The following is an 85,517-nucleotide window of genomic DNA, read 5'->3' as shown; positions in this document are numbered from 1 at the left end:
CCTTTCCGAACAGAGAAGTTAAGCCCGTTAGCGCCGATGGTACTGCATTTGTGGGAGAGTAGGTCGTTGCCTTTTTTGGAAACCCTTCATAGTAATATGAAGGGTTTTTTGTTTTTATAAACTTTTTAATTATAAATATAGACGGACTTTAAATATAATACTTGCCTATAGCTGATGGTTGTAAGAGCGATAGAAACGACATCCTTTTTATGCTTAACGTCACAAGCATTACTCAAACTCAAAGCATCCGGCATGAAAAGATATAGTGGATAGCGCGGTTTTTAAATCATTTAAAAACTTGCCATTAATCGATTTTAATTTTATAAAATACAACAATCAGTTATTTAAGTATTAAAAATGAATGCGTTTTTGTTTTATAAAGAAATTAATTGATGGTTTAATAAGTAAGTATGTTGATTAATGTAAATAGAGTTAAATACTCCTTATTGCTCATGGATGCTCTAGTGATATCCCATTTGTTCTTAATTAGGAATACGTTTAGCTTTGCGAAATAGAGAGCGACACATAATTTTACTGGTTTTTAATGCTGCTAACTAAGTTAAGGTGATTGATTAAAGATTCAGTTAGAATAATTTGAATTGTTCTAAAGGATTTTTCATTTTTTATAAAAAACTGAATCTTAGTTTACTTTATTTATAAGTTTTACATCAGTCTTTTTTACTTTTAATTTTAGTAAAAAGGACGCCATAATAAAATATAGCAGAGTTAATCCCCATAATTTATACCATTCAGACGAAATTTCGATAAATGATGCTTTCATTTGAGTTAATTTTACAAATCCTTCGATTCCGTGAGTTGATGGTATTAATTGAGCTATAATTTGGTAAAATTCTGAAAAACCTTCTGAAGGGAATGACAATCCACTTAACATTAAAGAAGGAATGGATGTTAGAACTATAAAAAGAAGGGAATCTTCTCTTCTCTTAAAAAATGAACTGATAACTATACCTAAAAAGACAACTGAAAATACATAGGGAATTATAAAAATATAAACGGTTATTAATGATGATCTAATTGGAATTGAAAATAGTGTATAAATAATTCCAATTTGAATAGGAATAATTATTAAATAAAGAAATGTATATAATACAGCTTTTCCTAATAACACAGGAATGGTTCCTCCTTTATGTGCTAATCTGGGGAAGTGAGATTCCACACTGCGGTCTTCATTACGAGTTCCGTTTATTAAGCCAATTCCCATTAATAGTACTAATTGAATAATTAATGCCGTTAGCATGGGTATTAAATAAGTAGCGTATCCTCCTGATATATTAAATAAACTATTACTAACAGATTTAATTGGTGTGTAATTTTCAACAGCTTGTTTGTATGTCATTCCTTTTGAAATATCTTTTTTTATAATTATTCCTGCATTAAAATAACCGTTAATAGTGGTAACGGTTCCTAATACCTTCTTATAGAATAGCATATTAGAGGCATCAGAAAAAGTTGTTATTGTAACTTGTTTTCCACTTTTTATGTTTTTTTCAAAATCATGAGGAATAATAATTACACCTTTAATTTCATTTTCATAATGAGCAACTTTAGCTTCTTGTAAATCGTTATAATTGGAGTTAGCTTCCAACCCATCACCTGAATTTAACATAGCAATATAATCTCGACTTAACTTTGAAGCATCCTGGTTTACTATACCTACAGGTACTTTTTCAACAACTTGATTTGAATAAACAAAGGTGTAAGCTACAAGAATTAAAAGAGCAATTGATAGAAAAACTCCAATGATTGCCTTATCATTTTTAATAGCATTCCATTCTGTATTAATTGAATTCCAAAATGAAATCTTTGATCTGTGATATGACTTTATGATCTTTTTCATAATTAGATTCTATGGTTAAATTCACCTTTTAGAAAGAGTTTAGTGAGTTTATGCCAAGAAAAAAGAATTGGTAACACACAAAGAAGTATCAGAGCTAAAATTGCTCTAAGTGAGTAATACACTGGAAATCCTTGTTGAGATTGTTCCATAAACAATTTGAAAAAATGTGTAAAAGGAAAAATTTGACTTATCCATTGTATAATCACAGGCATAGAAAAAATGGGAAACGTAATTCCTGAAAAAGATAAACTAATGGCGGCAAACCCAGAACCAATTGTTAATGCTTCTCTAAAACTATTGCTTAACGACACAAATAATAATCCGAAAAATTGACTCGAAATAATCAATAAAATCAATCCAATTAATAAAGCAGGTTTGCTTCCGTTTAAAGGAAAATCTTGCCATACAAACATGGAGTAATACATGATTAACCCAACAAAAAAGAACCATAGTGTATAAGGTAAAATTTTACCAAAAAGGATGGGGCTTAATTTTTCATTAGAAATTCGTAATAATTGTTTGCCTTTACTATATTTTAAATCATTTCCAAAACAATAGATGGTAGTTAAAATTATTATTATTTGAAGAAAGTATGCTACAAAACCAGAATTTAGATAATACGAATAATTGGTATAAGGATTGGATAATACATGATTTTCTAAATTAACAGGTTGATAATTTATGATTGCTTGCTGAAATGAAACACCTTTTGCAAGTTGTTTTTTAACAAATATTTGTCCTGATATTGTTCCAATAACTTTACTGAAAGCTTTAAACTCTAACCCACCAGGTAGCAAAACATTGTTATTATACTGATTTAAAATAGTTACTTGTTTCCCGTTTTTTAAATCTGCTTCAAAACCTTTTGGAATAGTAACTAATCCATAAATTTCTCCTTGTCGGATTAATGATTCTCCTTCTTGCTGATTAATTAATGATTGATTAATTTGTAATTCAGGAGTAGCATCTAATTGAGAAATAATATTTCTTGATGTTGCCGAATTATCTAAATCAATTACAGCAAATGGTAAATCTCGTGCCACCCCAATTTTTAATAAACTAGAAAAGAACAGAAATGAAACAAATGGTAATATGACTGCAAAAACAAGTATCGTTTTACTATTTAATAGTAATGCTACTTCTCTTTTTGCTATACGTAGCATTGGTTTCATATTATTTTTTAAATTGTGAATAGTCTATTAATACACTCATTCCAGGTCTAAGATCATCCTGCTTATTTACAGGAGAAGCTTTAATTTCAAAGGTTCTAATATCAAAGTCCCCAGTAGATTTTGTAGCATTCCAAGTTGCATACTCTCCCAATGGTGCTATGTAATAAACTTTAAATTTTATTTTTTTGTATTCTAGGGCAGGAATGGTAGCTTCAAATTCAGTATCCTTTTTAAATTTAGATAAATAGGTTTCTTTTATGTTGATAACAGAATAACTATTAGTTAAATCTACCAAATGAGCAACAGGATAACCAGCTGGAATTAATTCGCCTTCTTCAGGCAAAAAATTTATAACTTCAGCATCAATAGGAGCTGTTATCATGGTTTCATTTTTATAGTCTTGAACTTCATTTAATGCACCAGTGGCTTGTTGCACTAATGCTTCTGCAGCTGCTATATCTTCTTTTCTAGCTCCTTTTGAAGCCATTTGAAACATACTTAGTGCAGCTTCCTGATCGTTTACTGCAGCCTTCATTTTTGCAAAGACTTCATCTTTGTGCTGTTCAGATACTAATCCGTCTTTAAATAAATTATCAATTCTGCTATAGGTTTTTTTCAGAACATTAGCTGCGGCGGTTGCTTTATTATACTGACTTTTAGCTGCTTTTATTTCTTCAATTCTTGCACCATTTGATGCTTTATTTTTTTGTGCGGTAGCTGCTTGTTGTGCTCCCAATGCTTGCTGTTCTTTCGCTATTATTTCAGGACTTTCTAATACAGCTAATAATTGACCTTTTATAACACTGGCACCTTCTTGAACCTCAAATGTTTTAATTCTTGTTGGTATTTTTGAAGAAAGATATATTTCTTTAGCTTCAATTCTACCTTGTAGCACTAGAGCTTTTGGTTTTGCTAATAACCATACACCAGTTAATACCAAAATAGCAATAAGGATAATACTTATAGCTGATTTTATGAGTTTTGGATTTTTCATTTTTTTAATGTTGATTTAAGAATAATTCTGTTTTCCCTATAAGTACCATAAGCTCACCGTAAGCAATATTGTATTCATAAAGAGCTTTTATTTTATTCAGTTGTATTTCTGATAATTTTAATGTAGCATCAACGACTTCTATTGAGGTTCCTGTGCCTTCTTCAAAAGCACGAGTACGCATAAATTTTAATTTTTCAGCATAGGTTTCATTTGTTTCTAAGCTTTCAAACTGTTCTAATTCTTTTTGCATTGTATTGAATAATTTCTCAGAATAGGTAGTTAAATTTAATTTTGCTTGTTTATCAATGGCAGTAATTTGGTCTATTTTTAATTGCGAAGCTTTTATTTTATGTTCTCTTTGAAAACCATTAAAGATTTCCCATTTCGCCCCAATACCAACAAACCATTTTGTGTTTTCCGCTAACGGCAAATTGTCGGTATAGGGTATATAGTTACCAAAAACACCTATACTTGGGTAATAATTACTTTTTTCTAGTTTTACTCCAATTTTTGCCAAATTTTTATTTTTCTCTATGGTTTTAAGTTTAGTATTACCCAATAGTAGGTCATATTTAAAATCTTCAAAAGAATTTACAATTGTTGGTTTATTAAAGGTTGTTGAAATTTGAGAGATATCATTTATACCTATAGTATTTTTTAAAGCAGTAGTTGCAAGAGCAACATCTTTTTGAGCTCCCTTTAATTCGGTTTCAGCATTTGAAAGGGCCACTTTTGCATTTAATGTTTCAACTTCTGCTATTATACCGTTTTCGTAAAACTTTAATGCCTGGTTGTAATGAAGTAAAACAGTTTCATAAACTTGTTGTCTTACCTTTTTAACTTCTTTGGCTAGTTTTAACTTAAAATAGTAATCTATTAATTTTACGGTTAATTCATCTTTTGTTAATTGAGAATGGTTTTCAGCAATATCTACTTTAATTTTAGTGACTTTATTGTAGTTATTAATTTTTCCTCCTGCTGATAGAGGCATGGATATTCCGACGGTTGCAAATGCTAAATTTTTTTCTTGTAATGTAAAATCCCAATTTCCTAAAATAGCAGCAGGATTTGGAATACTTAACAAACCACCAACCATATTTCGTGTAGAATTCAAATCTAGGTTAATATCGTTGTCTAATCTAAGATAAGTAGCCGATGCGTTTATAGTTGGATATCTTAACCCTTTTGCAGCTTTATTTTCTTCTTCTTTTTCTTGTACTTCAAAATTGGAAGCTTTTATATCTCCATTATTTTCTAACATCATCATATGTGCGTCTTTTAATGTTATTTCTTGAGCACTAATTATGTTATTTGTAATAATAATTAGAAAAATTAAAAATTTATATTTCGAAAAAAAACTATTAGTTTTAAATAGTGTATTCATTATTGAGCTTTTAATATTTTCATTATATTTTTTGTTAAGAATGTAACATCTTCGTCTATAGATTCTTGCAAGTCGAAAATGTTTTTTCGTTTAAAATTTAGATAATTAATTGAATAAAGGAATAAGTGATAGTATAGTTGATACAAACTTATTGATTCTGATATTTCTCCTGATTTTCGGCCTATTTCATGAATCTTGGCAATAACATCCAATCCTTTTGTTTTTAACTCTTCAGTAAGTGAAAAGTTTTCGTTGTGAAGTAACTGATAATAAAATTGTGAAGCAATGGGTTCATTAATGTAGTATACAATTCTATTTTGTATGAATGATTTGATCAAATGTTCAATTTTGGTATGATTGAATGCAAGTAAAAATGAAATCTCACTATAAATAGAATCCATCTTTTCATAATATAATTCATTTATTAATTCCTGTTTGCCAGCATAGATACGATATAGGTAGCCTCCACTAACTTCGGCATTTTTGGCTATCATTGCTATTGTAGTTGATTCTATACCATGTTGAACAATAGAAAGCATAGTAGCCTCTTTTATTCTTTTAATTTTATTTTGATCTATTTTTCTAGCCATAATGATTATTATTTTACACGATGCAAATATATGAATAAATATTCATTCATTTATAAATATGAATCTTTATGATGAAAAATACTTGCTTGATGTTTGTCTAATTTTTCCTTAAGAAGTTATTTTTGTTTATGTTTTAATTGAAATTTTTTTAGATAATTTAATGTAAGAATTACATCCTTTTTAGACTAAGTAATCCATAGTTTTAATATTCACATTATTTCGTTATTTTCGTTTTATGGATATAATTATTCAGTCTACCTTAAAAACACTTTATAAATCTAAATTTTTATTAGAAACGCTATCAGATAATGATTTTTGTGATTGTTCGGTATCTCCTTATTATTCAAGTGTAGGTTCACATATACGACATATATTAGATTTCTATGATTGTATATTAAATATGGATTCTGAAAGGCGTATTGATTTAACAGCAAGAAATAGAAATAAGGACGTAGAAAGTTGTTGCATTCTAGCAGCAGAGTACTTAAATAAGATTATTAATCAACTTACTAATATTGATTATAATTTTGATGAGATAGTTACTGTTATCGATGATTTGGGTACAGGAAAAATTGAAATGTCTTATACTTTGGCAGCGGTATTGTCTCAAGCCAATAGTCATACTATACATCATTATGCTATAATAAATTATATATTAGATGGCTTAGAGATATCAATGGCTGATTCAGATTTTGGATATAATCCTACAACTCCAAAGCGTGCTAAATTAAATTAGATTTAAGATTTATTTTTTTTAAATATACTATCTAATATGGTATTGATTCCCTTAAATGCTAGAAAAATAGCAAGAATAGATAAAACTCCTGCGGCAATTAAAATTGGAATATAAAGAGGCTTATCTTGATTAATGCCTGCTACATAAAAAAGGCTAGGACCAAAAAACATACAAATTAATGATAGCCCCATTATTTTAAGGCCTTTTACTAAAACATCCTTATCTGTTTTATCTGTATCCATTGTTGTAATTTTCAATAGCTGATCGTACATTTCCAAATATATCTAATAATTTTTTGGCTTCTTCTTCTGCGATGTGAAGTTCAGTCATAATCATTTTTGTACCTCGATTTACAAGTTTATTATTGCTAAGTTGCATATCTACCATTTTATTTCCTTTGATTCTGCCTAATTGAATCATAGTAGTTGTTGTTATCATGTTTAGCACTAATTTTTGTGCTGTTCCTGCTTTCATTCTAGAACTACCAGTAACAACTTCTGGCCCCACAACAACTTCAATAGGAAATTGAGCGGTTTTGGATAATGGACTATTATAATTATTAGTAATACAACCTGTAATGATATTGTTTTTATTGCAGGAATCAAGAGCCCCTATTACGTAAGGAGTAGTCCCGGAAGCAGCAATGCCAATAACAACATCTTTTTCGTTGATGTCATGAGATTTTAAATCTTTCCAGCCTAAGTCAATGGAATCTTCTGCAAATTCAACAGCTTTTCTGATAGCACTATCTCCACCGGCAATAATTCCTATAACTAAATCATAAGGTACACCAAAAGTTGGAGGGCACTCTGAAGCATCTAAAACGCCTAAACGACCACTCGTTCCAGCTCCGATATAAAATAATCGACCACCTTGCTTAAGTTGATAGACTACTTTTTGAATTAATTTTTCAATTTGAGGTAACGCTTTTTCTACTGCTAAAGGAACCGTTTTGTCTTCTTTATTTATGCTTACTAATAACTCATTAATACTCTTCTTTTCAAGATGATTATATTTAGAATCTAGTTCAGTTGTCTTGATAAAATCCATAGTTCAAAAATACACTTTTTTTACATTATGTATGTGCTAGAATTGCTTGTTTGACCATTATTTTTATAAGAGATTAAATAAAGAAAGAGTAGTAATTTATAATGTAATTATTTAAGAAAATGAGGTGCAAGTTTATTGAACTGTATATATATATTCATCTACTTGAGATGCCCTAAAATATCCTAGAGGAAAATTTTTAGGATTTGTTTGATTAATGCAGTTGCCTTTAACCGTTACAGGCTGTGTTTCAAAAGGGCCACCACCTTCTTCGCTATTTTGCTGTAATAAAATAAACATATAGTTGTAGAACTGTTTTGAAACTCCATAGTTGCGAATAGTTACATCATCACCCGTTGTTAAATCTTCTTCGGTATAAAACCCAAACATTTCGTTACCGTTTGTAAATTCATCTTTATAAACCTCTAGACTTGGTATTACAGGAATATTACTTATGAATTCAAAGAAATAATAATTTTCTTCATCTTCTGGATCTTTGTAAAAAGCTTTTAGTTCGGTTTCATTACCAGAGAAACCTCCGTCAAAATTTTGTTCTACATAATCAATATTAGCAACAGGTTTAAGAATTTCTGAAGCTGTATAAGTTTCTTCTTGATAAACGACTGTTAAGTTGTAAGTTTCATTTAAAACAGGAATAAAACTATTATTTTTATAAATACCAGTAGTACCTTCTTCAACAAAATTAAAGACATTATTGTTTGAGTCTGTAATTTGAATTTGTGCACCATTAGCTGAAGGAACAGAATTATTAAAATAAGGAGCTGTTAAACTAAGTTTTATGGATTGTTCATTACCCGTAGTTCCTTTAAACCAATTAATAGAGGCATCAATAACTAATCTTGGATTTTCTGAAGGAACAGCAACATCTATAACATCTTCGCATGATATTATGAATAATGAAAGGAATAATATGTAGATAAGTCTTTTCATTTTTTTAAAACTTAAAATTATAGGATACAGATGGAATAGCTCCAAAAATAGATAATCGTATCGCTTCATTATTACCTGTATTTCTGTTTTCCCTAAACGTGATAGATGAGGCGTTTTTTCTGTTATAAACATTATAAACACCAAATACCCAATAACTCTGATATCCTTTGTTTTTATTTGGTTTTGGTGTGTAATTAAATGATAGGTCCAGACGATGATAGGATGGAAGCCTGCTTGAATTTCTATCACTAAAATTAGCAATACTTAATCCGTTATATTCATATTGGCCAACAGGATACGTAGTTGGTTGTCCTGTTTGAAACAGGAAATTTGAGTTAAGTTCCCATTTATCATTCAACTTATAATTTGCAGTCAACGAAATGTCGTGGGTTTTATCATAAGGCGTATAGTACCAATTGCCATTATTAATACCAATTTCATTAGGTGTTCTACCTTTAGTTTGTTGCTGAGATTTTGATAAGGTATAGGATAACCACCCTTTTAGATTTCCTTTGTTTTTTCTAAATAACAATTCAAGACCATAAGCACGAGCTTTACCATTTAATATAACTTGCTCAATCGCTTCATTAGCAATTAAATCAGCTCCATCAATATAATCTATTCGGTTTTTTATAGTTTTATAAAAGCTTTCTAGCTCTAATGAATACATATCATTATTAAAATTTTTAAAATACCCAATAGCTATTTGATCTAGTAATTGGGGTTTAATGTATTTTCCACTAGGCGCCCAAACATCCAAAGGAGTTGGAGAACTAGTGTTAGATAATAAATGTAAATATTGACTCATTCTATTATAGCTAGCTTTAATTGAAGATTCACTATTTAGTTGATAAGCTAAAGAAATTCTGGGCTCTAAATTATAAAAAGCCTTAATAACATTACTCCGTTTAAAAGTATCGGTACCAATAGGGTCAGCTTTTTCATAAATCTGTAAATCCTCATTAAAATTAACTGCTTTGTTATTCGCATATATATTGAGTTCATCTTGACCTAATCGTAAAAAAGAACTCAAGCGTAAACCATAGGATAATTGCAATTTATTAGATATTTTTTGCTCAATATCAAAATAAATAGCATTTTCAAACGCATATTTGTCTGTAAGTTTATAGGGGTTTATGCCTGATGTATCTGATGAGGGTTGAATATTTCCTGGATTAAATTTGTAATAAATACTGTTTAAACCATAAAACAATTTAAAATTATTATTAAGATAATGTTTGAAATCGTATTTAATATTGAAATTTTGAATACCTGAATCCCAGTTAAATTCAACAAAACCCAAATTTAAACCGTAATAGTAATCTGAATAGATTAACGATAGGTTTGAGAAAAGTTTATCAGAATATAAGTGGTTCCATCTAAAATTCAACACCGTATTACCATAGGTATTTTCAAAGCTATTATTAATATTAAATACGTCTCTACCAAAATAACCAGACAAATAAATATTGTTGTTATCATTCAGTTTATAGCTCAATTTCGTGTTTAAATCATAGAAATATGCTACATTATTAACATCAAAAAGCGGCAAAAATAAATGGGCGTATGATGATCTGCCACCAAAAAGAAATGATCCTTTTTCTTTTTTTATAGGACCTTCAACGAGCAGTCTACTCGCTACAAAACCAATACCTCCATTAACATGAAAATCATTACTATTTCCTTCTTTTTGGTAAATATCTAAAACCGAAGAAACGCGACCACCATATCGGGCTGGAATTCCTCCTTTATATAATTTTAAGTCTTTGATTGCATCCGGATTAAAAACAGAAAAAAGGCCAAATAAATGCGATGAATTATAAATAGTAGCTTCGTCTAATAATATTAAATTCTGGTCTGCCGCTCCACCACGTACATTAAATCCTGAAGAGTTTTCGCCAGCATTTGAAATACCCGGAAGCAATGTTATAGCTTTAACAACATCAGCCTCTCCTAAAATTGTAGGTAATTGTTTAATTGTTTTGGCAGTTAGTGCATTTACACTCATTTGTGGTGTAGATATATCTAACTTTTCAACATTTTCTGTAATAACGACTTCATCTAAATTTTCTAAAGATTCTTGAAGCTGAAAGTTTTGTGTAATATTATCAGACAGATTGATAGTTTTTTTAAGACTGTTAAAGCCTAAATAACTAACAATAATGTCATAGGTTCCTTTTGGAAGTGTGATAGAATAAAAACCATATTCATTCGTTGAAGTTCCGGTTTTTAGTTCAGATATAATAATATTAACACCTATGAGTGTTTCGTTACTTTCTTCGTTTGAAACAGTACCACTTAAAGTAAATTTTTCTTGAGCATGTAATAATTGACCACTCAAAAATAAACCCAATAACAAATAGGGTAATATGTATTTCATTAATAGCAATTTTTTTGTAAAAATATTAAAAAAAAACTCCTACATAGGAGCTTTTTTATAATTATATTAGTAAGTTTTAAAAAATTATACTATTAAATGTCTTACTAGGTCTCATACTTTCAGTGACTAGTTTTTCATTTGGAAGATAGTATCCTCCAATATCAACTGGTGATCCTTGAGCCTCATTTAATTCCTTAATAATTTGATTTTCATTATCAGCTAATTCCTTGGCAACTTTACTAAAACTCTCTTTCAATTCAGTATTATCATTTTGTGCCGCCAAGGCTTCTGCCCAATATAAAGCTAAATAAAAATGGCTTCCTCTATTATCTAATTCACCAACATTACGAGACGGTGATTTTTTATTATCTAAAAACTTATCTGTTGCTTGGTCTAAAGTGTCAGCAAGGATAAGAGCCTTTTTGTTATTATGCTTTTCTCCTAAAAATTCAAGTGAAACAGCCAAAGCTAAAAATTCACCAAGGGAATCCCAGCGTAAATGACCTTCCTCTAAAAATTGGTCAACATGTTTAGGAGCAGAACCGCCAGCGCCAGTTTCAAACAAACCACCTCCATTCATTAAAGGAACAATGGATAACATTTTTGCACTGGTTCCAACCTCTAATATTGGAAACAAATCTGTTAAATAATCACGTAATACATTTCCTGAAACAGAAATAGTGTCTTTCCCTTCTTTAAGTCTTTTACAGGTATATGTGGTCGCTTCTATTGGAGATAAAATTTTAATATCTAGACCTTCTGTATTGTGTTTCGGTAAATATTTGTTTACCTTTTTTATAAGTTCTTTATCATGAGCTCTTTTACTGTCTAACCAAAAAACAGCAGGTGTGTCAGTAGCTCTTGCTCTACTTACTGCTAATTTTATCCAATCTTGAATAGGAGCGTCTTTAACTTGACACATTCTCCAAATGTCTCCAGCTTCAACAATGTGTTCCAGTAAAACTTTTCCGTTATCATCAATAACTTTAACAACCCCATCTGATTTTATTTCAAAGGTTTTATCATGAGAGCCATACTCTTCTGCTTTTTGAGCCATAAGTCCAACGTTAGGCACTGTTCCCATGGTTGTTGGATCAAAGGCGCCATTTTCTTTACAAAAATCTATAGTTGCTTGATATATGCCTGCGTAACTACTGTCTGGAATAACAGCCTTAGTATCTTGAAGTTTTCCTTGAGCATTATACATTTGTCCTGAAGTACGAATCATTGCAGGCATTGAAGCATCAACAATTACATCACTGGGGATATTTAAATTGGTAATGCCTTTATCTGAATTAACCATTGCCAAAGCAGGCCTGTTTTTAAGAGCTAATTCAATATCTGCTTCAATTTCCTCACGCTTAACTTCTGGTAATTCTTGAATTTTAGATAATAAATTTCCAAATCCATTGTTCGCATCTACATTTAAACTTTTTAAGACTGATGCATGTTTTTCAAATACTGAAGCAAAAAAGACTTTTACTGCATATCCAAAAATAATAGGGTCAGAAACCTTCATCATAGTTGCTTTCATATGTATAGAAAACAACACATTTTTTTCTTTTGCGTCTGCTATCTGTTCTTTTAAAAATGCCAATAATGCATTTTTACTCATGACGGTTGCATCAATAATTTCATCTTTTATAATAGATAAATTATTTTTTAAAATGGTTTTGTTTCCATTGGCGTCGTGATGTTCTATAGTTAAATTAGTAGCGGCTTTTAATGTTAAAGATTTTTCGTTGTGGGCGAAGTCTCCTTTGGTCATTGTGGCTACATGAGTTTTTGAATCTTTGCTCCACGCACCCATGCTATGTGGATTTTTTCTAGCATAATTTTTAATAGCCTTAGGAGCACGTCTATCAGAATTCCCTTCGCGTAATACAGGGTTTACTGCACTACCTTTTACTTTGTCGTAAGCTGTTTTTATAGCTTGTTCTTCATCGTTTTTTGGAGTGTCTGGATAATCAGGTAATGCGTATCCTTTTGATTGTAGCTCTTCAATGGCTTCTTTTAATTGAGGAATTGAAGCACTAATATTTGGTAATTTGATGATGTTAGTATCAGGTTTTTTAACAAGTTCGCCTAATTCAGACAGTGTGTCAGAAACTTTTTGGTCTTCAGATAATAATTCAGGAAAATTTGCTAAAATTCTTGATGTTAGAGAGATGTCTTTGGTTTCAATAGTAATTCCAGAAGATTTAGTAAATGATTTTACTATTGGTAAAAATGAATGTGTAGCTAAAGCAGGGGCTTCGTCAGTTTTTGTATAAATAATTTTAGGCATTGTTGTCTCTCTATTTATTTAATTATTGTTTGTTAAGAAAATAAGCAAAAAATGTTCATATTTTTTGCTTTGCGAATATACAAAATTTGACTTTTTAAAAAAGATTATTACTCAATGAAGTATAATAAAAATGGCTAGATTAAGAAAAAAGGATAAATAGTATCGATATGAAGAATTATTTACTGAAAATAACAGTAATCAATAAAAAAAACAAAAGCCATATCACTGTAGAATTTAATCTACTCTGACATGGCTTTCTTTGAAATAACCCACATGATCTATTAGCATTTCTACTAAATCAATTTAAACTTTCATTCAAATCTTTTCAATTCAAGTTTTGTTATTTCAATGAAACATTTTGTGATGTAATTTTCAATATGCATTGACCTATTACCAAAATGCCTCAGTTTAATTGTTTTTTTTGATATTAGTTATCTTCCTTTCGTTTTCACGTTGAGTTAACTCCTAATATTGCTTTATTTACAACTTTCACTTTCGATTCAGTTGATTTTTAAGCTTTCAACCGTACTAGTTGCCAGCTACTTTCGTGTCTGGGACTTTTTACAGTGTCATGGTTCTCTGCTCACACACGCTTACACGTGGCGCATCCAAACCTCAAAAAACAATTATGTATAAAGAACGTTACTTCATTTAGAATTTAATACAAATTCACTTTTGAAATGAAAACAACTTAGAGCTGTTATTAAATTCTTTAGCTAAGATAGAGTAACAAACTAAAAAAACAAATTTTATAAGGTGTTAGATATCAACTTTTTATAAACTAGAGTTATTAACAATTGTTCATAAAAAAAAGCCTTGAATAATTTCAAGGCTTTTTTGTGTCTGCAAAAAGCAGAAATAACTTTTATTAGTGTCTACGTTCTTTGATTCTTGCTTTTTTACCAGTAAGATCTCTAAAGTAGAAAATACGTGCTCTACGTACTTTACCTCTTTTGTTAACTTCAATTTTTTGTAAAGCCGGTAAGTTGATAGGGAAGATACGCTCTACACCAACGGTTCCAGACATTTTTCTAATAGTAAAAGTTTCAGTAGATCCTGATCCTCTTCGTTGTATAACTACACCTCTAAAAAACTGAGTACGTACTTTTTCGCCCTCTCTAATTTCATAGTATACAGTAATTGTGTCTCCAGCTCCAAACTCTGGAAAGTCTTTTTTTGCTACAAATTCGTCTTGTACAAATTTCACTAAAGATTCCATATCTTTAAATTTAAATGGTTGATTCAGAACAACATTCACGATTCTCGCCAGAGGTTAACCCGAAATTGGGTGCAAAGATAATTATTAATTAATAATTGGCAACTAATCAATTGTAATTTTAATTAAAAAAATTGTAACATTCTTTTGTAATACCTAGAATACCACATACAATTAAAACTATAATTCCAAAGTAAATTTCAATATTAAAGGATTTTAGCATATAATCATCTCTTTTGTGCTTTCTCTCTTTTGATTTAAGAGTATAAAGACTTATTCCTAATACTAATAATAAAATGTAAATAGTTAAATTAAGAAAATCCATAACATTTACTCATCCAACAAATCGGGTCGCCTATCTTTAGTTCTTTGGTAAGCTTGTTCTTCACGCCATTTTTCAATCTCTGGAAAGTTACCACTAAATAACAATTCTGGTACTTTCATACCTTTATACTCGCGTGGTTTTGTGTAAATAGGAGGCGCTAATAAATTGTCTTGAAAAGAATCGGTTAGGGCAGAGGTTTCATTACCTAAAACACCAGGGATTAAACGGATAATCGCATCGCAAAGCACGGCAGCTGCCAATTCACCACCAGACAATACATAATCGCCAATAGATATTTCACGGGTTATAAAATGATCACGAACACGTTGGTCGACACCTTTGTAGTGTCCGCATAAAATAATGATGTTTTCTTTAAGTGAAATTTGGTTTGCAATTCCTTGTTTTAAAGTCTCACCATCAGGCGTCATATAAATAACTTCGTCATAATTACGTTCTGCTCTTAAAGCTGATATACATTTGTCAATGGGCTCAATCATCATAACCATTCCTGCACCACCACCAAATTGTGTGTCGTCAACCGATTTGTAATTATCAGTTGTATAGTCTCTTAAATTATGAAAATGTACTTCTACCAAATTAGCTTCGATAGCACGTTTTAGAATGGAAGCTTCAAACGGGCTTTTAAGTAATTCGGGTAGAACAGTTATAATATCTATGCGCATGGTCTTATAAATAGATTGCAAAGATAATGGAATTGTTTTGGAGATTTTTATTGAATTTATAAAAGTGTATAGTTTATTTCGATGGATTTTTAATATAAAAAACGCGAATTAAAAATCCGCGTTTCAAATGAAAAAAATATTAATGTTATTAGGCCATATGAACGGCATACTTGTTTTCATAAATTTCTTCAATTAGTTTAGCACAAAAAGCTGGAATATCTTGCGGGTTTCTACTTGTAATCAGTCCTTGGTCAACAACTACTTCTTCATCCATCCAATGGGCTCCAGCATTTTCTAAATCTTTTTTTATGGAAATGTATGAGGTCACTTTATGGCCATTTAAAACACCAGCATCAACTAGTAATGATGGGCCATGGCAAATGGCGGCTAATGGTTTACCTTGATTAAAAAACGATCTAATAAAAACAATTGCTTTTTTGTTCTTTCTTAGAGTGTCTGGATTTAAAACACCACCAGGCAACATTAAGGCATCATAGTGGCCTTGAGTAACTTGGTCTAAAGTCTTGTCTACAGTATAGGGTGTACTCCAGTTATTATTTGCCCAAGATTTTATGGAGCCTTCCTGTTCTGAAATAATGTCAACTTGAATTCCAGCTTCTTCTAAAGCTTTTTTAGGGTCTCTCAATTCACTTTCTTCAAAGCCATTAGTTGCAAGAATAGCAACGCGTTTGTTCCTTAAATTTTCCATTTTTTAAAGTTTTAAATTTATAATTTGTTTACTTGAAATTACTATAAATAAAAATCTTAAATAACTTTAAAAAACAGTTTAACTTGAGTTTAATATGAAGTGTTAAAGGTGTCAAAAATGAACGTTAAAAAACACGTTAAATTAACATTTTTGATAAAAATAAATTAACTGTTGACATTTAAAACTAAATCTGATCATAAAAAAAATCTGCAAGAGGTCTTACAGATTTTATGATATTATTTACGAAAAAATCTTATTTGCTGTTTTTAGATGTTTTTTGTTTGTTAATTTCATCCTGCAATTGGCGTCTTACTTTTTGTTCGCGCTCTAAAGCAGTTTTTCTGTGTTCTTCAAATTCTTCTTCCATTTCGGAAAGTGCTGATTTAGCCTCTTTAGTAACTTTATTACTATTATTAAACTTATAAACAAATAACAGGAATAACCCCAATAATCCTGCTATAATGGTCCACATGAGCCCGTTATAGCCCGTTTTACTCATTTGTATACCAAATAATGACATACTATTTTTTTCGGAATTAGTTTTATCTAAAGCAATTTGTGTATTGGAAAGGTTCGTTTTTAAGTCGTCTATTTCTTTTTTTTGATTAGAAACAATTGTCTGCGTATCTAATAAGTCTTTATGAACCGCTTTTAACGAGTCTAAAGTATGTGCTTTTAGCTCATTTAGCCAAAAACTCTTGGTGACCTTATATGATTGACCTCTTTCGTCTCTCCAGCTGCTAGATTTTTGAATAACATATTCAAATTGATTGTTTATAGTGCCGCTATCCAATGAAAGTGGTTCTTCTTCTTGGTCTGTTTGTGAAAAAGCACTCAAAGTATTTAGGCATAAAAATACCAAGACTGCTAAAGTTTTTATATAATTCATGGTAGGTTTGATTTTTGTATTAAAAATAATGTTACGAAGTTAAAAAATATAGTTAAGTATTTGGTTTAAAAATTAACAAAAAGCCTCACTATATACGGCTAAAATATATACGGTAGGTGTAAAAGTTTGGATGTTTATTTTTTTAAATAGATATAGCGTCAAATTTTTGATAATATATTTTATGCTTTTGGCAATTTAATAACTAAAACTAGTTCATTGTTAAACCAAAGATTTATTTAAAAAATAACCCTCTTTGATTTTCTTCAAAGAGGGTTAAATTAATTTAGATTATTTACAGTTATTATCTAAAATTATAGCGTTCTTTTTCGCCATTTGTATTAATAAGTTCAATTCTTAAAGGATCATAAGACGATCTGTTTTTAATAATTTTTTGCGCATCATCAACAGTTTCTATTTTTTCATCGTTAATAGCTGTAATAATAGAGCCTTCTTTAACACCATTATTTATCCAATAATCAGCATATTTACTATCTAATTGAACAATTTTAATACCATTAGAAACTTTAAATTTCTTTAAATCTTCCTTTTTAGCATTTTTTACTTGACCAACCATTGGCAAGGTAAAGGTGTTGTTTTTTGTTAACACAACGGACAGTGTTTTTGAACTTCCATCTCTCAGTAGTACAACATTTACAACATCATCAGGACGTTTTGTACTTAAATGCCCACTTAAATCTGAAAATTTTGAAATTTTTAAACCGTCAATTTCTTTAATAATATCACCGTTTTTAATACCTGCTTTTTCTGCTCCAGAATCTTCCATGACACTTTGAACATAAAAGCCTTCCGTTTCATCAATACCAATTTCTTTGGCAAAAGCACTGTTAAGAGCGCCGCCGGTAACACCTAAAACACCATTTTGAACATTACCATACTCCATAATATCTTCAATTACTTTTCTTGCAATATTGCTTGGTACCGCAAAAGAATAACCTATATAAGATCCTGTCTGTGATGTAATAGCAGTATTGATACCTATTAGTTCGCCTTCAGTGTTTACCAATGCGCCACCAGAATTACCAGGATTTACGGCAGCATCTGTTTGAATAAACGATTGGGTGTGATTTCCTGAAGGGTCTAAGCTTCTTGATTTAGCACTTATAATACCTGCTGTTACTGTAGAAGTTAAATTAAAAGGGTTTCCAACGGCCAATACCCATTCACCTATTTTTGCTTGGTCCGAGTCGCCAAATGTAGCATATGGTAAATCTTCATCAGCATCAATTTTTATAAGGGCAATATCTGTTTTAGGGTCTGATCCTATAATTTTAGCCTCGTACGTTTTGTTATTGTTTAAAGTAACTGATAATTCTTGTGAATTGTCAATAACATGATTATTAGTAATAATGTATCCATCAGCTGTAATAATAACACCTGAGCCTGAGCCGATTTGTGCTTGTTGTGGATGCCTTCCCATAAATAAATCTTGAATAGTCATTTGGCCATCACTAACAGATAAATTTTTAACGTGTACTACTGTATTAATACTGTTTTCAGCGGCAACTGTCAGGTCTGGAGCTTCATAAGCAACCTTTGCGTTACTTACATTATTCGTCTGGACAAACGAAGGGTTTGATTCAGCTGTCGATAAAACAACATTTTTGTTTCCTTCTAAAAAATACTTGTAAGCACCTAGTGTTAAAACACCTCCTAATGCTGAAACTAATACTAGAGTTAAAATTTTTTTCATTATATATGTTTTAAATTTATTGGTTTTAAAAACTAATTAACGATTAAAATTAAATATTTATTGAATCGCTTATTTTCTTTTAACGATTTTTAACGCCAACTTTAACGACTATTTAACAACATAAAAACCGGTTTAATATTTATATATTTGCCCTTAATTATGCAACAGACATTTTATAAATATCAAGGAACAGGAAACGATTTTGTGATGATTGATAATCGTAAGGAATCGTTTAACAAAAAAGATACCAAACACATCGCTTACTTGTGCGACAGACGTTTTGGCATAGGTGCAGATGGGTTGATTTTACTTGAAAATCATCCGAAATTAGATTTTAAAATGGTCTATTACAATGCAGATGGAAATGAGAGCACTATGTGTGGTAATGGTGGTCGTTGTTTAGTGGCTTTTGCTAAACAATTAGGAATTGTTACTGACAGAGCTGCTTTTGAAGCTATTGATGGTTTACATCGTGCAGAGATTGAAAACGGTATTGTAAAGCTGCAAATGCAAGATGTAACTACTATTGAAAAACATGAAAAACACGTTTTTTTAAATACCGGTTCCCCACATCATGTGCAGTTTGAAGAGCATATTGAAGATTTTGATATAAAGACTAAAGGAGCACAAATAAGATATGGAGCGCCCTATAATGAAGCCGGTAGTAATGTCAATTTTGTAAAAAAAATATCTGATGCAACATTTGCCGTTAGAACTTATGAAAGAGGCGTTGAAGATGAAACCTTATCTTGTGGAACAGGCGTGACTGCTGTAGCTCTTGCTATGAGTTATTTAGGAGAAACCAATCAAAATCTAGTTACCTTACAAACACAAGGAGGTAATTTGCGGGTGTCTTTTGCTAAAGAAGGTGATTCATATAATAATGTATGCCTCATAGGACCAGCAACATTTGTTTATAAAGGAGTTATATGATTACTTTAAAAGGAGAACATATTTATTTACGTGCCTTAGAGCCAGAAGATTTAGAGTTTATTCATACGATTGAAAACGATGAATCTATTTGGGAGATTAGTAATACGATAACACCTTATTCTAAATTTTTGATTAAACAATATATAGAGCATTCACATAAAGATATTTTTGAAGTAAAGCAATTGCGGTTGGTTATTTCTAACTATAATGACGCGCCTTTAGGAATGATAGACTTGTTTGATTTTGATTTTAAAAATGGTAGAGCAGGTGTGGGGATTTTAGTAAAAGAATCAAAAGATAGACAACTAGGTTATGGACGTGAGTCATTAAAGTTATTGATTGATTATAGCTTTACGCATTTAGCTTTGCATCAACTATATTGTAATATTTCAGAAGATAATTCGGCCAGTATAAAATTGTTCGAAAGTCAGGGATTTATTAAAATTGGATTAAAGAAAGATTGGAACTATAGCGATGGCGGTTTTAAAAACGAATATTTGTATCAACTATTAAATAATTAAATGTACTTTAAAAAAATACTTCTTGCCATTGTGCTTTTAGGTTTAGTTGTGGCAGCCTACTTTGCTTACTTTGTTTATAATGCTATGCTGAAACCTAATACGGCATTTAATAACGAACGTGCTTACATATATATTCCAACAAATTCAACTTATGATGATGTGAGAGAACAACTTAAACCTTTGTTGAAAGATATCGATATGTTTGATGCACTTGCAAAAAGAAAACAGTATGTTAACAATGTAAAAGCCGGTAGGTATATTATCAAAAAAGGAATGAGTAATAATGATATTATTAATTCCATCCGAAGTAAAAATATACCGATAAAAGTGTCATTTAATAATCAGGAAACTATTGAAAAATTAGCGGGTCGAGTTAGCTCACAAATTGAAGCTGATAGTCTGTCATTAGTTCAGGCAATGTTTGATGAGTCATTTTTAACTAAAAACAAGTTTAATAAAGCAACTGCATTGGGTATGTATATTCCTAATAGCTATGAATTTTTCTGGAATACATCTGCAGAACAATTTAGAGATAGGATGCTTAAAGAATATAAGCATTTCTGGAATGATGAACGAATAAAAAAGGCGGAAGCAATTGGTCTTAACCCATCACAAGTTATCACTTTGGCATCTATAGTTCATGAAGAATCTAAACAATCCGATGAGCAACCAAGAATTGCAGGCGTGTATATTAATCGGTTAAAAGTAGGGATGCCTTTGCAAGCAGATCCCACTATAAAATTTGCAGCCTATCAATTACCAAAATATAAGAATACGGTTATAAGACGAGTACTAAATGTACACAAAGAAATTGATTCACCATATAACACCTATAAACATGCAGGATTACCTCCAGGTCTTATAACCATGCCAGATGTATCAGCCATTGATGCGGTTTTAAATTATGAAAAGCATTCGTATTACTATTTTGCTGCTGATGCCACTAAATTAGGATATCATAAGTTTGCTAAAACATTGTCACAGCATAATGTCAATGCAAGAGCCTATCAAAGATACTTATCTTCGGAAGGTATAAATAAATAGATCTTTTTGATTAATATTCATGGGGATGTACTTTTTTTAAGTATCACATTGTCCTTTTCTAAATTTAAACTTAATTATTTTTAATTTCATGTGATTCTTTGATTACACATGGATTAATATTATTGTTTTCAAAATAAACAACAAAATCTTCACTTCGCAATAGTTGTAAACTGGTTTAATGTAATGCTATCCTAGCATTGGACAGAATAGATGACTATGAATTTTACAAGAGTTATTACCGTTTTAAGAAGAATCACCCTTAAAACTCGCTTTTTAGTAGGCAAAGTATGAGTCATAAAGTCATGAAAAGTATAGAAAAAAGGTTTATGGAACAGTTATTGAAAGCTATAATCGGAAAATTACTGGTTGAATGCTAATCGGTATACGTTCTTTAAACAGGGTAGAATACCAAAAATGGCTTTACATAATTAAATATTTTGGGGTAAAAGCTATGCTTGTTAGAGCGAAAGATATTGACAATCAACTGTTAACAAATAATCAGAGGTAAAGGTTGTTCCACTTAAGTTTTAACGTAAATTTGAATTTTATTAAAACAAATCATATATTTTGAAGTCGATTTTAGTAATTTAAACATTGTAAAAGTTTCATTTTCTCCCCAAGAAATTAGTATAAAAAGAGGTGTATTTCATCTGTTATACCATTAAAAATAGCACATAAACGAGTAATTTTGAATTAATTAAAAAAAGGTGTAATTTTGCACGCTCAAATTTTGAGGGATGTTTTTTTTAAATCTCCCAAAGAAATTTAAAGGTTATGAAAAAAAATATTGCAAGTTATTTAACCCTCGTACTTACAATATGCATTTTATTGTATACATCGTTTTCATCAAATAAAACGATTGACTCGAGTAAATACTCAACAGCTGGCTTAGTATTAAATTACACAGTAAGCCAAGATGCAGGAACTAACACTAGTGACTTAGCATTATTGAACTCAAACAAACCGTACTCTCCATACCTAGGTAAGTCGTTTGTAGGATTTAAAGAAGCCTTAGCTTTCAAAGAGTCTCGCGGAGACTACTTTACCGTTAACAGTTTAGGTTATTTAGGTAAATATCAATTTGGAAGAGGTACTTTAAAGTTGCTTGGAATTTATGATACCGAAGAGTTTTTAAATAATCCAGAACTTCAAGAAAAAGCGTTTATAGCTAATGCAGAACGTAATAAGTGGATTTTAAGACGCGATATTAAAAGGTTTGTAGGCAAAAAAATTAATGGCACAATTATTACGGAATCCGGAATTTTAGCCGCAGCCCATTTAGCGGGTCCTGGTAGCGTAAAACATTATTTAAGAAGCTATGGTGAAGACACTTTTGCAGATGCATATGGTACTACAATACAGTATTATATGAAAAAATTTGCAGGATATGACACCTCTTTTTTAAAGCCTAACAAAAAGGCTAAAGCAACATCGGTTTAAGAATTAATTTTTGTGAATAATAAATATGGTAGGTCTCTTATGTAGGTCTACCATATTTTTTTTCCACTCACTTACCGGTTTAGTTTTAATAAATTCAGTTGGTAATGTAATATCGCATGCAACACAAACACGAGTATTGTCTCCTAATACATTACAAATATCTTCTAACATTTTATTGTTTCTGTATGGTGTCTCAATAAAAATTTGTGACTGATTTTGTTCAAATGATAAGCGTTCTAAACGTTTTATTTCATTTTTTCGCTCGTTTTTATCAATTGGTAAATAACCATTAAAAGTAAAACTTTGGCCATTCATTCCAGAACTCATCATAGCCATAAGTATTGATGATGGTCCAACCAGAGGGATTACCTTTATATTATTTTGGTGTGCTAATTTAACAATGTCGGCACCAGGATCTGCAATGCCAGGGCAACCAGCTTCAGATAGTAATCCTACATTAATACCATTTAAGCATGGTTGTAAAAACTCCGGCAATATACTGGCATTGGTAAATTTGTTCAGCAAAAAAATTTCTAAAGTAGATTGTTGTTTTCCAGAACTAATTTTTTTTATGAAGCGCCTTGCTGTTTTTTCGTTTTCTACAATATATGTATTAGTTTGCTCAATAACTTTTTTTACAGATATAGGCAAAACTTCTAAAGGTTCATTATCTCCTAAAGTTGTAGGTATAAGGTATAGCTTTCCTTTTGCAGGATCCATAGATATAATTTAGAAAATAAAAATAATAAATTTTTAAGTAGAAAGATAGTTTAAACCAATCTATCTGCAATACGAGTGCAAGCTTCATTAAGCATATTGTAAACATTTTCAAAACCTTGTTCACCGCCGTAATAAGGGTCTGGTACATCAAAGTTTTTATTTGGATACACTTCGTTTAAAATAAGTTTGACTTTAGACGAGTCATGCTCATTTCTGGCAAGCGATAGAACGTTATTGTAGTTAGACTCATCCATAACATATATCACATCAAAATCATCAAAGTCTTTAACACTAAATTGCCTGCCTTTTAAGTTTGAAATATCAATTCCGTATTTTTTAGCTACAGCAATTGAGCGTTTGTCTGGAGTAGCGCCTATATGATAATTGGCAGTACCAGCAGAATCAACAATGTATTTATCATCTGGAAGCTTCGATCTTAAAATGCCTTCGGCTAATGGAGAACGGCAAATATTTCCCAAACAAACCATTAAAATTTTAGTCATTTTAAATGAAATTTATAAGGATAGTTTTTTGCTTATATCCTCAACATATTTTCTAAACTGCTTATCGGTTGATGATAAATTATCAACGGTTTTACAAGCATGAAGTACGGTAGCGTGATCTCTCTTTCCTATTTGAGATCCAATACTTGCCAAGGATGCTTTGGTGAATTTTTTGGCAAAAAACATAGCCAATTGTCTAGCTTGCACAATATGGCGTTTTCTTGTTTTAGATTGTAATGTGTCAATATCCATTTGAAAATAATCAGAAACTATTTTTTGGATATAGTCAATAGATACTTCTCGCTTAGTGTTTTTTACAAATTTTTCAACAATTTGTCTCGCAAGATCAATGGTGATTTCCTTTTTATTAAAAGACGATTGAGCTATTAAAGATATAATAGCACCTTCAAGTTCTCTAACATTGCTTTTAATATTTTTGGCAACGAATTCAACAATATCATCAGGCATTTCTACACCGTCACGATATAATTTGTTTTTTAATATAGAGACTCTGGTTTCGAAATCTGGATTTTGTAATTCAGCAGAAAGTCCCCACTTGAAACGAGATAATAATCGTTGCTCAATATCTTGCATATCAACAGGTGCTTTATCACTTGTTAATATAACTTGTTTGCCATTTTGGTGTAAGTGATTAAAAATATGGAAGAATACATCTTGCGTTCCTGATTTCCCAGATAAAAATTGAACATCATCAATAATTAGGACATCAATAATTTGGTAGAAATGAATGAAATCATTTCGGTTATTTTTTTTAACGGATTCAATATACTGCTGAGTAAACTTTTCGGCAGAGATATATAAAACCGTTTTTTCAGGATATTTATCTTTAATATCAACACCAATAGCATGCGCTAAATGTGTTTTTCCAAGTCCAACGCCTCCAAAAATTAATAGAGGATTAAATGAAGTTCCTCCAGGTTTATTAGCAACAGCTAACCCTGCACTTCTAGCTAATCTATTAGAGTCGCCTTCAAGAAAATTTTCAAAACTGTAATTTGGATTAAGTTGAGATTCAATTTTTACATTTCTAATTCCTGGGATAACAAAAGGGTTACGTAATTCAGGATTTTTATTGTTTAAAGGAATGTCAACTTCTTGTGATTTAACAGAAGATCTGTTTGAGCTAGGAATCTTTTCGGTAAACGGTTGCTTGTTGCCATAGGTGTTTTCCATTTTTATAATGTAAACAAGTTTGGCTTTATCACCTAATTCTTTGGTTAATGATACTTTTAATATTTTCACATAATGTTCTTCAAGCCATTCATAAAAGAATTTACTAGGTACCTGAATGCTTAATGCGTTATCAGCAAGTTTGACTGCTTTAATTGGTTCGAACCAAGTTTTGTAAGCTTGCGGTTGAATATTATCTTTTATAAATTCAAGACAATTATTCCAGACCGATTCCGCAGTTAAACTCATTAATTTTAATTTATGATTTGTTGGTTAGTTTTTTTTAAGAGAAGCTAATTATAAATCCCCCTTATTCTTCGACAAATATGTGAACAAAATTCTTAAAAAAAAAATCATTTACTATTGAATTTTAAGAAAAATTTTCGCATGTTTATTGTCTAGCCGAAGCTACAAAAAAATATTTAATTAACCCTATGAAATTCGATGAAATTCAAATAAGAGTGAGGTATGGTGAAACTGACCAGATGGGAGTCGTTTATCACGGCAACTATGCCTTATACCTAGAAATGGGTCGTATAGAGTGGTTGAGGAAAATGGGAATCTCCTATAAAAATATGGAAGAAAATGGTATAATGCTTCCAGTAATTTCTATGACACTAAACTATAAAAGGCCAGCTCATTATGATGATCTTATTAATGTAAAAACTCAACTAAAAAATAGACCGTCTGCTAAGATAGAATTTGAATACGAAATCACAAATGAGAAAGGGGAAATTCTTACAACGGCAACAGTGGTTTTGGTATTTATAGACATGAAAACAAATAGACCTATAAGAGCACCTAAATATATTTTAGATATTATTGATGCTTAGTTTAAAGTTTTTATGGATACTTCAAAGATGTTCTGAAAAGTTTTAAAAACTGAATCAGCTTCTTTTCTTCTCACCGAAATAGTGATTTGACAGTTTAATTCTAATTTTTGGTTAATAACATTTAAGTTTCTTTCCTTAATAACACGCATAACCTTATTCATGTTTTTGTATTCAAACGTAATAAGATAGTTAATATTAATAGTTTTTGTTTTTATTTTAGAATTTTCCAAAGCTAATTGAGCGGTCGTTTTGTAGGCATTAATTAAGCCGCCAACACCTAATTTAACACCACCAAAGTAACGGACAACGACAATTAAAATGTTGGTAACTTCAAAAGATTGTATTTGTCCATAAATTGGCATTCCTGCAGAATTATTGGGCTCGCCATCATCATTAGCTCTAAATTGAATGGTTTCTGTTCCTATCTGATAGGCGTAACACCAATGTCTTGCCGCGTGATGTGTTTTCTTTAAACTTTCTATATGAATTTTAACATCATCTTCGGTAAATACAGGAAATGCGTAACCAAAAAATTTACTGTTCTTATCTTTAAATAACACTTCTTTTGATGGCTTATCAATGGTTTTGTATGTGTCTTCTATTTCCAAATTATGCTAATGTAACTAATAGTATAGAAATTATGGCCACCATTATACCAATCCAGTTTTTTACAGATAATTTTTCATGAAATAATGTTAAACCTATCAATGCGGAAAGCATCACAATTCCTACGTTGTTAACGGTAAAAATAGTAGAGCTTTCTAAGGATTCATAATCTAAAGCTAAGAGTATATAATAAATCGATGTGTAGTTAACTAAACCTAAAGCAGCTCCTCCAATAAGACTTAACTTATTAAATTTAATATTGTTTGTAGATTTTTTGTAAAAGAGGACAATTAACCCAATTATAGCAGCAAAACCGAAAATAGTTGCAGAGAATAATGGAATACCATCATCTTCAAGATATGCAGATTCAATATACTTAATAGATGTGTCTATGATACCGGAGCCCAAAAACAATATAAAGGGGAGTAGTAAATTATTTTTAATACGTATATTAGATTTAGCTTTTATTGAAACTAATACTACGGCTACTAATGCCAGAACGATCCCAAGTAGTTTTTGAAAACCAGAACTTTCATTGTAGACATAAATACCAAATATTACAGGAATAACAACACTCATTTTAGTAGCTACTGAAGCTACCGAAATACCATGTTTTTGAGCAGTTATAGCCATAATATTAAATATTACGATAAATAAAACTCCTAATATCATGGCACCATAAAACCATGTTGTTTGTACAATATCTTGAATATGAAATGCCTTATTGCTTAAACTTAATCCTAATATACATGCCACTATATAATTGATGGCAATAGCTTGAAGCGTATTAATTTGGTATCTATCGAATAATTTAAATAGAATGAAAATAATGGTTGATGATAGGATACTCAATAATAGGTATATCAAAACAACTCTTTTTTAATGGTAAATAAATTGACAACATCTTCCAATGTTTCATCAATATTCCAAACATGAAAGCCTATTTTGGATGCTGCTTCTGTATTTTCTTTTTTGTCATCAATAAATAATGTGTCTTCAGCTTTAATATTGTTTTCTTTTAATACAAATTCATAAATATCAGCATTTGGCTTTCTTAATTGTATTTCGTGGGATAAGTAAAATTCATCAAAACAGTTTTTAAAATCGTCAAAAAAGGAGATGTTCTCTTTTACCCAATTAATATGGAGTTCATTAGTATTACTTAAAAGAATGAGTTTGTATTTTGAGGAGGCTTTGATTTCTTTTAGAAAGTCTAATCGATGACTTGGAAAGTCTTTAAGCATAAAATTCCATGTATCAATAATCTCTTCTTTAGAAAGGGTATTAAAATTGTCTGTGTAAAATTCAATAAACTCATCAGTTGAAATAAGTCCTTGCTCATAAAGACAATTAATAGCTGTCATTTCTTCAGGGAATTCTTTAAGCTTAAATTTTCCAAGGGCTTTTTGTAAAGCACCATCTATATCGAGATTTAAGAATACGTTTCCAAAGTCAAAAACTAAAGTTTTAATCATTTATATATATTTTTAAGAGGTCATTTTTAATTGATTTTTCAGAAATTAACTGTCCTGAAAGAATAGGGGCTTTAACACCTTCTTGGAAAGCGCAGTCTCCTATGAAAACTCTAGCTTCGTCCCATAAGTTTTCGTTAATAAAGGTTTGAAGCGTTTTATTGCCGCCTTCAATAATTACAGATGTTATGTCGTTTTTAAACAAGAGAGTGCAGATTTGTTTAGCAACATTGTTTGAAAAATCTAAATTGTTTTTTGTTATTAAAATAGTTCTAGCCTCATTGTTAAAAACGGCATGGGTTTTAACAAGTTTGGTATCTTTATCAATAATAATTCTGACAGGGTTTTCCCCAACCCAATCTCTAACAGTTAAACGAGGATTATCTTGTAAAACGGTATTGGTTCCTACTAAAATCGCTTGTTCTTCGGCACGCCATTTATGAACTAGTTGTCTTGAGTAGTTGCTAGTAATCCAAACAGGCTTTTGTTTATTTTTAGTTTTTGGCGCTACAAAACCATCGCTAGTTTCTGCCCATTTTAAAATAATATAGGGTCGTTTTTTATTATGAAATGTAAAAAATCGCTTGTGAAGTTGTTTACATTCGTTTTCTAAAACCCCAACAGTAACATGACAACCCGCATTGATGAGTTTCTCAATTCCTTTTCCTGCTACTTTTTTATTGTCATCAATACATCCAATAACAACTTTAGGAATTTTGCTAGCAATAATTAAATCGCTACAAGGAGGTGTTTTTCCGTAATGACTGCAAGGCTCAAGCGTGACATACAACGTAGACTTTTTTAAAAGCGATTTATCTTTAACAGATTGAATAGCATTTACTTCGGCATGATTGCCGCCATAAGCACTTGTAAAACCTTCACCAATAATGTTATTTTTATAAACAATGACACAACCCACCATTGGGTTAGGGCGTGTAGTTCCTAAACCATTTTTAGCAATTTCTATACACCGATTTATGTATTTTTCATGTATATTCACGTCACAAAAATAAGATTAAAAAATGGGTATAAACAATATCACTGTTAGAGAAATTCAACAACAAGATAATGCGCAATTAGAGCAAGTGATACGAGCATGTTTTCATGAATTTAAAATACCACTTAAAGGCACAGCGTATGAAGATGAAGAAACCCCAAGAATGTTTGAATCATATCAAAAAGATAACGAGGTATATTATGTTATTGATGCAGATGGGGAGGTTCTTGGCGGTGGAGGCGTCAAGCCGTTAAAAGATTTTGAAGGTAGTGTATGTGAAATTCAAAAAATGTATTTTTCACCCAAAGTAAGAGGCAAGGGATATGGTAATTTGTTGTTTGAAAAATGTATGAAAGCCGCCAAAGAGTTAGGGTACAAGCAGTGTTATATAGAATCTGCTCCACAATTAAAAGCAGCTATACATATTTATGAAACCCACGGATTTAAACATTTAGATGGCTCCTTGGGAAATACCGGCCATTTTTCATGTGGTGTTTGGATGATTAAAGATTTATGAGATTAAAGGATATTAAGGAATTATTCCAATTTGAGTTAAACGGAATGTATGATAAAGAGGAAATTGATAATTTCTTTTTTATGATAATAGAATCTTATTTAAACTTAAAACGTATTGATTTAGCCTTAAATCCAGAGCTTTCTTGCAAGGACAATCAAAGCCAACTTTTAAACGACGCTTTAGCTCACTTAAAAAAACAAATACCCATACAATATATATTAGGAGAGACAGAATTTTTCGGATTACCTTTTAAAGTGAATTCAAGCGTATTAATTCCCAGACCTGAAACAGAGGAGTTAGTTTCATGGATAATTAACCAGCAACCAAAAACAGAAAAACAAGAATTAAGTATTTTAGATATTGGTACAGGTAGCGGTTGTATTGCTATTTCGTTAGCTAAAAAACTGCCTAATGCTAAGGTTTATGCATTAGATATCAGTAAAGATGCTTTGAAAGTAGCTAAACAAAACGCAGAATTGAACAATGTTGTTATTGAGTTTTTTGAAGCAGATATTTTAAATTCGAAAGCATGGAGTGAAGAATTTAAAAACCTAACCTTGGATGTTATTGTATCCAATCCGCCTTACGTTCGTGAGTTAGAAAAGGATATGATGAAAGATAATGTTTTGAAAAACGAACCCCATTTAGCATTGTTTGTAGAAGATGAAGATCCATTACTATTTTACAAGGCCATTACCCAATATGCTGTTAATAATTTAACTAATAAGGGTTGTTTGTTTTTTGAAATCAATGAGTATCTTGGTAAGCAAATGATTCAGCTAATCAAAAAATGCGGATTTAATTCCGTTGAATTAAAACAAGATATCTTTAAAAAAGATAGAATGATTAAGGCTTTAAAATGAAATCAATATCAGTTTTTTGCGGAAGTAGTGAGGGTAATGATGATTATATCATTTCTCAAGCATATCAATTAGGAGTAAAGTTTGCTAAGAATAATATAACTTTGGTTTATGGAGCAGCAAAAATTGGCATTATGGGGCAAGTCGCTAAAGGGGTTATGGATCATAATGGACTAGTTATTGGTGTAATTCCGGAGTTTCTCAAATTAAAAGAAGTCTACCATCCTAATCTTACCGAGCTTATAGTGACTGATAATATGCACGAAAGAAAAGTAATCATGTATGAGAAAAGTGATGGTTTTATGATTCTTCCTGGTGGCTTTGGTACTATGGATGAGTTCTTTGAGATTACAACTTGGGGTCAAATAGGATTGCATACAAAACCTATTGGAATTTTAAATCTTAATGGGTTTTATGATGATTTGTTGCAACTAGCGAAAAACATGGTTACAAAAGGCTTTTTAAAACAAGTAAACTTAGATGCTGTGGTTGTAGATACGTCCATAGAAGGTTTGTTAAAAAAAATGAATAATTATAAACCATTGTCAACACCAAAATGGTTACATAAGAAGCAAGTTTAAGAATGACTATACAACAACAAATAGAAGCGTTAAGAAATGAGCTGAATGAGCACAATTATAATTATTATGTGCTTGATAATCCTACTATCTCAGATTTTGAATTCGATATAAAACTAAAAGAGCTCCAAGAATTAGAAGCTAAACACCCCGAGTTTTTTGATGCTAATTCGCCGACACAACGTGTTGGAGGTGAAATTACTAAGAATTTTGAAACCATCCCGCATGACTTTCGTATGTATTCGTTGGATAATTCCTATTCAAAAGAAGATTTAAAGGATTGGGAAACTCGCATTGAAAAAATGATTGATGGAGCTGTTGAATTTACCTGTGAATTGAAATATGACGGTGCTTCAATCAGTTTAACTTATGAAAATGGTTTGTTAGTTCAAGCCTTAACGCGTGGAGACGGATTTCAAGGTGATAATGTAACGGCTAATGTAAAAACCATAAAATCGGTTCCTTTAAAATTAAAAGGAGATTTTCCTCCAAAATTTGATATACGCGGCGAAATAGTATTGCCGTTTGATGGGTTTAATAAAATGAATGAAGAGCGTATTGAAATAGGAGAAGAGCCTTATAGAAATCCTAGAAACACAGCATCTGGAAGTTTAAAATTACAAGATAGTGCAGAGGTTGCTAAGCGACCATTAGAGTGTTTGTTATATAATTTAACAGGAACAAATCTAGGTGTAAAAACGCAATTTGAAAGTTTAGAAAAAGCTAGAGAATGGGGATTTAAAGTTCCAAAGGCTTCAAAATTAGTAAACAACTTAGATGAGGTTCTTGAATTTATAAATTATTGGGATGTGCATCGTCATGAGTTGCCTTACGAAACAGATGGCGTTGTTATTAAGGTGAATAGTTTACAGCAACAAGAAGAGTTGGGGTATACAGCCAAATCACCACGTTGGGCCATGGCTTATAAATTTAAGGCAGAACAGGTTTCAACTCGTCTTAATAGTATATCGTATCAAGTAGGAAGAACTGGCGCTATTACGCCAGTGGCTAATTTAGAACCTGTTGAATTAGCTGGAACTACTGTAAAACGAGCCTCTTTACATAATGCAGATCAAATTGTAAAATTAGATGTTAGAGTAGGTGATGAGGTATTTGTTGAAAAAGGAGGAGAAATTATTCCTAAAATTATTGCAGTAGATTTAAGTAAACGTTTACCAAGTTCAAAACCAACAGAATATATTACACGTTGTCCAGAATGTGAAACTGAGTTGGTCAGACAAGAAGGAGAGGCACAACATTATTGTCCTAATTATAATGGATGTAAGCCACAGATCATTGGTAGAATACAACATTTTATTAGCAGAAAAGCCATGGACATTGATGGTTTAGGAGGAGAAACGGTTGCACTACTTGTAAATGCTGGACTTATTAATAATTATTCAGATTTATATGAATTAACCAAAGAGCAAGTTATTCCGCTAGAGCGTATGGCTGAAAAAAGTGCAGATAATTTAATTCAAGGGATTTCTCAATCTGTTAACATTCCATTTGAACGTGTGTTGTATGCTTTAGGAATTCGCTATGTTGGAGAAACCGTAGCAAAAAAACTGGCTAAACATTATAAAACGATTGATGCCATAGTCAATGCAACACAAGAAGGGTTAGTTAATGTTGATGAAATTGGTGTTAAAATAGCTGAGAGTGTTCAAGAGTTTTTTACTTCAGAAAATAATTTAAAAATTATTAATAGACTAAAGCAATTTGGATTACAATTAGAAATTTCAGCAGAACAATTAGAAGGTTTGACTAATATTCTAGAAGGTGAAATAATTGTTGTTTCAGGTGTTTTTGAATCTGTTTCGAGAGATGAACTAAAAAAGCTTATTGAAAAAAATGGAGGTAAGGTAAGTAGTTCAATTTCATCAAAAACAAGCTTTATAGTTGCAGGAGATAATATGGGACCAAGTAAGAAGGAGAAGGCAGAGAAGTTAAATATTCCAATATTAAATGAATATAAATTCTTACAAAAAATTAATATATAATGAATTATATCGATAAAAAGTATAATTTTAACGTTTAATTGTTATTTTTTTTTATATTTGTTCGTCAACTATTAATTCATAGTCATGAACAAATCAAATGTAGTCATTGGGAGTGTCTTATTCGTCTATTTGGCATTTGTTGTATCTCAGTTTAGCAATCATTATTATTATGCGACTATTTTTGACGCTCTAATATTACCTCTTATCACAGTAGCCTACTTTTTAAGTAACAAGAAAAAAACCATACTTTTTATTATTTTCTTGTTGGCTTATTCAATTTCAGACCTCATGGTTTTTATAGTTGATTATATACCGTATGAAGTTTATTATTATGTTGGAAATGGACTTTACATTATTGCTTATTCGGCGCTTTTAATTAAAGCTTTAAAAACTCTTTCATTCATTCAGATTTTAAAAAACTTCAAATTACATATACTTGTTTTAATAGCTTTAAATATATACATAGCTTATGTTTTACAAGTTATCGTTAATCCGTATGTAGCTATGACTAATGAGTACTTTGTTGAGATAGTGTATAATATTATTATGTTATTATTATTATCAGCATCTTTATTAAGCTACTTTTATAAAGATGATAAAAAATCCTTATTCATGTTTTTAGGATCTATGTCTATAGTTTTTTCTGAGGTTATTGGTGTTGCATATATATATGTAGCCCAACAAAACTTACTAAACTTTTTATGCACTACACTAACAGTTTTGGCTTTTTATTTCTTTTGCAAACAAGCAAAATTTAACTATGAAGAAGTTGGTCAATTAGTTGATTAATTAGTAGTAGCCTCGTGAAGTTAATTAGAGTTTTTAAAATAGGAATATTAGTTTTTAAATAAACAAAATGGTTTATTTAAAAACCACTTCAATTTCGATCCTTTTAAGTTTTATAATAATTGAATATCTCATGTCTTAAGTTGATAATTTAGTCAATTATAACTTGAGAATTGAAATATGAGTTTCTATAGAAGAAAGATAATAGGTTTTGTAATGGTAATTTTACTACAGTAAATAATGTATACTTTTTCATAGTGTTTAAACGCAATTTTACTTGTCAATTTTTGATTCCAGCAATGTATTTCATCGATAAAATAATTAATTACATCGAATAATGAGATTTTTTTTTTATTTTTGATTAACCTAACTTATGTATATGTGTCATGAAAAATACATTCAACTTCAGTCTAAATAGCCAATTTATAGGTGCTTTACTTGTATTAATTTTTATAACAGTTTTTGGAGCCTTTAATGAAGATGCAAAGTTTTTGCAAACCACAAAGCTTTTATATATTCCTGTTTTTTTATTATTGTTTTTAATTAAGAACAGAGCTGTTAAAGTGCCAATTGTTTTATGTTTGTTGTATTCCTTTTTAGGGGACTCAGCATCTATGGTTTTTGACAATTATATCTTTTTAAAGGCGTCAAGTATCATGTATTTTTTAAGTTATTTATGCTTGATAAGTTTTGTTGCACCTACGTTTAAATTTATGAACGTTAATAAATTAATAAGTGCATATTTAGTTTTAGTAGTACTAATAAATATTTATTTTCTATATACTATTTGTAGTATACTGAAAACTATTGTTCCTGATAGTTTAGAAGTATTTTTGTTTGGAATAAAAAGTGTGTCTCTGGTTGTTTTACTTTTTATTTCTTTTGGTGTGTATTTGAACTTAGAAAATAAGATGTCAATTTTGTTTTTATTAATGGCAGTGTGTTTTGTGTTTTCTGACAGTCTTAATTATGTGAGTCAATATTATGTTTATCATTGGATTTTTGTAATGCTAGATGGAGTGTTTCATGTTATTGGTCTTTTCTTCTTATTTAATTATATAACCGAATATAATAAATCAATTAGCTATAGAAAACAGGAAGTTAGAGAGGAGAAACTGTCAACAAATAATGTTTTAGCCTAAACAATAATTGAGGTTCCATCAGCAGTCTTGTTGTTTTCTGAGTCGAAATAGAAATCTATTTTGCCTAAATTAATCCCGTAGCATCCAACTTGGTTTACGAGCATGTTTTTATTTTCTGAATTTTTAACGATAGTGGGTTTTGGTAAAAAGGTATGTGTGTGACCCCCAATAATTAAATCAATATTTTTTGTAGAAGCAGCAAGCTTTAGATCTCCTATTTTTTCAGAATTCCTGTAATTATATCCAAGATGCGATAAGCAAATAATTAGGTCGCATTGTTCTTGTTCTTTTAGTATTCCTGTCATTTCTTCTGAAATTTCAATAGGATTCAAATATTTGGTTTCTTTAAAGTTTAACGGATCTACTAAGCCTTCAAGTTCTATTCCTAAACCAAAAACGCCTATTTTAATACCATTAATATTAAATAGTTGATATGGTTTTACATGCGTATCCATAACCGTATTAGAAAAATCATAATTAGCCGAAAGAAAGCTAAATTTAGCATGAGGTAATTGTGCGTAAAGACCGTCTATTCCATTATCAAAATCATGGTTGCCAATAGTGGCTGCATCATATTTTAACATACTCATCAATTTAAACTCAAGCTCTCCACCATAGTAATTAAAATAGGGAGTACCTTGAAAAATATCTCCAGCGTCTAATAGTAATGTGTCGGGGTTTTCGTTTCTAATAGATTCAATCAAACTAGCACGTCTTGCAACACCTCCTTTGTTAGCGTTTCTTCCATCTTCAGGACCAAAAGGCTCTATATGGCTGTGAACATCATTAGTATGAAGAATTGTTATTTTTTTTGTTTTTGAAGTTGTAAATGATGACAGACCTAAGCTTCCAATTGTTACTGCGGCAGCTCCGGCAGTCGTTTGTTGAATAAAATCTCTACGTTTCATGTTTCGATGCAATTATTTAATTTGAACAAATCTATCATCAATAACAGGATTGATAGTGTCTGCTTTTTTGAAATAATCTATTAGTATATTTCTTATTTTATAATTTAAATTATATAAACTATCATTAGGTTTAAAGAAAGTCATATGGTCCCCACCGTTATACAAGTAGTCATTTGTAGCAACATAATATGTTTTTGCAGTATCAATGGCTTGTCCTTTAACAGTTGCATTTAAAAGCTTAAAATTTTTGTCTATACTAAGTTTTAATTTTGAAATAGGATGGGCGCTTTTGCTTTTACACAAATAAGAAACTAAGCTATCAACTTGCCTTCCTTTAAGTGCAACAACGACTATGGAGTTTTCAAAAGGCATCAATTCAAAGGCCGTTTTGGTGGTTATATTACCCTTTGGAAGAATAGAACGAATCCCTCCATAATTTAATAAAACCATGTCAATATCTTTGCCTGTCCTGGTTTTGAAGATGGGGTTTGCTTCATCGTAAACAGCGTCGGCCATAAAGTTTCCTATAGCGGTGTTAAAATCTCCATCCGTTTTTGAATAGGTGTGAGCAGAATACGCTAAAACACTGTCCAAGTCTTTGGTTACATGATCTTTGTAAGGTTTTATAAATGCTTCAATTTCAGCGTTTGATTGTAGACTATCTGTAATTGGAATTTGTTTTCCTTCTATTTTTACTAAATGGGATTTTTCCTGTTTGCAGCCCAAAAAAATAAAAATATATAACAAAATAAATAAATGTGTAAACCTCATATATAAAACTTATAATTTGAAAGTACTTTTGTTACCTTTGCCGAAAGTGTAAAGATAAATGATTTTAAAGGGTTTTAAGGAAAAATCTAACAGAAAGTACTTAAATAAAATATTATCAATTCGTAATATAAATGTTAACGATAAGAGGATAAATAGTTTAGGTGTTATCATGCATATTGATGAAATTGATGACTTTGAGCTTTTTAGAACCTTGGCTGCTGATTTAAATATTCATCCCAATAAACTTAAAATAATAGCCTATTCAAATGTCATAAAAGAGGATTATAACTCATGGGATATGTGTTTTAATGCTGAAGATTTTGGTTGGGGAGGCACTATAAAAAATGTTGAATTGAAAACGTTTTTAGACACCGAATTTGATGCCTTAATAAGTTATTATTTAAGTGATGAATTAGAATTAAAAATGCTAACAGCGATGTCTCAATCTGCTTTTAAAATTGGAGTTTTACAAACAGATAATCGTATAAATGATTTAATAATAAAATCTAATTTATCAGAATTTAGTGTATTTAAAAAGGAACTTTTTAAATACTTAACAATTTTAAAGAAAATTAAAAATGAACAGTAAATTCCTAGGAACAGGAGTGGCATTGATTACGCCTTTTAAATCAGACTTAAGTGTTGATCATGATGCACTGGCTAATATTGTTAATTTCAATATAGAAAATGGAACTGATTATCTTGTTGTTTTTGGTACAACAGGAGAAAGTGTAACGGTTACTAAACAAGAAAAGAAGGAAGTTATAGCCACTATCAAGAAAGCGAATCATGATAGAGTTCCTATGGTTTTAGGAGTTGGAGGAAATAATACGGCTCAAGTTGTTGAAGAACTAAAAGAAGCAGATTTAAGTGGTTTTGATGCTATTTTATCTGTATCCCCATATTACACAAAACCAACACAAGAAGGACTTTATCAACATTTTAAAACAATTTCAGAAGCATCACCAATAGACATTATTTTATACAATGTACCTGGAAGAACTTCAAAAAACATAGAGCCCGAAACAACATTAAGATTAGCAAATGATTTTGAAAACATTATAGCAATTAAAGAAGCAGGAAATAATGTAGCTCAATATCTAAAATTGCTAAAAAATAAACCCAAAGACTTTTTAGTTATTTCTGGTGATGACGATTTAGCTTTAGGAATTGTTTTAGCAGGAGGAGCTGGTGTTATTTCAGTAATAGGACAAGCTTTTCCAAAGGAGTTCTCTAATATGATACGATTGGGATTACAAGGAGATGCGAAGTCTTCATATGAGATTCATTACAGATTAATGGATGTCGTTGGCTATATTTTTGAAGAAAATAATCCAGCAGGAATTAAAGCGGTTTTTGAAGCTTTAAATTTATGTCAGGATACAGTGAGGTTACCTTTGGTTCCTGCATCAAATAGGTTAAAAGAAAAGATAAAGAACTTCGTAGCAAACTTTTAAATTGGGAAAAAAGATTCAAGATCCAGGACTTGGAAATTCATCATCAGCGCATGCTAAACGAATGATGAATTCAGATGGTTCTTTTAATCTTGAGCATTTAAATAAACCACGTCGGTTTTCAGATGCATATCATTATTTAGTAAATATTTCTTGGTTTTACTTTTTCGCATTAACTTTTTTAGGCGGTTTTCTTATTAATGCTTTTTTTGCATTCATTTATTTAGCTATCGGAATTGAGCAAATAACTCCAACAACGGGGTATCTTTTAAATGATTTTTTAAATGCCTTTTTCTTTTCTTCCCAAACATTTACAACTTTGGGTTACGGGGCCTTGGCACCGCAAGGTATAGCAAGTGGTATCGTATCTTCGTTAGAAGCGTTTTTAGGTTTATTGCTATTTGCTTTTGTAACAGGGTTATTATATGGCCGTTTTTCTAAACCCAAAGCATCAGTGCGGTTTAGTAAACATTTAATCTTAAGAACATTTAAGGAGTATAATGCCATTATGTTTAGACTTGTTAATAACAGAAAAAGTGTCATGATTTCTCCTAAAATTTCAGTGACGTTGGCACTTTCTAAAGCGAATGGCCAAGGTGATTATGTTAATGAGTTTTATGCACTTGATTTGGAAAGAGACACTATAAACTATTTACCAACTACCTGGACAATTGTCCATGAAATTGATAAAGAAAGTCCTTTATTTGAGTTTTCAAAAGAAGATTTAAGTAAACAGCATGGTGAATTAATTATTATGATAAGTTATTACGACGAATCTTTTAATCAGGAAGTTCATCAAATGCATTCATATTTTCTAAATGAAATTCAACTTGATTACGCATTTGTTAAAGCCTATTATTATAATAATGACGGTAAAATGGTGCTAGACCATAAGCTTTTTGATGCGATAGAACCTGTAAAAAGTTAAATATTACTTAAACCCTCCTAAGGCTATAATCCATACCTTATTTTAGCATTAAAATTATATTTTTAAAATCCATATTAATAGCTTAATTTTGCATCCTGTTTTCAATTATGAAGAAATTTATTTACATATTACTATTACTAGTTACGTTAAGCTCTTGTAGTGAGTATCAAAAGGCATTAAAATCTGAAGATATTGCTACAAAGTTTAAATTAGGGGAAGACTTATATAACGAAGGTAAGTTTGAAAAAGCCAATAAACTTTTCGCTCAAATAGTACCAAATTATAGAGGAAAACCACAGGCTGAAAAATTAATGTATTTGTACTCACAGTCCTTTTATAAAATGAAAGACTATTATGTGGCAGGGTATCAATTTGAGCGTTTCGCATCTAGTTATCCAAAAAGTGAAAAAGCTGAAGAGGCTAGCTTTTTAGCTGCAAAAAGCAGTTACATGCTGTCTCCTGTATATTCAAAAGACCAGAAGGAAACCTCCCAAGCTATCGAAAAGCTTCAAGAGTTTATTAATGTGTATCCCGAGTCAGAATATCTTCCTGAAGCCAATAAGCTCATCAAAGAATTGGTATATAAATTAGAAAAGAAAGCGTTTGAAATTGCTAAGCAATACGATAAAATTTCTGATTATGAAGCCTCAATAAAATCATTTGACAATTTTGTTTTTGATTTTCCCGGGTCTACATTTCGAGAAGATGCCTTATTTTACAAATTAGATGCCTCTTTTAAACTTGCAATTAATAGTGTAAAATATAAGCAGGAAACAAGATTAAAAAATGCCAAGTCAGTTGCAGAAACGTTTAATAAATCATACGCCGACTCAAAATATAAGGAGCAGGTAAATGATATGCTTGAAAAAATAGAAGAACAATTAAAAAATTACAGCACTAAAGCTAATATATAATGAAAATAGATTTAAAAAAAACCACCGCTCCTGTTAATACAATTACGTATGATAGAAATCAAATTGATGAGCCAACAGAGAATATCTATGAGGCTATTTCAATTATTTCTAGACGTGCTGAACAAATTAATTCAGAAATTAAAAAAGAACTTATTGATAAGTTAGAAGAATTTGCTACTTACAACGATAGTCTTGAGGAAATTTTTGAAAATAAGGAACAAATTGAGGTGTCAAAGTTTTACGAAAAATTACCAAAACCTCATTCTTTAGCTGTTCAAGAATGGTTAACAGATAAAGTTTACTACAGAAATACTGAGGAAGATTCTCAGGAATAATTTTACTATGTCAATATTAAGCGGCAAAAATATACTGTTAGGCATTAGTGCAGGTATAGCCGCTTATAAAACAGCTTCATTAGTCAGGTTATTTGTTAAAGTTGGTGCCAATGTAAAAGTTGTGATGACGCCAGCTTCAAAAGAATTTGTTACTCCGCTAACCTTATCAACCCTTTCAAAAAATCCGGTATATTCATCGTTTACTTCAGACGAGGATGAAAATGCTGTGTGGAATAGTCACGTAGATTTAGGACTATGGGCAGATTTAATACTAGTGGCTCCAGCTACTGCAAATACGCTATCAAAAATGTCAAATGGCATTTGCGATAATTTACTTTTAGCAGTCTATTTATCGGCTAAATGTCCTATATATTTTGCGCCAACTATGGATTTGGATATGTACAAGCATCCTAGTACACTTGAGTCTTGCAAGATGTTACAAAGCTATGGCAATATCATGATTCCAGCTACAAGTGGTGAATTAGCGAGTGGTTTAGTAGGTGAGGGTAGAATGGCTGAACCTGAAGATATTGTTGCTTTTATTGAAAATGATATATTAGAAAAATCACCTTTAAAAGGAAAAAAAGTTCTAATTACAGCAGGTCCAACCTATGAAGCTATTGATCCTGTTAGGTTTATTGGCAATCATTCCAGTGGAAAAATGGGATTTGAAATTGCTAAGGCATCAGCCAATTTAGGTGCTGAGGTTGTTTTAATTTCAGGACCAACACATCAAAAGGTGTCCCATAGTTTTATCAAAGTAATTCCTGTAGTATCTGCACAAGACATGTATGATGCCGTTCATCAATATTTTGAAACAAGCGATATCGCTATTCTTTCGGCAGCCGTGGCTGATTTTAAACCAAAAGAAGTAGCCTTACAAAAAATAAAAAAGAAGGAAAGTACGTTAACATTAGAGTTAGAAAAGACTAAAGATATTTTAGCCTCTTTAGGAAGCATCAAAAAACAACAATTTCTAGTTGGATTTGCTTTAGAAACCAATAACGAACTAGAAAATGCAAAAGCAAAATTAAAAGCTAAGAATTTAAATTTAATTGTTTTAAATTCGTTAAAGGACAAAGGAGCTGGTTTTAAAACAGAAACTAATAAAGTAACTTTTATTGATGATAAGGACACTATCAGCGAATTTCAATTGAAATCTAAAACAGACGTAGCAAAGGATTTATTGAATGAAATTATAAAACAAATTAATGCGTAATCTCTTATTTATTCTTCTTCTATCTTTTAGTTTAACTGGGTTTTCTCAAGAACTTAATTGTAGTGTTGTGGTTAATGCGCAACAAACTGGAAATGAAAATTTATCAATTTTTAAAACCTTAGAAAAGCAATTAACGGAGTTTGTAAATAACACAAAGTGGACGAACAGAACGTTTGCACCTCAAGAGCGCATCAATTGTAGCATGGTTATTACCATTAATGACTACAGTGGTGAATCTTTTCAAGGAACTATTCAAGTGCAATCATCAAGACCTGTTTATGGTTCTTCTTATAGCACGCCACTTTATAATTTTAATGATAAGGATTTAGCATTTAGATATTTAGAATTTCAGAACTTAAATTTCAGTGCTAATCAATTTCAATCTAATTTAATCTCTATTTTATCATTTCATGTGTATATGGTTTTAGCTTTAGATGCCGATTCATTTTCTAAAAATGGAGGCGATATTTATTATAAACAAGCCCAGATCATTGCAAATTACTCACAGCAGCAAAATTATAAAGGCTGGAAATTAGAAGATGGTTTGCAAAGTAGATTTGCGTTAATTGATAATGTTTTATCACCCACCTTTAAAGAATTTAGAGATGTTATGTACAGTTATCACAGAGAAGGTTTAGATGTGATGAGCGATAACGCTAAGCAAGGAAAGGAGACGTTAGCTACTTCTTTAAAGCAATTTGAAGCGATGAATAGTCGAAGGCCTAATTCATTTTTATTACGTACTTTTTTTGATGCAAAAGCCGATGAGATTGAACAAATTTTTAGTGATGGTCCTAATGTTAATATAGCTAGTGTTAAAGAGACCTTACAAAAAGTAGCTCCTACTTATGCAAGCAAATGGAGAAATATTAAGTTTTAAGTTGCATTAAAATTAAAACTCACCTATATTTAGTTTCATAATTTTAAATACGTTTACAACCATTGTTAACTTCACTTTCAATACAGAATTACGCTTTAATTGACAATCTTCAAGTTAATTTTAATAACGGATTATCAATAATTACAGGTGAAACAGGAGCTGGAAAATCAATTTTATTGGGTGGTTTATCATTAATACTTGGTAAACGTGCTGATTTAAGTAGTTTAAAAGATACCTCAAAAAAATGTATTATAGAAGCTGTTTTTGATGTGTCTAACTACAATCTTACCACATTATTTAAAGCAGAAGATTTTGATTATGAAGAGAATACTATTATTCGTAGAGAAATTTTGCCTTCAGGAAAATCAAGAGCTTTTGTAAATGATTCCCCAGTTAATTTAAATAGCCTTCAAGTTTTGGGAGAACGGTTAATTGATATTCATTCGCAGCATCAAACACTACAACTGGTAAGTAACGAGTTTCAATTTCAAATAATTGATGCCTTAGCAAATAACGATACAAACCTTCAAGACTATAAATCGGAATTAAAGACGTACAAAACGCTTCAAAAAGAACTTAAGGAACTACTTGCTTTTCAAGCTGAGGCGATTAAAGAACATGATTATAATTCATTTTTACTAAACGAGTTAATTGAAGCCAATCTGGTTGAAGGTGAACTTGAATTACTTGAAGAGGAGAATGAAACCTTGAGTAATATTGAGGAGATTAAAGAAAAGTTGGTAGCGTCTCATCAATTACTTAACGATGAACAAATAGGTATATTAACGACATTGAACGAGTTGAAAAATAATTTTCAGAAATTAAAAAACTATTCGTCAAAGTATGAAGATTTATTCAACAGGGTACAGAGTTGTGTCATTGAAATTGATGATGTTTTTAGAGAGGTTGATGGGATGCAAGATACGCTTGAGGCAGATCCGGGTAGGTTAGAAGAGGTGAACGCCAAATTATTATTAATCAATAATTTGTTGCAAAAGCATGTCGCTACGGATATTTCTGAATTAATTAGCATCAAAAATGATTTAGAAGATAAAGTAGCTGTAACCGAAAACTTAGATGCTACAATCGAGAAGAAGAAAAATGAAATTAGTAAAAAAACAACGGAGCTTAATACAATTTCAAAGGCTATTCATGATAGCAGAAAACAAGCTATTCCAGAATTAATAACTCAGCTAGAAACCATTTTGAGTAGTTTAGGTATGCAAAATGCGCAATTTAAAATTGATTTAGTTTATGGAGACGGTTTCCAAACCAATGGAAAGGATGATATGTCCTTTTTGTTTTCAGCTAATAAAGGTGGTCAATTTAATGAGTTGAAAAAAGCGGCATCTGGAGGCGAGTTATCCAGAATTATGCTAGCTATTAAATCAATTCTTTCCAACTATATTCAATTGCCAACTATTATATTTGATGAAATAGATTCTGGTGTTTCTGGAGAAATATCTAATAAAATGGGAGATATCATGTTGTTGATGAGTAAGACTATGCAGGTTATTTCAATAACTCATTTACCGCAAATTGCGGCTAAAGGTCACACACATTTTAAAGTTTACAAAGAAGATGTTGACGAGGTGACACAAACCAATCTCGTAAAGTTAAATCATGATGAACGTATTGTGGAAATTGCTCAAATGCTAGGTGGTACAGAAATGTCATCGTCTGCTATTGCCCATGCAAAAGAATTACTTAATTAATTACTATATTTGAACCCAAAATAGAATAAATCATCCAAATTATAAACTAAGATAAACATGTCATACAATTTACTAAAAGGAAAAAAAGGAATCATCTTTGGAGCACTAGACTCTAATTCAATTGCTTGGAAAACTGCAGAGCGTGTTCACGAAGAAGGTGGTCAATTTGTATTAACAAATGCACCTGTAGCCATGCGTATGGGACAAATAAACGAACTAGCAGAAAAGACCGGTTCACAAATAATTCCAGCGGATGCAACGTCTTTAGAAGATTTGCAGAAGCTAGTAGAGCAATCTATGGAGATTCTTGGAGGTAAAATTGATTTTGTATTACATTCAATAGGCATGTCAATTAATGTCCGTAAGGGAAAACACTATACAGATCAAAATTATGAATGGACACAAAAGGGAACTGATGTTTCGGCTATGTCTTTTCATAAAGTGATGCAAACACTTTACAAAGCTGATGCGATGAATGAGTGGGGAAGTATTGTAGCTTTAAGTTATATGGCAGCTCAACGTGTGTTTCCGGATTATAATGATATGGCAGATAACAAAGCTTATCTAGAAAGTATTGCACGCAGTTTTGGGTATTTCTTTGGAAGAGATAAAAAAGTTCGTGTGAATACAATTTCTCAATCGCCAACACCAACAACAGCTGGTAGTGGAGTAAAAGGCTTTGATGGATTTATTGCTTATGCTGATAAAATGTCGCCTCTTGGAAACGCAACGGCGTTAGATTGTGCGAATTATACAGTGAGTTTATTTAGCGATTTAACAAAACGTGTAACGTTGCAAAACCTTTATAATGACGGAGGTTTTAGTAATATGGGCGTTAGTGATGCTGTTATGGAAACTTTTATGAAAGAATAATTTTTTTTATTAAAATAACATAAACTAGCCACCTGTAAAACGGTGGCTTTTTTGATTGGATTGGTTACATTTGTAGTATGAAATTACAGTTTTCATTTATTATTCCTGTTTATAATCGTCCTGACGAAATACAAGAGCTTTTGCAGAGTTTTATTGAATTTGAAACTAGTCAAGACTATGAAATTGTAATTGTTGAAGATGGCTCGACTATTCCTTCAAAAGAAGTGGCTGAAAGCTTTAATTCAAAACTTAATATCTCTTATTTTTTTAAAGAAAATTCGGGCCCAGGTGATTCGAGGAATTATGGAATGGAACATGCTAAAGGTAATTACTTTATCATTTTAGATTCTGATTGTATTTTACCTAAAAATTATTTGACTGTAGTTTCTCAAAGCTTACAATTAGAGTATGTTGATTGTTTTGGTGGTCCAGATGCAGCGCATGAATCGTTTTCAAACCTTCAAAAAGCTATTAATTTTTCAATGACGTCGTTTATGACTACTGGAGGTATTCGAGGAAATAAAAAGAGTGTTGGCATGTTTCAACCCAGAAGTTTTAATATGGGACTTTCAAAAAAGGCATTTGAAGATTCAAAAGGGTTTGGTACAATTCATCCTGGAGAAGACCCAGATTTATCAATTCGTCTTTGGAATTTAGGATATAAAACTAAATTGATTTCAGAAGCCTATGTGTTTCATAAACGTCGTATTTCATGGCGAAAATTTTATAAGCAAGTCTATAAATTTGGTATGGTAAGGCCAATTTTAAATAATTGGCATCCTAGCACTAAAAAAATTACTTATTGGTTTCCAACTGTTTTTTGTTTAGGCTTTATAGGGGCGATTTTTTTATTATTTTTTAATATAATTTGGGGATTAGTAGCTTATATATTGTATTTTATACTAGCGTTTGTGATTGCTTTGGCAAGTACAAAAAGTGTCCTTGTGTCTATGCTTTCGATACCAGCCATTGTTGTTCAGTTTATTGGATATGGATATGGTTTTATAAAATCAACGTTGGCATTACAATTGTCTAATAACGATCCAGAGACGGTGTTTCCTGAATTATTTTTTAAACTAAAATGATAAAGAATTTAAAAACAAAGATTCTCGCAGGCATCAGAAATAAAAAAATAAATGTGTTTTTTTTATTTCTGTTAATGTCATTTATTATTTTAATTTTTTCAAAACTTTCCAAAGAATATACCAATACACTTACTTTTGGAATTAATAAAGTCAATATTCCTCAAAAATATGTTATTTTAAATGATACAAGTGCTAAGCTGGAAATAACCTTAAAGGCTTATGGCTTTAATTGGCTGAAATATTACTTTTCTAAACCTAAAATAACGATTGATTTTAAAAAAGATGTGCAAAAGCAAAATGGTTTTTTTGAGTGGAACAAGTCTAATATATTTTTACATAGTAATGCTGAGTTTGGCAGTCAAGTATCTTTAATTAATGTGTCTCCTGATAAATTAATTTTTAAATATGATACTAATTTGGTAAAGAAAGTACCCGTTATTTTAAACGCAAACATTAGTTTCAAGCCCGGTTACAATATATTTAAAAACTATACAATAGAGCCAGATTCAATTAATGTGATAGGTCCAAATGATTTGGTTTCTCAAATTAAACAAATAAAGACAGAAGAAGTTGTATTGAAAGATGTGAACTCTAATATTTTAAAATCTATAAAATTAAAACTCCCAAAAGATAATAAAGACTTAATATTTTCTAAGTCTGAAGTAACTTTAAAGGGAACGGTCGAGCGTTTTACAGAAGGAACCTTAAAAGTGCCTATTAATATCATAAATGTACCTGACGGTATGCGTGTTAAATACTTTCCAAAAGTGATTAACGTTATTTATTACACAAGTTTAAAAAATTATAAGGATATAACAGCCAAAGATTTCAAGGTTGTTTGCGATTATCAAAAGAGTTCAAACACACAGTCTTTTTTATTACCAGAACTCATAAAGATAACAGACAAGGTGAAAACAGCCAAAATTAATCCTCAACATATTGAATTTATTATTGAAGAATGATTGAAGTTGGTCTTACAGGAGGTATAGGTAGTGGTAAAACAACAGTAGCCAAAGAATTTGGTGCCTTAGGAATTCCAGTTTATATAGCTGATGAGGAGGCGAAAAAGTTAATGATTACTTCAAAAACTATAAAGAGAAAACTTATTGAATTGTTTGGAGAAGAAGCTTATCTTGATGGTAAACTAAACAAACCATTTATTGCGAGCATTATTTTTAATGACAAAACATATTTGGAACGGATGAATGCCATTATTCATCCACAAATAGCCAGTCATTTTAAAAAGTGGAAGCAAAAACAAGATGCACCATATGTTATTAAAGAAGCAGCTATTTTATTTGAAAACGGCAGTTACAAAAAATTAGATGTTATTATAACGGTTACAGCCCCAAAAGAATTAAAAATAAAACGCTTGTTAAGACGAGATGATACAACAGAGGAAAAGATTGAATCAATTATGAAAAATCAATGGAGTGACGATGAGAAAATTAAACGGTCTCAATATGTGATTAACAATGTTGAATTAGCAAAAACTAAACAAGAAGTGCTTAAAATACATCGGCAAATCCTTAAAAATCAATAATGAGCTATAAATTTTAACATTTTTGTTAATGTAAGGTTAAAAGCTAGGAGCACTAAATGTTAAAATGTTAATTTTGAATGATGAGCAAGAGAATATTCGTCTTATTGGTTCTTTTAATGAGTATGTCTCTAATAGGAATCATATTCGTTCAAGCTTATTATATTAAAGATTCTGTTAGAAACGAAAAAGAACGATTTGCATTTAATGTAAAGAAAAGTTTAAGTTATGTGTCTAATGCTATTGAAAAAAAAGAATTAGACAGTCTTTACAGAAAGTATCAGAATCTTGATGATGAAAAGAAAGAAGATTCAACCGCTGTTTCAAAGTTGTTCATATATCAACAGGACAACAATACCAAGGAGATGTTGGTATATAAAAGTGGTATTTTAGAAGAAAACTATAAGTTAACTTCTTCGCTCTTTGACATGGGTTTGGATAGCATTTCTGTAAAGAATATTATAGGCAGTTCTGACCTCAAGGTGTATAAAAATAAGGGTTTTGCTGATAAGGATTTAAAAAACAATATAAGTCCTACTTTTAGTAATAGCAGTTTGTTTCAAGCGCAGAAAAATTCTTTTGATAGAAGCTTTAAGAAATATGCTAAAACATTTCCTGTTTACAAGCGTGTTTCTGAAAAGCAAATTTCTAAATTGTTATCAAGAAAACTGAAAGAGGACAAAATTGATATAGATTATCAATTTGCTATTTACAGCAACGATTTGGCTACAAAAGTACATAGTGAGGGGTTTGAAAGGAATAAAGAATCAGAATTTAGTGTTCCAATTTTTTATGATGAAAATAATCAAACAAATTATAAACTATTAGTAAATTTTCCTGATGATAATAAATTTATTTTATCGTCAATTATTGGAATGATTTTGTTATCAATAATTTTTACATTAATAATCATTATAGCTTATTCGAGTGCTTTGTATCAGTTAGTGAAGCAACGTAAAATCTCGCAAATAAAAACAGATTTTATTAATAACATGACGCACGAGTTTAAAACACCAATAGCGACTATAAATTTGGCATTAGATGCTATTAGGAACCCTAAGATAATTGATGATAAAGAAAAAGTTGTACGTTATCTAGGAATGATAAAAGAAGAAAATAAGAGAATGCATGCTCAGGTTGAAAATGTATTAAGAATATCGAAACTAGAAAAGAATGAACTGAATATAAGTAAGGATAGAGTGAGGTTGCACGACTTAATAGAAGAAGCTATCACACATGTAGAGCTTATTGTTGAAGATAGACAAGGTTCTATAAAAACCTTCCTTGATGCCGATAAGTCCTCTGTTTTAGCTAATGAAACTCATTTTACAAATGTTATTGTCAATATTTTAGATAATGCCATTAAGTATTCTCCTAATGCACCAAAAATTGAAGTGTATACAGAGAATGTTGGAACAAATATTTTATTAAAAATAAAAGATCATGGGAGCGGAATGAGTAAAGCTGCCCAAAAGAAAGTGTTCGAAAAATTTTATAGAGAACACACTGGAAACATACATAACGTTAAAGGACATGGTCTGGGTTTGGCGTATGTGAAACGTATAGTTGAAGACCATCAAGGTCATATTAAAGTTGAAAGTGAAAAAGATAAAGGAAGCACATTTACCATTAAGCTTCCTCTAATAACATAATTATGGAAGAATTAAACAAGAAAATTTTATTAGTAGAAGACGATCCAAATTTTGGAACTGTTCTTAAGGATTATTTGATGATGAATGATTATGATGTTGTTCATGCCAAAAATGGTATGGAAGGATTTGAAAAGTTCAAAAAAGATGATTTTGATTTATGCATTCTAGATGTCATGATGCCTTATAAAGACGGTTTTACTTTGGCAAAAGAAATACGAGAAAAAAACAAAGACGTGCCCATTGTATTCTTAACGGCAAAAGCGATGAAAGAGGATGTGTTAAAAGGTTATAAGGTTGGTGCAGATGATTATTTAAACAAACCATTTGATAGCGAAGTTTTGCTTATGAAGATAAAAGCTATCATGCAACGTAAAGCCACCGAAACTATTTCAGATAGTAAACAATTTGAGTTTAAAATTGGCTCATTTGATTTAAATTCGAAACTTCGATTTTTACGATACAAGGGCGGTGAGCCAGTCAAATTATCGCCAAAAGAAAATGAATTATTGCGTTTATTGGCGCTTCATGAAAATGATTTAATGCCTCGTCAATTAGCGCTTACTAAAATATGGAGAGACGATAATTACTTCACATCGCGTAGTATGGATGTTTACATTGCCAAATTACGTAAGTATCTAAAATTAGATGAAAAAGTGGAGATTTTAAATATTCACGGCGAAGGATTTAGATTGGTTGTGAATAATTAAGAATCCATAAAAAACAGATTAATAGCAAAGTAAAAAATCCAGTTAATAGCTGGATTTTTTTATGAGATTCGTTTTAATAACCAATTTTTAAATTCATGAAAATTTTGAGGTGCAACACCATGTCCAACAGGAAATTCAGAATAGTGATGTTTAATATTTAAATCGCTTAAAAAAAGAGGTGTTTGTCTAGCCCAATCAACTGGAATAACTTGGTCTACACTGCCATGAGAACAATAAAAGTCTAAATGCGAATAGTCCTGAGTTTTTAAGTTTTCAGGTAATATATCCTTGTTAATATAACCACTTAAAGCAATAATGTTTTTAACTTTTTCAGGATAGGTTAAAGCTACCGCATAGCTTAAAATGGTGCCTTGACTAAAGCCTAAAAGTGTTACATTATGTTTGTTTACTGGGTAAGCATTTGTCGCTTCATCAATAAAGACAGCAATTAAATCTCGTGATTCTATAGCCTGCTCGTTATCACTCCATTTTCCTTTTTCTGCATCAAAATTAATGGCGTACCAAGCGTTTCCGTAAGGTTGCATAGTATAAGGAGCCTTCACTGAAATTATAAATAATTCTTCAGGTAATTCATTAGCAAACGAAAACAAATCATTTTCATCACTGCCATAACCATGAAACATAATCAATAATGGGGCATTTTCAGATAAACTGGATTCCCTAATAATATGTTTTAATGAAAGAGAGTTGTTTACCATTCCTTTACCAAATTACCAAAAATCTTTTGATAGAATTTACCTAAAATAGGTACTGATTCGGGTTTTCCTGAAATAGCATTAACAAATCCATATACAAAAAGAACCCCAAAGAAAATATAGAATGAAAGACGAAGCATTTCTATATCAAAATTAGATATAAAAGTTAAGCCTATTGCGAAAAAAGTCAACCATAATCCTAGGGCTTGTCTAGTATGAAAAGCAGTAAAATTACTTTGCTTTTCATTGTTCATAAAAAGGGCTATAATAGTTCCAAAAATAGTTAAGTAGCTAATAATTGCTAATGTTTTTCCTTCTTCTATATCTTTTTGTGTCATGATTATGAATCTAAAGAAATCGTATTATTTGAAATTATTCCGTAGACTTTTCCTTTTAAATCCTGGTTTTCAAAAATAGCATTTTTAGATTTAGAAATAATGTCTTTACTTGAAAATGTATATTTTGTATCAGGGTTAAATAGCGTAATATCTAATTTGTTTCCAATATTTATCGGGGTTGGCTCTACACCAAATCTCAGCTTTCCTTTGGTTAAAATATCTACGGTTTTCTTTAAGGTGAATAGTGTTTGTAAGGCTCCAAAAGCGCTTTCCAAGCCAATGGTTCCATAAGCTGCGTGGTCAAACTCTACCTTTTTATGCTCTATATCCAAGGGATTATGATCACTAGTTACCATATCAATAGTGCCATCTTTAATACCTTCAATTAAAGCATCAATATCGTGTTGTGTTCGTAATGGTGGCAATACTTTATAAAGGGTATTGAAATCGGTTAAGACCTCATCACTAAAAAATAAATTATGGATGGTGACACTGCAGGAAACATCTAATTTTTTCTTTTTGGCCTCTCTAATTAGAGCGACAGATTTAGCGGTCGATATGGTTGGTATATGTAGTTTTCCATTGGTGTATTCTAATAAAAATAAATCTCTTGCCACTTGTAATTCTTCAGATAAGGTAGGGTTTCCTTTTAATCCTAAGGATGTGCTTGTAATGTTTTCGTTCATAACGCCTAACCCAGAAATCTTGTTGTCTTGAGGAAACGAGCAAACCAGTCCGTTAAAATTGCTAGTGTATTGCAATGCCAACTTCATAAGGTTAGGATTAGCAACAGACTTTTTGTAATCATAAAAAGCGACTGCACCCGCACTTTTCATATCATATAACTCAGCTAAATCCTCTCCATTGCTATCTTTAGTTAAAGCACCAACAGGAAGTAATTTTACAGCATGATGCTCTGCTTTAGAATTTACAAAGGTTATATCTGAATTGGAATCAATAATAGGATGCGTGTTAGCGTTCATGGCAACAGCAGTAAAGCCTGAAGCGGCAGCTGTTTTAAGTCCGTTTTTAATAGTTTCTCGATCTTCAAAACCAGGTTCGCCAAAACAGACACTACTATCAAACCAGCCTTGAGAAATATGCAGGTTTTCAAACGAAATTTCTTGATATTTTTTTGGGTTTTTTAGGTGGTTTCCAATTTGTGATATCACACCCTTTTCAATTAATATATCTTGAGTTAAGTTATGAAACTCACTTTTAGGATCTATTATTGTAGCCGATTTAATTAGTATGTTCATTTGAAATATTTTAACAAGAGCATTTCAATAATCAAGAACGCTAATGCAAAAATAACAAACCATTTCCATAGCTCATTAACTTTTGTATCACTTTTTAGTGTATTAAAAATATCGGTTATTGAATCACTGGTTTTTATGTTTTTTATGTTGGAAATATCTTGATAAACTAAATTACTTTCCCTTCTATTATAATTAAAACTTACATTTTGAATTGTTTTGTTTTTGTCCTTAATAGTATAAATTCCAGATTTAGAAGGCTCATCAACAGTAGTTAATACCACTTTATTATTGTAGTACTGTTGTTTAGGAATCATATTTATGTCGTTGCGTTCAAGCGATAAAATATCATCTTGATGTAGCTGAACAGAAACATCAAAGCTGTTTTCTTGACCTATAGTAAAATACAGAGGAGGGATTTTAAAACTAAACTTTCCAATATTGTATAAAGTTGGTACAATTAAAGGTGAATTTATAAAGTTTGAATTTGCCTCATTTAAAGGTGCTGTAAATATATAAGCTTGTTTACTTTGAAATAAAAATGGCTTAGAATTGTCGTATTCGAGAATAGAAGAACTCACATTATACGATAAGTTGTAAAAACCGTTAACTTCTGGGTATTGAAAATTAGATACTCGATTTTCAAAAACACCAGTTGCATATAACGGATGCGAAAAATTAATAGTAGTTACACGTTTTTTGTTTTCTATAAAGCCACTAAAAGAGGTATTGTAATTTTGTAATAAAGCATTGTATGAATCAATGGCACAGTTTGTAGATGGAATTATAATTATGGACCCTCCTTGGTTGCTAAAAGACTTTAAAACACTTTGTAGCGTATTTGGTATGGAATTTAGTTCGTTTAAAACAATAAGGTTTTGTTGTGCCAATACATTATAATCTAACTCATTAATGGTTGTTGATTTATAATTAAATTCATCTGTTGTATAAATGCGCTTTAAAAATGAGTCATCTGCATTATTAATGCATAAAACATTAATTTTTGGTGTATTGTTTACATTGAAAAACAAACTGTTGTCATATTGTAAATCAGTATCATTAATAGTAATTTTCCCATTGATAGGCTGATTTAAGGGCAGTGAAAAAGTAGCTGTTGTATCATTGCTAAACGCAACAGATGTTTTAGCTATTAATTGGTCATTATTAAATAGAGAAATAGGTAGATTATTAATAAAATCACCTTGGTTTTTTAAGGCAACATTAAGTTCTATAGTATTACCAGTTGTTTTTGCAATATAAGCGGAATCAATTGTGATATTTTTGGTGCTAACGGGTTTTAACTTTACAGCAAAAATTCTAAACAGCGAATCAATATCTGGTTTAAATTGTGACTTTTCTTCTTGAAAATCAGAAATAAACAAAATATTTTTTATTGAATTAGTTTCCTTAAATAGCTTTTTGCATTTTAATAAGGCAGCATTATAGCTGAAAAATTTTGAAGAGTAGTCAATTTCCAGTACCTCATTTTTAATGGCTTTTATTGTGGTGTTTTTGTAAGTGTTGTCGTTTGTTACTAATGTGATCTTTTCATCTTCAGGGATATTGGTAATAATATCTTGTAAGGCACGTTTTAACAGGTCTCCTTGATTTCCTTTAGCTTGCATACTAAAGGAGTTGTCTAAATAAATAACCGTTTCAGTTGTTGTATTAAAAGTTTTCTTTTTAGAAAAAAAAGGTTGAGCAAAAGCAATGATTAGAAATGCTAAAATTAGTAAGCGTGTTAATAAGGTTAGCCATTTTTTTAATTGAGAACTTTTACGAGTTTGTATTGTAACTTCTTTTAAAAAAGATACATTGGTAAATGCTTCCTTTTGAAATTTTCTAAATTGAAATAAATGTACAATGATTGGTATTAGCAGAAAAAATAGGGCGTAAAGAAGTTCGGGGTGTTTAAACTGCATGTCATATTTAGATTTATCAAACCTACATAATTTTTTTTATTTTTCTATTGTAGAATGAACAATTTAGATTAACAGAAAAACAGATAATCTTCAACAGGTTGCATTTCTAATTTAGTCAAATAGGCTCTTATAGCTTTCTGAGCTTTTTTATTGGCAACAGTAATAATACTTTGTGGATTTTTAATCTGGGTTAATGTTTCAAAATTTTTTAAGGTTTTCCCATAAATATCTCTACCAATTTTGTTTGGATTATCACAAATCCATTCAAAATCAATGTGCCTATTAACGAGTGTTTTAGCAATTAATTTTCCTTTTGTTCCGGCTCCCCAAAGGGTCAATGTTTTACGATGATTATAGTCAATATCTAAAAAATGATGAATCTTGAGCGACGTAAAATGATTTTGAGCATAATGGATTTGTGTTCTGGATGTTCGCGTGCTATAATCTCGCCAGTTATGTAAAACAGTATCGCAAGGAATACATTTAAGTTGATGTTTGTAAAACCGAAACGTTAAATCATAATCTTCTGGATATATGTTGGGGTTAAACGCATCACAAGCTAATAAGTCTGTTTTATAAACCATCCAACACGGAGACGGGATGACGCATTCTTTATAAATTTCGATATAATTGGTTCCCGATTTAGTTAGGGTATTTAGCCAATTTTCATAGCTTTTATAGCCTGGTTTTACACCATCTTTTGCAAAATATTTAACTAAACCTACGGCTACATGTTTTTTACCATGTTTAGTAAGGTTGTTTGATAGTATTTCTAATTTGCGAGGTTCCATAATATCATCGCTATCCATTCGGGTAATTAATTCACCCGTACTTTTAGATAAAGCAAGTTGTAAAGCATCAATAATTCCACTACCAGAATTTTTAAAAAGTTTTATTCTAGGCTCATTCTCAGCAAAGCTTTTAACAATGCTATAACTTGCGTCTGTTGAAGCATCATCAACTATCAAAACTTCCCAATTAGTATAGGTCTGATTTAAAATAGAGACTAAACAATCTGGTAAATAGTTTTCCGTATTTTTAAAAGGAATTAAAATGCTTACTAAAGGTGGATGCATACTGCGAATTTAACTAAACCTTAAGAATAAAGAAAGTAACATAATCTTATTTTTAACGATTAAAATAAAAGAGAAAACTAAAATAAATGAATACAAGATTTTTAATCACAGTAGCGTCTGTTATATTGTTATCTAGCTGTAGTACAACAAAAACTACCGGAAACGATTTAGCTACTACAACACCTATTGAATCTCAAATAAATTTAACCAAAGTAAAAAATGATAAAGTGCCTGTAACTATTGATCCAGGACGATTTACAATAGATACCGTTACGTATTACATACCAAAGACAGTACCTGGAACCTACCAATTAGATGATTACGGACAGTACATTGATGGATTTAAAGCCTACGATTATAATGGGCATGAAATGAAAGTTGAAAAACCAGATATTAATTCTTGGAAAATAGTGAATGCCAAACAACTTGACAAAATAAGCTATTTAGTAAATGATACTTATGACATTGAACAAACTGGAGGCATTGGTGATGAGACACCATTTTCTCCAGCAGGAACCAATATAGAGCCCAATAATTATGTGTTAAATCTTCATGGTTTTATTGGTTATTTTAACTCATTAAAAAATAATCAATATAAAGTAGATGTTACCGCTCCAACCAACTTTGTAAAATCAACAGCATTGCAACAAACGGGAAGTATAATTAGTCCAGATGGTAAAAGTACAACAACAAGTTATGTTGCTTCTCGATATTTCGATATTACAGACAACCCGATGATGTATGGAAAGTTGACTGTTGAAGAATTTCAAGTAGGTGATATTAAAATTGTATTAAGCGTATATTCTCCAAATAATTTACATTCTGCAGCCTCTTTAAAAGATGCTATGTATAAAATGATGAAAGCTCAAAAGGCATTCTTAGGCGATATGAATACAACCTCACGTTATGATATATTTTTGTATTTATCTGAAGGCAAAAAGGATTCGCCAAAAGGTTATGGTGCCCTAGAGCACAACAAATCTACTATGGTAGTTTTTCCAGAAGATATGTCTGATGAAGAATTGGCAGATAGTATGATTGAGACCGTTGCACATGAATTTTTTCACATTGTAACGCCTTTAACGGTTCATTCGGAAGATATTCAATATTTCGACTATAATAAACCTACATTTTCAAAGCAGTTATGGATGTATGAAGGGGTTACCGAGTATTTCGCCAATTTATTTCAAGTTAATCAGGGGTTGATATCAGAAGATGAGTTTTACAAAAAGATCATGGATAAAATCGAAATGTCTTTAAACATGTATGATGATACCATGAGTTTTACTAAAATGAGCGAACATGTTGATGAAGAACCTTATAAGAGCCAATATGCTAATGTTTATCAAAAAGGAGCTTTAATAGGTATGTGTATTGATATCTTAATGCGGGAAGAAAGTCATGGACAACGTGGTATTTTGTCATTAATGAAAGAGTTATCACATAAATATGGGGCAAATAAACCTTTTGATGATGATAAACTAATAGATGAAATCACAGCGATGACGTATCCTTCTGTTGGAGAGTTTTTAAAGACTCATGTTGTAGGAACAACGCCAATCAATTATGAAGTTTTCTTTCAAAAAGTTGGATTAGAATTGGTTGACTCTAAAGTAGAAACTAATTTTATTTTAAATGGGTCTGATATCATTGTAGGGGGAAATAGGCAATACGGTACTATTTTTTTTACTGATTTAGTTAAAGATAATAGCTTTTGGAATGATTTAGGGGTGCAACCTCGAGATATTATTAAAAGTGTTAATGGTACTAAGTTGACTATGCAAAATGCAGATTCTGTGATGCAAGATATTTTTTCATGGAAACCAGGACAAGATATAGAGGTTGTACTTAACAGAAAGGGAGAGGATGTTATAATCAAAGCAAAAACAGTACAATCGTATACTGCAGGAAACGTTTTAAAGGCAGACCCAAAGGCTACCGAAGCACAAATAAAGTTACGTGAAGCTTGGTTAAAGGGATAAAAATTATAATACATAATTAAACAAAAAAGCGAGCTATTTAGCTCGCTTTTTTGTTTTAGTTTTTAATATTTTGCAGCTTTTCCTTTTGAAAGCGAATTTTTTATAAACTCTCTTAGGTCATTCGTTGCTTTAATTAAATCATCATGACGAATATACATCATATGACCACTTCTGTAGCCTTTAAAAGTAAATCTATCTTTCATCTTTCCGCTAGGATCTATTTGGTGCATGGTATATTTAGCTCCAAAATAAGTAGTCGCACCATCGTAGTAACCAGATTGGATAAGTACTTTTAAGTATGGGTTTTCAGCCATAGCTTGTCTTAAACGGTCTCGGGTAGTATCATTTCTGTTATCCCAAGGGTGAACATCCCCAAACATATTATATTTTATATCTGTTTTAAATTTTAAATAGTCCCGTATATAATAGTTTATTGCAGGAGTGAAGGAGTGCAACCATGAAGTTAGTTCCGGATTAAAATCAGGGCTATCTCCTGCTTCAGTTTTATCAATACCTAAATATCTAGAATCTAAACGACCTATAGTTTCACCAGTTTTGTCGCGTAATAATTCTTTCCAAAAAAAGCTAGTTGATACATTTAAATTATTTTGTAGAATAGCGGTTTGGCTTAGACCAGAATAATAAGCCATTTTTTTAGAAACATCTTGTTTTTCAGACTCAGAAATAAATCCACCTTTGGCAAGTGCAGGCATTAATTTGTTGAGGGCATAATCTTCAACTTCGGGAAGAATCTCCAATAAATCTTTATTTTGTAAATCAGGATTCAGCGCCTTATGATGCCAAGCGGTTGCCGTAAAATAAGGTAAATTTAATGCCGAATAAACCGGTTGATTAGTATTGTAAAGTTTATAGTCTGCAGGCGAAACCATAATCACACCATTTAAATACATCCATTGGTTATTTTGTAATTCGTTTGCTAAACCCATTACACGTGTGCCTCCATAACTTTCTCCAATTATATATTTTGGCGATTCCCATCTGTTTTTTCTGGTGACAAAGGTATTCATCCATTCGGCTAAGTATTTTATATCAGCATTAATGCCAAAAAAGGTTTCTCTTTCAGGTAATTTACCGTCTTTATCGGCAATCATTCTAGAATACCCTGTATTTACGGGATTAATATAAACAATGTCTGCGACGTCTAATATTGAATTAGGATTGTCTTTTACACCATATGGTTGAATAGGATACCCTTCGTCATCAATGTTTAGAACTTTTGGACCTGTATAGGCAATATGCATCCATGCAGAAGCAGAACCTGGTCCGCCATTAAATGAAAAAATAATAGGTCTGTTTTTTTTATCTGTTTTATCGCATTCGTAATAGGTATAAAAAAGAGTTGCAATAGGTTCTCCTTTTTTATTCCATACAGGTTGTGTTCCCGCAGTTGCTTTATAAGAAATGATCTGATTTTTTATGGTTATTGTATGCGATGTTGTTACTGTAGTATCAGCTGGTATTTTTATGTTTTGAGAAAAGACCGAACAAACTGAAATGATGAATACAAACAATAAAATTTTTTTCATGATAAGTTGTAATAATTAAAGTTTTAAATATAAAGAAAACAAATGTTAAAACCCTTCAAAAACACCAAGTCCAAATAAAGCAAAATCATATTTTACAGGATCCTTAGCATCTAGTTGCCTCAAAGCAGTATCTAATTCTAATAAGGCCTTAGCGTCATTTTGTTTACGGCTTAAAAGATCAAGTTTTCGAGCAACATTACCTGAATGCACATCTAACGGGCAAGAAAGCTGACTAGGAGAGAGGCTTTTCCAAATACCAAAATCAACACCTGTTTTGTCATTTCTAACCATCCATCTTAAATACATGTTAAGTCGTTTTGCAGCCGAATTTTTTAATGGATCGCTAATATGTTTTTGCGTTCGTTGCAAATGTTCTATCTCGAAAAAAATAGTTTTAAATTTTGATATAGAAGTTTGCAAGGATTGATTTTCAGCGTATTTTGAAAACACAGATTCTAAACCATTATGGATTTTATAAATATGTTGAAGAGAAACTATAAATTGAATAAAATCATGACCATTAAACGTTCTATGAACAAACTGCTGAAGTTTTTCCAAATCGGTCTCATGATGATTCATAACAAAATCATATGGAGAATTATCTAATAAACTCATCATGTGTTTAGCATTATTAATGATACTTTTTCTGTTTCCCCAAGCTATGGTCGCAGTTAAAAAGCCTGCAATTTCTATATCCTCCTTTTTATGAAATAAATGTGGAACTTGTATCGGGTCACTTTCAATAAAGTTAAGATTGTTGTATTGCTGAACTTTAACATCTAGAAACTCTTTGAGGTCTTTTTTATTCAAGGGTTTTAATTTTAAACTCAAAGTTACGTATTATCAATATGTTTAATAAAACATATGTGAACAAAAACGACTCAATTTTGTATATTAGATATATCCAATAATATAAACAGAATGCAACATGTTTCTGAAATCTTAGATTTTTTCCCACCAGACAGCATTAAATTTCTGTTGGTTTCTCTGTTTGCACTTCTCATTGGTATGGAACAGCACAGGCATCATATTAATGAGCCTGACGAAAGTCTTTTTGGTACCGACAGAACCTTCACACTTATTGGTATATTAGGTTATGTTTTATATATTATAAATCCATACAGTTTAATTCCTTTTCTCGGAGGAGGTATTATAATATCTGCTTTATTGGCAATCTACTATTACTAAAAAATACAAGTTTATAAAAAGTTTGGAATGACTACACTTGTCATTGCTTTGATAACATATTGCTTAACACCGTTAATTTATAAACAACCTAATTGGTTAGTTATTCTGGTTTTGGTGACAGTTTTAGTCATTACCGAAATAAAAGAGAAATTATTTAATATTTCAAAGAAATTTAATGATAGTGAATTCATTACGCTTGCTAAGTTTTTAGCAGTGGCAGGTGTTATTTTACCCTTATTACCGGACACTCCAATTTCTACTGAAATTAATATTTCGCCATATAGGTTTTGGTTGGCTATTGTAGCAGTATCATGTATTTCTTATGTAAGTTATTTACTAAAAAAGTTTGTTTTTCCAAACTCTGGAATCTTGCTCACAGGAATTTTAGGCGGTCTCTACAGCAGTACAGCCACCACAATTATTTTAGCACGAAAAAGTAAAGAGCTAAATGAAAGCAATAAAATTGCTACAGCCATAGTATTGGCTACCACTATGATGTATTTACGAATTTTTTTGTTGGCCCTGTTTTTTAATGAAACAATTGCGTACAAACTTGTTCCTTCATTTTTAGTGTTTATTGGAGTATCATTATTACTTGTGTTTTACTTTTATAAATTTTATCACCCTAAAAAACATGATGCCTCAGGCCAAATAACCATTGAGTCTCATAGTAATCCGTTGGAGTTTAAGACTGCTTTAGTGTTTGCAGGATTGTTTATTCTGTTTGGATTAATAACCGGAATGGTAAATTCTAATTATGGCACAGCAGGCGTTAATGTGTTGTCATTTGTTGTCGGAGTTACTGATATTGATCCATTTATATTGAATCTCTTTCAAAGCAAATGGGATTTTGAAAACACGGTTTTAATTGCAGCAGTATTAAATGCCATTACTAGTAATAATCTATTAAAAATGATTTACGGAATTTCTTTTGGAAACAAATCCATTAGAATACCATTAATCATATCTTTTGGCATTTTAATTGTTTTGGGCTTGCTTTTGTCTTTTTTAGTTACGTTTTAGGGTGTTTTCAGAAACCTTTATTCTCTGTTTAATATTATACTAAGGTATTTGCATGACTCAAACATGTAGTTTTTTGTAATTTTAAGATTACATTAATTTACAAACATGTCGACAAAGTGCAAAAATTAACTTTTAAAAGTCTATTTTTTATATTGAAATAAACTAAAATTCAATTTTATATCGTTATTTAGTCAACAAATAAATGTATTATGAGAAAAATTATAGTTCCAATTTTAGCCATTCTTTTTATGAGTTGCCAAAAAGATGACGTAAAACCCAATACAGAATCAGCACCTGTTATTGAGGCTTTAAATGACTATGCTATAGTGAATCAAATCTTTCAAGATGTTGGCAATAACAGTGGTGATGCAGTTTTAAATGCTGAAAACACATCAACAGCAAAAACAAGTAAAACCAAAACTGTAGAGCCAATTATAACTGTTGAACCGTTAGATTTTACAACATTCCCTAAAACAATTACTATCGATTATCAAGATGGTGTTTTATGTAAAGATGGCGTTACACGTAAAGGGATTGTAACGATTGTTTCTACCGATTGGTATAGAAATGAAGGAAGTGAACACACAACAACGTTTAACAATTATTATCATGAGGGTTTTAAAGTTGAAGGGACACATTATGTGAAAAATTTAGGTGAAAATCAAGATGGTAATTTAGTATTTAATGTGATTATTGAAAACGGAAAAATTACTGGTACATCAGGTGAAACCATTGATTATACTGAAGATTCTACCAGAACTTGGGTAGCAGGTTCCGATACACCTTTAAATATTTGGGATGATGAATATTTGTTAGATGGCACACAGTCTGGAATTAGTTCTAAAGGTGTTGAATACTCATTAACTGTTGAAGACCCGTTACATTTTGTGTTATTACCTAGAAGTATAGCATCAGGTATTTTAAATATAGATGCTGGAAATATAAATGATATAGAATTGAATTATACTGAGTCAACAATTACCATATTAGGAACTACGTTTCCTTGGTAATTAATGATATCATGATTTTACATAATTAGTAACAACAAGGGTTTAATGAACTTTCATTAAACCCTTGTTTGTTTATGCTAGTTATTGGTTATTTTTCCATCCACCATCACTAGTTTCCTATCGGCTAAATTGGCGAGTTCTTCATTGTGAGTAACAATTACAAAGGTTTGTCCAAATTCGTCACGTAGCTTAAAAAAGAGACTGTGTAAATTTTCGGCAGATTCGCTATCCAAATTCCCAGAAGGTTCATCAGCAAAAATTAAATCAGGATTATTAATCAAAGCTCTGGCTACGGCTACTCGCTGTTGTTCACCACCAGATAATTCGTTTGGTTTATGATGGTAACGGCTTGATAATCCTAAGAAATCTAAAAGTTCTATAGCTCTCTTTTCTGCGTCAGCTTTTTTGGTACCTTTAATAAAAGCTGGCAGGCAGACATTTTCTAAAGCTGTAAATTCTGGTAATAATTGGTGGAATTGAAATATAAAGCCAATGTGTTCATTTCTAAATTTGGCTAAGCCTTTATCATTAAGAGAACTAATATCTATCCCGTTAATAGTAAGCTCAAATTTTTCTTTGTTTGAAGCTTGATCAAGAGTTCCTAATATTTGTAGTAAGGTTGTTTTTCCAGCTCCAGAAGCGCCAACAATAGAGATTACTTCACTTTTTTTTACATGAATATCAACACCTTTTAAAACATGTAAATCATTATAAAACTTATGAATGTTTTTTGCTTGAATCATAAAAGATAAATCTAGGTGTGAATTTACTACTTTAATGTTTTATGTACAATTAAGAGATAGGTTTCTTAAAGATATTTTTAATGCTAACATAATCAATAAAATATTGAATGCGTAAAGAGAATGTATTTTGAATGGGTTGATCAAACAATGTTTTTAGGCTACGACCAAAAGTATCTGTTGAAGCATTATCATAATTAAATAACTGATTTCTATATAAAGCTGTTAAAAAACTACCTGGCGCAAATTGCCAAGAGTAACTTAAATCTAAATTCCAGGTATTGTAATTAATATTTGGATTGTCTTCCAAATCCGCAATTTGGTAGCCACTGTTTTGATTTAAACGACCGTTTTCTTGTAAAGTAAATAGATTATTTTTGTAATCTACCGTAGACCAATAATTTCTAAATGTTAATGATAAGGAGTTAAACGGATTGAATGTATAATTTGCCGAGATACTGTTTTCTATAGTTTTTCTATTGCGTTCCCCAAAAATAATATCATCGTTAACTGTTGCTGTATAACCTCTATCCTTGAAATCTTTACTAAAATCAAAAGAATAAATGATTAGAAAGTTTTCATTAAGTCGCGCTCTTGGGCTTAATTCAAACCAAAGTTCATTTGTATTTCTGTTTGTTTCAAAATAGTTGGCACCACCTATACTAGCATCAAAAGCAAATGTTTTGTTATAATTTGATGAAAACCATATATTAGTATTTAACCTATTTTCATAGATAAAAAAGCGACCTTCGGTTCTTGGTTCAAAATAGTCATATTGTTTGCCAGCCTCAAAGTTAATGTTGCCCCCATAGTTATTAATTTTTTTAGTTTGTGCATTAAAATTACAACCAAAACTAGTTCCTGTATAAGTTCCTGGATTTGCTAGTCGTTTGTAGTTTACATAAGTGCCAATAAAATAATTGTTTAACTTTTTTGTGGGCTCAAAAATTCTATAAGTGAAGTCTACGCCGAAATTATTGTAATTGTTTCTGTATAACAAGCCTAAGTCATTAATGTCAAATTTAGTGTCTGCATAACTATGATCAAAACTATACCTGAATTTCCCGTGAGATTTTCTAGCTCTAAAAAACGAACTAAATCCTGTGGAATTACCTGTATCTAAATTAAGATTACTCATTTTAGCTTCTCCATAAACATTGTAAGTGTTTCTTTTGTTGGAAATGTCAAAAACTAATCCTGTAACATTGGCATCTCTAAAATTCCCGTCACGAGTTACATTGGTATTTATTAAACTTATAGATGAATTTTTATTGAATTGCTGATCTAAAACAAGAATGTTATAGTTGGTAACAGGTTCTACAACTTCTTCCCGTATTTCTCCTGTAATGGTATCTCTTATAGTAGCATTTGTTTTTTCAGTAACGGCATTAAAAACTCCTATACCCAATCCTTTTTTAGTTCTTCCAGAAACTTTTAAAGCATTTAAAACTTTTACATTATTAGGATAATCTTTAATTTCTTCATTGTCGTTTAATTCGGCTTCTTTACTTGGGCTACTACCAATACGCCTTGAAAAGAATAAATCACCTTTATTAAACAAATCGACTCCTTCTGTGAAAAATTGACGTTGTTCTGAATAGGTTTGTTCAAAGGGTCCTAAATTTAATTCTAAATCATCAAACCCTGCTTGACTAAAATCTGGAACTAAGGTAGCATCTAAAGTGAAATTTTCAGTAATTCCATACTTAACATCTAACCCGAAATTTAAATCTGTATTTGTTTTTCCGTCATAATTATTGACTAAACCAGAAGTAAACGGATAAAAACTTAGCCTAGTAGGAGATTCTATATGTTCCAATGATTTTAGTTCACCGTTGTAGAGACTAATATTCCCTTTTGTTCTATCTACAGGACTCCATGTATATTGAGATCGGTCTCTTCTAAATTGTCTATGAAATTGTATCCCCCAAGTTTGCACATCTTCATTTGAAAACCGAAGGGCTCTATAAGGTATTTTTACTTCAACAATCCATCCATCATCAACTATATTTACCTTGCTTTCCCATACAGCATTCCACCCAAAATCTTCTCCGTTACTGGGGCTAGAAATCGCATCAGCTTGCGTACCAGAACTAAATACAAAAAATTCTGTATCGTTTTGTGCATCGTTGTTGGGGTTGATAATAATTCCAAAAAAATCAGACTGCCCAAAATTATCTCTGGTAGTTATTTGACGCATTATTTTTGAAGGATCATCGTGCAGATAAGCTCCAAAATAAATAGCATTATCATCATAGGTAACTTTTACTATAGTTTTAATACCAACGGTATCTTTTATACCCATTTCTGGTCTGAATTGGGTGAAATCTTTAGCTTCTTCAGATTCTTGCCAAATATCATCGTTTAAAACACCATCTATTTTTGGTGCTTTGTGGGTGCGTTTAATGTGATACGTTTTTTTGGTTTGTGAAAATCCAGATAAATTAACGGCAAATAGTAATGCCATGAAAAGAAAAAATTTCATGAATGATTTGATTGATGTTTTTTATGTCTTTACAAAAGACAATAAAAAAATAAATTAGTTACAGTTTGTAATACAAATTTACTATTGAATAAAGTTGAAAGTCATAATTAAACGTTAAAATATTATTTTCATGTAAGGTGTTAATAGTTAAAACAACTAAAAATTACTTAATTTTAATTTTTATGAACAATACGTTACAAGTAGCCACATTTGCTGGTGGATGTTTTTGGTGTACGGAAGCGGTTTTTTTAAAACTTGAAGGTGTGGAAAAGGTGGTTTCTGGTTACACAGGAGGACAGATAAAAAATCCAGCTTACAGAGAGATTTGTACAGGAAGAACAGGGCATGCTGAAGCCATTCAAATAACATTTGATGATTCAAAAGTGTCATTTACAGAATTGCTTGAAATCTTTTTTGCAACGCACGATCCAACAACGTTGAATAGACAAGGGAATGATGTTGGTACCCAATACCGCTCCGCTATTTTTTATCGTGATGAAAAGCAAAAAAAGAATGCTGAAGAATTTATAGCCTTACTTCAACAAGAACATATTTTTGAGAATCCAATTGTCACAGAAATCACCGAATTAGGGCCCTTTTATTTGGCTGAAGAAGATCATCAAAATTATTATAATTTAAATAAAGAACAACCTTACTGCCAGTATATAATTCAGCCAAAATTGAAGAAATTGTCTCAGTACTATAAACAGAAATTAAAGAAAGACTAAGATGCCATACAGAAAATATGAAGAGTATAATATTCAAGTAACAGATGATGTTAAAGACAGATATAAAAACATTATTACAGATTTGGGTGAAGATGTTACGCGTGACGGGTTACAAAAGACTCCAGAGCGTGCCGCAAAAGCGATGCAGTTTTTAACACAAGGTTATAACCAAGATCCCGTTGAGATTCTTAAAAGCGCTATGTTTAAGGAGTCTTACAACGAAATGGTTATTGTAAAAGATATCGAATTGTATTCGCTTTGTGAGCATCATATTTTACCTTTTTTTGGTAAAGCGCACATTGCTTATATTCCTAACGGACAAATTGTGGGGTTAAGCAAATTACCTAGAATAGTCGATGTGTTTGCTAGAAGACTTCAAGTACAAGAACGTTTAACGGAACAGATATTAGATTGCATCAATGATACTTTAAAACCCCAAGGAGTCGCTGTTGTTATTGAAGCGTCTCATATGTGTATGATGATGCGCGGTGTGCAGAAACAAAATTCAATTACAACCACATCTGGATTTAGAGGACAGTTTGAAAAAATAGAAACACGCAATGAGTTTTTAAAACTCATAGGCAAATAGATTTTTTGGTATATTTCTTGTTATTTAGTCGATGTTAATCTTTAAATATGAGTAAATACAACAAACTAATTATAGGAATACTACTTGATGCTATAGGCTATGTGTCGTTTTTAATTCCCGGAATAGGGGAGTTTTCAGATATTGTTTGGGCACCAATTTCAGCTTGGATTATGACTAAACTTTATAAAGGTAGATCAGGAAAGGTAGCAGCCGTTATAAATTTTGTTGAAGAGGTATTGCCGGGAGTTGATGTAGTGCCAACTTTTACACTTATGTGGCTGTATACTTATGTGTTTAATAAGAAAAAACAATTGATAAAAATTTAAATAAATGAGGCTGTTTAAAATTTTTAGACAGCCTCATTTATTTTTTAAAGTTTATAAGTAACTCCAAAAGTTATATTTCTTCCCATATTGTAAATTCCTTCTGTTTTAAAACGAGACAGATGATTTATGTAAGCCTTATCCGTTAAATTAGTTCCCGATATACTTACAATAGCTTCCTTATTAAACAGTTTAAAACTTCCTCCTAAACCAGCACTTAATAAATTATATCCACTTGTAGGGGTTTCAAAAGCACCTGTATTATTTTGGGCAAACGTACTTTGTAATGCAACAAAAGCATACCCATTTTTTAACCACGATTTATCAAATTCAACACGTAAGGTATTTTTTATTGAATTTGCAGGAATTAAAGGTAAATAGGCATCACTTGTTAGTTTTCCGGTAACTGTTTCAAAACTAGACTCAATATGCAACCAATCTAGCGGATGAGGATGTAGGTGAAAACCAACTTCACCACCATAAAGATTCGCATTGTTTTGAGAATAAACATACACATCGTTACCATCAATAGTTTGTCCGTTTGGAGCTATAAAAATGTAGTCGTTAATTTTATTATAGAATCCGTTTGCATAAAATTCTATATGCTTGTTTTTATATTCTAACGCGACATCAGTTTGAAAATTTTGCTCAATTTTCAAGTCAATATTTCCTTTTTCATACCTGTTGGTTCCTTCGTGCACTCCATCAACTGTTAACTCAGCTAAATTAGGAGCTCTAAAACCTGATGCTAAATTTACTCTAGCCGTTAAATTTTTGGCAATATCGGTTTTAACACCAGCGGCTCCGTTAAAGCTATTAAACTGTCTTTTTTCACCAGAATCTGTATCATTAACATTTCTATTATCAAAACGGGCACCAAGTTGTACATCCGCTTTTTCAAAATGGATATGAGATACTGCTAATACACCAATGTCATTAACTCTGGCATTCGGAATTAAAAACTCTTCTCCATACGTGCCATTAGTTTGATCCATTCCTTGAACGCCTACAATAGTTTCAAACTTACCAAGTTTTGGCATGTTATATTTGATATCGTAATTAAAGGTTTTTAACTTTAGATGCAAGCCAGCTTCGTCGTAACCTAGCTCTTCACCAAATTCTTTTCTATCATTGTAAATATATCCTAAGTTGACATCTAAACTAGAGTTATTGAAAAATATAGTAGATTTTGAGCTAAATACATGGTTACCAATTTCTTGAAATCCTAAAAGTGGGGTTCTTCTTTTAGATTGTACACCTATTTCTTCCGTAAGTCCTGGTTTTAAAAAGTTTAAATTGTATCTAAATTCTGTTTTAAATTTGGTTCCAAGGTAGCCAACACCTGCTTTAAAATCTTGTTCTCTAAAACGAGAATTTGTAACACGGTAATCTTTTGTATTATAATCTGAATGTTCTGCAAGATTTCCTCTAAACAAGAATTGCCAATGGTCGTCTGATGATTTATATCCGGCATTAGTGCTATAACCTAGTGTATTGCTATAGTATTTTCCGCCAAAATCTGCGGCTGATGTATTGGCATTTGCAAATTTTTCAGGATTTAAATAGAGTACACCTCCAAGTGCATCACTTCCGTAAAGTAAAGAAGCGGGGCCTTTAATGACTTCAACACTTTCAATCCCAGAACTGTTGATACCAAGACCATGCTCATCCCCAAATTGTTGGTTTTCTAAACGAACCCCTTGTGTGTAAACTAAAACTCTATTATAACTTAAGCCTCTAATAACGGGTTTCCCTATGCTTAATCCAGTTGTAACGCTTTCAACACCAGGGATTTGTGTTATGCCTTCTGATAAGTTTACGGCTCCTTTTTGTTCTAATTCATTAACCGTTTGTCGCTCAACTTTCATAACATTTTCGCTTTGTAATTTATGAAAGGGAGTGGAGACAATCACTTGTTCCATTTCAAGAGCAGAAGGCTTCATGAGGATACTTAAAGGTTCTTTGGTCGGAATTGTAATATTTAGCGATTGCGTTTCATAACCAATAAATGAGACTATCATTTTGTAAGTTCCTGTTGGCATATTTTCAATAGTAAAAGAGCCATCATCATTGGTGCTAACTCCTTTTTCAAGGGTTGGAAAATAAACATTAGCAAAAGCTATTGCTTCTTTTGTGTCATTATCAATTACAGTTCCTTCTAAGGTGTTTTGAGAGTATAAAAGTGTTGTTGCCATAAGCAACATCAGGTTTATTATGTGTTTCATGTAAATATTTTTTAATTATAATAAAGTGTTAGTTACTGCATTATAAGTTTTATGCGTAACTATTTTAATTGGTTATTTTTTTTGATTTTCTGAATAACATCAGAATAAATGCGAAGTTTAAACGAGTGCAGGCGGGCCGCGAAGTGAAAAATGTAGTTGTTGGTAACTGTTTAAAAAATAATACTGAGAAGTAATTTCAAGTTGTTTTTCTAGAGGAGAAAACAGTTTTACATTAAAAACTGGAGGCGTAATATGAGGAATGTAAACTTTGAATTTATAAAAATCACAATTTACATTGACTTCATGTAAATGCGAATTTTTAACTACTCCTAAACAAATATCATCCTTATGATTGGTGAAAAGGTGATCGAACTTATGTACATATGGATATAATACCGATACAGCTAACAGCAGTGATAGTATTTTAAATGTGATATGTTCTCTAATAAATCGCATTAATCTACAAACTTTTTTAATCCAAATCTACGAATCATTTTCTTTTCAAAATTCCAGAAAAATTTGAATTGACCAAAAAGCCAACCAATTAAAACGAGTAGTATTTGATAAAAAATAAATCCAATAATAATATATAATACCCAATACGCAAAAGGATTTAAGTTTTCTTTAGTAATTCCAATGAACTTGATAATGGGCTTAGCCACATAAACAGAAGACGATCCGGTAGTAGCAAACACTAAAAATATGCTTATCATTTCCCATTTATGTGAGACTTTCCATTTGGTTTCTAGTTTTTTAAAAAGCAATAAAATGAATTTTAACAGTATAATAAATACAAGTATTGTTGTGAAAGTAGTAAAACTAAAGTGTACGTCTTTAAGAAACGAAAAAACAAACTTAAAGGATAAATATCCAAGAATAAGTGTCCCTAGTAATGGGAAAAGGAGTTGCCAGTTTTGTTTAATTTCCCAATGGTCTTTAAATTTCTCCACACATTATAATTTGTGGCAAAACTATTAAATTCTTGGAACAAAACCAGCTAGTTGTTGCTTGTATTTTAATTGAAAGTATATAAAATAGTTGTATAATTTATAATTAACCTCATAACCGTAGTCAATTCCTGGACGGTAATCTATTTGCATTTCGTACAAATTTGGATTGTATCTCAGCGGTTGAAGAACTCTATTATTCCATTCAGAAACATACATAAGGTTCTTATTTTCTAAATATCCTTGCGAATAATACCCTTCGGGTTTTGCTATGCTAGATAACCAAAAATTAAAACCTGGTTCAATAATGATGATTTCATATTCTAAATCTTCATTTACAATGCTCACCGTATCATTGGCAACAGTTTTATTGATTTCTGTTGTGTCATTATAAGCTTGTAGATCCTTGTTTGTATGAACAATTTTTGTAGTGTTACAACCAACAAGAAAGCCAAAGACTATAAGGGTATAAATGCTAGTTTTCATAGGACGAAATTTTCTATTCAATTTACAAAAAGGATTATGGAAATCCTTGTTTTTAATATACTTTAACAAAAAACGCCAATTAAAAATAATTGACGTTTTTATATATTATTTTGAGTATAGTATTATTTTCCTCCAAAAAGACCACCTAGTAAACCACCAAGACCACTTTTCTTTTTAGAACCGCCTAAAACCATACCTGCAACGTCATCAATAACACTGCCATCTCCATCAGCATCAAGTATAGATTCTAAGAAATTTTGTTCTTGATTTGCAGAATTTCCGCTAAGTAAACCTCCTAATAAACTTTCTACTCCATTAGAACTACTAACGTTTTGCTGTTTGGCTTGTTTTCCTAAATACCCCATTATTAATGGCGCTGCTACTTTTAATATTTGAGCTACAGTTGCAGCATCCATTCCAGATTTCTGACTAAGAGCATTTTCTACATGTTGTTGTTTTCCACCTAATACGTGTCCTAAAATTTTAGAACCGTCATCTATAACACTTGAATCAACACCACCTTCAAATAAACCACCAAGATTATCTAAGATACTACCATCATGTTTATTGCCTAACGCTCCTAATAAGCCTTCAGCACCTTCAGGGGTTGCTGCATTACGTTTCATAGCTGCCATTAAAACGGGTAAAGCCATGGTTAAAACATCTTGTGTTTTGTTTTGAGGTTGATTGGTTTGATTAGAAACACCATTAATAATTGTCTTACCTAAGTCACTGTTTAATAAGTCTAATATTCCTGACATAAATTTAATTTTAAAGAGGTTTAAAAATTTGGATTAAATTACAAAAAAAGTCCTATACACTATGTATAGGACCCAAATATAACCTTTTGGTCACATTATTTTAAATTTATCCTAGAATGCTAATGATTTGCGACGCTAATTCAGTACCTATTCTATCTTGAGCTTCATTAGTAGCAGCTCCGGTATGAGGTGTTAATGATAACGCAGGATTCATTAATAACTGCATTTCTGGTTTTGGTTCTTTTTCAAAAACATCTAAAGCTGCTCTGGCTACTTTGCCATTTTCAATAGCTTTTACTAATGCGACTTCATTAATAACTCCACCACGTGCAGCATTGACTATAATTACACCATCTTTCATCATGTTAAACTCAGCTTCATCAATGACATAGTCTTTTTGAGCGGGTACATGTAAGGTGATAAAATCAGCTTGTTTTAAAACCTCTTCTTTAGAAATAGTTTCAATTTCAAAATTTACTTTTTGTCCATCAAAAAATTCTAATTCTAAATTAGCTTTTTCTAAAAACGGATCAAAAGCAATTACTTTCATGCCAGCTCCTAGAGCAACTTTAGCGGTAGCTTGACCAATACGACCAAATCCTAAAACACCTAAAGTTTTTCCTTTTAACTCTGTTCCTTTGGCGTAGGCTTTTTTCAATCCTTTAAAATTAGTATCACCTTCTAAAGGCATATCGCGGTTAGAATTATGTAAAAATCGAGATAAGCCATATAAATGACCAAATACTAATTCGGCCACAGAGTGAGATGATGCCGCCGGTGTATTGATTACATGAAGTCCTTTACTTTTTGCGTACTCCACATCAATATTATCCATACCAACACCACCACGTCCAATAATTTTTAAACTTGGGCAGGAATCAATAAGGTCTTTACGAACAGTTGTAGCACTACGAACTAGTAATACACTTATTTGGTGCTCGTTAATATAATTTATTAATTGCTCTTGTGCTACGGTTGTAGTGATCACTTCATAACCACCTTTTTCAAGGGCATCTATTCCACTTTTTGAAATACCGTCGTTTGCTAATACTTTCATTTATCTAAGTTAAAAGTTAAAAGTTAAAAACTAAAAGTTCAGAGAACCATTACTAATGTAACTTGTAATTATATTATGTTTTTTTGTCATTTTTAATGAGATTACGCCACTTCGTTCGGAATGACGGTTTAAGCTTTACTTTCCAGTTCACTCATGACTTCTACCAATACTTTCACGCTTTCTATTGGTAAAGCGTTATACATAGATGCTCTATAGCCTCCAACACTTCTATGTCCATTCAAGCCGCTAATACCAGCTTCTTTTAACATGGTTTCAAATGTTTCTTTTAAGTTTTCATTTTGAAGGGTGAAGGTTGCATTCATGCTCGATCTGTCTTCTTTAGTAGAAAATCCTTTAAATAGTGGATTTAAATCTATTTCAGAATATATCAAAGTAGCTTTCTTTTCATTTGCTTCTTCAATTTTAGAAATACCACCTGACTTTTTAATCCATTCTAAAGTTAGCATAGACGTATAAACAGCAAAAACAGGAGGCGTGTTATACATACTGCCAGAACCTATATGTAATTTATAATCCATCATTGATGGAATTTTACGAGATACTTTACCTAATATATCTTCTTTTACCACGACTAATGTTGTTCCTGCGGGTCCCATATTTTTTTGAGCACCTGCATAGATTAAGTCAAATTTTGAAAAATCTAACACCCGTGAAAAAATATCACTACTCATATCGCATACCATTGGTATTGGAGAGTTTGGAAATGATTTCATTTGCGTTCCAAAAATGGTGTTGTTTGAAGTACAGTGGAAATAATCATAATCTTCAGGAATATCGTATCCTTTTGGTATATAATTGAAGTTTGCACTTTCAGAAGAAGCCACTTCATATATATCATCTAATATTCTTGCTTCTTTAATGGCTTTTTTACTCCAAGTTCCTGTGTTTAAATACCCGGCTCTTTTTTCTAAAAGATTCATGGCAACCATTAAAAATTGAGTACTTGCTCCACCTTGTAAAAACAATGCTTTGTAACCTTTTCCTTCTAATCCTAAAAGTTCTAAAACCAAAGATCTGGCATTCTCCATAACGTCCACAAAACCTTTGCTTCGGTGTGAAATTTCTAATAAGGATAAGCCTTCATTGTTAAAATCAATGACAGCGTGAGACGCTTTTAATAAGACCTCTTGAGGTAAGATACTTGGTCCAGCACTAAAGTTATGTTTTTTCATTTTTATGATAATTATTTGTGATAATTAATTGTTGCAAAGTTCCTAATTAATTGATGATTTTATGTTGTTAATTCAATAATTTTTTCGTCAAATTGATAATAAAAATTCAATAGAATCGACATCATCCGCATAATCCCAAAGTTGAGGTTTTTGTGTGTTGCCAAAAGCAACTTCTTTTTCAGTAAATCCGTTGGATACGATACATTGAATAGCGTCTTTTTCACTTTTCAATTTTTCTTTCAATAGCTCTTTAGAGTCATAAAACTCATAAAAAACAGTGGCAATAGGCGAGGCGTAGCTGGTATCTTCCTTAATCATTAAGAACCCATTTTCTAGCATGTCAAATTCACTCATCAAATATACCGCTTTGTTATAGTCGTAATTATTAGCATATTTAGTTTGTTCAATAATGGGGTGCCAGTGGTAAACGCCCTGAAAAAACAAATCGAAATCATAGTTTTTGGGAACATATAATTTAGACACGTTTCTACAACCTAACCCATAATATCTAAAAATGTCTTCTGATAGTGCTTGAAGCTCTTCCAAGCTTTCATTACCGCTTAAAACGGCGACAGAGTTTCTATTGTTTCTTATGATGGATGGTTTGCCTTTAAAATAGTATTCAAAGTAGCGTGCAGTATTATTACTTCCAGTGGCTATTACAGCATCAAAACCTTCTAGTTTATCTTCGGTAAATGTCATGGTGCCTTTAAATTCTGGCTCACCATATTCTAAATATTTAGCTAAATACGGAAGTAGATGTTTGTCGTTAGATGACTGCTTAACCAAAGTATGATGACCACATAGTAAAACCGATAAAAAATCATGAAACCCAACCAGTGGAATATTTCCAGCCATCACAATAGCCACTTGTTTAGGGGATTTAGTGGTAATTTTATAGGGAGATAGCCATTTGTTTATGTTTTCTGAAGTTAAAGATTCTGACCAGCCTTTAAGCGCAAACGCCATATTTTCTTTTGTAAACCAGCCATTATGCTCTTCGGCTAATTTTAATTGATGTTTAAAGCCATCAAAAAATAACTCGTTGTATTGTACAGTTTCTTTTTTTTGAATTATTTCATTAGAAAACTGACTTAAAAACTCTCCTAATTTTACAAAAGCGTTAATTCTTTGCTGTAAATTCATTCTGTATTTGGTTATGAATGGTTTTGGCTTTATTTTTGTCATTGCAAATTTAGAAAAAGAAAATGCTATGGCAATTATAATAACAGATGAATGTATAAATTGTGGTGCTTGTGAACCAGAATGTCCAAATACTGCGATATATGAAGCGGCTGATGACTGGCGCTATAATGACGGAACCAGTTTAAAAGGAAAAGTTGTTTTAACCAATGGAAAAGAGGTTGATGCTGATGAAGCTCAAGAACCGGTAAGTGATGAGGTGTATTACATTGTGCCCGATAAATGTACCGAATGTAAAGGGTTTCATGATGAGCCACAATGTGCAGCTGTATGTCCTGTAGATTGTTGTGTGCCGGATGACAATCATGTAGAAACCGAAGAAGTGTTGTTAGCAAAACAACGTTTTATGCATCCAGAAGATTAGTCGATATTCGACATTACATTATAAAATCCTGAGCCTTGGCTTGGGATTTTTTGTTTATAACTGTTAATCTTCCAACTTTTAATCTTGGGAGATAAAGATTAACTTCGCATATCTCGCTATTTTTAAAAACATAAAATTGTTTTAAACTACTTTATTAAAATTTAATTGTAAATGATAAGACCTTATATATTAGCCGAAACAAACTGGAAACATTTAAAAAACGAAACCATCGAATTAGCAGTTCTGCCATGGGGTGCTACTGAAGCGCATAATTATCATTTGCCATATGGGACTGATATTTTTGAAGGAGAATCCATTGCTGCCGAATCGGCAAGAATAGCCTGGGATAAGGGTGCAAAAGTAATGGTTTTACCATCTATTCCATTTGGCGTTAACACAGGGCAATCAGATATTTATTTAGATATCAATTTAAACCCCAGTACCCAATTTTCTATTTTAAGTGATGTTATTGAAGTGCTAAATAGACAAGGTATTTATAAATTAATGGTTCTTAATAGTCATGGTGGTAACGACTTAAAATCTATTATTAGAGAACTTGGTTTAAAATATCCAAAAATGTTTCTCTGTATTACCAACTGGTTCAAATCGTTAGATAAAAGCATTTATTTTGAGGCTTCTGGTGATCATGCCGATGAAATGGAAACAAGTCTTATTCTTTATTTAAAACCTGAATTGGTTTTGCCAAAAGCAGAGTGGGGTGACGGCAAGGAAAAGAAAAATAAAATTAAAGGATTTTCTGAGGATTGGGCTTGGACTGAACGCCCATGGTCGCAAATAAGTGAGGATACTGGCGTAGGGAATCCTAAAGCATCAACTCGCGAAAAAGGAGAAAAATTTTTTAATGCAGTCTGCGAAAAAATGTCTCGTTTGATGATCGATATTTCAAATGCTGATACCAATAACTTATACGAATAAAAACTTGAGCTATTGGTTTCGTGTTTTTTATTTAAAAATAACTTTAATAAATCGTTGGTTTTTTAAATTATCAATATCTTGACCAAACATTAAAAGGGTATTGTCATCTATCCAATTATATAAACTTGGTCTTATTGTAACGCCTTCAAGCTCTTCCTTAGTACATAATATGTGTCTTGTATAGTTCCCTTCTGCATCTATTTTTGTACTTAAAAAAACACTTTCATCAGAGCCAAATGAATTAGCTATAAACCCAGTTTTATGATTCAGGTTTTTTGAGTTGCCATTGTAAAACAGGTAAATCGCATCATTTTTTAAAATAGGAAAAAAAGAATTGTAGATATAAATATTCGCTTTTTCGTTTCTTTTACCAATTTTATTGGACCAAATAACATTGCCTTGATTATCTAGTTTAATAGCTGCAATATTATCACTGTAATAAGTTGTTATATAATTATAGGTAAAGGATCTGTTTTGTTCTGCTAAAACTAATAGCTCATCATTGTCAAGTTTTATAGTATTTTTTAAAATGTAGTTTGGATTTTCGCGTTTACCTTCGTTGTATTTTAATATCGCTTTATCTTTCTTTTTACCATCACTCATTAATTTTGAAAAGAATTCAGTCGATAATGTATTGTAATTAGCATACAACTGTTTACCTGTTTCCAAATCTATCTTTGCAGAAAAAACACCTGTCATGGCATACATGTCTTTCACAGAAAACAACCCCGTTAGTACTAATTTATTATCATCAAATAAGGCTGTACTTAAATGTCTTAAATGAACGTTGTTAGATCTTATTTTTGTTAATAATTTTAGATTATCAGACGTTACTTTAAATAATTGAAATTCATATTGATGCTTGGATTCATCACTTAAAATTTTTGAACTATCATACACTTTGCACAAAACAAATAGTTCTTTGTTTTTATTAGAAAAAACACTTCGAATTGATAACACATCGTTATTATACGGAAACTCATATGTGGTATTAGTTTGTTCTACAAAACTAGAATCAAATGTTTGCACTCTTATTTTAGCCGTTTCTTTATTTTTATTAGGAATGGTATAAAAAAGCGTAATTGTATTTTCATCATCACTTATAATAAACCTACTTATAGAATTGTTGGCATTTTTAGTATCATTTTCAATTTCGGTAATGAATTTTTTTTCGCTCAACTCAAAAGTGTTTAGGTTGACTAATTGATAGTAATATTTTTTACCTGTATCAGTCATTAAACTGAAAACATGTATAATATTATCGTTTATTTTAGTAACTCCAAGAGAACTAAATTTATCCTCGTAGGTGTCATCTTTTAAATTTAATTCCTGTCTAGATGGTGTTAAATCTAAGTTGAATTTTCTTAAAAACATATCGTCACCTTGGCCATATTTACCTTCAGAATATAGCATGTAGTAGCCGTTTTCATCTTTACCAACAATATCAAAAGGAATCTCTCTTTTCTCATTTTTAAAAACGGCTCCATATTCAATTTGAATATCATTTTGACTATATACTGAGGCAAAACTTAGGTAACATAAAAAAAGAATAAAATATGTTTTCATTTCAAAAAATTAGTATGAATTGTATCATCCAAATATAGCTACAAAATCAAATCGATGTAATAAAAAAATAAAAATAATACGTAGAAATTTTTGGTGTTTTATTATTACTTACTTAAGAGAATATCAAATAGTTCTTTTAGGTTTAATTATATTTGGAATATCTCATATCTTGATAGATAAAAGACGTGAATAATAGTTAAACATTATTTTAAAATGAACTATAACAAATACATTAAAACATCTCCGTTAGTATCTGAAATTGGTTTAGGCGCATGGCAATTGGGAGAAAATTCCGGTTGGAAATCTATGTCCGAAAAAGAGGCGATGGATATGGTTTTTAAAGCCATAGAATTAGGTGTTAATTTTTTTGATACATCTCCAAATTATGGTCTCGGAACCAGCGAATTACGACTTGGAAAAGCACTTAAGTCTTTTGATAGAAGTAAGCTGGTTGTTAATACAAAATTCGGTCATACAGCCGAAGGTAAAACGAATTATGACGCCAATTATATTAGAACCTCTTTAGAAGGTAGTTTAAAACGATTGCAAGTAGATTATCTAGATTCGCTCATTTTACACAGTCCGCCTTCAGAATATTTGGATGGCAATAATAATCCGCATTACGAAATCTTGGAACGTTTGATTGAGGAAGGTAAAATACGAGCGTATGGAGCGTCTTTAGATACTTATAACGATATGAAATTGTTTATGGATACCACTAATGGTAATGTTATTGAAGCCTTTTTTAATATCCTTCATCAAGATACAGCCAAAGCATTTAAAACAGCTATAGAAAAAGAGGTTGGTATTATTGTGAAAATTCCGCTCGATTCTGGTTGGCTTTCTGGCAAATATAATGCTGAAAGTACGTTTAACGATATTAGAAAACGGTGGTCTAAAACGGATATTTCCACAAGAAGTCTTTTAGTAGACAAGGTAAAACATATAGTTGGAGCAGAGGATAATCTGGCTCAAAAAGCCTTATCGTTTTGTTTAGCCTATGAGGCTGTTTCGACCGTTATTCCGGGTAATACTTCAATCAGGCAACTTAAAAATAATATTGAAAGTACCAAAAGGCCACTTTCCAAAGAACTGGTTATAAACCTAGAAGACTTTTATCAAAACGAGGTGGAACATTTAAAGCTGCCTTGGTAGGTTGAATCTGTTTTAATAAAAATTAAAAACATGAAATACCAAAAAATAATACTTGTTGCTATTGTATGCCTTGTTTTTAGTTGCTCATCGGTCAAAAAAACCGCATTAATTTCTAATAATAATACAGAACCCACTATGGCTAAATTTGAACCAGCCGACGGCGAATGTCTTTTTTTTATCGGGCAAGATCTCAGAGCTGTTGGAGGTCTTGATAATTACACCGATGGCTATTGCGACCATTTTGATGTTCCTGCGGGTGTAACCGTTTATACTGGGTTTTCACCGGGCGCAGAATCGTTTGGATATATACAGAAAGGGAATGACGGCATTAAAACCGTTGCCAATTGGGGAGCTGAAGATAACTGCGCTCAATATTACCTTGATGATGCAGATTTTAATCATAGCATGATTGCTATAGGATTATCTATAGTAGGTAATGAAAAAAAGACAGCGAATGGAAAACACAACCATCTAATAAGAGAACTCGCAGAATGGATTAAAGCGAGTAATCGACCTATTTTTTTGCGAGTAGGGTACGAATTTGATGGTTGGGATTGGAATCATTACAACAAAAAGGATTATCTAGCCGCCTGGAAACATATTCATGCTATGTTTGATGATATGAACGTCACGAATGTGGCTTTTGTTTGGCAATCTAAAGGAAAGGGTTCCAATCAAGATATTCTTGAAGCATGGTATCCTGGTGATGATTTAGTAGATTGGTGTGCCTATTCCTATTTTGATAATACAGATCAAGAAATGCTAACTTTTGCCAGAAAACATAAAAAACCCGTTTTTATTGCTGAAGCAACGCCCATTTTATATGATGGCGGACTTTTTTTTGATACCGATCTTTCTAAACCAAACATAGCAAAAGAAGCGTGGGAATCGTGGTTTATACCTTTTTTTAATACGCTTAACCAAAACAAGGATGTTATTAAAGCATTCTCGTATATTAATGTAGATTGGTCTGTACAGCCTATGTGGATAAATAATGATTTGTTTAAACATGTAGATTCACGTATCCAGGAAAGTGAGTTTATTTCAAAAAAATGGCAGGAAGAAATCTCTAAACCAAGGTATTTAAAACCTAGCGCAGAATTGTGGACTCATCTTCAAAATGGGCGATAAAAAAACTACTAAATTATTAATAGATAAAGCGTGTTTTATAAGGCATTCTAAACAGGTTAGATGTAATTTTTTGTTTATAACTGTTTATAAGTTTGATTTTAATTTTGTAGGATTTGTATTAAATTAGCATACTGGTTGATATGAAATATTGAAGTGATTTCATAACAATACCTTGTACTAAATTCAAACAAAAATGTCCGATACCATTCAAATTTTACTTGCTAGCTCATTACTTGCAGGGATAGTCTCAGCAGTAATCTCGTATTGGACATCAATCGGATTAAAGAAATTGGAGTTTAGAAACGAGTATTATAAAGAAATTTTGAAAAAGAGGTTACATGCATATGAGTTCATTGAGAATCAAATTGCCGTGATGAAAGCTGTAGCGTTAGGGGATGATAATAAACCTTATCACTCATTGCTAGGAAATGGTGAAAAGGAGTTCTATAAATTTCAGGAAAACTTGATGTTAGCAATATCATACAGCCTTTGGATTGATAAAAAAACAAATAAAACTTTAGAAGAAATAAACAGTCTTTTTTTCAATATTGGAAATCATATACATAAAAAATCTGATTTCGAAATTGAACAAATTGGAAAAAAATATTATGACAGGATATCCGAATTAAGAATGCAGCTAGAAGCGGATTTAAGAAATGGACTTTATGATTTGCACGACGTAAAAAAAATATTTAAACAAAAAAATCTAAAGAAAAAACGAGTCATTAAAAAAGAATAAAAACTAAGTAAAAATTGTATAAATGATAAGCCTCATTCAAAAAAACAATTTAATCCTCGCCCTTAAACTCCTTCATTTCAGTGGATGGTTCCAACGTCTGGTCTTGTTTCCAAATACTGGCATCATAGCTATGTAGCGTTACGTAAGGCACGTTTTTGTCTTCGGTTACCTTTTTAAAATCATCTAAGCTTATTTTGCTGTTGCTGGTAAGTAATAATTCTTGTTTCGTTAAAATGTCACCTTCAATGGTAAAGTCAAAACTGGTTTTATTTTTCTCCGGGCTGTTTTCAATAAATTTTAAAGGTCTGCTCACATAAAAATAGCGTCCTTCTTCAAATTTTATATAGTGTGGCTGGTATTTGTTTACAGAGTCCTTTTGGTAAATAATGGTTCCTCTTCGCATGTTTTCAATATACTTAACACCTAAAATTAATTTTAAATTCACTTTTTGACCACGTTTGCCATCGGCATATTTAAAATCTACTTTTGTAATAGCATAGGTGCTATCTGCAATAAAAAGTTTACCCGTGTATTTAGCTTTATAACGTCTTGGTTTGTAGTTAATTACGTAAATTAAGTCATCATTAAAATACGAAATGTCTTGAAAACTATACTCGTATAAATCGGCATCTAAAATTTCAGAAGCAAAAGAAGTATTGTAAAATTGAGCACGTTTTAATAACGAAGTTGTTTGCTCTTTTAAATTTTTAATATTGTATTCGTTTTCGGATGTTTTTTTATCTTCTTTCTCATTAAGCGATAAAGAATCTTCAATTTTAAACAGACCCGTTTTAAGCTTATAGGTTATGGTGGTGTCTAAATATTTAAGAATCACATCTTGTGCTCTTTTTTGAACATCTTCAATAGAGAGGTTATTTTTCTGGTCAATGAGTTCGGTTGCTTTTTGAACGACTAATTTTGTTTTCAGAGAGTCATCCATATACAAATCTGCCTTAAAATCTTTAAAATGTTTGGTTTTACTATTGATAATGGCTTTCGATAGGGAGTCTAAACTCTTGTTGGCAGATTCTAATTGTTGCTTTTTAACGTGCGATGTTTTTTCAATATCAAAATTTAAGGTATTAAAATCCATATAAGCGGTTTCTCTTGAAAACACCTCATGTTTATAGAGTTTGCTATCGTAATTTTTGGAAAGGTGTTGTCTTGCTTTTGAAACAATATCATCGGCATTTGGTTTTTCAGCACTTATGTAAACGGTATTGAGCTCGTTGATAGATTCTTCAAGCGCAATAATAAAGTTGAAGGATTTTATGTCTTTAACAGTGATGTTTTTGTTTTTATACCCTAAACACGAAATGGTTATTTGTGCATCATTTGCAACATCGTGCAGCGTAAAATAGCCTTCTTCATTAGAGATTACACCACTATAATCGCCTGTTTTTATATTAGCATACGGTATCGATTTTTTGGTATTGGCGTCTATTAATTTAACCGTTATGTTTTGTGAGTAAACCGATACACTGCCTAAGACTATAAATAGTAAGGGAATTAAATGTTTCATAATTGATGGGTTCGAAGTATCGACGAACAAGCCTGCATTTTGTTACAAATATAAATAAATAGATAGTATACAGTTTTACTTTAATTAAAAGAGGAATTAATTACATTTGCACTTTTAAAATAAATTTCAATGAAAGCAGGAATTGTAGGATTGCCAAACGTAGGAAAATCAACGTTGTTTAATTGTTTATCGAACGCTAAAGCACAAAGTGCAAACTTTCCGTTTTGTACTATTGAACCTAACATTGGGGTGGTTAACGTTCCGGATCCGCGTTTAGAAAAATTGGAAGAATTGGTAAAACCAGTTAGAGTACAACCTGCTACGGTAGAGATTGTTGATATTGCGGGCTTGGTAAAAGGAGCCAGTAAAGGAGAAGGTTTAGGAAATCAGTTTTTAGCTAATATTAGAGAAACCGATGCTATTTTGCATGTATTACGTTGTTTCGATAATGATAATATTGTACATGTTGATGGAAAAGTAGATCCTATTAGAGATAAGGAAACCATCGACATGGAATTACAGCTAAAGGATTTAGAAACTGTTGACAAAAAACTAGACAGAGTAAAACGTGCAGCAAAAACGGGGAATAAAGACGCCCAAAAGGAAGAAGCTGTTTTGTTGAAAATTAAAGCAGGTCTTGAGGCTGGAACATCGGTTAGAGCGCTTGAGTTTAGTGAAGATGATTATAATGATTTTGTTGCGCCGTCACAGTTTATTACAGACAAACCCGTTATGTATGTGTGTAATGTGGATGAAGGTTCTGCTGTATCTGGGAATGCCTATGTTGATTTGGTAAAAGAGGCTGTTAAAAATGAAGAAGCAGAAGTATTAGTTTTAGCTGTTGGAACGGAAGCCGATATTAATGAATTGGATGATTATGAAGAACGTCAAATGTTTCTTCAAGATATAGGATTAGATGAAGCAGGTTCTGCTAAATTGATTCGCTCTGCATATAAACTTTTAAAACAACAAACCTATTTTACTGCAGGTGTTAAAGAGGTGAGAGCTTGGACTATTGATGTTGGAGCCACTGCACCACAAGCGGCAGGTGTTATTCATACAGATTTTGAAAAAGGTTTTATTAGAGCTGAGGTGATTGCTTACGATGATTTTGAATCATATGGTAGTGAAGCTAAAGTAAAAGAAGCTGGTAAAATGCGTGTTGAAGGAAAAAATTACATTGTTAAAGATGGCGATGTGATGCATTTCTTATTTAATGTGTAGATATTTTTAGGTTTAATAACTTGAATTTTAATAGATTATAATTATTTCAAAAAATAGTATCCGCTTGTAAAGTCCAAAACTAGTTTTCATTCGTATTTAATTTTGTATAAAATTAAACCCCAAATTTATGAATGCAAGACAACCAATTTTAACAGTTTTATTAGTCATTTTTACAACTATTGCGTATTCTCAGGTGCTTCCTCGTGAATCTAATTTTGCTTTAGGTTTTTCTACGGGCTACAATAGAGGATTAGGTTTTCAAATATCAGCCACAGCACTGCGTCCTTTAGAAAATCTTCCGGTTCAAATAAGATTAGGTATTGGACTTACAAGCATGGATCCAGGAAATTCAGCAGATGCACGACGTATTTTTATTAACAATGCTACCAATGGTGTTCCTGAAGAAAAAGCCCGATCCTTTGATTATCGCTTAGATTTTATGTTAGATTCAGACTTTATAAATTCAGATGATTCTAAAATTGTTTTTGGTCCAAGATATTCCAGTTTTAAAGCCAATTTTAAATATGTTGGTGGTAATGAAAATTTTGATGTGACTTCAAAGCAAGTCGGATTGGGTTTAGGCTACGAAAGTCAGTTTAAGATGAGTGATAAATTAAGCTTATTAGCGGCTGTTGGGTTAGATTACTTTTTTAACAGTACACTAACTGGTCATGATACTTCCTATAGTCCAGATAACGACAATGTAAACCCAAGAAATGATAATGCAAATGATAATGTTCAGTTTACCTATAAGGATGCCAACGATGCTATAAAACAACCTAGTTTGATGCCTAGAGTGTTAATAGGTGTTGTTTATATGTTGTAAAAACAATAAAAATATTATAAAAACCCAATGTTACAAGCATTGGGTTTTTCTTTTTAATCACTTTTTCAAATCAATAAGAGGAGTATTTAATGTTATGATTTGCAAAATTTTAGAGTAATTATGTTTTCTTGAACGTCGTAAATCATAAACTATTGGATAATACATTACTTCTTCCAAGTTTATTTTTGCAATATGAAATGAGCAATTCAATAAGTTACTACTAGCTAATAGAATTAATAGAGAATGGCATCTGAGAGATAGAAAAACAAGCAAATTTAAACAGATGAAATCCAATAAATCTTTTGTCACCGGCATCATTTTAGGGTTGCTGGGCATTATTTTGTTTTCTTCAAAAGCCGTAATGGTTAAATTAGCCTATCAATATCAGGTTGATGCGGTTAGTGTTTTACTATTTAGAATGCTGTTTTCATTTCCATTTTATGTGGTTATTGCCTTTTTATATCGTAAAAACACCAATGGTGTTACGCTCGTAAAAAATGATTATTTGTGGGTAGCCTTTTTTGGATTTGTAGGCTACTATCTATCTAGTTATTTTGATTTTGTAGGATTGGTCTATATCAAAGCCAGTTTAGAGCGAATTATTCTGTTTCTATATCCTACGATAGTACTCCTATTCAACAAAATCTTTTTGAAACAGGTAATTACCAAAAATCAAGTGTACGCGATTGTTTTAACCTACGTAGGCATTATCATCGCTTTTTGGAACGAAGTTGCTATTTCTGGTAGTGACACATATTTAGGAGGTTTTTTTATCTTGCTTTGCGCCATTACCTATGCCGCATATCTATCAGGAAGTGGCTGGTTAATTCCAAAATTTGGGGTGGTTAAGTTTACGGCTTACGCTATGATAGTGTCTTGTATTTTTGTGTTTGTCCATTACGGAATTGCAAATCCAATAGATTTATTGAATTATCCATGGCAAGTATATTTATTAGGCTTTTTAATAGCCATATTCGCAACGGTTATTCCGTCTTTTTTGGTGTCAACTTCCATCAAATTAATTAGTTCATCAAATTTTGCAGTAATTGCAGCTGTAGGCCCAATTTCTACAATTATTTTGGCCGCAATCTTTTTAAATGAACAATTAACGTTATTACAATTATTAGGTGCTTTTGCTGTAATAATTGGAATTTCATTAGTATCTTTAAGCAAGAAAAAATAAGTAATTTATTCCGTATT

84 protein-coding genes and 1 rRNA gene are annotated in these 85,517 nt (G+C 31.3%); 42 read left to right on the top strand and 43 right to left on the bottom strand.

Annotated elements, in window-relative coordinates:
* Positions 1-75, top strand: a 5S ribosomal RNA gene (gene rrf / locus G5V56_RS19250); the annotation flags it as partial.
* Positions 76-640: 565 nt separating this feature from the next.
* Here the strand turns inward: rrf and G5V56_RS10105 are convergent.
* The 5 genes from G5V56_RS10105 to G5V56_RS10085 are packed head-to-tail and all read right to left on the bottom strand — an operon-like array spanning position 641 to position 5,998.
* Positions 641-1,858 (bottom strand): ABC transporter permease, encoded by a 1,218-nt coding sequence (locus G5V56_RS10105; protein WP_166964480.1) that lies wholly within the window; start codon positions 1,856-1,858, stop codon positions 641-643.
* A 2-nt stretch (positions 1,859-1,860) separates the two neighbouring features.
* On the bottom strand, positions 1,861-3,030 hold the full coding sequence (locus G5V56_RS10100) for an ABC transporter permease (protein WP_166964478.1): 1,170 nt from the start codon (positions 3,028-3,030) through the stop codon (positions 1,861-1,863).
* A 1-nt stretch (position 3,031) separates the two neighbouring features.
* Positions 3,032-4,024, bottom strand: a complete 993-nt coding sequence (locus G5V56_RS10095; protein WP_166964476.1) for an HlyD family secretion protein — start codon at positions 4,022-4,024, stop codon at positions 3,032-3,034.
* A 4-nt stretch (positions 4,025-4,028) separates the two neighbouring features.
* Positions 4,029-5,408 carry a TolC family protein gene (locus G5V56_RS10090; RefSeq protein ID WP_166964474.1) on the bottom strand — a complete coding sequence of 460 codons (1,380 nt, stop codon included), beginning with the start codon at positions 5,406-5,408 and terminating at the stop codon, positions 4,029-4,031.
* Positions 5,408-5,998 carry a TetR/AcrR family transcriptional regulator gene (locus G5V56_RS10085; protein ID WP_166964472.1) on the bottom strand — a complete coding sequence of 197 codons (591 nt, stop codon included), beginning with the start codon at positions 5,996-5,998 and terminating at the stop codon, positions 5,408-5,410. Before G5V56_RS10085 ends, G5V56_RS10090 begins: the two co-directional genes overlap by 1 nt.
* A 400-nt stretch (positions 5,999-6,398) precedes the next feature.
* Here G5V56_RS10085 and G5V56_RS10080 point away from each other — a divergent pair, with 400 nt between their 5' ends.
* Positions 6,399-6,734 carry a hypothetical protein gene (locus tag G5V56_RS10080; RefSeq protein WP_240911288.1) on the top strand — a complete coding sequence of 112 codons (336 nt, stop codon included), beginning with the start codon at positions 6,399-6,401 and terminating at the stop codon, positions 6,732-6,734.
* 2 nt (positions 6,735-6,736) lie between these two features.
* On the opposite strand, the gene G5V56_RS10075 is transcribed toward G5V56_RS10080, so the two are convergent.
* The 10 genes from G5V56_RS10075 to G5V56_RS10030 all read right to left on the bottom strand — a co-directional run bounded on the left by G5V56_RS10075 (position 6,737) and on the right by G5V56_RS10030 (position 18,932).
* A complete protein-coding gene (locus G5V56_RS10075; RefSeq protein ID WP_166964468.1) occupies positions 6,737-6,976 on the bottom strand; it encodes a DUF6095 family protein in 240 nt (79 codons plus the stop codon).
* A complete protein-coding gene (murQ, locus tag G5V56_RS10070) occupies positions 6,963-7,784 on the bottom strand; it encodes an N-acetylmuramic acid 6-phosphate etherase (protein WP_166964466.1) in 822 nt (273 codons plus the stop codon). The genes G5V56_RS10075 and murQ overlap by 14 nt, the downstream gene beginning before the upstream one ends.
* 132 nt (positions 7,785-7,916) lie before the next feature.
* On the bottom strand, positions 7,917-8,732 hold the full coding sequence (locus tag G5V56_RS10065; RefSeq protein ID WP_166964464.1) for a DUF4249 family protein: 816 nt from the start codon (positions 8,730-8,732) through the stop codon (positions 7,917-7,919).
* A 4-nt stretch (positions 8,733-8,736) separates the two neighbouring features.
* Entirely contained in the window at positions 8,737-11,112 is a 2,376-nt protein-coding gene (locus tag G5V56_RS10060) for a TonB-dependent receptor (protein WP_166964462.1), read from the bottom strand.
* Between the two features lie 76 nt (positions 11,113-11,188).
* Positions 11,189-13,399 carry an NADP-dependent isocitrate dehydrogenase gene (locus tag G5V56_RS10055; protein ID WP_166964460.1) on the bottom strand — a complete coding sequence of 737 codons (2,211 nt, stop codon included), beginning with the start codon at positions 13,397-13,399 and terminating at the stop codon, positions 11,189-11,191.
* Between the two features lie 868 nt (positions 13,400-14,267).
* A complete protein-coding gene (rplS, locus tag G5V56_RS10050; RefSeq protein WP_166964458.1) occupies positions 14,268-14,618 on the bottom strand; it encodes a 50S ribosomal protein L19 in 351 nt (116 codons plus the stop codon).
* Between the two features lie 327 nt (positions 14,619-14,945).
* Positions 14,946-15,623 (bottom strand): tRNA (guanosine(37)-N1)-methyltransferase TrmD, encoded by a 678-nt coding sequence (trmD, locus tag G5V56_RS10045; RefSeq protein ID WP_166964456.1) that lies wholly within the window; start codon positions 15,621-15,623, stop codon positions 14,946-14,948.
* Between the two features lie 148 nt (positions 15,624-15,771).
* Positions 15,772-16,332, bottom strand: coding sequence for a type 1 glutamine amidotransferase domain-containing protein (locus G5V56_RS10040; protein WP_166964454.1), 561 nt, complete (start codon positions 16,330-16,332; stop codon positions 15,772-15,774).
* Between the two features lie 253 nt (positions 16,333-16,585).
* The gene (locus G5V56_RS10035; protein WP_166964452.1) at positions 16,586-17,221 is read right to left on the bottom strand and encodes a tRNA (guanine-N1)-methyltransferase; all 636 of its coding nucleotides are present in this window, start codon (positions 17,219-17,221) and stop codon (positions 16,586-16,588) included.
* A 301-nt stretch (positions 17,222-17,522) separates the two neighbouring features.
* Positions 17,523-18,932: a S1C family serine protease gene (locus tag G5V56_RS10030; protein ID WP_166964450.1), complete on the bottom strand. Its 1,410-nt coding sequence runs from the start codon at positions 18,930-18,932 to the stop codon at positions 17,523-17,525.
* Positions 18,933-19,091: 159 nt separating this feature from the next.
* Between G5V56_RS10030 and dapF the strand changes: the two genes are divergently transcribed.
* The 4 genes from dapF to G5V56_RS10010 all read left to right on the top strand — a co-directional run bounded on the left by dapF (position 19,092) and on the right by G5V56_RS10010 (position 22,870).
* Positions 19,092-19,865 carry a diaminopimelate epimerase gene (gene dapF / locus G5V56_RS10025; protein WP_166964448.1) on the top strand — a complete coding sequence of 258 codons (774 nt, stop codon included), beginning with the start codon at positions 19,092-19,094 and terminating at the stop codon, positions 19,863-19,865.
* Positions 19,862-20,386, top strand: a complete 525-nt coding sequence (locus G5V56_RS10020; RefSeq protein WP_166964446.1) for a GNAT family N-acetyltransferase — start codon at positions 19,862-19,864, stop codon at positions 20,384-20,386. Before dapF ends, G5V56_RS10020 begins: the two co-directional genes overlap by 4 nt.
* Positions 20,387-21,430: an endolytic transglycosylase MltG gene (gene mltG / locus G5V56_RS10015; protein ID WP_166964444.1), complete on the top strand. Its 1,044-nt coding sequence runs from the start codon at positions 20,387-20,389 to the stop codon at positions 21,428-21,430. It abuts the gene before it with no gap.
* 774 nt (positions 21,431-22,204) lie between these two features.
* Positions 22,205-22,870 (top strand): peptidoglycan-binding protein LysM, encoded by a 666-nt coding sequence (locus tag G5V56_RS10010; RefSeq protein ID WP_166964442.1) that lies wholly within the window; start codon positions 22,205-22,207, stop codon positions 22,868-22,870.
* A gap of 3 nt (positions 22,871-22,873) precedes the next feature.
* On the opposite strand, the gene G5V56_RS10005 is transcribed toward G5V56_RS10010, so the two are convergent.
* The 3 genes from G5V56_RS10005 to dnaA are packed head-to-tail and all read right to left on the bottom strand — an operon-like array spanning position 22,874 to position 25,533.
* A complete protein-coding gene (locus G5V56_RS10005; protein WP_166964440.1) occupies positions 22,874-23,590 on the bottom strand; it encodes an SAM-dependent methyltransferase in 717 nt (238 codons plus the stop codon).
* Between the two features lie 50 nt (positions 23,591-23,640).
* A complete protein-coding gene (locus tag G5V56_RS10000; protein WP_166964438.1) occupies positions 23,641-24,093 on the bottom strand; it encodes a low molecular weight protein-tyrosine-phosphatase in 453 nt (150 codons plus the stop codon).
* Between the two features lie 12 nt (positions 24,094-24,105).
* Positions 24,106-25,533 (bottom strand): chromosomal replication initiator protein DnaA, encoded by a 1,428-nt coding sequence (gene dnaA / locus G5V56_RS09995; protein WP_166964436.1) that lies wholly within the window; start codon positions 25,531-25,533, stop codon positions 24,106-24,108.
* Positions 25,534-25,718: 185 nt separating this feature from the next.
* On the opposite strand from dnaA, the gene G5V56_RS09990 reads away from it, so the two are divergent.
* On the top strand, positions 25,719-26,117 hold the full coding sequence (locus G5V56_RS09990) for an acyl-CoA thioesterase (protein ID WP_166964433.1): 399 nt from the start codon (positions 25,719-25,721) through the stop codon (positions 26,115-26,117).
* Here G5V56_RS09990 and G5V56_RS09985 read toward each other — a convergent pair.
* From G5V56_RS09985 to ribD, 4 genes are read right to left on the bottom strand one after another with little or no spacing between them, the layout of a single operon-like run.
* Positions 26,114-26,725 carry an IMPACT family protein gene (locus G5V56_RS09985; RefSeq protein WP_166964431.1) on the bottom strand — a complete coding sequence of 204 codons (612 nt, stop codon included), beginning with the start codon at positions 26,723-26,725 and terminating at the stop codon, positions 26,114-26,116. The genes G5V56_RS09990 and G5V56_RS09985 overlap by 4 nt on opposite strands.
* A 1-nt stretch (position 26,726) precedes the next feature.
* Positions 26,727-27,590 carry an EamA family transporter gene (locus tag G5V56_RS09980; protein WP_166964429.1) on the bottom strand — a complete coding sequence of 288 codons (864 nt, stop codon included), beginning with the start codon at positions 27,588-27,590 and terminating at the stop codon, positions 26,727-26,729.
* Positions 27,587-28,198: an HAD family hydrolase gene (locus G5V56_RS09975; RefSeq protein ID WP_166964427.1), complete on the bottom strand. Its 612-nt coding sequence runs from the start codon at positions 28,196-28,198 to the stop codon at positions 27,587-27,589. The genes G5V56_RS09980 and G5V56_RS09975 overlap by 4 nt, the downstream gene beginning before the upstream one ends.
* Positions 28,191-29,195: a bifunctional diaminohydroxyphosphoribosylaminopyrimidine deaminase/5-amino-6-(5-phosphoribosylamino)uracil reductase RibD gene (gene ribD / locus G5V56_RS09970; RefSeq protein WP_166964425.1), complete on the bottom strand. Its 1,005-nt coding sequence runs from the start codon at positions 29,193-29,195 to the stop codon at positions 28,191-28,193. The genes G5V56_RS09975 and ribD overlap by 8 nt, the downstream gene beginning before the upstream one ends.
* 22 nt (positions 29,196-29,217) lie before the next feature.
* On the opposite strand from ribD, the gene G5V56_RS09965 reads away from it, so the two are divergent.
* The 6 genes from G5V56_RS09965 to G5V56_RS09940 all read left to right on the top strand — a co-directional run bounded on the left by G5V56_RS09965 (position 29,218) and on the right by G5V56_RS09940 (position 35,078).
* Positions 29,218-29,709, top strand: a complete 492-nt coding sequence (locus tag G5V56_RS09965) for a GNAT family N-acetyltransferase (RefSeq protein WP_166964423.1) — start codon at positions 29,218-29,220, stop codon at positions 29,707-29,709.
* Positions 29,706-30,572 carry a peptide chain release factor N(5)-glutamine methyltransferase gene (prmC, locus tag G5V56_RS09960; RefSeq protein ID WP_166964421.1) on the top strand — a complete coding sequence of 289 codons (867 nt, stop codon included), beginning with the start codon at positions 29,706-29,708 and terminating at the stop codon, positions 30,570-30,572. The genes G5V56_RS09965 and prmC overlap by 4 nt, the downstream gene beginning before the upstream one ends.
* Positions 30,569-31,150: an LOG family protein gene (locus G5V56_RS09955; protein WP_166964419.1), complete on the top strand. Its 582-nt coding sequence runs from the start codon at positions 30,569-30,571 to the stop codon at positions 31,148-31,150. Before prmC ends, G5V56_RS09955 begins: the two co-directional genes overlap by 4 nt.
* A gap of 2 nt (positions 31,151-31,152) precedes the next feature.
* Positions 31,153-33,150 carry an NAD-dependent DNA ligase LigA gene (gene ligA / locus G5V56_RS09950; RefSeq protein ID WP_166964417.1) on the top strand — a complete coding sequence of 666 codons (1,998 nt, stop codon included), beginning with the start codon at positions 31,153-31,155 and terminating at the stop codon, positions 33,148-33,150.
* Positions 33,151-33,234: 84 nt separating this feature from the next.
* A complete protein-coding gene (locus G5V56_RS09945; protein ID WP_166964415.1) occupies positions 33,235-33,939 on the top strand; it encodes a hypothetical protein in 705 nt (234 codons plus the stop codon).
* A 383-nt stretch (positions 33,940-34,322) separates the two neighbouring features.
* On the top strand, positions 34,323-35,078 hold the full coding sequence (locus G5V56_RS09940; RefSeq protein ID WP_166964413.1) for a hypothetical protein: 756 nt from the start codon (positions 34,323-34,325) through the stop codon (positions 35,076-35,078).
* Here G5V56_RS09940 and G5V56_RS09935 read toward each other — a convergent pair.
* Both G5V56_RS09935 and G5V56_RS09930 read right to left on the bottom strand, forming a co-directional pair.
* Positions 35,075-35,986: a bifunctional metallophosphatase/5'-nucleotidase gene (locus G5V56_RS09935; RefSeq protein WP_166964411.1), complete on the bottom strand. Its 912-nt coding sequence runs from the start codon at positions 35,984-35,986 to the stop codon at positions 35,075-35,077. The two genes, G5V56_RS09940 and G5V56_RS09935, sit on opposite strands and share 4 nt — an antisense overlap.
* Before the next feature lie 12 nt (positions 35,987-35,998).
* A complete protein-coding gene (locus G5V56_RS09930; protein WP_317166422.1) occupies positions 35,999-36,712 on the bottom strand; it encodes a 5'-nucleotidase in 714 nt (237 codons plus the stop codon).
* A gap of 103 nt (positions 36,713-36,815) precedes the next feature.
* Between G5V56_RS09930 and G5V56_RS09925 the strand changes: the two genes are divergently transcribed.
* The 14 genes from G5V56_RS09925 to G5V56_RS09860 all read left to right on the top strand — a co-directional run bounded on the left by G5V56_RS09925 (position 36,816) and on the right by G5V56_RS09860 (position 50,059).
* A complete protein-coding gene (locus tag G5V56_RS09925; RefSeq protein ID WP_166964407.1) occupies positions 36,816-37,346 on the top strand; it encodes a DUF6913 domain-containing protein in 531 nt (176 codons plus the stop codon).
* Entirely contained in the window at positions 37,336-38,214 is an 879-nt protein-coding gene (dapA, locus tag G5V56_RS09920; RefSeq protein WP_166964405.1) for a 4-hydroxy-tetrahydrodipicolinate synthase, read from the top strand. The genes G5V56_RS09925 and dapA overlap by 11 nt, the downstream gene beginning before the upstream one ends.
* 1 nt (position 38,215) lies before the next feature.
* Positions 38,216-39,139: an ion channel gene (locus G5V56_RS09915; protein WP_166964403.1), complete on the top strand. Its 924-nt coding sequence runs from the start codon at positions 38,216-38,218 to the stop codon at positions 39,137-39,139.
* 107 nt (positions 39,140-39,246) lie between these two features.
* On the top strand, positions 39,247-40,053 hold the full coding sequence (locus G5V56_RS09910; RefSeq protein WP_166964401.1) for an outer membrane protein assembly factor BamD: 807 nt from the start codon (positions 39,247-39,249) through the stop codon (positions 40,051-40,053).
* A 5-nt stretch (positions 40,054-40,058) separates the two neighbouring features.
* Positions 40,059-40,388: a DNA-directed RNA polymerase subunit omega gene (locus tag G5V56_RS09905; RefSeq protein WP_206285893.1), complete on the top strand. Its 330-nt coding sequence runs from the start codon at positions 40,059-40,061 to the stop codon at positions 40,386-40,388.
* Between the two features lie 7 nt (positions 40,389-40,395).
* Complete coding sequence (gene coaBC / locus G5V56_RS09900) at positions 40,396-41,607, top strand: bifunctional phosphopantothenoylcysteine decarboxylase/phosphopantothenate--cysteine ligase CoaBC (protein WP_166964397.1); 1,212 nt, start codon at positions 40,396-40,398, stop codon at positions 41,605-41,607.
* A complete protein-coding gene (gene porD, locus G5V56_RS09895) occupies positions 41,600-42,487 on the top strand; it encodes a type IX secretion system protein PorD (RefSeq protein ID WP_166964395.1) in 888 nt (295 codons plus the stop codon). The genes coaBC and porD overlap by 8 nt, the downstream gene beginning before the upstream one ends.
* A gap of 62 nt (positions 42,488-42,549) precedes the next feature.
* Entirely contained in the window at positions 42,550-44,202 is a 1,653-nt protein-coding gene (recN, locus tag G5V56_RS09890; protein WP_166964393.1) for a DNA repair protein RecN, read from the top strand.
* A 57-nt stretch (positions 44,203-44,259) separates the two neighbouring features.
* Positions 44,260-45,075, top strand: coding sequence for an enoyl-ACP reductase FabI (locus G5V56_RS09885; protein ID WP_166964391.1), 816 nt, complete (start codon positions 44,260-44,262; stop codon positions 45,073-45,075).
* Between the two features lie 77 nt (positions 45,076-45,152).
* Entirely contained in the window at positions 45,153-46,160 is a 1,008-nt protein-coding gene (locus G5V56_RS09880) for a glycosyltransferase (protein ID WP_166964389.1), read from the top strand.
* Positions 46,161-46,234: 74 nt separating this feature from the next.
* The gene (locus G5V56_RS09875; protein WP_240911286.1) at positions 46,235-47,122 is read left to right on the top strand and encodes a CdaR family protein; all 888 of its coding nucleotides are present in this window, start codon (positions 46,235-46,237) and stop codon (positions 47,120-47,122) included.
* Positions 47,119-47,703, top strand: coding sequence for a dephospho-CoA kinase (gene coaE, locus G5V56_RS09870; protein WP_166964387.1), 585 nt, complete (start codon positions 47,119-47,121; stop codon positions 47,701-47,703). The genes G5V56_RS09875 and coaE overlap by 4 nt, the downstream gene beginning before the upstream one ends.
* Positions 47,704-47,783: 80 nt before the next feature.
* A complete protein-coding gene (locus G5V56_RS09865; RefSeq protein ID WP_166964536.1) occupies positions 47,784-49,352 on the top strand; it encodes a sensor histidine kinase in 1,569 nt (522 codons plus the stop codon).
* A 2-nt stretch (positions 49,353-49,354) separates the two neighbouring features.
* Positions 49,355-50,059 (top strand): response regulator transcription factor, encoded by a 705-nt coding sequence (locus G5V56_RS09860; RefSeq protein ID WP_166964385.1) that lies wholly within the window; start codon positions 49,355-49,357, stop codon positions 50,057-50,059.
* 59 nt (positions 50,060-50,118) lie between these two features.
* Here G5V56_RS09860 and G5V56_RS09855 read toward each other — a convergent pair whose 3' ends face one another.
* The 5 genes from G5V56_RS09855 to G5V56_RS09835 form a co-directional block, all read right to left on the bottom strand.
* The gene (locus G5V56_RS09855) at positions 50,119-50,778 is read right to left on the bottom strand and encodes an alpha/beta hydrolase (protein ID WP_166964384.1); all 660 of its coding nucleotides are present in this window, start codon (positions 50,776-50,778) and stop codon (positions 50,119-50,121) included.
* On the bottom strand, positions 50,772-51,113 hold the full coding sequence (locus tag G5V56_RS09850; protein ID WP_166964382.1) for a hypothetical protein: 342 nt from the start codon (positions 51,111-51,113) through the stop codon (positions 50,772-50,774). The genes G5V56_RS09855 and G5V56_RS09850 overlap by 7 nt, the downstream gene beginning before the upstream one ends.
* Positions 51,114-51,115: 2 nt before the next feature.
* Complete coding sequence (locus tag G5V56_RS09845) at positions 51,116-52,372, bottom strand: dihydroorotase (RefSeq protein ID WP_166964380.1); 1,257 nt, start codon at positions 52,370-52,372, stop codon at positions 51,116-51,118.
* Positions 52,369-54,291 carry a vWA domain-containing protein gene (locus G5V56_RS09840; protein WP_166964378.1) on the bottom strand — a complete coding sequence of 641 codons (1,923 nt, stop codon included), beginning with the start codon at positions 54,289-54,291 and terminating at the stop codon, positions 52,369-52,371. The genes G5V56_RS09845 and G5V56_RS09840 overlap by 4 nt, the downstream gene beginning before the upstream one ends.
* Positions 54,292-54,359: 68 nt before the next feature.
* Positions 54,360-55,367: a glycosyltransferase family 2 protein gene (locus G5V56_RS09835; RefSeq protein WP_166964377.1), complete on the bottom strand. Its 1,008-nt coding sequence runs from the start codon at positions 55,365-55,367 to the stop codon at positions 54,360-54,362.
* An 86-nt stretch (positions 55,368-55,453) separates the two neighbouring features.
* Between G5V56_RS09835 and G5V56_RS09830 the strand changes: the two genes are divergently transcribed.
* The gene (locus G5V56_RS09830; protein ID WP_166964376.1) at positions 55,454-57,349 is read left to right on the top strand and encodes a M61 family metallopeptidase; all 1,896 of its coding nucleotides are present in this window, start codon (positions 55,454-55,456) and stop codon (positions 57,347-57,349) included.
* Positions 57,350-57,411: 62 nt separating this feature from the next.
* Here the strand turns inward: G5V56_RS09830 and G5V56_RS09825 are convergent, their stop codons facing one another.
* Positions 57,412-58,896 (bottom strand): S10 family peptidase, encoded by a 1,485-nt coding sequence (locus G5V56_RS09825; RefSeq protein ID WP_166964374.1) that lies wholly within the window; start codon positions 58,894-58,896, stop codon positions 57,412-57,414.
* 45 nt (positions 58,897-58,941) lie between these two features.
* Positions 58,942-59,706 carry a TIGR02757 family protein gene (locus G5V56_RS09820; RefSeq protein WP_166964372.1) on the bottom strand — a complete coding sequence of 255 codons (765 nt, stop codon included), beginning with the start codon at positions 59,704-59,706 and terminating at the stop codon, positions 58,942-58,944.
* Positions 59,707-59,817: 111 nt separating this feature from the next.
* Between G5V56_RS09820 and G5V56_RS09815 the strand changes: the two genes are divergently transcribed.
* From G5V56_RS09815 to G5V56_RS09805, 3 genes are all read left to right on the top strand, one after another.
* Positions 59,818-60,084 (top strand): hypothetical protein, encoded by a 267-nt coding sequence (locus tag G5V56_RS09815; protein ID WP_166964370.1) that lies wholly within the window; start codon positions 59,818-59,820, stop codon positions 60,082-60,084.
* A 27-nt stretch (positions 60,085-60,111) separates the two neighbouring features.
* Complete coding sequence (locus tag G5V56_RS09810; RefSeq protein ID WP_166964368.1) at positions 60,112-61,107, top strand: MgtC/SapB family protein; 996 nt, start codon at positions 60,112-60,114, stop codon at positions 61,105-61,107.
* A gap of 209 nt (positions 61,108-61,316) precedes the next feature.
* A complete protein-coding gene (locus G5V56_RS09805) occupies positions 61,317-62,117 on the top strand; it encodes a hypothetical protein (protein WP_166964366.1) in 801 nt (266 codons plus the stop codon).
* 77 nt (positions 62,118-62,194) lie between these two features.
* On the opposite strand, the gene G5V56_RS09800 is transcribed toward G5V56_RS09805, so the two are convergent.
* Complete coding sequence (locus G5V56_RS09800; RefSeq protein ID WP_166964364.1) at positions 62,195-62,860, bottom strand: ABC transporter ATP-binding protein; 666 nt, start codon at positions 62,858-62,860, stop codon at positions 62,195-62,197.
* A gap of 49 nt (positions 62,861-62,909) precedes the next feature.
* The gene (locus tag G5V56_RS09795; protein WP_240911284.1) at positions 62,910-65,324 is read right to left on the bottom strand and encodes a DUF5916 domain-containing protein; all 2,415 of its coding nucleotides are present in this window, start codon (positions 65,322-65,324) and stop codon (positions 62,910-62,912) included.
* Between the two features lie 200 nt (positions 65,325-65,524).
* Between G5V56_RS09795 and msrA the strand changes: the two genes are divergently transcribed.
* Genes msrA through G5V56_RS09780 form a run of 3 tightly spaced genes read left to right on the top strand, consistent with a single transcriptional unit; the run spans position 65,525 to position 66,985 of the window.
* Positions 65,525-66,070 (top strand): peptide-methionine (S)-S-oxide reductase MsrA, encoded by a 546-nt coding sequence (gene msrA / locus G5V56_RS09790; protein WP_166964360.1) that lies wholly within the window; start codon positions 65,525-65,527, stop codon positions 66,068-66,070.
* Between the two features lies 1 nt (position 66,071).
* On the top strand, positions 66,072-66,659 hold the full coding sequence (folE, locus tag G5V56_RS09785) for a GTP cyclohydrolase I FolE (RefSeq protein WP_166964358.1): 588 nt from the start codon (positions 66,072-66,074) through the stop codon (positions 66,657-66,659).
* Positions 66,660-66,706: 47 nt separating this feature from the next.
* A complete protein-coding gene (locus G5V56_RS09780; protein WP_166964355.1) occupies positions 66,707-66,985 on the top strand; it encodes a hypothetical protein in 279 nt (92 codons plus the stop codon).
* A gap of 44 nt (positions 66,986-67,029) precedes the next feature.
* Here G5V56_RS09780 and G5V56_RS09775 read toward each other — a convergent pair whose 3' ends face one another.
* The 8 genes from G5V56_RS09775 to G5V56_RS09740 form a co-directional block, all read right to left on the bottom strand.
* Entirely contained in the window at positions 67,030-69,207 is a 2,178-nt protein-coding gene (locus G5V56_RS09775) for a TonB-dependent receptor (protein WP_166964353.1), read from the bottom strand.
* A gap of 117 nt (positions 69,208-69,324) precedes the next feature.
* A complete protein-coding gene (locus tag G5V56_RS09770; RefSeq protein ID WP_166964351.1) occupies positions 69,325-69,663 on the bottom strand; it encodes a hypothetical protein in 339 nt (112 codons plus the stop codon).
* Complete coding sequence (locus tag G5V56_RS09765) at positions 69,663-70,157, bottom strand: DUF6787 family protein (RefSeq protein ID WP_166964349.1); 495 nt, start codon at positions 70,155-70,157, stop codon at positions 69,663-69,665. Before G5V56_RS09765 ends, G5V56_RS09770 begins: the two co-directional genes overlap by 1 nt.
* A 24-nt stretch (positions 70,158-70,181) precedes the next feature.
* The gene (locus G5V56_RS09760; protein ID WP_166964346.1) at positions 70,182-70,640 is read right to left on the bottom strand and encodes a DUF6146 family protein; all 459 of its coding nucleotides are present in this window, start codon (positions 70,638-70,640) and stop codon (positions 70,182-70,184) included.
* Between the two features lie 122 nt (positions 70,641-70,762).
* Positions 70,763-71,401 carry a DUF937 domain-containing protein gene (locus G5V56_RS09755; protein ID WP_166964344.1) on the bottom strand — a complete coding sequence of 213 codons (639 nt, stop codon included), beginning with the start codon at positions 71,399-71,401 and terminating at the stop codon, positions 70,763-70,765.
* 106 nt (positions 71,402-71,507) lie between these two features.
* Positions 71,508-72,458 carry a D-2-hydroxyacid dehydrogenase gene (locus G5V56_RS09750; protein WP_166964342.1) on the bottom strand — a complete coding sequence of 317 codons (951 nt, stop codon included), beginning with the start codon at positions 72,456-72,458 and terminating at the stop codon, positions 71,508-71,510.
* Between the two features lie 128 nt (positions 72,459-72,586).
* Complete coding sequence (gene serC / locus G5V56_RS09745) at positions 72,587-73,651, bottom strand: 3-phosphoserine/phosphohydroxythreonine transaminase (protein WP_166964340.1); 1,065 nt, start codon at positions 73,649-73,651, stop codon at positions 72,587-72,589.
* 87 nt (positions 73,652-73,738) lie between these two features.
* Positions 73,739-74,797 carry an acyl-CoA reductase gene (locus tag G5V56_RS09740; RefSeq protein WP_166964534.1) on the bottom strand — a complete coding sequence of 353 codons (1,059 nt, stop codon included), beginning with the start codon at positions 74,795-74,797 and terminating at the stop codon, positions 73,739-73,741.
* Positions 74,798-74,864: 67 nt separating this feature from the next.
* Between G5V56_RS09740 and G5V56_RS09735 the strand changes: the two genes are divergently transcribed.
* A complete protein-coding gene (locus tag G5V56_RS09735) occupies positions 74,865-75,218 on the top strand; it encodes a 4Fe-4S dicluster domain-containing protein (protein ID WP_166964338.1) in 354 nt (117 codons plus the stop codon).
* A 171-nt stretch (positions 75,219-75,389) separates the two neighbouring features.
* The gene (locus G5V56_RS09730) at positions 75,390-76,154 is read left to right on the top strand and encodes a creatininase family protein (RefSeq protein ID WP_206285890.1); all 765 of its coding nucleotides are present in this window, start codon (positions 75,390-75,392) and stop codon (positions 76,152-76,154) included.
* A gap of 27 nt (positions 76,155-76,181) precedes the next feature.
* On the opposite strand, the gene G5V56_RS09725 is transcribed toward G5V56_RS09730, so the two are convergent.
* On the bottom strand, positions 76,182-77,720 hold the full coding sequence (locus G5V56_RS09725; RefSeq protein WP_166964336.1) for a hypothetical protein: 1,539 nt from the start codon (positions 77,718-77,720) through the stop codon (positions 76,182-76,184).
* Positions 77,721-77,933: 213 nt separating this feature from the next.
* Between G5V56_RS09725 and G5V56_RS09720 the strand changes: the two genes are divergently transcribed.
* The 3 genes from G5V56_RS09720 to G5V56_RS09710 all read left to right on the top strand — a co-directional run bounded on the left by G5V56_RS09720 (position 77,934) and on the right by G5V56_RS09710 (position 80,745).
* Complete coding sequence (locus G5V56_RS09720) at positions 77,934-78,875, top strand: aldo/keto reductase (protein ID WP_166964334.1); 942 nt, start codon at positions 77,934-77,936, stop codon at positions 78,873-78,875.
* 30 nt (positions 78,876-78,905) lie between these two features.
* Positions 78,906-80,006, top strand: a complete 1,101-nt coding sequence (locus tag G5V56_RS09715) for a glycoside hydrolase family 26 protein (protein ID WP_240911282.1) — start codon at positions 78,906-78,908, stop codon at positions 80,004-80,006.
* 193 nt (positions 80,007-80,199) lie between these two features.
* A complete protein-coding gene (locus G5V56_RS09710) occupies positions 80,200-80,745 on the top strand; it encodes a hypothetical protein (RefSeq protein ID WP_166964332.1) in 546 nt (181 codons plus the stop codon).
* A 49-nt stretch (positions 80,746-80,794) separates the two neighbouring features.
* Here the strand turns inward: G5V56_RS09710 and G5V56_RS09705 are convergent, their stop codons facing one another.
* Entirely contained in the window at positions 80,795-82,267 is a 1,473-nt protein-coding gene (locus G5V56_RS09705) for a carboxypeptidase-like regulatory domain-containing protein (RefSeq protein ID WP_166964330.1), read from the bottom strand.
* A 129-nt stretch (positions 82,268-82,396) separates the two neighbouring features.
* Here G5V56_RS09705 and ychF point away from each other — a divergent pair, with 129 nt between their 5' ends.
* The 3 genes from ychF to G5V56_RS09690 all read left to right on the top strand — a co-directional run bounded on the left by ychF (position 82,397) and on the right by G5V56_RS09690 (position 85,500).
* Positions 82,397-83,491, top strand: a complete 1,095-nt coding sequence (gene ychF / locus G5V56_RS09700) for a redox-regulated ATPase YchF (RefSeq protein WP_166964328.1) — start codon at positions 82,397-82,399, stop codon at positions 83,489-83,491.
* A gap of 127 nt (positions 83,492-83,618) precedes the next feature.
* Positions 83,619-84,317: a hypothetical protein gene (locus tag G5V56_RS09695; protein WP_166964326.1), complete on the top strand. Its 699-nt coding sequence runs from the start codon at positions 83,619-83,621 to the stop codon at positions 84,315-84,317.
* Between the two features lie 283 nt (positions 84,318-84,600).
* Complete coding sequence (locus G5V56_RS09690; RefSeq protein ID WP_166964324.1) at positions 84,601-85,500, top strand: DMT family transporter; 900 nt, start codon at positions 84,601-84,603, stop codon at positions 85,498-85,500.
* Positions 85,501-85,517: the final 17 nt, after the last annotated feature.

Source organism: Yeosuana marina, from assembly GCF_011762485.1.
GTDB lineage: Bacteria > Bacteroidota > Bacteroidia > Flavobacteriales > Flavobacteriaceae > Yeosuana > Yeosuana marina.
The sequence above is the reverse complement of the archived record's forward strand: the minus strand, read 5'-3'. Positions and strand labels throughout refer to the sequence as shown.

What these genes read in the sequence shown, in the direction of transcription:
- G5V56_RS10105 (WP_166964480.1), bottom strand. Translation starts at nt 1,858, where the DNA reads ATGAAAAAGATCATAAAGTCATATCACAGATCAAAGATTTCATTTTGG.
- G5V56_RS10100 (WP_166964478.1), bottom strand. Translation starts at nt 3,030, where the DNA reads ATGAAACCAATGCTACGTATAGCAAAAAGAGAAGTAGCATTACTATTA.
- G5V56_RS10095 (WP_166964476.1), bottom strand. Translation starts at nt 4,024, where the DNA reads ATGAAAAATCCAAAACTCATAAAATCAGCTATAAGTATTATCCTTATT.
- G5V56_RS10090 (WP_166964474.1), bottom strand. Translation starts at nt 5,408, where the DNA reads ATGAATACACTATTTAAAACTAATAGTTTTTTTTCGAAATATAAATTT.
- G5V56_RS10085 (WP_166964472.1), bottom strand. Translation starts at nt 5,998, where the DNA reads ATGGCTAGAAAAATAGATCAAAATAAAATTAAAAGAATAAAAGAGGCT.
- G5V56_RS10080 (WP_240911288.1), top strand. Translation starts at nt 6,399, where the DNA reads ATGGATTCTGAAAGGCGTATTGATTTAACAGCAAGAAATAGAAATAAG.
- G5V56_RS10075 (WP_166964468.1), bottom strand. Translation starts at nt 6,976, where the DNA reads ATGGATACAGATAAAACAGATAAGGATGTTTTAGTAAAAGGCCTTAAA.
- murQ (WP_166964466.1), bottom strand. Translation starts at nt 7,784, where the DNA reads ATGGATTTTATCAAGACAACTGAACTAGATTCTAAATATAATCATCTT.
- G5V56_RS10065 (WP_166964464.1), bottom strand. Translation starts at nt 8,732, where the DNA reads ATGAAAAGACTTATCTACATATTATTCCTTTCATTATTCATAATATCA.
- G5V56_RS10060 (WP_166964462.1), bottom strand. Translation starts at nt 11,112, where the DNA reads ATGAAATACATATTACCCTATTTGTTATTGGGTTTATTTTTGAGTGGT.
- G5V56_RS10055 (WP_166964460.1), bottom strand. Translation starts at nt 13,399, where the DNA reads ATGCCTAAAATTATTTATACAAAAACTGACGAAGCCCCTGCTTTAGCT.
- rplS (WP_166964458.1), bottom strand. Translation starts at nt 14,618, where the DNA reads ATGGAATCTTTAGTGAAATTTGTACAAGACGAATTTGTAGCAAAAAAA.
- trmD (WP_166964456.1), bottom strand. Translation starts at nt 15,623, where the DNA reads ATGCGCATAGATATTATAACTGTTCTACCCGAATTACTTAAAAGCCCG.
- G5V56_RS10040 (WP_166964454.1), bottom strand. Translation starts at nt 16,332, where the DNA reads ATGGAAAATTTAAGGAACAAACGCGTTGCTATTCTTGCAACTAATGGC.
- G5V56_RS10035 (WP_166964452.1), bottom strand. Translation starts at nt 17,221, where the DNA reads ATGAATTATATAAAAACTTTAGCAGTCTTGGTATTTTTATGCCTAAAT.
- G5V56_RS10030 (WP_166964450.1), bottom strand. Translation starts at nt 18,932, where the DNA reads ATGAAAAAAATTTTAACTCTAGTATTAGTTTCAGCATTAGGAGGTGTT.
- dapF (WP_166964448.1), top strand. Translation starts at nt 19,092, where the DNA reads ATGCAACAGACATTTTATAAATATCAAGGAACAGGAAACGATTTTGTG.
- G5V56_RS10020 (WP_166964446.1), top strand. Translation starts at nt 19,862, where the DNA reads ATGATTACTTTAAAAGGAGAACATATTTATTTACGTGCCTTAGAGCCA.
- mltG (WP_166964444.1), top strand. Translation starts at nt 20,387, where the DNA reads ATGTACTTTAAAAAAATACTTCTTGCCATTGTGCTTTTAGGTTTAGTT.
- G5V56_RS10010 (WP_166964442.1), top strand. Translation starts at nt 22,205, where the DNA reads ATGAAAAAAAATATTGCAAGTTATTTAACCCTCGTACTTACAATATGC.
- G5V56_RS10005 (WP_166964440.1), bottom strand. Translation starts at nt 23,590, where the DNA reads ATGGATCCTGCAAAAGGAAAGCTATACCTTATACCTACAACTTTAGGA.
- G5V56_RS10000 (WP_166964438.1), bottom strand. Translation starts at nt 24,093, where the DNA reads ATGACTAAAATTTTAATGGTTTGTTTGGGAAATATTTGCCGTTCTCCA.
- dnaA (WP_166964436.1), bottom strand. Translation starts at nt 25,533, where the DNA reads ATGAGTTTAACTGCGGAATCGGTCTGGAATAATTGTCTTGAATTTATA.
- G5V56_RS09990 (WP_166964433.1), top strand. Translation starts at nt 25,719, where the DNA reads ATGAAATTCGATGAAATTCAAATAAGAGTGAGGTATGGTGAAACTGAC.
- G5V56_RS09975 (WP_166964427.1), bottom strand. Translation starts at nt 28,198, where the DNA reads ATGATTAAAACTTTAGTTTTTGACTTTGGAAACGTATTCTTAAATCTC.
- G5V56_RS09965 (WP_166964423.1), top strand. Translation starts at nt 29,218, where the DNA reads ATGGGTATAAACAATATCACTGTTAGAGAAATTCAACAACAAGATAAT.
- prmC (WP_166964421.1), top strand. Translation starts at nt 29,706, where the DNA reads ATGAGATTAAAGGATATTAAGGAATTATTCCAATTTGAGTTAAACGGA.
- G5V56_RS09955 (WP_166964419.1), top strand. Translation starts at nt 30,569, where the DNA reads ATGAAATCAATATCAGTTTTTTGCGGAAGTAGTGAGGGTAATGATGAT.
- ligA (WP_166964417.1), top strand. Translation starts at nt 31,153, where the DNA reads ATGACTATACAACAACAAATAGAAGCGTTAAGAAATGAGCTGAATGAG.
- G5V56_RS09945 (WP_166964415.1), top strand. Translation starts at nt 33,235, where the DNA reads ATGAACAAATCAAATGTAGTCATTGGGAGTGTCTTATTCGTCTATTTG.
- G5V56_RS09940 (WP_166964413.1), top strand. Translation starts at nt 34,323, where the DNA reads ATGAAAAATACATTCAACTTCAGTCTAAATAGCCAATTTATAGGTGCT.
- G5V56_RS09935 (WP_166964411.1), bottom strand. Translation starts at nt 35,986, where the DNA reads ATGAAACGTAGAGATTTTATTCAACAAACGACTGCCGGAGCTGCCGCA.
- G5V56_RS09925 (WP_166964407.1), top strand. Translation starts at nt 36,816, where the DNA reads ATGATTTTAAAGGGTTTTAAGGAAAAATCTAACAGAAAGTACTTAAAT.
- dapA (WP_166964405.1), top strand. Translation starts at nt 37,336, where the DNA reads ATGAACAGTAAATTCCTAGGAACAGGAGTGGCATTGATTACGCCTTTT.
- G5V56_RS09910 (WP_166964401.1), top strand. Translation starts at nt 39,247, where the DNA reads ATGAAGAAATTTATTTACATATTACTATTACTAGTTACGTTAAGCTCT.
- coaBC (WP_166964397.1), top strand. Translation starts at nt 40,396, where the DNA reads ATGTCAATATTAAGCGGCAAAAATATACTGTTAGGCATTAGTGCAGGT.
- porD (WP_166964395.1), top strand. Translation starts at nt 41,600, where the DNA reads ATGCGTAATCTCTTATTTATTCTTCTTCTATCTTTTAGTTTAACTGGG.
- G5V56_RS09885 (WP_166964391.1), top strand. Translation starts at nt 44,260, where the DNA reads ATGTCATACAATTTACTAAAAGGAAAAAAAGGAATCATCTTTGGAGCA.
- G5V56_RS09880 (WP_166964389.1), top strand. Translation starts at nt 45,153, where the DNA reads ATGAAATTACAGTTTTCATTTATTATTCCTGTTTATAATCGTCCTGAC.
- G5V56_RS09875 (WP_240911286.1), top strand. Translation starts at nt 46,235, where the DNA reads ATGTCATTTATTATTTTAATTTTTTCAAAACTTTCCAAAGAATATACC.
- coaE (WP_166964387.1), top strand. Translation starts at nt 47,119, where the DNA reads ATGATTGAAGTTGGTCTTACAGGAGGTATAGGTAGTGGTAAAACAACA.
- G5V56_RS09865 (WP_166964536.1), top strand. Translation starts at nt 47,784, where the DNA reads ATGAGCAAGAGAATATTCGTCTTATTGGTTCTTTTAATGAGTATGTCT.
- G5V56_RS09860 (WP_166964385.1), top strand. Translation starts at nt 49,355, where the DNA reads ATGGAAGAATTAAACAAGAAAATTTTATTAGTAGAAGACGATCCAAAT.
- G5V56_RS09855 (WP_166964384.1), bottom strand. Translation starts at nt 50,778, where the DNA reads ATGGTAAACAACTCTCTTTCATTAAAACATATTATTAGGGAATCCAGT.
- G5V56_RS09850 (WP_166964382.1), bottom strand. Translation starts at nt 51,113, where the DNA reads ATGACACAAAAAGATATAGAAGAAGGAAAAACATTAGCAATTATTAGC.
- G5V56_RS09845 (WP_166964380.1), bottom strand. Translation starts at nt 52,372, where the DNA reads ATGAACATACTAATTAAATCGGCTACAATAATAGATCCTAAAAGTGAG.
- G5V56_RS09840 (WP_166964378.1), bottom strand. Translation starts at nt 54,291, where the DNA reads ATGCAGTTTAAACACCCCGAACTTCTTTACGCCCTATTTTTTCTGCTA.
- G5V56_RS09835 (WP_166964377.1), bottom strand. Translation starts at nt 55,367, where the DNA reads ATGCATCCACCTTTAGTAAGCATTTTAATTCCTTTTAAAAATACGGAA.
- G5V56_RS09830 (WP_166964376.1), top strand. Translation starts at nt 55,454, where the DNA reads ATGAATACAAGATTTTTAATCACAGTAGCGTCTGTTATATTGTTATCT.
- G5V56_RS09825 (WP_166964374.1), bottom strand. Translation starts at nt 58,896, where the DNA reads ATGAAAAAAATTTTATTGTTTGTATTCATCATTTCAGTTTGTTCGGTC.
- G5V56_RS09815 (WP_166964370.1), top strand. Translation starts at nt 59,818, where the DNA reads ATGCAACATGTTTCTGAAATCTTAGATTTTTTCCCACCAGACAGCATT.
- G5V56_RS09810 (WP_166964368.1), top strand. Translation starts at nt 60,112, where the DNA reads ATGACTACACTTGTCATTGCTTTGATAACATATTGCTTAACACCGTTA.
- G5V56_RS09805 (WP_166964366.1), top strand. Translation starts at nt 61,317, where the DNA reads ATGAGAAAAATTATAGTTCCAATTTTAGCCATTCTTTTTATGAGTTGC.
- G5V56_RS09800 (WP_166964364.1), bottom strand. Translation starts at nt 62,860, where the DNA reads ATGATTCAAGCAAAAAACATTCATAAGTTTTATAATGATTTACATGTT.
- G5V56_RS09795 (WP_240911284.1), bottom strand. Translation starts at nt 65,324, where the DNA reads ATGGCATTACTATTTGCCGTTAATTTATCTGGATTTTCACAAACCAAA.
- msrA (WP_166964360.1), top strand. Translation starts at nt 65,525, where the DNA reads ATGAACAATACGTTACAAGTAGCCACATTTGCTGGTGGATGTTTTTGG.
- folE (WP_166964358.1), top strand. Translation starts at nt 66,072, where the DNA reads ATGCCATACAGAAAATATGAAGAGTATAATATTCAAGTAACAGATGAT.
- G5V56_RS09780 (WP_166964355.1), top strand. Translation starts at nt 66,707, where the DNA reads ATGAGTAAATACAACAAACTAATTATAGGAATACTACTTGATGCTATA.
- G5V56_RS09775 (WP_166964353.1), bottom strand. Translation starts at nt 69,207, where the DNA reads ATGAAACACATAATAAACCTGATGTTGCTTATGGCAACAACACTTTTA.
- G5V56_RS09770 (WP_166964351.1), bottom strand. Translation starts at nt 69,663, where the DNA reads ATGCGATTTATTAGAGAACATATCACATTTAAAATACTATCACTGCTG.
- G5V56_RS09760 (WP_166964346.1), bottom strand. Translation starts at nt 70,640, where the DNA reads ATGAAAACTAGCATTTATACCCTTATAGTCTTTGGCTTTCTTGTTGGT.
- G5V56_RS09755 (WP_166964344.1), bottom strand. Translation starts at nt 71,401, where the DNA reads ATGTCAGGAATATTAGACTTATTAAACAGTGACTTAGGTAAGACAATT.
- G5V56_RS09750 (WP_166964342.1), bottom strand. Translation starts at nt 72,458, where the DNA reads ATGAAAGTATTAGCAAACGACGGTATTTCAAAAAGTGGAATAGATGCC.
- serC (WP_166964340.1), bottom strand. Translation starts at nt 73,651, where the DNA reads ATGAAAAAACATAACTTTAGTGCTGGACCAAGTATCTTACCTCAAGAG.
- G5V56_RS09740 (WP_166964534.1), bottom strand. Translation starts at nt 74,797, where the DNA reads ATGAATTTACAGCAAAGAATTAACGCTTTTGTAAAATTAGGAGAGTTT.
- G5V56_RS09735 (WP_166964338.1), top strand. Translation starts at nt 74,865, where the DNA reads ATGGCAATTATAATAACAGATGAATGTATAAATTGTGGTGCTTGTGAA.
- G5V56_RS09730 (WP_206285890.1), top strand. Translation starts at nt 75,390, where the DNA reads ATGATAAGACCTTATATATTAGCCGAAACAAACTGGAAACATTTAAAA.
- G5V56_RS09725 (WP_166964336.1), bottom strand. Translation starts at nt 77,720, where the DNA reads ATGAAAACATATTTTATTCTTTTTTTATGTTACCTAAGTTTTGCCTCA.
- G5V56_RS09720 (WP_166964334.1), top strand. Translation starts at nt 77,934, where the DNA reads ATGAACTATAACAAATACATTAAAACATCTCCGTTAGTATCTGAAATT.
- G5V56_RS09715 (WP_240911282.1), top strand. Translation starts at nt 78,906, where the DNA reads ATGAAATACCAAAAAATAATACTTGTTGCTATTGTATGCCTTGTTTTT.
- G5V56_RS09710 (WP_166964332.1), top strand. Translation starts at nt 80,200, where the DNA reads ATGTCCGATACCATTCAAATTTTACTTGCTAGCTCATTACTTGCAGGG.
- G5V56_RS09705 (WP_166964330.1), bottom strand. Translation starts at nt 82,267, where the DNA reads ATGAAACATTTAATTCCCTTACTATTTATAGTCTTAGGCAGTGTATCG.
- ychF (WP_166964328.1), top strand. Translation starts at nt 82,397, where the DNA reads ATGAAAGCAGGAATTGTAGGATTGCCAAACGTAGGAAAATCAACGTTG.
- G5V56_RS09695 (WP_166964326.1), top strand. Translation starts at nt 83,619, where the DNA reads ATGAATGCAAGACAACCAATTTTAACAGTTTTATTAGTCATTTTTACA.
- G5V56_RS09690 (WP_166964324.1), top strand. Translation starts at nt 84,601, where the DNA reads ATGAAATCCAATAAATCTTTTGTCACCGGCATCATTTTAGGGTTGCTG.